General features: G+C 62.5%; 77 protein-coding genes and 1 tRNA gene (1 of these 78 only partly in view). 38 read left to right on the top strand and 40 right to left on the bottom strand.

Annotation, left to right across the window (positions count from 1 at the left end):
- Positions 1-262: 262 nt before the first annotated feature.
- Positions 263-1,249 (bottom strand): MDR family oxidoreductase, encoded by a 987-nt coding sequence (locus tag EPD66_RS09140; RefSeq protein WP_142848184.1) that lies wholly within the window; start codon positions 1,247-1,249, stop codon positions 263-265.
- Positions 1,250-1,507: 258 nt separating this feature from the next.
- Here EPD66_RS09140 and EPD66_RS09135 point away from each other — a divergent pair, with 258 nt between their 5' ends.
- A complete protein-coding gene (locus EPD66_RS09135; RefSeq protein WP_142848183.1) occupies positions 1,508-3,742 on the top strand; it encodes a PAS domain-containing protein in 2,235 nt (744 codons plus the stop codon).
- A gap of 65 nt (positions 3,743-3,807) precedes the next feature.
- Here the strand turns inward: EPD66_RS09135 and EPD66_RS09130 are convergent, their stop codons facing one another.
- Positions 3,808-5,628 (bottom strand): bifunctional diguanylate cyclase/phosphodiesterase, encoded by a 1,821-nt coding sequence (locus EPD66_RS09130; RefSeq protein ID WP_142848182.1) that lies wholly within the window; start codon positions 5,626-5,628, stop codon positions 3,808-3,810.
- Between the two features lie 256 nt (positions 5,629-5,884).
- Here EPD66_RS09130 and EPD66_RS09125 point away from each other — a divergent pair, with 256 nt between their 5' ends.
- The 7 genes from EPD66_RS09125 to EPD66_RS09095 are packed head-to-tail and all read left to right on the top strand — an operon-like array spanning position 5,885 to position 11,235.
- On the top strand, positions 5,885-6,346 hold the full coding sequence (locus EPD66_RS09125; RefSeq protein WP_142848181.1) for an ATP-binding protein: 462 nt from the start codon (positions 5,885-5,887) through the stop codon (positions 6,344-6,346).
- Positions 6,343-6,675, top strand: coding sequence for an STAS domain-containing protein (locus EPD66_RS09120; RefSeq protein ID WP_142848180.1), 333 nt, complete (start codon positions 6,343-6,345; stop codon positions 6,673-6,675). The genes EPD66_RS09125 and EPD66_RS09120 overlap by 4 nt, the downstream gene beginning before the upstream one ends.
- 25 nt (positions 6,676-6,700) lie before the next feature.
- Entirely contained in the window at positions 6,701-7,480 is a 780-nt protein-coding gene (locus tag EPD66_RS09115; protein WP_142848200.1) for an ABC transporter permease, read from the top strand.
- Positions 7,477-8,289: an ABC transporter ATP-binding protein gene (locus tag EPD66_RS09110; protein WP_142848179.1), complete on the top strand. Its 813-nt coding sequence runs from the start codon at positions 7,477-7,479 to the stop codon at positions 8,287-8,289. Before EPD66_RS09115 ends, EPD66_RS09110 begins: the two co-directional genes overlap by 4 nt.
- A 9-nt stretch (positions 8,290-8,298) precedes the next feature.
- On the top strand, positions 8,299-9,279 hold the full coding sequence (locus tag EPD66_RS09105) for an MlaD family protein (protein ID WP_142848178.1): 981 nt from the start codon (positions 8,299-8,301) through the stop codon (positions 9,277-9,279).
- A 28-nt stretch (positions 9,280-9,307) separates the two neighbouring features.
- Positions 9,308-9,904, top strand: a complete 597-nt coding sequence (locus EPD66_RS09100; RefSeq protein WP_185961324.1) for an ABC-type transport auxiliary lipoprotein family protein — start codon at positions 9,308-9,310, stop codon at positions 9,902-9,904.
- On the top strand, positions 9,901-11,235 hold the full coding sequence (locus EPD66_RS09095) for a class I SAM-dependent RNA methyltransferase (protein WP_142848176.1): 1,335 nt from the start codon (positions 9,901-9,903) through the stop codon (positions 11,233-11,235). Before EPD66_RS09100 ends, EPD66_RS09095 begins: the two co-directional genes overlap by 4 nt.
- Before the next feature lie 12 nt (positions 11,236-11,247).
- On the opposite strand, the gene EPD66_RS09090 is transcribed toward EPD66_RS09095, so the two are convergent.
- Complete coding sequence (locus EPD66_RS09090) at positions 11,248-11,823, bottom strand: YqgE/AlgH family protein (protein ID WP_142848175.1); 576 nt, start codon at positions 11,821-11,823, stop codon at positions 11,248-11,250.
- A 141-nt stretch (positions 11,824-11,964) separates the two neighbouring features.
- On the opposite strand from EPD66_RS09090, the gene EPD66_RS09085 reads away from it, so the two are divergent.
- Both EPD66_RS09085 and EPD66_RS09080 read left to right on the top strand, forming a co-directional pair.
- A complete protein-coding gene (locus EPD66_RS09085) occupies positions 11,965-14,058 on the top strand; it encodes a protein-disulfide reductase DsbD (RefSeq protein WP_142848174.1) in 2,094 nt (697 codons plus the stop codon).
- Between the two features lie 55 nt (positions 14,059-14,113).
- Complete coding sequence (locus EPD66_RS09080; RefSeq protein WP_142848173.1) at positions 14,114-14,599, top strand: peroxiredoxin; 486 nt, start codon at positions 14,114-14,116, stop codon at positions 14,597-14,599.
- Positions 14,600-14,821: 222 nt separating this feature from the next.
- On the opposite strand, the gene mutY is transcribed toward EPD66_RS09080, so the two are convergent.
- Complete coding sequence (gene mutY / locus EPD66_RS09075) at positions 14,822-15,916, bottom strand: A/G-specific adenine glycosylase (RefSeq protein ID WP_142848172.1); 1,095 nt, start codon at positions 15,914-15,916, stop codon at positions 14,822-14,824.
- Positions 15,917-15,943: 27 nt separating this feature from the next.
- On the opposite strand from mutY, the gene EPD66_RS09070 reads away from it, so the two are divergent.
- The 8 genes from EPD66_RS09070 to EPD66_RS09035 all read left to right on the top strand — a co-directional run bounded on the left by EPD66_RS09070 (position 15,944) and on the right by EPD66_RS09035 (position 23,339).
- Positions 15,944-16,441, top strand: coding sequence for a DUF721 domain-containing protein (locus EPD66_RS09070; protein WP_142848171.1), 498 nt, complete (start codon positions 15,944-15,946; stop codon positions 16,439-16,441).
- A gap of 71 nt (positions 16,442-16,512) precedes the next feature.
- A complete protein-coding gene (locus EPD66_RS09065; protein ID WP_221930932.1) occupies positions 16,513-17,169 on the top strand; it encodes a DsbA family protein in 657 nt (218 codons plus the stop codon).
- Between the two features lie 39 nt (positions 17,170-17,208).
- Positions 17,209-20,697 carry a chromosome segregation protein SMC gene (smc, locus tag EPD66_RS09060; RefSeq protein WP_142848170.1) on the top strand — a complete coding sequence of 1,163 codons (3,489 nt, stop codon included), beginning with the start codon at positions 17,209-17,211 and terminating at the stop codon, positions 20,695-20,697.
- A 278-nt stretch (positions 20,698-20,975) separates the two neighbouring features.
- Positions 20,976-21,206: an AtpZ/AtpI family protein gene (locus tag EPD66_RS24805; protein ID WP_370511874.1), complete on the top strand. Its 231-nt coding sequence runs from the start codon at positions 20,976-20,978 to the stop codon at positions 21,204-21,206.
- Between the two features lie 13 nt (positions 21,207-21,219).
- Complete coding sequence (locus EPD66_RS09050; RefSeq protein WP_142848168.1) at positions 21,220-21,939, top strand: F0F1 ATP synthase subunit A; 720 nt, start codon at positions 21,220-21,222, stop codon at positions 21,937-21,939.
- Positions 21,940-21,995: 56 nt separating this feature from the next.
- Positions 21,996-22,220 carry a F0F1 ATP synthase subunit C gene (locus EPD66_RS09045; RefSeq protein WP_142848167.1) on the top strand — a complete coding sequence of 75 codons (225 nt, stop codon included), beginning with the start codon at positions 21,996-21,998 and terminating at the stop codon, positions 22,218-22,220.
- Between the two features lie 86 nt (positions 22,221-22,306).
- On the top strand, positions 22,307-22,792 hold the full coding sequence (locus EPD66_RS09040; RefSeq protein WP_142848166.1) for a F0F1 ATP synthase subunit B': 486 nt from the start codon (positions 22,307-22,309) through the stop codon (positions 22,790-22,792).
- Positions 22,793-22,796: 4 nt separating this feature from the next.
- Entirely contained in the window at positions 22,797-23,339 is a 543-nt protein-coding gene (locus EPD66_RS09035) for a F0F1 ATP synthase subunit B (RefSeq protein ID WP_142848165.1), read from the top strand.
- 203 nt (positions 23,340-23,542) lie between these two features.
- On the opposite strand, the gene EPD66_RS09030 is transcribed toward EPD66_RS09035, so the two are convergent.
- A complete protein-coding gene (locus EPD66_RS09030; protein WP_142848164.1) occupies positions 23,543-23,710 on the bottom strand; it encodes a DUF2934 domain-containing protein in 168 nt (55 codons plus the stop codon).
- Positions 23,711-23,762: 52 nt separating this feature from the next.
- Positions 23,763-25,160, bottom strand: a complete 1,398-nt coding sequence (locus EPD66_RS09025; protein ID WP_142848163.1) for an FAD-binding oxidoreductase — start codon at positions 25,158-25,160, stop codon at positions 23,763-23,765.
- A 131-nt stretch (positions 25,161-25,291) separates the two neighbouring features.
- Between EPD66_RS09025 and EPD66_RS09020 the strand changes: the two genes are divergently transcribed.
- Complete coding sequence (locus tag EPD66_RS09020; protein WP_142848162.1) at positions 25,292-25,474, top strand: DUF1328 domain-containing protein; 183 nt, start codon at positions 25,292-25,294, stop codon at positions 25,472-25,474.
- A 70-nt stretch (positions 25,475-25,544) separates the two neighbouring features.
- Here the strand turns inward: EPD66_RS09020 and EPD66_RS09015 are convergent, their stop codons facing one another.
- The 4 genes from EPD66_RS09015 to EPD66_RS09000 all read right to left on the bottom strand — a co-directional run bounded on the left by EPD66_RS09015 (position 25,545) and on the right by EPD66_RS09000 (position 30,403).
- Positions 25,545-26,879: an RsmB/NOP family class I SAM-dependent RNA methyltransferase gene (locus EPD66_RS09015; protein ID WP_142848161.1), complete on the bottom strand. Its 1,335-nt coding sequence runs from the start codon at positions 26,877-26,879 to the stop codon at positions 25,545-25,547.
- A gap of 7 nt (positions 26,880-26,886) precedes the next feature.
- Positions 26,887-28,350, bottom strand: coding sequence for an IMP dehydrogenase (guaB, locus tag EPD66_RS09010; protein WP_142848160.1), 1,464 nt, complete (start codon positions 28,348-28,350; stop codon positions 26,887-26,889).
- A gap of 251 nt (positions 28,351-28,601) precedes the next feature.
- Positions 28,602-29,345: an RlmE family RNA methyltransferase gene (locus tag EPD66_RS09005; protein WP_142848159.1), complete on the bottom strand. Its 744-nt coding sequence runs from the start codon at positions 29,343-29,345 to the stop codon at positions 28,602-28,604.
- 5 nt (positions 29,346-29,350) lie between these two features.
- Positions 29,351-30,403, bottom strand: coding sequence for a Ppx/GppA phosphatase family protein (locus tag EPD66_RS09000; protein ID WP_255448427.1), 1,053 nt, complete (start codon positions 30,401-30,403; stop codon positions 29,351-29,353).
- 344 nt (positions 30,404-30,747) lie between these two features.
- On the opposite strand from EPD66_RS09000, the gene EPD66_RS08995 reads away from it, so the two are divergent.
- Positions 30,748-30,821 (top strand) — tRNA-Gln (locus EPD66_RS08995).
- A gap of 59 nt (positions 30,822-30,880) precedes the next feature.
- Here the strand turns inward: EPD66_RS08995 and EPD66_RS08990 are convergent.
- Together EPD66_RS08990 and EPD66_RS08980 are read right to left on the bottom strand one after the other, a co-directional pair.
- Positions 30,881-31,384, bottom strand: coding sequence for a lytic transglycosylase domain-containing protein (locus tag EPD66_RS08990; RefSeq protein ID WP_185961323.1), 504 nt, complete (start codon positions 31,382-31,384; stop codon positions 30,881-30,883).
- Positions 31,385-32,088: 704 nt separating this feature from the next.
- On the bottom strand, positions 32,089-32,688 hold the full coding sequence (locus EPD66_RS08980; protein ID WP_221930931.1) for a YjbF family lipoprotein: 600 nt from the start codon (positions 32,686-32,688) through the stop codon (positions 32,089-32,091).
- 138 nt (positions 32,689-32,826) lie between these two features.
- Between EPD66_RS08980 and EPD66_RS08975 the strand changes: the two genes are divergently transcribed.
- Both EPD66_RS08975 and EPD66_RS08970 read left to right on the top strand, forming a co-directional pair.
- Positions 32,827-35,529: an SLBB domain-containing protein gene (locus EPD66_RS08975; protein WP_142848156.1), complete on the top strand. Its 2,703-nt coding sequence runs from the start codon at positions 32,827-32,829 to the stop codon at positions 35,527-35,529.
- A 127-nt stretch (positions 35,530-35,656) separates the two neighbouring features.
- Positions 35,657-38,038 (top strand): YjbH domain-containing protein, encoded by a 2,382-nt coding sequence (locus tag EPD66_RS08970; RefSeq protein ID WP_185961321.1) that lies wholly within the window; start codon positions 35,657-35,659, stop codon positions 38,036-38,038.
- A 6-nt stretch (positions 38,039-38,044) separates the two neighbouring features.
- Here EPD66_RS08970 and EPD66_RS08965 read toward each other — a convergent pair whose 3' ends face one another.
- The 3 genes from EPD66_RS08965 to EPD66_RS08955 all read right to left on the bottom strand — a co-directional run bounded on the left by EPD66_RS08965 (position 38,045) and on the right by EPD66_RS08955 (position 41,488).
- Positions 38,045-38,686 (bottom strand): trypsin-like peptidase domain-containing protein, encoded by a 642-nt coding sequence (locus EPD66_RS08965; protein ID WP_185961320.1) that lies wholly within the window; start codon positions 38,684-38,686, stop codon positions 38,045-38,047.
- 890 nt (positions 38,687-39,576) lie between these two features.
- Positions 39,577-40,536, bottom strand: coding sequence for a CoxG family protein (locus EPD66_RS08960; protein WP_142848153.1), 960 nt, complete (start codon positions 40,534-40,536; stop codon positions 39,577-39,579).
- Between the two features lie 106 nt (positions 40,537-40,642).
- Positions 40,643-41,488 (bottom strand): rhamnan synthesis F family protein, encoded by an 846-nt coding sequence (locus EPD66_RS08955; protein ID WP_370511873.1) that lies wholly within the window; start codon positions 41,486-41,488, stop codon positions 40,643-40,645.
- A gap of 586 nt (positions 41,489-42,074) precedes the next feature.
- On the opposite strand from EPD66_RS08955, the gene EPD66_RS08950 reads away from it, so the two are divergent.
- The 4 genes from EPD66_RS08950 to EPD66_RS08935 are packed head-to-tail and all read left to right on the top strand — an operon-like array spanning position 42,075 to position 44,931.
- Positions 42,075-42,596 (top strand): hypothetical protein, encoded by a 522-nt coding sequence (locus EPD66_RS08950; protein WP_142848151.1) that lies wholly within the window; start codon positions 42,075-42,077, stop codon positions 42,594-42,596.
- A 34-nt stretch (positions 42,597-42,630) separates the two neighbouring features.
- The gene (locus EPD66_RS08945) at positions 42,631-43,476 is read left to right on the top strand and encodes a hypothetical protein (RefSeq protein WP_142848150.1); all 846 of its coding nucleotides are present in this window, start codon (positions 42,631-42,633) and stop codon (positions 43,474-43,476) included.
- A gap of 11 nt (positions 43,477-43,487) precedes the next feature.
- The gene (locus EPD66_RS08940) at positions 43,488-44,285 is read left to right on the top strand and encodes an ABC transporter permease (protein WP_142848149.1); all 798 of its coding nucleotides are present in this window, start codon (positions 43,488-43,490) and stop codon (positions 44,283-44,285) included.
- Positions 44,286-44,325: 40 nt separating this feature from the next.
- A complete protein-coding gene (locus EPD66_RS08935; protein ID WP_185961318.1) occupies positions 44,326-44,931 on the top strand; it encodes an ABC transporter ATP-binding protein in 606 nt (201 codons plus the stop codon).
- A gap of 273 nt (positions 44,932-45,204) precedes the next feature.
- Here the strand turns inward: EPD66_RS08935 and EPD66_RS08930 are convergent, their stop codons facing one another.
- From EPD66_RS08930 to EPD66_RS08895, 8 genes are all read right to left on the bottom strand, one after another.
- Complete coding sequence (locus EPD66_RS08930) at positions 45,205-46,554, bottom strand: UDP-glucose/GDP-mannose dehydrogenase family protein (protein ID WP_142848147.1); 1,350 nt, start codon at positions 46,552-46,554, stop codon at positions 45,205-45,207.
- A gap of 48 nt (positions 46,555-46,602) precedes the next feature.
- A complete protein-coding gene (gene rfbA, locus EPD66_RS08925) occupies positions 46,603-47,502 on the bottom strand; it encodes a glucose-1-phosphate thymidylyltransferase RfbA (RefSeq protein ID WP_142848146.1) in 900 nt (299 codons plus the stop codon).
- 36 nt (positions 47,503-47,538) lie between these two features.
- Entirely contained in the window at positions 47,539-48,444 is a 906-nt protein-coding gene (rfbD, locus tag EPD66_RS08920; RefSeq protein ID WP_370511872.1) for a dTDP-4-dehydrorhamnose reductase, read from the bottom strand.
- Positions 48,441-49,502, bottom strand: a complete 1,062-nt coding sequence (gene rfbB, locus EPD66_RS08915) for a dTDP-glucose 4,6-dehydratase (protein ID WP_142848145.1) — start codon at positions 49,500-49,502, stop codon at positions 48,441-48,443. The genes rfbD and rfbB overlap by 4 nt, the downstream gene beginning before the upstream one ends.
- Positions 49,502-50,080, bottom strand: coding sequence for a dTDP-4-dehydrorhamnose 3,5-epimerase (rfbC, locus tag EPD66_RS08910; RefSeq protein ID WP_142848195.1), 579 nt, complete (start codon positions 50,078-50,080; stop codon positions 49,502-49,504). The genes rfbB and rfbC overlap by 1 nt, the downstream gene beginning before the upstream one ends.
- Positions 50,077-51,600: a mannose-1-phosphate guanylyltransferase/mannose-6-phosphate isomerase gene (locus tag EPD66_RS08905; RefSeq protein ID WP_142848144.1), complete on the bottom strand. Its 1,524-nt coding sequence runs from the start codon at positions 51,598-51,600 to the stop codon at positions 50,077-50,079. The genes rfbC and EPD66_RS08905 overlap by 4 nt, the downstream gene beginning before the upstream one ends.
- Before the next feature lie 114 nt (positions 51,601-51,714).
- Complete coding sequence (locus EPD66_RS08900) at positions 51,715-52,497, bottom strand: bifunctional 2-polyprenyl-6-hydroxyphenol methylase/3-demethylubiquinol 3-O-methyltransferase UbiG (RefSeq protein ID WP_185961317.1); 783 nt, start codon at positions 52,495-52,497, stop codon at positions 51,715-51,717.
- A 30-nt stretch (positions 52,498-52,527) separates the two neighbouring features.
- Entirely contained in the window at positions 52,528-57,195 is a 4,668-nt protein-coding gene (locus EPD66_RS08895) for a glycosyltransferase (protein WP_185961316.1), read from the bottom strand.
- A 471-nt stretch (positions 57,196-57,666) separates the two neighbouring features.
- Between EPD66_RS08895 and EPD66_RS08890 the strand changes: the two genes are divergently transcribed.
- The gene (locus EPD66_RS08890) at positions 57,667-58,674 is read left to right on the top strand and encodes a glycosyltransferase family 2 protein (protein ID WP_142848141.1); all 1,008 of its coding nucleotides are present in this window, start codon (positions 57,667-57,669) and stop codon (positions 58,672-58,674) included.
- A gap of 68 nt (positions 58,675-58,742) precedes the next feature.
- Positions 58,743-60,179, top strand: a complete 1,437-nt coding sequence (gene wbaP, locus EPD66_RS08885; protein ID WP_185961315.1) for an undecaprenyl-phosphate galactose phosphotransferase WbaP — start codon at positions 58,743-58,745, stop codon at positions 60,177-60,179.
- Between the two features lie 37 nt (positions 60,180-60,216).
- Here the strand turns inward: wbaP and galE are convergent, their stop codons facing one another.
- The 14 genes from galE to EPD66_RS08815 all read right to left on the bottom strand — a co-directional run bounded on the left by galE (position 60,217) and on the right by EPD66_RS08815 (position 74,091).
- Positions 60,217-61,323 carry a UDP-glucose 4-epimerase GalE gene (gene galE / locus EPD66_RS08880; protein WP_255448425.1) on the bottom strand — a complete coding sequence of 369 codons (1,107 nt, stop codon included), beginning with the start codon at positions 61,321-61,323 and terminating at the stop codon, positions 60,217-60,219.
- Between the two features lie 276 nt (positions 61,324-61,599).
- Entirely contained in the window at positions 61,600-62,100 is a 501-nt protein-coding gene (locus tag EPD66_RS08875; protein WP_142848139.1) for a hypothetical protein, read from the bottom strand.
- A gap of 73 nt (positions 62,101-62,173) precedes the next feature.
- Positions 62,174-64,000: a hypothetical protein gene (locus EPD66_RS08870; protein WP_142848138.1), complete on the bottom strand. Its 1,827-nt coding sequence runs from the start codon at positions 63,998-64,000 to the stop codon at positions 62,174-62,176.
- A gap of 94 nt (positions 64,001-64,094) precedes the next feature.
- On the bottom strand, positions 64,095-65,183 hold the full coding sequence (locus EPD66_RS08865; protein WP_142848137.1) for a CsgG/HfaB family protein: 1,089 nt from the start codon (positions 65,181-65,183) through the stop codon (positions 64,095-64,097).
- A gap of 67 nt (positions 65,184-65,250) precedes the next feature.
- Positions 65,251-65,694: a curli assembly protein CsgF gene (locus tag EPD66_RS08860; RefSeq protein WP_142848136.1), complete on the bottom strand. Its 444-nt coding sequence runs from the start codon at positions 65,692-65,694 to the stop codon at positions 65,251-65,253.
- A gap of 416 nt (positions 65,695-66,110) precedes the next feature.
- On the bottom strand, positions 66,111-66,848 hold the full coding sequence (locus tag EPD66_RS08855; RefSeq protein WP_142848135.1) for a GntR family transcriptional regulator: 738 nt from the start codon (positions 66,846-66,848) through the stop codon (positions 66,111-66,113).
- 59 nt (positions 66,849-66,907) lie between these two features.
- Positions 66,908-67,924, bottom strand: a complete 1,017-nt coding sequence (locus tag EPD66_RS08850; RefSeq protein WP_142848134.1) for an Ldh family oxidoreductase — start codon at positions 67,922-67,924, stop codon at positions 66,908-66,910.
- Positions 67,921-68,856, bottom strand: a complete 936-nt coding sequence (locus EPD66_RS08845) for a hydroxyacid dehydrogenase (protein ID WP_142848133.1) — start codon at positions 68,854-68,856, stop codon at positions 67,921-67,923. The genes EPD66_RS08850 and EPD66_RS08845 overlap by 4 nt, the downstream gene beginning before the upstream one ends.
- A gap of 12 nt (positions 68,857-68,868) precedes the next feature.
- On the bottom strand, positions 68,869-69,342 hold the full coding sequence (locus tag EPD66_RS08840) for a tripartite tricarboxylate transporter TctB family protein (protein WP_142848132.1): 474 nt from the start codon (positions 69,340-69,342) through the stop codon (positions 68,869-68,871).
- Positions 69,335-70,846: a tripartite tricarboxylate transporter permease gene (locus tag EPD66_RS08835; RefSeq protein WP_142848131.1), complete on the bottom strand. Its 1,512-nt coding sequence runs from the start codon at positions 70,844-70,846 to the stop codon at positions 69,335-69,337. Before EPD66_RS08835 ends, EPD66_RS08840 begins: the two co-directional genes overlap by 8 nt.
- A gap of 34 nt (positions 70,847-70,880) precedes the next feature.
- The gene (locus EPD66_RS08830) at positions 70,881-71,843 is read right to left on the bottom strand and encodes a tripartite tricarboxylate transporter substrate binding protein (protein ID WP_142848130.1); all 963 of its coding nucleotides are present in this window, start codon (positions 71,841-71,843) and stop codon (positions 70,881-70,883) included.
- 128 nt (positions 71,844-71,971) lie between these two features.
- Positions 71,972-73,141, bottom strand: coding sequence for a UxaA family hydrolase (locus tag EPD66_RS08825; protein ID WP_142848129.1), 1,170 nt, complete (start codon positions 73,139-73,141; stop codon positions 71,972-71,974).
- 2 nt (positions 73,142-73,143) lie between these two features.
- Complete coding sequence (locus EPD66_RS08820; RefSeq protein ID WP_142848128.1) at positions 73,144-73,500, bottom strand: UxaA family hydrolase; 357 nt, start codon at positions 73,498-73,500, stop codon at positions 73,144-73,146.
- 228 nt (positions 73,501-73,728) lie between these two features.
- Positions 73,729-74,091 (bottom strand): hypothetical protein, encoded by a 363-nt coding sequence (locus EPD66_RS08815; RefSeq protein ID WP_142848127.1) that lies wholly within the window; start codon positions 74,089-74,091, stop codon positions 73,729-73,731.
- Positions 74,092-74,209: 118 nt separating this feature from the next.
- On the opposite strand from EPD66_RS08815, the gene EPD66_RS08810 reads away from it, so the two are divergent.
- The 8 genes from EPD66_RS08810 (at position 74,210) to EPD66_RS08775 (ending at position 81,397) form a co-directional block, all read left to right on the top strand.
- Positions 74,210-74,803, top strand: coding sequence for a biotin/lipoate--protein ligase family protein (locus EPD66_RS08810; RefSeq protein ID WP_142848126.1), 594 nt, complete (start codon positions 74,210-74,212; stop codon positions 74,801-74,803).
- Positions 74,800-75,303 carry a DUF3305 domain-containing protein gene (locus EPD66_RS08805; protein ID WP_142848125.1) on the top strand — a complete coding sequence of 168 codons (504 nt, stop codon included), beginning with the start codon at positions 74,800-74,802 and terminating at the stop codon, positions 75,301-75,303. The genes EPD66_RS08810 and EPD66_RS08805 overlap by 4 nt, the downstream gene beginning before the upstream one ends.
- Entirely contained in the window at positions 75,300-75,842 is a 543-nt protein-coding gene (locus EPD66_RS08800) for a DUF3306 domain-containing protein (RefSeq protein ID WP_142848124.1), read from the top strand. Before EPD66_RS08805 ends, EPD66_RS08800 begins: the two co-directional genes overlap by 4 nt.
- A gap of 83 nt (positions 75,843-75,925) precedes the next feature.
- A complete protein-coding gene (locus EPD66_RS08795; RefSeq protein ID WP_142848123.1) occupies positions 75,926-76,561 on the top strand; it encodes a molecular chaperone in 636 nt (211 codons plus the stop codon).
- The gene (locus EPD66_RS08790; protein ID WP_142848122.1) at positions 76,558-76,797 is read left to right on the top strand and encodes a hypothetical protein; all 240 of its coding nucleotides are present in this window, start codon (positions 76,558-76,560) and stop codon (positions 76,795-76,797) included. The genes EPD66_RS08795 and EPD66_RS08790 overlap by 4 nt, the downstream gene beginning before the upstream one ends.
- A gap of 18 nt (positions 76,798-76,815) precedes the next feature.
- Positions 76,816-79,713, top strand: a complete 2,898-nt coding sequence (locus EPD66_RS08785; RefSeq protein WP_142848121.1) for a formate dehydrogenase subunit alpha — start codon at positions 76,816-76,818, stop codon at positions 79,711-79,713.
- Between the two features lie 11 nt (positions 79,714-79,724).
- On the top strand, positions 79,725-80,360 hold the full coding sequence (gene fdh3B, locus EPD66_RS08780) for a formate dehydrogenase FDH3 subunit beta (protein ID WP_142848120.1): 636 nt from the start codon (positions 79,725-79,727) through the stop codon (positions 80,358-80,360).
- Positions 80,361-80,371: 11 nt separating this feature from the next.
- Positions 80,372-81,397, top strand: coding sequence for a formate dehydrogenase subunit gamma (locus tag EPD66_RS08775; protein WP_142848119.1), 1,026 nt, complete (start codon positions 80,372-80,374; stop codon positions 81,395-81,397).
- A 41-nt stretch (positions 81,398-81,438) separates the two neighbouring features.
- On the opposite strand, the gene EPD66_RS08770 is transcribed toward EPD66_RS08775, so the two are convergent.
- Complete coding sequence (locus EPD66_RS08770) at positions 81,439-81,618, bottom strand: hypothetical protein (RefSeq protein WP_142848118.1); 180 nt, start codon at positions 81,616-81,618, stop codon at positions 81,439-81,441.
- A gap of 146 nt (positions 81,619-81,764) precedes the next feature.
- Here EPD66_RS08770 and glgX point away from each other — a divergent pair, with 146 nt between their 5' ends.
- Complete coding sequence (glgX, locus tag EPD66_RS08765; RefSeq protein WP_142848117.1) at positions 81,765-83,948, top strand: glycogen debranching protein GlgX; 2,184 nt, start codon at positions 81,765-81,767, stop codon at positions 83,946-83,948.
- 31 nt (positions 83,949-83,979) lie between these two features.
- On the opposite strand, the gene EPD66_RS08760 is transcribed toward glgX, so the two are convergent.
- Positions 83,980-87,474, bottom strand: a complete 3,495-nt coding sequence (locus EPD66_RS08760; RefSeq protein ID WP_142848116.1) for an AsmA family protein — start codon at positions 87,472-87,474, stop codon at positions 83,980-83,982.
- Between the two features lie 276 nt (positions 87,475-87,750).
- Here EPD66_RS08760 and EPD66_RS08755 point away from each other — a divergent pair, with 276 nt between their 5' ends.
- The gene (locus EPD66_RS08755; RefSeq protein ID WP_185961314.1) at positions 87,751-88,545 is read left to right on the top strand and encodes a DUF2189 domain-containing protein; all 795 of its coding nucleotides are present in this window, start codon (positions 87,751-87,753) and stop codon (positions 88,543-88,545) included.
- Here the strand turns inward: EPD66_RS08755 and EPD66_RS08750 are convergent.
- A protein-coding gene (locus EPD66_RS08750) for an AI-2E family transporter (protein WP_142848114.1) crosses the window boundary here: on the bottom strand, positions 88,503-88,644 show its final stretch. The gene runs 1,064 nt beyond the window's last position; only the last 142 of its 1,206 coding nucleotides appear in the window; its start codon lies off the right edge, out of view — the gene reads right to left on this strand; the stop codon is at positions 88,503-88,505. The genes EPD66_RS08755 and EPD66_RS08750 overlap by 43 nt on opposite strands.

The raw sequence follows: 88,644 nt of genomic DNA, 5'->3' as shown, positions 1-88,644 counted from the left end.
TCGGCCCAGCCTAACTGACCAATCCGCTTGCGTGCCATGACGGCCTCTCCTGTTGATCGAACAGGCCGCTATCGAATCACAATCATGCCTTCCGTGCAAAGGTCTCCAGCATGAGGTTTTTCTTGTTGAAATAAAATGAGATTAGCCTCGTCCTGAGGAGCCGCATTAGCGGCGTCTCGAAGGGCGAGGCGGGCCAAAGGCATGTCAGTCTTCAAAGTTGCAGGATACCGGAGCCGAAGGCCCCGGTATCCTGCACGGGGTCTCAACGGTTGACGTCGATGACCTTGCGGCCCTGGACCTCGCCGCGCAGGATGGCCCCCGCCAGTTCCGGCAGGTCGGCCAGCCCGGCTTCGCTGGTCATGGCGTCCAGCTTGTCCATCGGCAGGTCGCGGGTCAGGCGTTCCCAGGCGTCCTTGCGCTCGTTCATGGGGCACATCACCGAATCGATGCCCAGCAGATTGACGCCGCGCAGCAGGAAGGGCAGCACGGTGCCGTTCAGGCTGTTACCCCCCGCCAGTCCCACCGCCGCCACGCTGCCGCGGTATTTCATCTGCGACAGGACGGTGGTCAGGGTCGTGCCGCCGACCGAATCGACGCAGCCGGCCCAGCGTTCGGCATCCAGCGGCTTCTTGTTGCCCTCCGAAAAGACCGCGCGGTCCAGGATCTCCGCCGCGCCCAGTTCGCGCAGATAGGCATGGGTCGAGGCTCGGCCGGTCGAGGCGACGACGCGATAGCCCAGTTTCGCAAGCACCGCCACCGCCACCGAACCGACGCCGCCCGCCGCACCCGTCACCAGCACCTCGCCGGAATCGGGGGTGATGCCGTGGCGCTCGAGGGCGTTCACCGCCAGCATGGCGGTGAAGCCTGCGGTGCCGATGGCCATGGCGCGCTTGCAGGTCAGGCCCTGGGGCAGCTTGACCAGCCAGTCGCCCTTGACGCGGGCCTTCTGCGAGAAGCCGCCCCAATGGGTTTCGCCCACCCGCCAGCCGGTCAGCACCACCTCGTCGCCGGGGGCGAAGCCGGGATGGCCGCTGCTTTCCACCACGCCGGAGAAGTCGATTCCCGGCACATGGGGATAGGAGCGCACAAGGCGGCCCAGGCCGCTGACGATCATGCCGTCCTTGTAATTGATGGTGGAGTATTTGACCGCCACCGTGACGTCGCCTTGCGGTAACGCGGTGTCGTCAAGTTGTTTGAGGGCAGCCGAGACCTTGCCGTCCGCTTCGTCGAGAACCAGAGCCTTGAACATCGTTCTTCCCTATTTTTCTTGGATGCAGGACAAGGTGAGGCTATGGCGCGAGGTAGCTGTTGTCAAACGAGGGAATGTTTCAGAAAGTGATATGACTATTATGGTTATGTGATCCCGCCCTATGGCTTATACCTTCCTTTGAAAATTTTGTTGTCGGGGCGTTTCTGCAATTATGCACCGGTTCTGGTCGGCAACTTTGCGGATAAGGACTGCTGCTGCATCAATCGACGGAGGTGTCGCGATTTTGAAGGCGCGTGAATGAAGCCCAAGGACGAATTTCCGGAGATCGTGCCCCCGGCGTTTTCCCAGGATGTGCCCTCCGCCGACTTCCTGGCGGGTGGAGGCGAGATGGGGGCGCTGATGCGGGCCTACGACTGGTCCACCTCTCCTCTGGGACGACCGGAGACTTGGCCGCAATCCCTGCGCACGGCGGTCAGCATCATCCTGAATTCCGGCCATCCGATGTTCATCGCCTGGGGGCGGGAGTTGACCTTCCTGTTCAACGACGCCTATCGCCCGATCCTGGGAGCCAAGCATCCCGGGGCGCTGGGGCAGCCGTTCCAGGAACTGTGGTCGGATATCTGGGACGACATCCTGCCCTATGTCGTGCGGGCCCTGGCGGGCGAGGCCACCTGGCTCGAGGACCGGAAACTGGTCATGCAGCGCCATGGCTATACCGAGAACACCTATTTCAGCTTCTCCTACAGCCCCATCCGCAACGAGAGCGGACGCGTGGCGGGCATCTTCTGCGCCTGTATCGAGACGACGCAGACGGTGCTGACGACCAGGCGGCTACAGACCACCGAGACGGCCCTGCGTCAGGCCAACCAGGCCCTTCAGGCCGAGCGGGAAGCGGTCAAGGCGACCAACCGCCAATTGCTGGCCGAGACGGAGCATCTGCGCCGCCTGTTCGAGCAGGCGCCGATCTTCCTGGCCATCGTGCGCGGTCCCGACCATGTCTTCGAACTGGCCAATGGCTCCTATCTCCAACTGGTCGGCCATCGTGACGTCATCGGCAAGACGGTACGCGAAGCCTTGCCCGAGATCGAAGGGCAGGGATTCTTCGAACTGCTCGACCATGTGAGCCAAACGGCCAAGGCCGTCGTCGGCCGTGCCCAATCGGTGCTGTTGAAGAGAGGGGCGAACGCGCCGACCGAGGAGCGCTTTCTCGACTTCGTCTATCAGCCGATCCTGGATGGCGACAGCCAGGTGATCGGCATTTTCATCGCCGGGTCGGATGTGACCGAGCGGGTGGAGGCGGAAAACGCCCTGCGCCGCTTCAACGTGACCCTGGAGGAACAGGTCGAACTGCGCACCCGGGAATTGCAGCAGGCCGAGGAAGCCCTGCGCCAGTCCCAGAAGATGGAGGCGGTGGGGCAGTTGACGGGCGGCATCGCCCACGACTTCAACAATCTGCTGCAGGGCATCGTGGGCTCGCTGAACTTGGCGGAGAAGCGGCTGTCGGTCGGGCGCCATGACGAGATCGGGCGCTTCCTGCAGACCGCCATGGCCTCGGCCAACCGGGCGGTGGCGCTGACGCATCGCCTGCTGGCGTTCTCGCGCCGCCAGCCGCTGGACCCCAGGCCGGTGGAGGCCAACCAGCTGATCGCCTCGATGGAGGACCTGCTGCGCCGGACCCTGGGCGAGACCATCGAGCTGGACCTGGCGCTGGATGACGGCCTGTGGCTGACGCTGTGCGATCCCAACCAGCTGGAAAGCGCCATCCTGAACCTGGTGATCAATGCCCGCGATGCGATGCCCGATGGCGGGCAGCTGACCATCGAGACCGGCAACGCCCAGCTCGACGACGCCTTCGCCGCCCGTCAGCGCGAGGTCAAGCCGGGGGAATATGTCTGCCTCTGCGTGACCGATACCGGGACCGGGATGACGCCGGACGTCATGGCCCGGGCCTTCGATCCCTTCTTCACCACCAAGCCGATCGGCCAGGGTACCGGCCTGGGCCTGTCGATGATCTACGGCTTCGCCCGCCAGTCGGAAGGCTATGCCAAGATCTACAGCGAGGTCGGCCGGGGCACCACGGTCAAGCTCTACCTCCCCCGCTGCCGCGATGGGGCCGAGCCCGAGGAGGCTTCCTCCGGCCTGGACGGGGCGCAGAAGGCCGAAGAGGGCGAGGTGGTGCTGGTGGTCGAGGACGAGGCCGTCGTTCGGGCGCTGATCGTCGAGGTGCTGAACGAGCTGGGCTATTGCGCCCTGGAAGCCGGGGACGGGCCGTCGGGGCTGGAAATCCTGCAATCCCCGGTGCGCGTGGACCTGCTGGTCACCGATATCGGTCTGCCGGGACTGAACGGCCGCCAGATGGCCGATGCCGCCCGCGAAACCCGCCGCGATCTGAAGGTGCTGTTCATGACCGGCTATGCCGAGACCGCCGCCGTTGCCAGCGGCTTTCTGGAGCCGGGGATGGAACTGATCACCAAGCCCTTCGCCATGGACGTCCTGGCGGCACGGATCCGGGAGATGATCGAGCGCGGATAGGAGAAGCGCGGGACAGTCGGCCCGGTGGACCTCCTTAGCATGGGGCGGGCCCGGCGCTTGTCCTGCTAGGTGATCGGCGACACCGCGCAGATATGGTCCGGCGAGTATTTGGCGCCTTTCTTGGCGTCGGCGATCAGCTGGCTGATCTGGTCGCTGGAGCAGGGCTGGCGGCCGACGGGCAGGTCCAGCAGGGCGGCGCTGACGCCCAGCAGCGGGAAGCGGCGCAGGTTGCCTTCGCGGTCTGTGGCGGTCATGTAGCCGTTCCGGCGCGCTTCGTCGTCGTAGAAGCTTTCCACATCGTTGGCGAAGGTGGCGATGACCTGGACGACCTTGTTCTGCGCTTCGGCGAAGGGAATGCCCTGGAAGCCGGCGAAGAAATCGTCGCCGCCGACATGGGCGACGAAGCAGCCTTCGCCGCCCAGGGTCTTCTTCAGGATCTCGGCGAAGAGCAGGATCGCCCGGTCGCCGAGGCGGAAGCCGTATTTGTCGTTGAACGGCTTGAAGTTGTCGAAGTCGAAATAGGCCAGCACGCCATGGGTCTGGGGCGCGGCCAGCAATTCCGAGACATATTCATGGATCAGGCTGTTGCCCGGCAGCTTGGTCAGCGGGTTCTGGTCCCGGGCGCTGGCGACATTCTTTTCGTTGATCACGTTGAGCAGCGAGCGGGCGGACATGAAGCCCACATAGCGCCGGTCCTCGACGATGATCACGCCCTCGGATTCGGGATTGGCCGAGAAGGTTTCCAGGATCTTTTCGGCCTTGGTATTGATGTCGGCGCTGGGGCAGGGGGTCAGGAACTGGTTGAGCTTGCGCCCCATGGTGCGGTTGGCGATCAGTTCCTTGCCGTAGAGGGAATAGGTGTAGTCCTTGAGGTCGCGCTCGTGGACGATGCCGACCGGCTCGCCGCTGGCATCGACCACCGGAAAGAAGGTCCAACTCTTGTCATGGCGGAAGCGTTCGAAGACCTTCAGCATGTCGGCGTCGAGCGAGATCGGCTCGATCACCTGGATCTGCTCGTTGATGATCTTCTGGTCCGAGGTCTTGGTGCGCCTTTCGCTGCGGCTTAGGGATTCGATATGGACGTAGCGGCTTTTCAGCTCGGCGATGTCGGACACCGGCGGCTGCACCAGGAAGCCCTGGATCAGGTCGCAGCCCACTGCCTTGCAGGCCAGGTATTCCCGTTCGCTTTCCACGCCTTCGGCGATGACCACCACGCCCAGCAGATGGGCCAGGTTGACCACATGGCTGATGAACAGCTTCTTCTTTGAATCGTCGGGCAGGGTCGCGATGAAGAAGCGGTCGAGCTTCAGGAAATCGGGCGTGGAGAAATACAGCTGCGACAAGCCCGATAGGCCGGTGCCGAAATCGTCCAACGACAGCTTGAATTCCTGGTTGCTCAGCCAGTCGCCCTTGGCCATGCCGTTGGGTAGGGGCTGGCGTTCGGAAACGTCCAGGATCAGGCTGGTGGCGGGGAAGCGCACCGCTTCGAGCTGACGGCGCAGCCGATCCATCACGGGCGGCACGACGGCACGCAGGTCGATGTTGAGGAACAGCTTGTAGGTCTGGAAATCCTTGTGTTTGGAAAAGCGCGCCACCGCCTTTTCCTGCAGGGCCATTTCCACTTCGATTAGCTGGCCGGCCTCGGCGGCGGCTTCGAAAAAGGCGTGGGTGGACGGAAAACCAATCTGCTCGACCCCCCGCAACAGGGCCTCGAAGCCATGGACTGCGCCGTTATGGATGTTGACCACCGGCTGGAAAGCGTAATCCAGCTTCTCGACCAGAGCCAGAAGACCGTCCTCGGCATCTGGCGTAGGGGAGCTGTCGGGGGTGAGAGCAACCGGGCGCGGGGCTAACCCAAACAGTGTCGCAATCGTCGAGATCGGCATATGGACAATCCCTGTCGCCAGGAGACAACTTTCTGTTTGATGTGCGGGGACTGTTCTGTCAACGCCGCTTAGGGCCAGTCATCAAATCTTCATCGCTCGTTTACGCTGTTCGGGGGGAAGGGCATAGTGAAAACTTGATGCTGCGGCGCAAGGGCGGTTGCGAGATCTTGGAAGCCGCTTTACCTGGAATTGCCGTAAGGCCCGCGCTATTTCTTCTCGGACGGATCGGCTGGAGCATGGGCGAGGAAAAGCGGATATGAAGAGCGACGGGGAAGCCTCGGCCACGCGACTGTTGCATCTTCGCTTCCGCGCCCTGCCGGAACAGCTCAAACCGGTGCGCGACGCGATCGGTGCGGCCCTGTGCGGTGCCGGTTGCGACTTCGCGGTGGTGGGCGACGTCAAGCTTGCGGTCTGCGAGGCATGCCAGAACATCATCCGCCATGCCTATTGCGGCGAGGAAGGGGACGTGGTGCTGGAAATCGCCTGGGAACCGCCGGGCGCCGCCGCGGAAAAAGGGCGGCTGGTGGTGATGCTGACCGATTTCGCCCCGCCGGTGGACACGGCCAGCATCTGCCCGCGCGCGCTGGAAGATTTGCGGCCGGGCGGGTTGGGCACCCATATCATCCGGGCGGTCATGGACGAAGTGGCCTTCCTGCCTCCGCCCGAAGGGGCCGGCAACGTGTTGAAGATGGTCAAGGAGGTCGGAACGCCCTCATGAATCTGGATATCTCCCACAAGGGCAATGTCGTTGTCCTGTCCCTGTCGGGCGAAGTGGACATGCAGCACGCCCCAAGCCTGCGCAAGCAGTTGCTGAGCGCCCTTGAGGAACGCCGGGACGTGTTGGTGGACATGGGCGCGGTGGACTACATCGATTCCTCGGGCATCGCCAGCCTGGTCGAGGCCTATCAGGCGGCGCGCCGCAACGGCACTCGCTTCGCGCTGGCCGCCGTCAGCGACGCCTCGATGCGGGTTCTGCAACTGGCCCGGCTGGACAAGGTCTTCACCATTCATCCTTCCGTCGAGACGGGCTTGCAGGCGGGGGTCTGAGAACTTGCTGACCCAGACCGTGCGCATGCTCGGCCGCTTGGGCGAGACCGTGGTCAAGGGCGTGGCCGAAATGGGCTTCGCCGCCGTCCTGCTGGGCGAGGCGTTGTTCTGGCTGGCGATGGGGCGGCGGCGCGAGCAGCCGGTGCGCCTTGCCCCCATCGTCGCGGAAATGACCGAGATCGGCCTGCGCGCCTTGCCCATCGTCACAGTGCTGGCGGTGACCATCGGCATCATGCTGGCGATCCAGGGCATCTATACCCTGCGCATGTTCGGCGCCGAATCCCAGGTGGTGCCGGGGATCGCCTTCTCGGTGGTGCGGGAATTCGCGCCGCTGATCACCGGCATTCTGGTGGCAGGGCGGTCCGGTTCGGCCCTGGCCGCGAGGCTGGGCACCATGCGCATCAACCAGGAAGTGGATGCCCTGCAGGTCATGGGCATCAGCCCGGTGCGCTTCCTGGTGGTGCCGCCGCTGGTCGCCATGCTGGTCATGGTGCCGTCGCTTTCCCTGTGGTCGATCCTGGTGGCCCTCGGCGGCGCCGGGGTCTATGTCAGCTCGACGCTGGACATGACCTTCGCCGCCTATGCCCGGCAATGCCTCGAGATGCTGACCCTGGGCGACCTCGCCCACGGCATGGGCAAGAGCTTCATCTTCGCCGTGCTCATCACCCTGGTCGGGGTGGTCAACGGCGCTTCCGTCTCGGGCGGGGCGGAAGGGGTGGGGCGCATGACTACACGCTCGGTGGTCCAGGCCATCAGCGCCATCGTCATCACCGACATGATCTTCGTCTTCCTGGTGACGCGATGAACGGCGTGGACCGGACATCCTCCCGCGTGGCCATCGAGGTGCGCGACCTCGTCACCCATTACGGCGAGCGCAAGATCCTGAAAGGCGTCTCCTTCGACATCCTGGAAGGCGAGATCCTGGTGATCATGGGCGGATCGGGCTCGGGCAAGAGCACCTTGCTCAACCATCTGCTGGGGCTGCTGCGCCCCACCAGCGGCGCCATCCGCCTGCTGGGCGTGGACATCACCAAGGCCCCGCCGCGCGAGATGCAGGCCCTGCGGCGCAAGATGGGCGTGGCCTTCCAGGGCGGCGCGCTGTTCAGTTCCATGTCGGTGGGCGACAACATCATGCTGCCCCTGCGCGAGCATACGCGGCTGGACCGCAAGACCATGGAGATCATGGCCCGCCTGAAGATGGAAGTGGTCGACCTGGCGGGGTTCGAGAATCTGATGCCGGCGGAATTGTCGGGCGGCATGATCAAGCGGGCGGCGCTGGCGCGGGCCATCGTCATGGACCCCAAGCTGCTGTTCTGCGACGAGCCTTCGGCGGGACTCGACCCGGTGGTGGCGTCTTCCATCGACGACCTGATCCTGCGCTTGCGCGATGCCATGGGCATGACCATCGTGGTGGTAACCCATGAACTGGAAAGCGCCTTCAAGATCGCCGACCGCATCCTGGTCCTGGACAAGGGCGAGATCATCGGCCTGGGCAGCGTGGACGAAATTCGCAACAGTGCCAGCGAGCGCATCCAGAACCTGCTTCATCGCCGTACCGAGGAAGTCGAATTGGACGCCGACGCCTATCTGCGGCGTCTCACCGGGGAAGAGTAAAGGGATCGCATGAAGGACAGCCGGATCAATTATGTGGCCGTGGGCGCATTCGTGCTGGCCATGGTGGCGGCGCTGGTGGTGGCGGTGGCGCTGCTGGCGGGGCGGACCGGCCCGACCGAGACCTATTACGCCAATTTCAACAATGTCTCGGGCGTCCGTCCGGGCACCGCCGTCATGTTCGAGGGCTATCCCATCGGCCAGGTCGAGCGGATCGAGCCCTTCACCGAGAATGGCCGGGTGCGTTTCCGCCTTGCCTTGGCGGTGACGCGCGACTGGCGCATCCCCGAGGACAGCCGCGCCAATATCGCCGCCTCGGGCCTGCTGTCGGCGGTGGCCGTGGACATCCGCGGCGGTGCGGCGCCGGAGATCCTGCCGCCGGGTTCGGTCATCCCCAGCAGCGGCGGCGGCAACCTGTTCGCCGTGATGAGCGAGGTGGCCACCCAGGTGGGCGACCTGACCGAGGGCAATCTGCGTCCGCTGCTCGCCACGCTGGAACGTTCCATCGCCAATGTCAGCGCGATCCTGGAAGAACAGGCGCCCGACCTTCTGGGCAATCTGGTCGCCGTGGCGGCCGATCTGGCGACCAAGACGCCCCAGATCACCGACAATGTGCGCAACTTCTCCAACGACCTGAACCAGGTGCTGACCGAGGAGAACAGGGGCCGCATCGACCAGACGCTGGCCAACATGGCGTCCTTCTCGGGCAACATGGAACAGCTTGGCGGACAATTGGCGACGACCGGCGAGCAGGTGGACCAGTTGATCGCCTCGCTGAACGCGCTGATCGAGACCAATTCCCCGGTGGTGACCCAAAGCGTGCGCGACCTCGCCTATACCCTGCAGCGCGTGTCCAGCGATATCGACACCATCACCGGCAACCTGGAAAGCACCAGCCGCAACATGAGCGAGTTCAGCCGCGAGATCCGCCAGAATCCGGCGCGGGTCTTCGGGGGTGACCGGGGCGGCGTGGGACAGGGACCGGCCCGGTGAGGTCTTCATGAGGAAGGGAGGGAGGAAAGTGAACCGTTCTGCCGCTTTCGCCGTGCTGGCCGTCGCCGCCCTGGTGGCTTGCGCCCCCGTCGCCGCGCCGCCGCCCGAGACCTTCTATCGCCTCGCCCCGGTGTCGACGGAACAGAGCCATGCGCGTCCGCCCTTGCGCGGCGTGATCGAGGTGGGCAGTTTCTCGGGCGACGGCTTGACCGGCCAGCGTTCCCTGGTCTATGCCGAGAGCGACCGGCCCGGCGAATTGCGCCTCTATTCCTACCATATGTGGGCACAGCCGCCGGGCGAGATGCTGCGCGAGCGGCTGGTCGAGGCCCTGCGTGCCGCCAATCTGGCCGAAACGGTGGTGACGCCCGCCCTGCGCGCGCAGCCCGATTTCATCCTGCTTGGTCACGTCAAGCGTTTCGAACAGATCGGCCCTGGTGCGGTGGCGGAGGTAGAGTTCTCCCTGACCAATCGCGACGGAGATGTGATGCTTGTGAAAACCTACGAGGCCACCCATCAGGCGGCGGACCTTACGGCTTCGGCGGCGGTGGCCGCCATGGACCAGGCGGTGGCGGAGATCGTGACGCGCCTGCTGGCCGATCTGGCCGCCCTGGGCCACGGCGCATGAAACCGTCCCGACGCGGCCGGTCCGGTGGGGGCGGCGGCCGCCATCATCGCGCCAACCCTCCCGCGCAGCGCGTTGTCGAACTGGTGATCGAGGAGATCGGCGGGCGGGGGGACGGCATCGCCCATCTGGACGGCGACACCGTCTTCGTCCCCTATACGGTTCCCGGCGACCATGTTCTGGCGCGGATCGAATCGAAGCGCGGCGACGCCCTGGTCGCCACGCCGGTGGAGGTGCTGGCGGTCGGCGCCCAGCGGGCCCTGGCGCCTTGCAGCCATTACGGCATCTGCGGGGGCTGTTCGCTGCAGCATCTGGACGCCGAGGCCTATCGCGCCTGGAAGAGTACCCAATTGACACAGGCCCTGGCGCGCCAGGGATTGGGCGAGGTGGCAACTTCGCCGCTGATCGCCGTCTCGCCCGGCACGCGGCGGCGGGCCACCTTCGGCTTCCTGCATCGCCGGGGCGGCCTGTTGCTGGGCTTCAACGCCCGGACCAGCCATATGCTGGTGGGTTTGGAGGAATGCCATCTGCTGGCACCGGCCCTGGCCGACTTCCTGCCCGGCCTGCGCGACATCCTGCGCCGCGTCATCCCCGAAGGCGGCAAGGGCGACGTCACCGTGACCGCCGCCGAGAACGGCCTGGACGTGGTGGTGGACAGCCGCCTCGACCTCGATCTCGCGGCCCGCGAAGCCTTGGCCGAGGCTGCCGGGAAATACGATTTGGCCCGGCTATCCTGGCGTCAGCCCGGCAGCGGCTTCGCCGAGCCGGTGGCCGCACGCCGTCCGCCGCTGGTCAGCTTCGCGGGCATTCCCGTCAGTCCGCCGCCCGGCGCCTTCCTTCAACCGTCGAAGGCGGGCGAGGACGCCATCGCCAGCCTGGTGGTCGACGCCTTGGGTGAGGCGCGCATGGTCGCCGATCTCTATTCCGGCTGCGGCAGCTTCACCTTTCCCATTGCGACCCGGGCGGCGGTCCATGCGGTGGAGGGGGACGAGGCCCTGATCGCAGCCTTGCAGATGGCGGCCGACCGCGCCGGGCCGAAGCTGCGCGTGACCTCCGAGGCCCGCGATTTGGCGCGCCGTCCGCTGTTGGCCCCGGAACTGAAGCGTTTCGACGCTATCGTCTTCGACCCGCCGCGCGCCGGTGCCGCCGCCCAGGTCGAGATTCTGGCCGAGGCAGGGCCGCCGGTGCTAGTGGGCGTCTCCTGCAACCCGGCGACCCTGGCCCGTGACGCGCGGATGCTGGTGGATGGCGGCTACCGCCTGGACTCCGTCACGCCCATCGACCAGTTCCCCTGGTCGGCGCATCTGGAGGCGGTGGCGGTTTTCAGGCGGTGAGGCTACTTCAAATCAAGCATGCCCGGCTTCGCCCGACAGCATCGGGGGCTCGATACCCAGACGGCCGAGGGCCTGTTCCCATTTGATGTCGAGATTGGGGCCGAACAGCACTTCCTCGTCCGCCGGGGCGTTGAGCCAGACATTCTCGCGGATTTCGGTGTCGAGCTGGCCGGGGCTCCAGCCGGCATAGCCCAGGGCCAGCATGGAATGGCGCGGGCCGCGCCCTTCGGCGATGGCTTTCAGCACATCCACCGTCGCGGTCAGGGCGACGCGGTTGTCCACCATCAGGGTGGTGTCCTGGACGTAATCGGTGGAATGCAGCACGAAGCCGCGTCCGGCCTCCACCGGGCCGCCGAAATGGACGCGGATCTGTTCGCAGAGCGGCGTCGGCTCGATTCCCAGCTGCTCCAGCAGGTCGGGGAAGGTCAGCGCGTCGAGCATCCTGTTGACCACCAGGCCCATGGCGCCCTCTGCGCTATGAGCGCAAAGATAGACGACACTGCGCGTGAACCGCGGATCTTGCATCTGCGGCATCGCGATGAGGAGTTGTCCGGCCAGATAACCGGTGGAGGAGTGGTGCATTGCCATGCAAGGTGAGATATGCCGCTTGGGCGGGGAAAGCAAGGGCCGCACCCCCACCCTCTATCGGGGAAGGAGGGTTGCTCTTGTTGACGGAGCCCCTCCCTTTTTGTTGCAATCGCCCGCGATAACTGATTGGTCCTTCTCTCCATGCGCTGGTTGAAGATCTTTTCCGCTCTTTTCGTCCTGTCCCTCTGGGCCGGTCAGCCCGCGCTTGCGGTGCCCGCTTCCGAGTGGGCGCGCAACGACCAGGGCGCCTTGCGCCTTTTGTCGGCGAACGAGACGACGGGGCAGGGAGCCGCCGCCCCCCATTCCTTGCGCCTGGGCCTGCATTTCGACCTGAAGCCGGGCTGGAAGGTGTATTGGCGCTCGCCCGGCGATGCCGGTTATCCGCCCTCCATCGACTGGACCGGCTCGGACAATGTCGCCTCTTCCGAGATCAGGTGGCCCGCGCCGGAGCGTTTCGAGATCCTCGGCCTGCAAAGCATGGGCTATGAGGGCGAGGTGGTCCTGCCGGTCGACGTGCGGGTCGAGCGGCCCGGTGATCCGTTGCGCCTGCGCGCCAAGGTCGATTATCTGGTCTGCGAAACCCTGTGCATCCCGCATACGGAAGAGCTGGCCCTCGACCTTCCCTCCGGCCCGACCATGCCGTCGGTCTTCCTGCATGAGATCGACCGCTGGGCGGCGCGTGTGCCGGGGGCGCCGGAAGCCGCCGGGATGGAACTCGTCGAGGCCTCGGCCTGGGGCAGCGGCGACGAGGCCCACCTTTCGGTGACCCTGGCTGCCGAGCCGGGCCTGTCGACGCCGGATTTGTTCGTGGAAGGGCCGGGCTACATGCAGTTCGGCCCGCCCAGGGTGACGCTGGAACAGGGCGGCCGCCGCGCCGTGCTGACCGCCGCCGTCCTGCCGGGCAGCCATGAAGGAAGGCTGGACGGCCAGACGCTGACCCTGACCGTGGTGGACGGCAATCGTGGCATGGAAGTGCAGGCGACGCCCCGGGCCGCTGCGCCGCCCGGCACCGATTGGGCTGCCTTGGGCGGCATCCTGGGGCTGGCGCTGCTGGGCGGGCTGATCCTCAACCTCATGCCCTGCGTGCTGCCGGTCCTGTCGCTGAAGGTGCTGTCAGTCATCGGACATGGCGGGGCGGAACGCCGCCAGATCCGCGCCGGCTTCGTCGCCTCGGCGGCGGGCATCCTCGTTTCCTTTCTGGTCCTGGCCGCCGCTGCCGTGGCCGTCAAGGCGGCGGGCATGGCCGTCGGTTGGGGCATCCAGTTCCAACAGCCCCTTTTCCTGATCGCCCTGGTGGTGGTGGTCAGCCTGTTCGCCGCTAATCTGTGGGGCCTGTTCGAGGTGCCTCTGCCGTCCTGGCTGGGCGGGCTGGGCGGCAGCCGGGGCAATCCTCATTCCCTGGCGGGCCATTTCGCCACCGGAGCCTTCGCCACCATCCTGGCGACTCCCTGCACCGCGCCCTTCCTGGGGACCGCCGTCGGTTTCGCCCTGTCGCGCGGTTCGCTCGAGATCATGGCCGTCTTCGCCGCCCTGGGGCTGGGCATGGCTCTGCCCTATCTGGCGGTGGCGGCCTTCCCGGGGCTGGCCCAGCGGCTGCCCCGGCCGGGACGCTGGATGATCACCCTGCGCCGCATCCTGGGCGTGGCCCTGGCCGGTACCGCCTTGTGGCTGTTGTCGGTCCTGGCGGTGCAGGTGGGTATGGCGGGCGCGGCGCTGGTGGCGGGCATGATGGTGCTGGCGCTGCTCATCCTGGGCCTGCGCCGCCGCCTGCCCCGGCCGGCCCGGCCTGCCGCGGGCCTGGCGGTGGCGGGGCTGTCGCTGATGACCTTCGTCATGCCCTTCCAGGCGATTTCGACCACCGGCGAGGAGCGGCTGCCCAGCGGCCACTGGCAGGGCTTCGACCAGGCCGCGATCACCCGGCTGGTGGGCGAGGGCGGCGTGGTCTTCGTGGATGTGACCGCCGATTGGTGCATCACCTGCCAAGTCAATAAACGGGTGGTCCTGGACCGGGGTGACGTGGCGCAGCGGCTGGCGGGTGACGAGGTGACGGCCATGCGTGCCGACTGGACCCGCCCGAGCGACGAGATCGCTGCCTATCTGGCGGGTTTCGGGCGCTACGGCATTCCCTTCAACGTGGTCTATGGTCCCGGCGCCCCCGAGGGAATCGTCCTGCCGGAATTGCTGACCGAGGCCCAGGTCCTCGACGCCCTTGAGCGGGCCGGGACCGGTAATTGACAAGCCTTCGCGCAGCGCCATGTTGCGTGTGAAGAAGCTCAAGGAGAGATATGGGATGATCATTCAGCCGGGCCAGAAGCTGCCCAAGGCCGTCTTGCGCGAGAAAACCGCCGACGGTGTTCAGGACGTGCCGACCGAAAGCCTGTTCGCCGGGCGCAAGATCGTTGTGTTCGGCCTGCCGGGCGCCTTCACCCCGACCTGTTCCTCCAAGCATCTGCCGGGCTTCGTTGAGAAGGCCGACGAGATCAAGGCCAAGGGCGTGGACGAGATCATCTGCCTGTCGGTCAATGACGCCTTCGTCATGGATGCCTGGGGGCGTGAGCGCGAGGTCGGCGGCAAGATCCGCATGCTGGCCGATGGTTCCTGCGATTTCACCGAAAAGGCCGGGCTGGTTTGGGATGCCACCGAAAGGGGCATGGGGCGGCGCTCGAAGCGCTATGCCATGATCGTGGAAGACGGCACCGTCACGCATCTGGTCGTCGACGATCCGGGCAAATTCGAAGGATCGAGCGCCGAGGCGATCCTTCAGGCGCTGGGGTGATCATGCGCCGGTGGAGTCTGGCCGTCGCGGGAGCCGCCCTTCTGGCCGCCTGCTCTCCCCAGGACCGCTTTCCCCATGTTTTTGACGGCAATTGGGATGTCGGCCCGTCGCCATCCCAACGCGCCGAGCCGCCTCCGCCGGTCATTCCCCCGCCCGCGCCGGAGGAACTGCCGCCCCCTGCGCCGATGCCGCGGCGTTAGGGGGCATGGCCCGCCTCGCCCCTCAATACGCCTTCAGCAGGGCGTGTTTGACCACCTTGCGCATCACGGTTGGCAGGGCATGGTCGCCCAGCTTGTCGAGCGGCACCCACAGGCCGCGTGTCAGGGCGGCGGGACCGATCTTGCCGGCGGCGACGACCAGTTCCAGGTGGAAATGGGTGAAGGTATGGCGCACCAGCCCCGGCAGCAGGCGCCATTCGGCCTGGAAGGGGGCTTCGGGCAGGGCGTCTTCCAGGCTCCACTTGTCCTCGCGCCAGGGGGTCGAGGGGATCTCGATCATGCCGCCCAGCAGGCCGACTTCGGGACGGCGGCGCAGCAGCACGGCCCCGTCCTTGCGGGTGGCCCAGAAGGCGATGCCCCGGCGGGTGGGGCGTTCTGGCTTCTCTTCCTTGGCCGGCAGCGCTTCCGCCATGCCCAGTTGCCGCCCCACGCAGGCGGCCATCAGCGGGCAGATGCCGCAGGCGGGATTGCGCGGGGTGCAGATGGTGGCGCCCAGATCCATCACCGCCTGGGCATAGTCGCCCGGCCGTTCCCGGGGCGTCAGGGTGGCGGCATGTTCCTTGATCTGGCGCTTGGCGCGCGGCAGCGGTTCGGTGACGGCGAAGACGCGGGCCATGACCCGCTCCACATTGCCGTCGACGACCACGGCGGGCTTGCCGAAGGCGATGGCGGCGATGGCCGCTGCCGTGTATTCGCCCACGCCCGGCAGCTTGCGCAGGGCTTCCTCGGTGTCGGGAAAGACGCCGCCGCGCCAGGCCGCCACGGTCTGGGCGCATTTATGCAGGTTGCGGGCGCGGGCGTAATAGCCCAGCCCCGCCCAGGCATGCAGCACGTCGTCCAGCGGCGCCTGGGCCAGGTCCATCACGGTGGGCCAGCGCTCGACGAATTTCTGGAAATAGGGGATGACGGCGGCCACGGTGGTCTGCTGGAGCATGACCTCGGACAGCCAGATGCGATAGGGGTCGGCCAGTTCGCCGGGCAAGGCGCGCCAGGGCATGACACGGCGATTGCGGTCATACCAGGACAGCAGGCGCCCGCTCAGATTCTCGGGCCGCAGGGATTGCGGTTCGGGAAGGAATTTCGGATCGTGTTGCGACATGACCTGGAACGTGTCACACAAGGAGCCATGAGCGATAGCCGGAAAAGCGAACGACATGCAAGGGGTCTCGAACATGTTTCGGTCCCCGTCGGCACCGTTGCGGCCCCGGCCGTCTTCCGGCGGGGCTTCAACGCCGCCATGCTGGTGGACTGGCCCAGCATCGTCGGGTCGGCGGTGGCCAGCCACGCCTTGCCCGACCGCATCGCCTTCCCCAAGGGGGAACGCAGCGGCGGCACCCTGCATATCCGGGTGGCCAACGGTAGTTTCGCCACAATCCTCCAGCATTATCAGCCCCAGATCATCGAGCGGGTGAATGCCTGGTTCGGCTATGGCGCCGTGGCGCGGATCGCGATCAATCAAGGACCGCTGCCGCGCCGCCAGCCGCCGCCTCAGCCCAAACCGGCCGTTCCGCCGCCGCCCGAGCGCAAGGCGGTGCTGGAACAGGGGCTGGCGGGCATCGAGGACGAGGAGCTGCGCCAAGCTTTGGCCGCTCTGGGCGAAAGGATTGCTTCCCGCCAGGGCTGATGTATCTCTTGAATTCTTGTCGCCCGCTTGCCGGGCTTCTACACTGCGCGCGACCTGCAAGGAGATTTGACGTGAAGGGTTTGACTGGGTTCAAGGTCGCAGGCGCGGCCGCCGTTGTCGCCGCCGGGCTTGCCGGATGGGCTGCCATCACGCCCGCCGCCGCCCAGACCGCTCAGCCGCAGATGGCTCAGGCCGAGGCTCCGGCGGCCAAGGCGCCCGACCGGGTGCTGGGCAATCCCGATGCGCCGGTCACTATCATCGAGTATTCCTCGCTGACCTGCCCGCATTGCGCCGCCTTCCACCGCGACACGCTGCCGCAGGTCAAGGCGGAATGGATCGATACCGGGCGGGCCAAGCTGGTCTACCGCGACTTCCCGCTCGACGGGCTGGCCCTGGCCGGGGCGATGCTGGCGCATTGCGCGGGGGACAACCGCTATTTCCCCTTCCTGGAAACCCTGTTCCAGACGCAGTCCCAGTGGTCGCGCGCGCCTGAACCGGCGGCGGCCCTGCGCAACGTGGCCCGCCTGGGCGGCATGAGCGAGCAGCAATTCGATTCCTGCCTCCAGGACCAGGAATTGATGACCGCCATCCAGGCCCGCCGCGACATCGGTGCCAGCGAGCATAGCGTCAACTCGACCCCGACCTTCATCATCAACGGCCGCAGGGTGACCGGCGCGTTGCCCTACGATCAGTTCCAGAAGGTGCTGGAGGAAGCGGCGGCCCGCTAAGGGCCGCCCTTCCAATCACGTCCGCGAAGGGGGGCGGGCTTGATCCATTTCACCAGGCTGCGGCTGTCGGGCTTCAAGTCCTTCGTCGAGCCCACCGATCTGGTCGTCGCGCCGGGCACCACCGGCGTCGTCGGGCCCAATGGCTGCGGCAAGTCCAATCTGGTCGAGGCGCTGCGCTGGGTCATGGGCGAGACCTCGGCCAAGCAGATGCGCGGTGGCGACATGGACGACGTCATCTTCGGCGGCACGGCCAGCCGTCCGCCGCGCAATGTCGCCGAGGTGACGGTCCATCTCGACAACCGCTCGCGCACGGCTCCGGCGATCTTCAACGATCACGACGAACTGGAGATCACGCGCCGCATCGAGCGCGGGTCGGGTTCGGTCTACAAGGTCAACGGCAAGGAAGTGCGCGCGCGCGACGTGCAGCTTCTCTTTGCCGATGCCGCCACCGGCGCGCGTTCCACCGCCATGGTCAGCCAGGGCAAGATCGGCGCCCTGATCAACGCCAAGCCCGCCGACCGCCGCGCCCTGCTGGAAGAGGCGGCGGGCATTCGCGGCCTGCATTCCCGCCGCCACGAAGCGCAGCTTCGCCTGAAGGCGACGGAAGAGAACCTGGCGCGCCTGGATGACGTCCTGGTGACCCTGGATGCCCAATTGCAGGGCCTGCGCCGCCAGGCCAAGCAGGCGGCCCGCTATCGCAGTATCTCGGAACAGATCCGCCAGGCGGAAGCGGTGCTGCTGCATCTGCGCTGGGTTGCCGCCTTGGCCGCCCTGGACGAAGCCCGCACCGCCTTGCGCCAGGCCGAGACGGAGGTCGGCGAGTTGACCGGCACCGCCGCCAGCGCCGCCACCGCGCAGGCCGAGGCCTCCGCCGGGCTGCCCGCCTTGCGCCAGGCCGAAGCCGAGGCGGCGGCCAAGGTCCAGCGCCTGATGGTGGCGCGCGAGCAGCTTGACGCCGAGGAAGGCCGTCTCGCCGCCGCCCATGCCGAACAGCAGCGCCGCCTTCAGCAGATCGACTCCGACCTGCACCGCGCCACTTCCCGCGCCGAGGACGCCGCCACCGCCCTGGCCCGGCTGGCCGAGGAACAGGGGCAGATCGAGGATGCCCGCGAGGGCGAAGAGGAAGAGCGGGAGATCGCCGCCGAGAAGCTGGAGGCCCTGGCCGAGGCGGTGGCGGGGCTCGAAGCCGAACTGGCCCGCTTGACCGATGACGTGGCCGCCGCCGAAGCCAAGCGTGCCGCCGCCGTGCGCCAATTGGCCGAGGCCGAGGCCCGTCTCGCCCGGCTGTCGGCCCGACAGGCGGAGATCGAGGCGCAGCGCGATGCCGCCCAAGCCGAAGCAGTGTCCGAGGAGATGCTGGCCGAGGCCGAGATGCGCGTCGAGGCGGCGGCCGAAGCGCTGGAACAGGCGCGCGAGCAGGCCGAGGCCGCCGAACAGGCCAAGCATTCCGCGCAAGGCCTGCGCGATGCCGCCCGCGATGCCTTACAAGCCGAGGCTGCCCAGCGGGCGCGCTTGCGGGCGGAGGAGGGGGTGCTGGCCGATCTGCTGGCCGAGGCGGTGCGTGAGGGCGGCCTGCCGCCTGTCCTTGATGCCCTGACCGTGACGCCGGGGCTGGAAGCCGCTTTGGGTGCTGCGCTGGGCGATGACCTGTCCCATCCCGCCAGCGAGGACGAAGGCCAGCCTCTGCGCTGGATGAGCCTGCCGCCGCTGGCTACCCTGCCGCCCTTGCCCACCGGGGCCGAGCCTTTAGCCGAACACGTCCGGGCGCCCGCGGCCCTGGCCCGGCGCCTGTCACAGATCGGCGTGGTGGCTTCCGTCGCCATCGGGCGGGACCTGCGCCATGACCTTGCCCCCGGCCAGAGGCTGGTCACCCGCGAGGGCGATCTGTGGCGCTGGGACGGCTTCACGGCGGCGGCGGGCGCGCCCTCGGTGGCCGCGACCCGGCTACGGCAGCGCAACCGGCTGGCGGAATTGCGCGCCGAGTTGGAAGAGGCGGAATTCCGCGTGGAGAATGCCGAGGCGCGGGTGGAAGAGGCCTCGGAAGCGGTCGAACTGGCCGCCGAGGCCGAACGTCGCGCACGCGATCAGGTGCGACAGGCCGAATCCGAGACGGCCCAGTCCCGCGACGCTTTGGCGCGTCTGGCCCAGAAAGCCGCCGCCAGCGCCTCGCGCCTGGCCAGCCTGGACGAGGCGGCGGGCAGCCTGGGCACCGATATCGCCGAGGCCCAGGCGCAGGCCGAAGCCGCCCGTGCCCAGGGCGAGGAGGCCGAGGGCTTGCAGGACGGGCGCGAGAGGCTGGCTCTGCGGCGGGCCGATCTGGCCGAGCGCCGGGCCGCGCAGATCGAGGCCCGGGCGGAGCTGGAGCGCCTGACCCGTGCGGGCGAGGAGCGCCGCCGCCGCCTCGACGCCATCGGGCGGGAAATGGCCTCGTGGCGCGACCGTGCCGCCGAAGCGGCCGAGGAACGCGAGGAGTTGGCCCTGCGCCGGGAAGAGGCCATGGGCGAGATGGAGCGCCTTGCGGCCTTGCCCATGGAGATCGCCGACAAGCGCGGCGAATTGATGGACCTGCTGTCGGAGGCCGAGGAGGGACGCGCGCAGGCCGCCGATGCCCTGGCCGCCGCCGAAGCCGTGGTCGCCGAGGCCGACCGCCAGTTGAAGGGCATCGAGAAGCAATTGGCGGCGGCGCGCGAGGAGCGGGTGCGACGCGAGGCCGAGGTCGCGGCCTGTGCCCAGGCCTGCCGTGCCGTGGCGGGCCGGATTTCGGAAAAGCTCGACCGGACGCCCGAGCAATTGCTCGACATGCCCGAGGTGGCGGCGTTGCGCGAGGGCGGTGATGCCCCCGATCCCGACGAACTGGACCGGCGCCTCGCCCGCCTGCTGCGCGAGCGCGAGGCCCTGGGGCCGGTCAACCTGCGGGCCGAGCAGGAAGTGGAGGAACTGGAAGCGCAGATCGCCACGCTCAATGCCGAGCGCGACGACCTGACGGCGGCCATCGCCAAGCTGCGCCATGCCATCAACGAATTGAACCGCGAGGGGCGGGAGCGTCTGCTGGCCTCGTTCCAGGAGGTGGACCGCCATTTCCGCGACCTGTTCGTGCGGCTGTTCGGCGGCGGCCGAGCGCATCTGGCGCTGACGGAATCCGATGATCCGCTGGCGGCGGGCCTGGATATCATGGCCAGCCCGCCGGGCAAGCGGCTGCAGAATTTGTCGCTGCTGTCGGGTGGCGAGCAGGCGCTGACCGCCCTGGCTTTGCTTTTCGGCGTGTTCATGACCAATCCGGCACCCATATGCGTGCTGGACGAAGTGGACGCGCCGCTGGACGATGCGAATGTCGACCGCTTCTGTTCACTGGTCGGCGAAATGGCCCGCCAGGCGCAAACGCGCTTCCTTATTATTACCCATCACCGTATGAGTATGGCCAGGATGGATAGGCTATTCGGCGTGACCATGGCGGAGCGGGGGGTTTCCACTCTGGTTTCCGTGGACCTGAAAGAGGCCGAAAGGTTGAGAGATACGGCTCCCGCATGATCTCGAAAGCTATTTCTACTGGTAATACAAGGACTTGGCATGGGGGTTTTCGGTCTTGACTTGTCGCATGGCTCGACTTATGGTGCCCGCGCTTTTTGGCGCTATCGCGCTCGGATGGGGGGCAAGGCGGCGCTTTTAGTAAAATGACTGATCGCGGCGACTCTCCCCCTCCTTTTGATGATCTTGAGGCCCGGCTGCGTGCTGCACGAAGCCGGGAAGAGTTAGATAGCGGGCGCGGCCCCTCCCGACGGGCCCCATCAAAGGGGATCGGACTTGGCTTGCGGATTGCCGTGGAGCTGGTCGCGGGCGTGTTGGTTGGCGTCGGCATCGGTTACGCCCTTGATGCGTGGCTGGGCACGAGGCCCTGGTTGATGGTGGTGTTTCTGTTCCTAGGCAGTGCTGCCGGTGCGTTGAACGTCTATCGGGCTGTCAAGGGACTGGATGATACCGTCGGCGTGGGACAGGCCCAGGCACGGCAGGACGAGCCTGATCGAAAAAACGGTTCTTAAGAGGGAACGCGCGGTGGCAAACCCGATCGAACAATTTGAAATCCGGCCGCTGGTGCCGATGGAAGTCGCGGGCGTGAACGTGTCGTTCACCAATTCCTCGCTGCTGATGGTTGCCGCGGTGGTCCTGATCACCGTCTTCCTGACCGTGGGGATGCGGCATCGCTCGCTGGTTCCTGGGCGCTGGCAGTCGATGGCGGAGATGTCCTACGAGTTCGTAGCGAATATGCTACGCGACAACGTGGGCAGCGAAGGGCGCAAGTATTTCCCCTTCATCTTCACCCTGTTCATGTTCGTGCTGTTCGGCAACCTGCTGGGCATGATCCCGTTCTCGTTCACCTTCACCAGCCACACGATCGTCACCTTCGCGCTGGCGGCCTTCGTGTTCATCATGGTGACGATCATCGGTTTCGCCCGGCACGGCACCCATTATCTGCGGATGTTCTTCCCGCATGGCGCGCCGCTGGTGACCGCAGTCATCCTGGTTCCGATCGAACTGATCTCCTACCTGTCCCGTCCTTTCAGCCTGGCTGTGCGTCTGTCGGCCAACATGACCGTCGGTCACATCATGCTGAAGGTGGTGGCGGGCTTCGTTCCGATCGGGATCCTGGGTATTCTTCCCCTGGGCTTCCTGGCTGGTATCACGATCCTCGAATTCGGGATCGCCCTGCTGCAAGCCTACGTCTTCACTATTCTGTCCTGCATCTATCTCAACGACGCGATCAATATGCATTGATCGGGTGCAGGGCTTGAATCTGAGTTTAATCCTCTCGTCCACAAAGGAAGTGTGTCATGGAAGCTGATGCTGGAAGATTCATTGGTGCCGGTCTGGCCGCCCTCGGTATGATCGGTGCCGGTATCGGCGTCGGTAACATCTGGTCCAACCTGATCACCGCCGTGGGCCGCAACCCGGCCGCTCGTCAGTCCGTCGAACTGTACGGCTGGATCGGCTTCGCCGTTACCGAAGCTATCGCGCTGTTCGCGCTGGTTATCGCCCTGATCGTGCTTTTCCAGTAAGCACGGGACGCCTCCGGATGACCGGCCCCCGAATGACGGGGCGCCGGTCAGACCGCTTGTAGGAGCCCCCTTCTTCAGGAACGTCCATGCCTCAGTTCGACCCGACCTTTTTCGCGCCTCAGCTGGTCTGGCTGGCGATCACTTTCACCCTCCTGTATCTGCTGATGTCCACGGTCGCTTTGCCGAGGATCGGTGAAGTTCTTGAGGAACGGCAGCGCAAGATTCAGGACAATCTCGACAAGGCACTGGCGCTCAAGACCGAAGCCGAGGCGGCAATCGCCAGCTACGAAAAGGCCCTGGCGGAATCGCGCGCCAAGGCGCAGGAAATGCTGCGCGAGACGCAGGATCGTCTGTCCAAGCAGGCCGAGCAGCGCCAGAAGGAAGTCTCCGCTCGCCTCGCCGAGCAGATCCAAGCCGGCGAAGTCCGCATCCAGGCGGTCAAGGAACAGGCCATGGCCAGCGTCCGCGACGTCGCCCTGGAGATCGCTGAAGCGACGGCCCAGCGCCTGACCGGCCAAGCGCCCGCCCGTGCGAGCCTTGATGCCGCCGTCGCTGGCGCAATGAAGGAGTGAGCTGATGATCTCCGCCGCTATTGCCGCCACTCCCGAACAGGTCACCGACCACGTCGCCTTCTATCAGGCTCCCGAATTCTGGGTGCTGGTGTCTTTCCTGCTGGTCGTCGGTTTCGCCTGGCGTCCGGTCGGCCGGGCCATCGCCAATGCCCTGGACAACCGCGCCGAAGGCATCCGCGCCCGCATCGAGGAAGCCGTGCACCTGCGTGAAGAGGCCCAGGAAATGCTGGCGACCTATCAGCGCAAGCAGCGCGACGCGATGAAGGAAGCCGAAGAGATCGTGGCCCATGCCAAGGCCGAGGCCGAGCGCATCGCCGCCCAGGCCGCCAAGGACCTGGACGCCGCCATGCTGCGCCGTGAGCGTCAGGCCATGGAGCGTATCGCCCAGGCCGAAGCCGCCGCGGCCAAGGAAGTGCGCGACCGCGCCATCGACATCGCCATGGTTGCCACGCGCCAGATCATTGCCCAGAACCTGCCGGCCGACCGTGCCGCGCTTCTGGTGGACGAGGCCATTAAGGACCTGCCGTCGAAGCTGAGCGTGCACTAAGGCACAGTCTTGCGAGGAAAAGCCCCCGCGCCGAAAGGCCGGGGGCTTTTTCTTTTCCGGTTGCTGGTGAAGAGGGGGCGGGGAGTTCGCCCTGCATCGGCCCGGAGCCTCGGGCTCCTGGACCAGCTTTTCCCAGCCGTTATGGCCCCGCTTCCGGGCAGGGACGCATCAGCCAATGCCCTTCGCAGCTTGGCGTGACGGCCTCAACTCGGTTGCCGGGCAGGCTGGCCTTCGTCGATCTGGCGTTCCGCTTCGAACCAGAATTCGTCATGCCGGTCCGGCGGACGCCCGGCTTTCTCCCACAATTCATAGGCGCGACGGCGCACCTGTTCATTGCGGTAGACCTGATCGTCGGGGGTACCCTCGTTCATGCGCTTCTCCCTCGTCCTTACGGGAAGAACGAGCGAGAAGCGCCGGAGGTTCCTAGCCCTCGATCACCTTGCCGGGATTGAGGATGCCTTTGGGGTCGAGGGCGGCCTTGACGGCACGCATCACGTCCACCGCCTCGCCCAGTTCCTCGCGCAGATACTCCATCTTGCCCAGGCCGATGCCGTGCTCGCCGGTGCAGGTGCCGTCCATGGCGATGGCGCGCTGTGTCAGGCGGTGGGAGAAGGCCTTCACGGCCTCGATTTCCGCCTTGTTCTCCGGATCGACCATCAAGGCGACATGGAAGTTGCCGTCACCCACATGGCCGACGATGGCCGCCGGGACGGGAACGTCCTTCAGGTCTTCCCGGGTTTCCAGAATGCATTGGGCGAGGCGCGAGATCGGCACGCAGACATCGGTGCTCATGCCCTTCGAGCCGGGGCGCAGGGCCAGCGAGGCGTAGAGGGCGTCATGGCGCGCCTGCCACATCCGTGAGCGGTCTTCGGCCTTGCTGGCCCAGCTGAATGCGGTGCCTCCGAAATCCTCGGCGATGGACTGGGCCATGACCGCCTGCTCCTCCACGCCCTGTGCCGTGCCGTGGAATTCGAAGAACAGCGTGGGCTGTTCGGGATAGTCCAGCTTGGAATAGCGATTGACGGCGCCGACCGTGACTTCGTCCAGCAGCTCGATGCGCGCGACGGGGATGCCGGCCTGGATGGTGGCGATCACCGTGTTGACGGCGTCCTCTAGGCTGGGGAAGGGGCAGGTGGCCGCCGTGATGGCTTCGGGGATGCCGTGCAGCTTTAGCGTTACTTCGGTGATGATGCCGAGCGTTCCTTCCGAGCCGACGAACAGGCGGGTCAGGTCGTAGCCGGCGGCGGATTTGCGGGCGCGGCGCGCGGTGCGGATGATGCGGCCGTCAGCCAGCACCACCGTCAGCCCCAGGACGTTCTCGCGCATGGTGCCGTAGCGGACGGCGTTGGTGCCCGAGGCCCGCGTCGCGGCCATGCCGCCGATCGAGGCGTCGGCGCCGGGATCGATGGGGAAGAACAGGCCGGTATCGCGCAGGAAGTCGTTCAGGCGCTTGCGCGTCACCCCGGCCTGGACGGTCACGTCCATGTCCTCGGGGCGGACCTCCAGGATGGCGTCCATCTGCGAGACGTCGATGCACAGGCCGCCCTTCACTGCCGCGATATGGCCTTCCAGCGAGGTGCCGGTGCCGAAGGGAATGACCGGGACGTCATGCGCTGCGCAAAGCTTGACCAGGGCGGCGACTTCTTCGGTCGAGCGCGCGAAGGCCACGGCGTCGGGCGGGGCGGGCAGGTGATAGGATTCGTCGCGGCCATGCTGTTCGCGCACGGCCGGGGCAGTGGAAAGCCGTTCCCCCAGAATTTCCCTCATCTGGGACAGAAGGTCGTTGGACAAGGCGGTTGGGGGAAGGGAGGGCGCATTCATGTCGGAATCTCCAGCGAAAACCTATCTTTAGGACTAATACTACGACCTCTGGGCCAGCTCCGTCTTGTTGAAACGACGGGAATGGACCGCGAAATCATAGGGAAGACAGGCTCTCTGGACAGGAGGCGTTGATGCTTTATTGGGCCGCCATTTTCCTTGTGGTCGCCCTGGTTGCGGCATTTTTCGGCTTTGCCGGAGTAGCAACCGTTGCGGTTGAGATTGCCCAGATACTCTTCTTCATCTTCCTGGTTCTTTTCGTCGTTGCCCTGTTGTTCGGTTTGTTCAGGGGACGAGGCGGCAAGGGACCAGTATGAACAGCATAAAGCAAGCATGAGCTTTGCCGCCCGCTTCCGGATGGAGGCGGGCGGCATTCTTTCGTCGGGGTCAGGAGGCTTCGGCCTGCCGTTCCAGCACGGCGGCGAAGAAGCCGTCGGTGCCTTGGGCCAGCGGCGACAGGCGCAGCCAGGGACCCGGGAAGGGGCAGGATGTGCCGAGGGTTTCCGTCCAGGCCTGGGGAAGGGGGATTGCGCGGAAATCGGGATGGGCGGCCAGGAAGGCTTCGACCCGTTCCTCGTTCTCGGCGGGCAGGATCGAGCAGGTGGCGTAGACGAGACGCCCGCCCGGCTTCACCAAGCGTTGGGCCGAATCGAGGATGCGGCTTTGCAAGGCCGTCAGGTCGGCCAGCGTTTCCGGCTTCAGGCGCCATTTGGCATCGGGATTGCGCCGCCAGGTGCCGGTGCCGGTGCAGGGCGCATCGACGAGGACACGGTCATAGGATTGGGCGGCGCGCTTGACCCATTTGTCGCTTTCGCTGCTCAGCACGCGGGTCGAGACGTTATGGACGCCCGCCCGGCGCAGGCGTTCCTGGGCGCGGTTGATGCGGCCCTCGCCGACATCGCAGGCGACCAGCCGGCCGCTGTTCTTCATGCTGGCGGCCAGGGCCAGGGTCTTGCCCCCGGCACCGGCGCAGAAATCGACCACGGCATGGCCCGGCGCGGCTCCGGTCAGCAGGGCCACGAGCTGCGAGCCCTCGTCCTGCACTTCCACCAAGCCGTTGCGGAAGGCCTTCAGGCTCATCAGCGAGACGCGCGCGGGAAGCCGCAGGCCCAGCGGCGACAATTTCGTCGGACTGGCCTCGATCCCTTCCGCTGCCAAGGCGGCGATGGCCTGCTCGCGCGTGGCCTTCAGGGTGTTGGCACGCAGATCCAGCGGCGCTTCATCGCGCATCGCCCCCATTTCGGCGGGAATGTTCTCGCCGAACAGCTCGGCCAATAGCGGCTCGATCCATTCCGGATATTCGGCCCGCACCCATCCCGGCATCTCGGCGTGGAACAAGGGCTTGCCGGCCAGCGCCCCCATGAAGCGGCGTTCACCGGGCGCCAGGGGCTCGGGCGCATGGGGACCTTGGGCGAAGAGTTCCTGGATCTCCTCGGGCGTGGCCTTGTCGGTCAGGGCCAAGTCGGCCAGGACGCGCAGGCGTGAGTCGCGGTCCTCCATCGGGCCGCCTGAAGGCGTGCCGACGCGGGCGATCCACCAGTCCAGCCGGGCGCGGCGGCGCAGCACACCATAGACCCGTTCGGAAATGGCGCGGCGATCCTTGGCGCCGACATAGCGGCGCGCGCGGAAAAAGGCCGACACCGTACCGTCGGCCGGACGCGGGTTCTCCGCGATCTCGGCCAACAATTCGATGGCGGCCTGCAGGCGGGCGGCAGGTGTCACCCTCGGCTCAGCTTTCCGGACGGTAATTGGGGGCTTCGCGCGTGATCGACACGTCATGGACGTGGCTTTCCCGCAGGCCCGAAGAGGTGATGCGGCGGAAACGGCAGTTGCTCTGCATTTCCTTGATGGTGGCGTTGCCGGTATAGCCCATGGCCGCGCGCAGGCCGCCCACCAGCTGGTGGATCACCGTATCGACCGGGCCCTTGTAGGCGACGCGGCCTTCGATGCCTTCGGGCACCAGCTTCAGGTTGTCCGAGACTTCCGCCTGGAAGTAGCGGTCGGCCGAGCCACGCGCCATGGCGCCCAGCGAGCCCATGCCGCGATAGGACTTGTAGGAACGGCCCTGGTAGAGGAAGACTTCGCCGGGGCTTTCCTCGGTACCGGCGAACAGCGAACCGATCATCACGCAATTGGCGCCGGCGGCGATGGCCTTGGCGATGTCGCCCGAGAACTTGATGCCGCCATCGGCGATCACCGGCGTTTCGGTTCGGCGGGCCACCTCGGCCACTTCCAGGATGGCGGACAATTGCGGCACGCCCACACCGGCGACGATGCGGGTGGTGCAGATGGTGCCCGGGCCGATGCCGACCTTGACCGCGTCGGCCCCGGCCTTGATCAGCGCCTCGGCGGCTTCCGGCGTGGCGATGTTGCCGGCGATCACCTGGGCGATGTTGGATTCGGCCTTGATGCGGGCAACGGTGTCCATGACGCCGCGCGAATGGCCATGCGCGGTATCGACCACGACGACATCCACCCCGGCTTCCAGCAGCGCCATGGCGCGCTTGTAGCCGTCCTCGCCCACGCCGGTCGCGGCGCCGACGCGCAGGCGGCCCTGATCGTCCTTGCAGGCATTCGGATGGGCCTGGGCCTTTTCGATGTCCTTGACGGTGATCAGGCCGGTGCAGCGATATTCGTCGTCGACCACCAGCAGCTTCTCGATGCGGTGCTGGTGCAGCAGGCGGCGGGCTTCTTCCTTGTCCACCGTCTCGCGCACGGTGACCAGGTTGTCCTTGGTCATCAGCTCGCTGACGGGCTGGCGGCGGTTCTCGGCGAAGCGCACGTCGCGGTTGGTGAGGATGCCCACCAGCTTGCCGCTGCCGCGCTCGACCACGGGAATGCCCGAGATATGGTAATCGGCCATCAGTGCCAGGGCGTCGGCCAGGGTCTGGTCGGGATGGATGGTGACGGGATTGACCACCATGCCTGATTCGAACTTCTTGACCTTGCGGACTTCCGCGGCCTGTTCGGCGATTTCGAGGTTCTTGTGAACGATGCCGATGCCGCCGCGCTGGGCCAGGGCAATGGCGAGACCACTTTCGGTCACGGTGTCCATGGCCGCCGAAACAAGCGGAATCCCCAGCTCGATCGACCGGGTCAGTCGGGTCCGCGTGTCGGCCTGGGCGGGAAGTACGCTCGATTCGGCAGGCACCAGGAGCACGTCGTCAAAAGTGAGAGCTTCCTGAATTTGCATGCCGCCTCCGGTGTTCGGTGTGGCGGCGTATCATACACATTCTCGGTCTTCTGCCAAGCGATGCTTCGTACTGGTCAAGGACGAATTTGGAGGGATCGAAATCCCTTGCAGGCTTAAGGGAAAAGGGGCGGAGAAGAATGCGGGGCGCTGTCCTGTCGGCGCCAGATCAACGGCAAGGGCTTCTGCCTTCCGGAAGTTCCGGGAGGGCTGGGGCCCAGGGCCCCAGCGGGTTCGGGCAGAGCCCAAGAACCCTATTCCTCCCTTTGCGTTTCTTCCTTCCGTCCCCGGAAGCCGGTGGCGACCACATAGGCCTCGGGCGAGCCGGGGCGGCTGGCCGGGGGTTTGGCGTGGCGGACCGTTTCGAAGTCGCGCTTCAGCCAGTCGAGCAGGCTCTTCTCGGTGCCGCCCTGGAAGACCTTGGCGACGAAGGCGCCGCCGGGGGCCAGAACTTCCTCGGCGAAGGCCAGGGCCACTTCGACTAGGCCGATGATGCGCAGATGGTCCGTCGGCGGATGGCCGGTGGTGGGCGCGGCCATGTCGGACAGCACGACGTCGGCCGGGCCGTCCAGGGCCTGCTTCAGGCGGTCGGGGGCGTCGTCGGCCAGGAAGTCGCCGACCAGCACCGTGGCGCCGGGCACGGGTTCCCATTCCAGGATGTCGATGCCGACCACCTTGCCGCCGCCGGGATGTTCCGACCTCACGCGCTGTACCGCCACCTGCGTCCAGCCACCGGGGGCGGCGCCCAGGTCGACGACGCGCTTGCCGGGCTTGAGCAGGTGGAAGCGGTCATCCAGCTCGATCAGCTTGAAGGCGGCGCGGGACCGCCAGCCCTGGCGCTTGGCCTCGATGACATAGGGGTCGTTGAGCTGGCGTTGCAGCCAGCGGGTCGAGGACGGCTTGCGGCCGCGGGCGGTCTTCACCCGCTCGGCCAGCATGCGGTTGCCGCGGCCGCTGGACTGGCGGCCGCCCCCGAGGGCACTCTTGGTTTTGCTCATTACATCTATTCCGCTGCGAGAAGGGGGCGCGCCCGCATCATTTCGAACAGCATGCCTTCGCGCAGGCCGCGATCGGCGACGCGCAGGCGGCCCACCGGCCATACCTTACATATGGCGGCGAGGATGGCGCAGCCAGCCACGACAAGATCGGCACGGTCGCGTCCGATACAGGGATGGGCCACGCGATCTTCGTGGGACATGCCGGCCAGGGCGCGGCTGACCTGTTCCACGTCGTCGAAATTCATGAACAGCCCATCCACGGCGCGGCGCTCGTAGCGCGGCAGGCCGAGCAGGATCCCCCCCAGCGTGGTGACGGTGCCGGACGTGCCCAGCATCTGGGCCTTGCCCCGCATCACCTGGGCGGTAATGCCGTATTGCCGGTCGAAAGGCTGGATGGCCTGGGCGATCCTGTCCACCACCTCGTCATAGCCGTCGAGGTCTTGCAGGAGATGGCCGAACAATTCGCCCAGCGTCACGACGCCCAGGGGCAGCGACAGCACACCGGTCATGCTGGGGGGCGCACCGGGATTGCGGCGGACCCACATCAATTCGGTCGAGCCGCCGCCAATATCGAAGACCAGGGCATGGGGCAGGCGGTGGTCAAGGAGGGGCGCGCAGCCAGCCAGGGCCAGCCGGGCTTCCTCGGTGGGCGAGATGATCTCCAGGTCCAGCCCGGTCGCCATGGCGGTGCGTTCCAGGAATTCGCTGCCATTGGCGGCGCGGCGGCAGGCTTCCGTGGCGACCGCCCGCATGCGCGAGACTCCGGCCCGGCGCATCTTCTCGGTGCAGCGCGACAGGGCCTGGATGGTGCGTTCCATGGCGGCATCGGACAGGACGCCGCTGCTGCTCAGGCCTTCCCCCAGGCGGGTGGCGCGGGAGAAGGCATCGACGACGCGAAAGCCGCGGCCGGCGGGATGGGCGATCAGCATGCGGCAATTGTTGGTGCCCAGATCCAGCGCCGCGCATAGGTCGTTCCGCGCACGCCCACGCCGTCCCCCTTGCCGGGCGGCGGCGGAGCGGCCGGGGGCTTGGGTGAGGTTCGAAGGCAAGGCGGACAAGGTCGGGTACACTCCGGAAGGCGGCCAAGTATGCAGGCGGGCACTATAGAAGCAGCCATTCTAGTGCCCCTACCGGCCCCGGGAAACCCCTCATTTGGCCTGACCTGCATCAAAGGAGGAACAACCCCACCCAAATTTTCTTCAAAAACCTCTCGCCAAGGCCCGATCACCATGATAGAAAGCCGGCCTCTCGCGTTGACCCGGTCCAAGCACAAGGGCGGGTTCGGCGATGAACGACAGGGCCGTTAGCGGCGAAACTGGCGATTATCGGCCGACCGGAACTTTGTGCTGCGATGGGTTGACATGACGGTTTCGGACCATTAAATAGCCCGGAGCCGACCTGATGGGGGATCGTCTAGTGGTAGGACAGCGGACTCTGACTCCGCCAGCCTAGGTTCGAATCCTAGTCCCCCAGCCAATAAGCCCTCGGAAATATTCAATTTCCGAGGGCTTTTGCTTTTGAAGCAAGCGCGATCGTCAGCATTCTTCTACATGTGCCCCTTTCTGTCCGGCGAGAATTGTCAGATTCCGGGCCACACGGCAGACATAAGCATGGCGGCGTTCCGCATTGCCGGAATGGTAATGCGCCACGGCCTCGGTCCAGGTGCCGAAGCGCAGCTTGTTCTCTATTAAAAATTTTGCCGCATAAACGATGTTGAACCACGGATCCAGCGCGAGGTCCGGCATGTCCCGGAAATAATGCGGGTGATGGCGTAGGGAAATCTGTCCGCAACCCACATCTATGTTGTCCGCGCTCTCAAGGTGGTTATGCAGAAGGGCCGAGGCCTCGGTTTTGGTTGCCGGATAGAAAGCTTGGCCGTCCACATTCAGGGCGTAGGGATGATTGCTGCTTTCCGTCATGACAACTGCCTGCAGGATCCAGCGCGGAATTTCAAACATCTCTTCTGCCTGGGCGGCAAGAGTGGCGCATTCGCTTGCTTTGGCGGAAGCAGGGCTCCATAGCAAGGCCAGGACAAGCATGAGGAGCGCGCAGATTCGCGAATTATGGGTAGGGTGTGGATGAAAGAGCCGAAGCGCGGGTTGGGTAGGAAATGTTTTTGTCATAAATCTGGTGGCGTACTGTCTTCTGCTGTTTTTTCGCCCTCCTCGCGCGGTCTAGTGTAGGGGAGCGCGGGGGGAGGATGCTGTAATTAAGTTGTGGCAGAAGGGGTGTTGCAGCGAAAGAGGGCTTGTTTCTCGTTGCGCAAACGGAGATAAAGGTTGCGTTCGTTCCAAGCTATCCTAGGGGGAAAAATGCCTCTCGTGAAAAAGATCTCAAGCGCGTTCGTGGCCCTTGCTCTCGTGGCGGCTCCTGCTGCGGTGCATGCCCAAGGGGCTGAAAGTGGTGCTGCTGCGGGTGCCGGCGCTGGTACCGGTGGTGCCGCTGCTGGTGCGGCCGGTGCCGGTGCTGCTGCTGCGGGTGGTGTGACGGCTGGTGTCTTTGCTGCTGGTGTCGGTGTTGCGGCTGCGGTTGGCGTTGCTGTTGCGGCGGCTAGCAACAGCAGCAATAGTGGCACGACTGGTACCACCGGTTCAACCGGCACAACCGGCACGGCCCGCTAAGCATCTTGCTGCTGTATAGGCAGGCAAAAAGGCTATCGGTTTTACCGATAGCCTTTTTTATGCCTGTATCAGGCCTGTTTCCAGGTATGGAGTGGTATAGGGGCTTGTGCCAGTGTGGGTAGCTAGACAGCGGCTGGTTTGAGTACGGCCAGTTCAATGGCCGGGGTGTCAGGCAGAAAATGCTGTACACTCATCCACGTAAAGCCTGTTTTGTCCTGCCAGAAGCGGTTTTCAAAAGACCATTGAAAACTTTCCGCATCACAATACTCGCGTACTTCTGTTACATTATGGCTAAGGCCATGGATGTTAATTGCCGTTTCTCCCTGAATTTCGAAGCGGGAGCGGATGGGCACCCCGAAACGGTTCTCATATTCCAAATCGACCATTCGCCTTGTCTTGGCCTCTGAGAGCGAGGGGAGGCCTGTGACGGGGTGCTGGTTGGCGATGGGATCTTGCTCAAGATTTTGTGTGTGGCGCAAATTCTGTGGAAACCCGGCTGTGGCGACTAGACGTCCGCCGCGCGTAATTATGGCAGCGCGGTCGGCCGAAAACCAATGCAGGTCGCGCCCGTCGATCCGGCCCAATACGATGACCGAAAGAGGGCCTGACCCAGCTTTGGCAGACATGGAAGCGTATGGGGATTGTCGGAAGGCGGCAAAATCAATGTCAGGGGAGGGACTGCGCCCCATTGCGAACATTAAGGTGTCCGTAGCCTGCCCCATTGTAGTCTCGCCGCAGCCTGTCAAAAGGGCTGATGTTGCGCCTATTACGAAAGTTCGTCGCCCTATCATTTTGTCTACCTTCTCAACCCCCTCTTACGTATACTCTGCCCGGCTTGCGAGTAAGGGGGCGTCGTTCTCGTGTTAAAAAAAATATTTTCTGCTCTAGTCGTTTTCGCCTTGGGTTTTTCAGTTTCCATCGGTGCGGGGCAGGCGCAGCAATCCCCCGCCGTCCCAAATGCGATCTTAGATCAGCTTCAGCAGCGCATGCAATCGCAGGGCGAAGTTCAGGAGGTGCCGAGCGCCTTGGAGCCTCAACCTCAACCCCAGCCGCAAACGCAGATGCTTGGGCCGGATGCCGATTGGTTTACCAAGCAGTCTCAGGAGATGGCCGCGCCGACGCGCCTTGAAGTCGATTATGCCAAGCGGGCAGGGGAGGAGAATCTAAGGCAATTCGGTTACGATCAGTTATTACGGCCCTTTATCAGCCAGGGTTCGGTCGGTGCTGGGGCTGAAGATTACTGGCTGGGTGTCGGTGACGAGATAGTGGCTACGCTGCGGGGGCAGCGGAATGTCACTTATCGGTCGCGGATCGACCGGGAAGGGCGCTTGGTTCTTCCTGATTTGCCTCCCATTCCTGCAGCTGGACGTCGGTTCGATGATTTCCGGGCTGATCTGGAAGCTCAGGTTGCAGCCAATTTTATTCAAACGAATGTCTTTGTTTCTCTTGGTGCCGTACGCCAAATCTCCGTAGTCGTTGCTGGCGAGGTTGTCGTACCTGGGCCGCAGACGGTTTCCGGTCTCTCCACTGTGCTGGATGCTCTGCTGACGGCCGGAGGGGTCAAGAAGACAGGCTCTCTTCGTCGTGTGCAGCTGCTGCGCGACCAACAGGTCATCACCATTGATCTCTACGACCTTTTGCTCGGTCGCCCAGGGGCCGATGCGACTGTGTTGCGAGCCGGTGACCGGATCACCGTTCCGTCTTTGGGGCAGACGATTGCGGTAACTGGTGACGTACTGCGTCCCGGCATCTATGAATTGAGCGGCAATACGATTGAGCATCAGGCGGCCTTGGCGCTGGCCGGAGGACCGCTGCGGGCAGGGGGGCAGTATCGTCATCTGCGCCTTTCAAGTACCCAGGGAGGGGGCGACCAGGTTCAGGAACTTGCCGCAGGGCAGGGCCGTCTATCGGGCGGTGATATCCTGATGTTACAAGGTGCTACCACCGAAAAAGCCGGATTTTTCAGCGTCGAGGGGAATGTCAGCCGGCCGGGCATGAGGGATCTTGGTCGTATCGTCAGCCTGCGGAGTCTTCTCGCTGAGCATGATCTCTTGCTGCCTGATACCTATTTGCCTTTTGCCGTGGTCGAAACATCCGATCCGCTGACCTTGATGCGGCGTTATCAGCCGGTAGACCTGACTGCAGTTCGAGCCGGTTATGAAGATCTGCCCCTGTCTAGCCGTGACAAGGTGATCATTCTCAGTCGAGAGGACGTGCGTTATCTTGCTTCGGCCGATGTGCAAGCGGTCTTGGCTGGCCAGCAACCGCTTTTCGGGCGTGGGGCTGTTCAGTTGGATAATCCAGATGCTGCAGGTGAGCAGTTGCTCGACGGTCGTCCGACTTCGTTGCCGATCAGTGAAGATCCTGTTGTCCAAGCTTTAGAAAGCTGCAAAGGGTTGCGCGAACTCTCCAACGTCGTCGCGGCCAGCGGGGTTGTCCGCTATGCCAATGCCCGAGAAGTGTTGGCTCCGGGGCAAAGACCATCGATTGCGGATGTGCAATATTGCCCCGAGGTTTTTGAAAACCATCCAATGCTCCTGCCTTTACTGCTGGATCACGTGGTAAGCGTGCAGGGGATGATCGCCCGGGCAGGGGCCTACCCGGTTTTGCCGGGTGTTGCACTGGACACCGTTGTGACGGTCGCCGGTGGGGTGACGCGTGAAGCTGACCTCAACAATGTGGAAGTAATCCGTTTCGGCCCGGACGATGGGGGTGATGGCGTCGATTCCCTGCGCGAGGTCTATGCGCTGGGGCCGATGGCCCAGCAAGTCAGGCTGATGCCCGGCGATGTGGTGCGGGTCAATCCGCGCTTCACAGACCGGGACAATGGACCGGTGGTGCTGCGGGGAGAAGTGCGGCGTCCGGGAGTCTATACGATCCGCCGTGGTGAGCGCTTGTCCGATGTGATCGCACGAGCCGGAGGTCTGACGGAGCAAGCCTACCCGATCGGGGCTGTCTTCACCCGCGAATATGTCCGCCAGAAGGAGCAGGAAAGCTATCAGACTGCCGCACGCGAATTGGAGGCATCGATGATTGATGCCTTGAGTCTCGGACAGATGACGCCGGAGCGGCAGGCAGCTCTTGCTTCCATGCAGGGGGCTGTGCGGACACTGCGCGAAGCCCAGGCCCTGGGAAGAGTCGTGGTCGAGGCCGATCCGGCCGTGTTGCAGGTCCGCCCGGAACTCGACACTGTCGTGGAGCCGGGGGACACTCTCTTCATTCCCAAACGGCCCAATCATGTGGCGGTCGCGGGAGAGGTGCTGCATCCCGGCGCCCAGCAATTCAGGTCGGGGCAAACAGCGGATGTCTATATCCGCAATGCAGGCGGATTGCGCCGCGCGGCTGATGAAGGACGTATTTTCGTCTTGCTGCCTTCGGGGGAGGCGCGTCCTTTGTCGTTGTCCTTCTGGAATTATTCCTCGGTTCAGATACCTCCGGGAAGCACGATCATCGTTCCGCGTGATCCGGCACCGTTCAGTTTCTGGACGTTCACGAGAGATATCACTCAAGTCCTGAGCCAAGTGGCCATTTCAGCTGCATCGCTGGCGGTTATTTCCCGGTGATGCCAGTACCCCTGGGGATCGAGGATAGGACAGTGATGTGATGCGGCGCGTCAGGGGTGCGCTCATGCTGGGATGTGTGGCCTGCCTACTGAGTGGTGGGCAGGCCCGTGCCCAGGAAACAGGCCGCTTGTCGTTTGAGCCTGGATTCAACGATTTCGGCCAGACCGGGCTATTGCAGATGCCTTCAGGGCGTATGGCCCCTGATGGGGAAATGGTATTTGGATCGTCCTATACCGATCCCTATACGCGTATTTTTCTGACGGTCCAGTTTCTGCCCTGGCTGCAGGGAACTTTCCGTTATACCGATATTGCAAATGTCCTTTACGGCCCTCGCGAATTAAGTGGGGATCAGACCTATAAGGATAAAGGTGTCGATCTTAAGCTGCGCCTGGTCGAGGAAGGGCCATATCTCCCGGAAATCTCCGTTGGTTTCCGTGATATTGGCGGCACGAGCCTGTTCGGGTCGGAATATATTGCCGCAAGCCGACGATATTATGACTTCGATTTTACGCTGGGCATGGCCTGGGGCAATGCCGGTACACGCGGGCATATTAGAAATCCGTTGACCTATCTGTCGGACCGATTCGGGAACCGAACCGGTGAAGCGTCAACAATTTCCGAAACCGGAACGCTAGGGCTTGGGTCTTTTTTCAGCGGTCCCCGCGCAGCTTTCTTCGGCGGCATCGAATGGCATACGCCGGTCGAAGGATTGCGGCTGATGGCCGAATATGACGGCAACAATTATCAAGAGGAAGCTCACGGGAACCAATTCCCGGTCAGTTCGCCGCTGAATTTTGGGGCAAGCTATCGTGCCTTGCGCTGGTTGGACTTAAGCTTGGCCTATGAGCGTGGAAATGAGGTCATGCTGCGCGGCATGCTGCGCACCAATTTCAACAGCGACATGGGCGTGCCGAATATCAATGAAAAGCCGCCGCTGCCGGTAACACCGCGCAGGCGAGAGCGGCCGGCCGAGCCATCCTCGTTTGGAGTTGATCAGCGCGGCATTGCTATGGCAACCGAGCGTGTCTATGCGGCCATCGAGTCTGAGGGGTTGGGCGTGCAATCCCTGGAGGTGTCGCCTCCGGTTGCTCGGCTGCACTTGGTTCCTACGGCGTCTCCGGCAAGTGCAGGGCAATATGCCCGTGCCGCCTTGGCGGTGGCTCGTCTCCCCGATGCCGGTGGTGTGGAGGAGGTGATTGTCCTGTCCGGGGAACAGGAGATGGGGCGTTTCGATACCGCCGAACTGATTCAGGCTGCGGGACTGGGAGGGCTCCAGGTGCCGGAAGGTACGGCTGAAAAGGATGTGGCCACCGTGGCCAGCGAGATTTTTGGCATCCTGAATTATTACGGCTTCAAAGGAGAACGTTTCGCGATCGAAGGCCAGACGGCGACATTGGTTTACAGCCAGGGGCTATACGCCAACCTTGCCAAGGCGGCTGGCCGCGCGGCACGCGTTCTCGCCGCCCAGGCGCCGGAATATGTCGAGGAACTGCGCCTCATAGAAGTCAATGATAACCTACCCATCTCGCAGATCACGTTGCTTCGAACCGATGTGGAGAAAGCGGCGAATTATGAGGGAAGCGCCGATGAGACATGGTTGAGGACCAATATCGAGGCGCCCTCAATTCCGGATGGCCAGGACTGGGTCATGCCGGCGAACCGTTATCCTGATCTGCAATGGGGGTTGTCGCCCCAATTGCGTCAGACCATTGGGGGGCCTGACGGCTTCTATCTCTATCAAATCTATGGAGCTCTCGATTCCTCTCTCACTCTGGCCCCAGGTCTTAATATTCAAGGACGTGTAGCAGCGGATATCGTCAACAATTTTGATCGGCTGCAGTATCAGGCGCCCAGTGGGCTGCCTCGTGTCCGGACGGACCTCAACGAATATCTTAAGGACTCGGCCTTCTGGATTGATAGTTTGACGGCAAACTATCTTTTTCAAATTGCGCCGGAATGGTATGGGCGTGCTTCTGCCGGGCTTTTCGAGATGATGTATGGCGGTGTCGGTGGAGAGGTCCTTTACCGTCCTCATCAAGCCCGCTGGGCGCTGGGGTTGGACCTCAATCACGTGGTACAGCGAGATTTCGACGGGTTGCTTGGTTTCAAGGATTATCAGGTCACGACAGGGCATCTGACATATTATCACCAGCTGCCCTTCTATGATCTCTTCACGAGCGTGAGCGCGGGCCGTTATCTCGCAGGAGATGTGGGTGCGACCTTGCAAGTCGGGCGAGAATTCGCCAATGGCGTGACGGTTGGGGCATGGGCAACCAAGACCGATGTTTCTGCCGAACAGTTCGGTGAAGGCGCCTTCGACAAAGGGTTCTACATCAACATTCCCTTCGACCTCTTCTCAACGACGCCCAGCAAAGGGCGGGTTGGTTTCGCTTTTGCGCCGTTGACGCGTGATGGGGGGGCCAAGGTAGCCATTCCTCGACCGCTTTATGGCGAGGTTACTTCCAGCGGGCGGGTGGAGCAGGATGGTTGGCGGGAGATGTGGAAATAGTTTTCCTCACTCTTGCGGCGGTAACACGGCGAGTAGGGAGGGCATGTCAGCTTCATGCTGGGCGAGGAGAGACTGTACCTCTGCCAGCACGTCTTGGGCGTGATAGGCGAACAGAATAGGAGTATTGGTGGGAAGGGAATTCCCCTCCGCATCGCGTAATTCCGTATAGATGCCTTGTACCAGGCCCAGCCACGCTCCCTGTGCATTGACGACAGGACCTCCCGAATAGCCGCCGCCACCGCCCCCTTCGAACATCAGGCCGTTCTGGCGCTGATGCTCCGCACAGGCATTGGCCCGGGCGCAAGACCATGCTTGGGGATTAAGAATTTTTCCTTGGCTGACAGGCGCTACCAAACCATTGGTCGTTCCCATGGCCCAAGCCGCTTCCGCCTGGAGGGGCTTGGCGATGCTCACTGGGCGGCCCAAGCCTGGCGGTACTTTGAGCAAGGCAAGATCCATATGCTCGCTGACCGCCAGCACTTCGATTCCGACCATTTTTCCGGACGCCGTAATGCCATGAAGGCCACCGGTCACCTCTGCGACATGGGCATTGGTCACGGCCAAACCGTCGGCAATGATGACAGCGGAGCCGGTGGCACCCAGGAAACCGGGGATGCCGGTAAAGACGCTGAGATAGTTTTCTTCCATCTCCGCCAGCGGCGTGCCGGGGAGGTCGCTATAGGGCGTTACGCAAGCCCCAGGTATGAGTGCCAAAATAAGGCAAAGCATTCTTAGATGAGACATCATCCCCAGCAGATGGCGGGGGATCAGAGAGTGTTCACCTGTAATGGTGAGGTAGTTGATTTATCTTGTGGTGTCTTCGTTATTTCCTATGTACGCGTCCACCATATGCTTTTGGATTGTGCGCCTCGGGAAAGGTTCCGCCGTTTTCTTGCGGAGGGCCTATCAGGATGAGACAAGAAACGGACAGGTGGAGGCGATTCTCTTTTAGAGATTTCCTCCTCCGCTTCTAGGCTGTCCGGCGTATCCGTGTGTTTTCTTGCAGGGGAACGGAAGGCTGTCTGCAATGACAGCCAGGGGTAGACGAGAGGCTGTGATCTTGAGCCAATCAACAGCGGCGGCGAAGCAAAGGATTTGTTTGGCCAGCTTGGTAGCTGTCTTGCAACGGGTGGTGATGGCGCGCCAAGTGTGCCCCGAGGTTCTCAGGGGAATGCTTACAGAGATACGGTCAGATCAGGGCAGGTGGTTGGCGTATCGGGCGTTTGGGCGGGGTGATCGGACGGAGATCTATATCCCAGATCAGTGAGCAAGGCACTGAAAGCGAAGCCTCTGTCACCAAAATCTTATCCCGGTACATCCGCCAGATAATCGATCAGGCCCGGGATCATTCGCAACTCATGTCTCTGGCCGTGAGCTTACACCCCTCTGCAATTACGCAGACTTTTGCGCTCCTGCCCCTAGACCCATAGACGGTACCGCGGCTACGACCGCGCTTGGCAGGCTTCCGTTGCAATACCTGCCACGGTTTTCCGATGCCAAGCGCAGTCCTTCTGCAAGCCGCCGGATTGATGAATGTTTCAGCGCAAAGCTAAGAGCGCGAGCAGGAAGCCCACTGTCGTGGTGCCGCAACCCACCAGGACGCCGATCAGCATCCAGCCGACGCCGAGAGACTTCTGCGGTTCAAGGATCGTGACTGCACTCGCCGGTACCAGCTGCGGGGTAGCCGTGTCCACAGTGGTAGAAGCGGGGGCAACAGCGGCTGGCGATGCTACCGCCACCGGTCCCGATTCGCTAGGCTCAGCTTCTGCCGACTGCCGAGAGAGCATGGTTGGTTGGTGCGGAGTGAATTTTGTTTGGTCTGCATTCCGCTGTCTATCGGAGACGGAGAAGCCGTCAATCTTCTTATCGACCCGGGTCGCTCCCGCCCCACCTATGCTGCCGAGGATGGGAGAGGTTTGATGAGGTTCAGCTATACGCTGTCCCTGCTTTGGGAGAACGAATTTAGCAGTTTCGGGTCCAAGGGGCCTTGCACCAGCCGCCGGCCCCACCGGACTGCGACCCTCATTGCCAAGAAAAACTTCGAGCTGTCCTGCTGCCGTGTCTAAGAGCTTCTGCAACACAGGCCGACCACGACGAAGTTTGTACAGCGCCATAGGTCCTGTCAAGGTAAGCTGGCAGCTATAGCGGACAAGTGTGCCGTCCCGCAATGGGGTGAGATAGACATCGATGCTCCCTTTTGCAGTGCCGGCGATGCCCCAGGATGCAGTTGCCTCTACGATCATTTGCTTAGGGGCTTCAACAGTCTTGATGTTGAAGGTGCCCTTTACTTCCTTCGAGAACGGTCCGATCGGTACCGAAATAATTACTTCGAAAGCCTCGTCGCCACATTTCGCGGCTGAGCGGCATCCTGGAACAACCGCTTTTATGACTGCGGGATCCTGAAGCTTGTGCCACAGGATTTGTTGTTCGACCGGAAAAAAGCGCTCGCCTGATAGCACCTCATCCTGAGTACTGGCAGGGTTTAGAGTAGTCTGCATGATGTGTCCTTATATTAGCGAATCTATATAAGACGGTGCCATTCCGATGAAGATCCCTGATTCCGGATAGCTTTCCGAAGGAGGCGTGTCAGGCACCGCTTCCGCTCTATTTTTCAAGGCCGAATCGCAAAGATTTAGTCAATTTTCGCCGTAGGATGGCTTCCAGGTGGCTGAGGCGCGGCAGTTTCAAATAATAGTGCGACCATAAGCCAGGACCGAACTGTCGAGGGAGTTCGACGGTCTTCAGGCCTGCTGCAGCCGCTGAAATGCCGAGAAGGCGCTCCACGGCATGAGCGGTTGTTCCGTCCAACTGCCCGGCTTCCGGTTCGAAGTCTTCCGGTGTGAGTGCGAGAGAGCGTAACCATTCCAGAGCGCGTGGCCGGAACCAGAACATCGATCCTGCCGGGAAGGCAAGAGGGATGCCTTCGATGGGAAGGCCACGTGAGGCGGCAAGTGTTGCGGCCCGTTGCCGATTGGCTGCCCAGGCACGATGGTCCAGGCAAAAGCCTCGGGGACAAACAATACCTATAGAATCATCGTTAGCTAATAGACGAAACCCCTCTGGGATGCCTTGTTTTCCTGCAACAAGGGAAGATAGGAGATAGCGTCGCCAGGACGATCCGGCCAGCAAATGCAGGCTCTTTTTAGTGTGGATCTTGCACACGGCTTCGTATTGCGTGAACAGGCCGGAGTTCAAGAGTGAAACAAAGGGCAGGATATCACGGCCCTTGTTCTCGACTACATGAATGTTCGCTTGCGGACAGCCCCTCTTTATCCGGGTTGCTGTGCCGGGTGCTGCTGTCGCCGAAACCGTCACATAAAGGTCAAAAGGTATCTTGACCCTCATAAGGTAGCGAAGCATCTCGTCCCAAAGGTCAGGATAGTAGATATGCGCGACAAATGCGACCTTCGCCATTCCCGCCTCTTCTTGAGCAGTGCCAGCAGCCGACACAGCTAGTCAGCCTTGGTCAAGAGGTCGGTTTTGGACGATTGGCGTTGGTGCCTGTGACACGCCCCGGTTATGATTGTCTTAATCGCATTGCAACTGGACTGTGAGTTTTTGCTGACCAGGACTGGAGAAACGTCCAGCCTTGTGTTCCGGCTGGAAACGTATCTTTTTTGGCCACTAGTTCCGGTATAGCGATGGCCGCCTGCGACGGCACACGGTCCGCCGGCTGCAAGATTACTCGTGAAGCTGCCGTCTCCGTATACGAGGTGCCGCCCGTCGCCCGGATGGTGTCCATTCCTCACAGTCAATCCTCGTTCAACGGAATTCAGTGGCTGCCTAGTCGCTTCTGGGTGTCTTACAAGCTAGCGGCTTCATGGGACTGATGCCGCAGATACAGTATGGCTTTTTGTACAGCCTAAGTGGTATACAGGCAACCGTTCAAGACATTCGCGCTCGAAAGAGTTGCAGCCGGGCTTGCTGCCGATCAGTCCGGGAAGGACGTGTCGCGAAGACGAAGAAGCTTTGGCTAGGTTCGTACTAAAGCGCCTGCCGGAGAAGCTCAAATCATGGAAAGTGAGGGTGGTCCGCCATGGGACATCAGCCGAGCATCGACGAGCAGATATTGGCGCTCTATGAGCCGGAGCGTCAGGAGCTCCTGCGGTCATACGTGACCCAGATCCTGGAATTGACCAAAGCTTCCAAAAACACCACTGCAGAAATGGCGGCGAATCGTAATCAAGTGGTGAAAGAGGCTATGGCCGATGGCTTTGTGCCTTCGATAATTGTACGAATGGTTGATCCGCTGCCGCCAGCCGATCTGGACAAAGTCGACCAGGTCTGGCGTCTGATGGTGCATTATGCATTGGCTTCGGGGGTGGTCCGCTTGGATGAGATCAACATGCTTCGTTCCGATGCTAACGGAACCAATGGCGATAAGGTGATCGGGGAGGCAAGCCAGCATTCCCAATCTTCCTTGCCGCCGACAGCACCGTCTCCACAGCCAACCGTGGCCAAGCCGATCCAGAGCTGGGAGCTCCCTCTATACGGCCTGTTCGGCGTTGCCATTACCGGGGTCATCTTGTATGGCATGGCGCAGTTCCAGATTTTCTAGAAATTTGGCGGTTTCCGCAAATCGAGGTAATCAGGTGATCGGGATTTTCCGGCGCGTCTTTGGAGAGCGTCATACAAGAAAAGCCATTGTTCTTGCGGCTGCCGTGCTACTGCCGACATTTCTGTCGTCTCTGTATTACGGGATGGTTGCTAGTGACGTTTACGTCTCGGAGAGCCGACTGGTGGTTCACCGCGAGGACAGTGTCGCCGGTGCCGGCTCAATTTTCGGATCCTTGGTACGTGCCACCGGCCTCACGGGAATCCGGTATCAGGACGTGGTGAAGGATTTCGTGGGCTCGAGGAACTTTCTTCTGCAGCTTGACCGAGAGCTTGGCCTTGCCCGCCATTACAGTGGCGAAAACGTTGACTTTCTGTCGCGCCTCAGCCCCGGGGCAGATGAAGAAGATTTTTTGCGCTACCTGCGACGCAAGATCAGACTGCATGTGGAACCGGGGTCCGAGGTCATGGTGCTCCAGGTGCGCGCTTTCGACCCTGCGGTGGCGCAGACGATCTCGCAGCGCATCGTTGACGAGGCGGAGACGCTGGTAAATGAGATGTCGCGCCGGCCGATCGAAAGCCGCCTGTCTTACGCAAAGCAGGAAGTGGAGGATGCGCTCGAGGCCGTGCGGGCTTCCAGCCAGATCCTTGAGCGTCAGCTTGCCCAGGACCGATACATCTCGGCGCTGCGGACTCTTGAAGAGGTCGAGGCAACTGCTATGCGTCAGCAGGTCTACTTGCTTGCCTTTGTCCCTCCGACGGATTTGCATGAGGCGCAAGAACCGAACCGTGCACGGGCCGTTTTGACCACCTTCGTGCTTGCCAGTCTCGCCACTTCCATTTTGGCGCTCGCCGGGCTGGCGCTGCGCGACCAACTCACTTAGTGGGCGATCTCATGAATACGACGGCGCGGCCTCAGGGGCCGTCGACAGCCCGAGTGCTCTACGCCCTTATTCTCCGGGAGATTCAGACACGATACGGTAAGCATCGTAGCGGCTATCTCTGGGCGTTTATGGAACCCGCGATCACTATTGTTCTGTTTGGCAGTGGTTTCCTCCTTCTTGGTGCGGCCCCACCCCGAGGCATGCACGTTCTGCCGTTCCTTATTACAGGGGTCGGGGCCTTTTTTGTGTTTCAGAACGTCATGCTCTATACCATGGGGGCCATTGCTAGCGGTCGGGTATTCTTCAGTTATCCAGGTGTCATGCCATTCCACGTCACCATCGCGCGGGGCATCCTTGAGACGTTGACCATGATTTCGGTCTTCTTCGTCTTCCTGTTCGTTGGTTGGCTGTTCGGCGTGGAGATAGAACTGGAGGATCCTCTCGCGATCGTCTTGTGCCTTCTGGCGCTCTCGCTTTTCGGTTTCGGCCTTGGCTCGGCTCTCGGAATGGCGGCTCAATTCCTGCCCTTCCTGCAGCGCGTTGTGCCAGCCATCACCCGACCGTTCCTGTTATTCTCCGGCGCTTTCTATACGGCGGAGGAGATTCCCCCCCAGGCAGCCACTTACTTCCTCGTCAATCCGCTGTTGCACGCGATTGAAATCCTGCGCGAAGCCACCTTCTACAGTCACCATTCCATCTATGCAGACGGGGCTTACTTGGCTGTTTGTGTGGTGGGAGCGCTGTTTTTCGGCATCCTTCTGCAGGCCGCTCTCAAGCGACGGGTCCTTTGCCTTGATAAGACTGCGTAACGTTTGCAAGACCTACACGGTCGATGGACACACCAGAACCGTGCTGCGTAATGTTTCTGCTGAGTTCCCGACAGGGCGCAACGTTGGAGTGTTGGGACTGAACGGCGCCGGCAAGTCGACGACCTTACGCATCATCGCCGGCATTGAACCGCCTGATAGCGGGAAGATCGAGCGGGCCGTCAGCATCTCCTGGCCGGTCGGTTTCTCCGGTTCCTTCAGCGCCGACCTTAGCGGTCGCCATAATGTACGTTTTCTTGCCAGGCTCTACGGAGCGGGTGTCCAAAATGTCGAAAGTTTCGTGGAAGAGCATGCGGGCCTCGGCGAATATTTCGACCACCCGGTTCGATCCTATTCGTCTGGCATGAAGGCGCGGCTTTCTACCTCGGCCAGCCTCGCGATTCCCTTTGATTGTTATATCATCGACGAAGCTCTTGCCACAGGGGATCGACGGTTCCAGGCTCGTTTCGACATGCTTCTGAAGCGGATTTCCGAGCGTGCGTCAATATTCATTGTGTCGCACCAGATCACTCAGATCGAGCGCTATGCCGACATGGTGTGCGTCTTGAATGCTGGGAACATGCACGTTTTCGATCGCGCCAGAGATGGTATCACTTACTACAACAGGTATGTCGCGCCGATCGAATAGCGTTGTTTTAGCTTGTAGGCTCGGTTCCTGGAGATAGTGGCGTTCTGGGTGGACGACGGACCAGAAGACTGTTCGTCAACGAGGTTAGCTTGGTATTGGTGCTTAGGCCCGACTTAGCGGACGAAGTCGGGCCTAGCCGAGACAGGGCTGGCGTATCTCTGCGTCTCCGGCAACGACGGAGTACGGAGTAATGCTGAAGATAGGGGATGCGTGGTCTGTCGCTCCGGAAATTGCCGGTCATCCCTGCCATTTTCTAGCTTTATCTCATTATGGCTATGCTGGTTGAGGCGTGCGCTCTTGTCTCATGCCTTTCCGGACGAACGGGCGTCCAATGCACTCGTAGCGGAATCCTGCTTTGTCCATGACCTCAGGTTCGTAGACATTTCGAAGATCGATCATCGCCGGCTCTGCCATGAGCGCCTTCACTTTGGCGAGGTTAAGGCTGCGGAATTCATTCCATTCCGTCAGAATGGTTAAAATGTCTGCTCCGTCCATCGCGGTATAGGCGTCGGTGCAGTAGGTGATCTCCGGCAGGAGGGATCGGGCCTCTGCCATGCCTGCAGGATCGTAGGCCTTCACCGTTGCACCGGCTGCAAGTAGCGCCGGCACGATGTCTAGCGATGGGGCGTCTCGCATGTCATCGGTGTTGGGCTTGAAGGTTAGACCGAGGATGGCGACGGTCTTACCGGCCACAGAGCCACCGGCGAAGGCAATGATGCGTTCAGCCATGGAGCGCTTGCGTTTGGCGTTGATGTCGATCACCGTTTCGACGATGCGTAGAGGCGCACCGCTGTCACGGGCTGTTTGCACTAAGGCGAGAGTGTCCTTGGGAAAGCAGGATCCCCCGTAGCCGGGACCAGCATGCAGGAACTTACGGCCGATGCGGCCGTCGAGGCCGATGCCCTTGGCGATATCATGTATGTCGGCGCCTACCTGCTCGCATAGATCGGCGATCTCATTGATGAAAGTGATCTTGGTAGCGAGGAAAGTGTTGGCTGCATACTTGATCAGCTCACTGGTCTCCAGCGAGGTGAACAGGATCGGCGTCTCGATGAGGTAGAGGACCTGGTAGAGCTGGCGCATGACTTCTCTTGCACGCTCCGTCTCTGCGCCGATGACGACGCGGTCCGGGCGCATGAAGTCGCTGATAGCCGAGCCTTCTCGCAGGAACTCTGGGTTTGAAGTGACATCAAAGTCGGCGTCCGGGCGCGTTTCCCGTATGATCCGTTCGACCTCTCGGCCTGTGCCGACAGGGACGGTCGACTTAGTAACGATGACGGTGTAGCCTTTGATGTTCTGGGCGATCTCGCGTGCTGCGGCGTAGACGTAGGAGAGGTCTGCATGACCATCACCACGGCGTGTTGGCGTGCCAACAGCAATGAAGACTGCGTCCACATCGCTAACGGCGGCCGGAAGGCTTGTGGTGAAGCTCAGGCGTCCGGCGGCGGTGTTACGTTGGACCAATTCGTCGAGGCCAGGTTCGTAGATCGGGATTTCACCACGCATCAGACGCTGGATCTTGCTCTCGTCTTTATCTACGCAGATGACCTTGGTCCCGAATTCAGCAAAACAGGCTCCGGATACCAAGCCGACATAACCTGTGCCGATCATTGCAATCTTCATTTATTTCCTCAAATTTTTAGCCGGCCGCCTGCTTGTAGGGACCTTTCTTCAGGCGATTACCAGTTCCGGCACGTGCGACGTCTCGTCCTGCGCCAGTCGAAGAAGATACTGCCCGTATCCGTTCTTTTGCATTTCGCTGCCGAGGGCGATGAGTTCGTTGCGGCCGATCCAACCATTGACGAAGGCAATCTCCTCGGGCACTGCGATACGCAGGCCTTGGCGTTTCTCGATGGTTTGGATGTAACTTGAGGCTTCGACCAGGCTGTCATGGGTGCCAGTGTCGAACCAGGCGTATCCGCGTCCTAGACGCTCGACACGCAGGTCGCCGCGCTCCAGGTAGTGGTTGTTGAGGTCGGTGATTTCCAACTCGCCCCGTGCGCTCGGTTGGATCGCTGCGGCGATGTCAACGACGGTATTGTCGTAGAAGTAGAGACCGGTTACCGCCCAACTGGACTTAGGCATCCTCGGCTTCTCTTCGATTGAAGTTGCCCGTCCTTCGTGGTCGAAAGTGACGATGCCGTAGCGCTCGGGATCATGGACGTGATAGCCGAAGACGGTTGCCCCGTTCGGCCGGCTAGCGGCGATCTTGAGCTTTTCGGTGAGGCCATGGCCGTAGAAGATGTTGTCGCCGAGCACAAGCGCACAGCTGTCATTGCCGATGAAATCCTTGCCGATGAGGAAGGCCTGCGCCAAACCCTCGGGCTTTGGCTGCACGGCATAGGACAGGCTGATGCCCCACTGGCCACCGTCTCCGAGCAAGTGCTGGAAGGCTGATGCGTCCTGCGGCGTCGTGATGATCAGGATATCGCGGATGCCGGCCAACATGAGTGTCGACAGCGGATAGTAAATCATTGGCTTGTCGTAGACAGGCAGCAGCTGCTTCGATACCGCGTGTGTGATCGGATAGAGACGGGTGCCCGAGCCCCCAGCTAGGATGATTCCCTTCATAATGTTTCCCCCCTCTCGTCCATATGCGGCAGGCACTCAGGGCCTTGCCGTCTCTCCCATATCCACCAGAACAGTATTGAGCATCTCGGCCAGGGCTGCTTCCCACGAGCGTAGGCGTATTCCATAGGCCTGCTCCAGGCGGTGGCAATCAAGCACCGAGTTGGCCGGGCGCTTGGCAGGCGTCGGATATTCCGCCGTGGTGATCGCCTCGATCGTCGGAACCTTCTGAAGGCTTGGTTTCGCAAGTTCGAAGATTTTGCGCGCAAAGCCGTACCAGCTGGTCGCACCACTACCAGTGCAGTGAAAGGTGCCGAAGCACTCGTCCCGCATGGTGCCGTTGATCATCTGTCTTGCGATTGCCAGTGTTGCATCGGCGAGATCGCCGGCGAAGGTCGGGCAGCCACGTTGGTCATCGACCACCCGAAGTGTGTCGCGCTCGGCTCCGACCCGCAGCATGGTCTTGACGAAGTTGTGGCCGTGGATGCCGTAGACCCAGGCGGTGCGGAGGATGACGTGATGCGCCAAGTGTTCCCGCACCGCCTCTTCACCCGCCAGCTTGCTCTTGCCGTAGATGCCGAGCGGAGCAACCGGATCGTCTTCTTTGTAGGCGCCGCTCTTGCTGCCGTCGAAGACGTAGTCGGTGGAGATGTGGATGAGGGGTATTCCGACTTCTGCGCAGGCCGCAGCGAGATGCGCCGGTCCATCACGGTTGACGGCATAGGCAGCGTCGGCGTCGTTTTCAGCCCTGTCCACCGCCGTGTAGGCAGCTGCGTTAATCACGATCTTGGGCTTGAGCCGAGCAATTGTCTGCATCACAGCGAGACGGTCGGTGATGTCGAGATCGCCGTGGCCGAGGGCGTGCAGGGACAGGCCAGCACCACGGCGGGCGACTTCCCAACCCAGTTGGCCGTGGGCGCCGGTTACCAGGATATCAGCTATCACGCTATTTCCTTCGCGCCAAGTCCAAGCCTTTGGCCCTGATAGCGGCCGGAGCGGATGTCTTCCCACCAGGGGCGATTCTCCAAGTACCATATGACGGTCTTGCGCAGGCCGCTCTCGAAGGTTTCGCTCGGCCGCCAGCTGAGTTCCTTGGAAATCTTGGTAATGTCCATGGCGTAGCGGGCGTCATGACCGGGCCGGTCGGAGACGAAAGTGATAAGCTCACGGTGCGACTTATCAGCTGGCACCAACTCGTCGAGTAGATCGCAGATAGCACGCACGACGTCGATATTGGTGCGCTCGGCCTCGCCGCCGATATTGTAGGTCTCGCCGAGCCGTCCCTTTGTTAGCACCGTCCAGAGGGCGCGGGCATGGTCCTCGACAAAGAGCCAGTCGCGCACATTCTCGCCGGTGCCGTAGACCGGCAGGGGCTTGCCCTCCAGGCCGTTGAGGATGACTAGCGGGATCAGCTTCTCTGGAAAATGATAGGGCCCGTAATTGTTGGAGCAATTGGTGGTGACGACCGGCAGGCCATAGGTATGGTGCCAGGCCCGCACCAGATGGTCCGAGGCCGCCTTGGAGGCGGAATACGGCGAGTTCGGCTGATAGGGCGTTTTCTCGCTGAACAGCCCCTCGGGGCCCAGCGCACCGTAGACCTCGTCGGTGGAAACGTGGTGGAAGCGGAAGGCCTCCTTGCGCGCCGGCGGCAGGCTGTTCCAGTAGGCGCGCGTTGCTTCCAGCAGGGTATAGGTGCCGACGATATTGGTGTCGATAAAGGCCGACGGCCCGTCGATGGAGCGGTCGACATGGCTCTCGGCCGCGAGATGCATCACGGCGTCAGGCTGTTCCGCTGCGAACAGGTCGGCCATCGCCTTGCCGTCACGGATGTCGGCATGGACGAAGCGATGGTTCGGGCTGTCCTTTACCGGCGCCAGGGAAGCGAGGTTGCCAGCATAGGTGAGGGCATCGACGGTAACGACGTTGACGCCGAGTTCTCCCACCAGCAGGCGGACGACGGCCGATCCGATGAAGCCGGCACCGCCGGTAACCAGGACCTTCATTATACGGACTCCATCTCGGCATCATAATGGAAGTAGGCGGGGAGGTCAGCCAGCCGCGGCTGCCGCTTGTCCTTCTCCGACAGCAGCGCCTCGGACTCGCTGACCGGCCAATCGATGCCAATCGCCGGATCGTTCCAGAGCAGGCCCTTGTCGTGCTCGGGCGAATAGTAGTTGGAAACCTTGTAAAGGACCTCCGTGTTCGGCTCGAGCGTCACCAAGCCATGGGCGAAGCCGATGGGCACCAGAATTTGGTTCCATTCCTCGGCCGAGATCACCGCCGAAACGTGTTTCCCGTAAGTCGGCGAGCCGACCCGCAAATCCACCGCCACATCAAGGATGGCACCCCGCACGACACGCACCAGCTTATCTTGGGCAAAGGGCGGCGTCTGGAAATGCAGGCCGCGCACGGTGCCTTTCTCGGCGGAAAAGGCGTGGTTGTCCTGCACAAAGGTGATGTCGATGCCAGCTTCTCGAAGGTCGCGCTGGCTGTACGTTTCCGAGAAAAAGCCGCGAGCGTCGCCGTGTTTCTTCGGCCAAAAAACTTTGATATCAGGAATGGCGAGGCTTTTAACGGTCATGGACACGAATGTTCTCCAATTCCGCAGGAGTGGCCTTCCTCCTGCCTCATATTAGGGCGGGCATTTTCGGCAATATCTAGAGCTATTCGGCCATAGCCGTCCTCAAATCGGACAATGTCGTCCTCACCAAGGTAGCTTCCAGACTGAACTTCAATCAGATGAAGTGGCAGCTTGCCGGGATTCTCCAGCCGATGCGTTTCACCCGCCGGAATGTATGTCGACTGATCTTCCGTCAGGAGGAACTTCTTCGTCCCACGGGTTACCAGAGCGGTCCCGCTGACAACGATCCAGTGTTCCGCACGGTGGTGGTGCATCTGCAGCGACAACTGCTCCCCAGGCTGCACAACAATGCGCTTCACCTGAAAACGCTCGCCTCGGTCGATGCCGCGATAGTTGCCCCATGGGCGGTGTACCGTCGTGTGCAGGCTGTGCTCGGTGCGCCCCTCCGCCTTGAGGCGGTCCACGAGCTGCTTGACGTCCTGCACCTTGTGACGATCCATTACGAGGACTGCATCATCGGTCTCTACAACCACTACGTTCTCGAGGCCTGCGACCACAACAAGACGGTGCTCCGAGCGGACGTAGGTATTCGAGGTGTCGTGCAGAATGACGTCACCCTGCGCCACGTTGCCCTTGCTGTCTTTCGGAGCCACGTCCCATAGCGCCGACCAAGCCCCCAGGTCGTTCCAGCCCATCTCGACCGGCACGACGGCTGCTCGCTGCGTTTTCTCCATCACCGCAAAGTCAATGGAATCCGAGGGCGACGCGGCAAAGGCTTCTTTATCGAGGCGACAGAACGTCAAGTCGCGCTGGCTGCCGTTAAGGGCTTTGCGGCATGCCGCGATAATTGCCGGGTTAGCGCGTTCCAATTCTTCCAGATAGGACATGGCCGAGAAAAGGAAAATTCCGCTGTTCCAGTGGTAGTTGCCATCCGCAAGATATCCCTCGGCGGTTTTCAACTCCGGCTTTTCAACGAATTTCTCCACCTCATATACGCCTGCATGGCCCGGCAGCAATTTGGCAGCTTTAATGTAGCCGTAGCCTGTCTCTGGCCGATCTGGGGTGATGCCGAAAGTCACTAATGCGCCCTGCGCAGCCGCAGCCGCAGCCTGATCGACAGCGGCAAGGAAACTGGCGGTATCGGCAATGACGTGATCCGATGGCATCACCAGCATAAGCGCATCGTCCTGGTCGGCTAGCAGACGCAGAGCGGCAACAGCAACCGCCGGGGCAGTGTTCCTGCCGACAGGTTCCAGGATGATCTCGGACGGCTGACAAGACTGTGTCCGCAGTTGCTCTGCCACAATGAACCTGTGCTCATCGTTACAGACGACCAGCGGCGCCGCGAATCGACTGTCGGCCACGCGCAGGACGGTCTCTTGGATCATCGTCAGTTTGCTCGCCAGCGGCAGAAACTGCTTGGGGTAGCCCGCCCTGGACAGAGGCCATAGACGGCTTCCGGCGCCACCCGACAAAATGATAGGTCGAATTCCGCTAAGTGGTCCTTGATTTCTAAACATGGATATACACGAAGCCTTTTTACAGAGGTCCGCTACTATGTCTCGGCGAGCTTCACTCTCGTCTGGCTCTTCCGTTTCATAAACTCAGCCTAATTTTACAAATGAGAAATAAAATTAATAGGCGGACGGATAGGCAAGACGACACCCGAATCCTTCAAGACATAGGTCTAAGGGAAAGGCTTTTCTTTGAATGCGCGGCCATACGGACGTAAAATGTCGGAGATGTCGGTCGGGTATAATAAAAAGGTCTTCAAGGATAAACCCTGACTCTCGGAATACAGAGAGATACTCCATGAAGGTCAGTCTGTTAAGCATGTGTCGAAACTCGCTGCGCTGTCTCCCTGTAATCTCTGCCGGGAATTCATCCTCTTCCTTATAGAGATGCTCCCATGCCGAGAGCGGCAAGTGTGATCCTGCAGAACTATAGTACAGAGGGTCTGAAAATATCGACACGCGGCCATCCGGTTTTAGGAACCTTCTGAAACTGAAAAATGTCGCCTTCAATGAATCGATATGTTCAACAACATTATTGGAGAGGATTACGTCAAAATCTTGCCCCCCTCTTAGATCAATGATGTTCCCACGAATGAGTTTGAAAGTGCCCGCGACCGGTTCTGGTAGTTCCTCAATAGCAGCATCAAGTGGTTGTGTTGGTCTGTCTGCTGGGTCGACACCTACCACATCAAGTGCGCCATTGCGCAAGCACCATAGCACTTCCGTTCCCCAGCCAGATCCCAATACAAGTATACGTTTTCCTTTTACATCAGCCAACCGAGGCAACCATCGGTCACAATGAGCTTGGTAGTGCTGAATGTACTTTTTGTAATGCGTAATGCGGTCTGTGGCGGAAGCATCTTCATGCTGCCCTTCAGCGCCTTTATTTTTGTCTGCCGTCACAATCATCCTCCCCTAGTAATCGTGGATCCGTTAGCCGACAGGCGAGCTTAGATCACTGACTCTTGCTCTCTCACATTTGGCAACGTCTTTTGCAGCCATCTCTAGAACAGCAGAAATTATGCTGAATCCCTCTTCAAAGTCTTTGATGCTGTTTGCCGCAGCTCCGATACCTCGAAGAGCCTCTGGGCGGAGCATAACGAAGAACGGATCAATAACCTCTGCCGCGAAAACATGTTTCTTCGGATTAATCGCAAAGCTCTCTGCCTTCCGTATCGTCATATCTATAGGTAGCGTAGAACTGGCGAAAGGAGTCAAGACGTCCAGTTGAGAGCTTACAGCGTTTCCGACTCGCTGTGGAATCACAGCGTCGATAGTCGCATTGTCAGCGAGAACCTCTGCCATTTGGCGCAGCGCCTCATCTGATGCCAAAGCTCGAGCTTTCATTAAGACAACAATCCGGTCGTCCTCCGTTGCTTGCGGAAGGAGCTCTTCAATCCTACTCCATCCGCTAGCCGCTTCTTTAATTTTGTGAACAGTTAGCTTGCACCCTGTTGAACTCCAATGTTCCACACCATCTAAATGCGTGGCGGTGTTTACCAAGATGTGAAGCTCGCTAACATACCTGGATAGAGCCATAGAGCGCACAGCAGCGGACAGATTATGGAGATCCTCTACGTCAAACGCCATGACAATCCCTATCAACGGGGAAAAGTTATTCTCTTTTCTATTGTTTCTTTGATATTTTGATAGCGTCGCATTCATCTTTTTCAAGTTATCGGCATAGGTCTCCACACGCGTAATTTGATTCTCTGCCCGACCCATGAAGTACCGGGAAAGCAGGGCTGGTACGTAAGCTGGAGCCTCATATCTAGCGTAACGCGCGATAAGTTCCCAGTCGACGAGGCGGCGCATTTCTTCATTGAAGCCGCCGCAATCATTGTAGGCTTGCCGAGTATGAACGAAGCAGTTCAAGTCGATATAGTTCCGGTTTTCCAGCAGAGAAAGCCAAAAGTCACCTGCCCGCACCATGACCGGCTCCTCATCGTTGCCAACAACGTGCCATACCGATTGGCCGCAATATGCTGATGAGGCACCTGCTTCTTTTAGAGCGTTGACCATAATCAGCAAAAAATCTTCATGCCATTCATTATCTGAGTCGAGATACGCAACCACCTCGCCCCGCGATGCTGCAAGCCCAGCATTTCTCGCCGCCGATACTCCCCGATTTTGTGTCAGTTCAATCAATTGCACACGGTTTCCGGAAGCCGTGCTCGTCATATTAGCAATAGTAGAAACGGTATCATCTGTGCTGCCGTCATCCACGATGATTAGCTCAAAATTAGAGTACGTTTGTGCTAATACCGAATTCACAGCCCTGCCAATAGTTTCCGCTCGGTTAAAGGTCGGCATGATTACGGAAACAAGATCTGCTTCAGGATTTTTGCGGTATCTCGCTGAAAGGACTGCAGAGACATTGTCAAAATGCTTGACGAGCGAGGACTTCTCCGAATAGCGGGTCTCACGGTTATAGAACATCCACCGTAGTTGGTCTCTAAGGGAGCCATCTGGCACTAGGGGAACCGGCATTTTAGTTTGGATGCGCCGACGGGAGAGCTCCGAGCAATCAGCAGCTGCCCGAATGACAAATTCATGTTCTTTTCCATCCAGGAGGTGTAGAGGGAGCCTGAAGGAGAAGCCGTGATAGCCGTGGCCAATACCGGTTGCAGCCAAGTCCGCTCGATATTGGTCTGCAACGCCCTCCGTAATTACCAATCCCGTTTCATCGAGAACCTCAAGCGCAACTTTTTCCCGAACGAAGGTGGGATTGTAGGCCCAGCCGTTGAGATGGTAACCAGCCACGCCCTCGATCCGCCCAATGGCTGTAGCGCGGGGCGAAACGGCCACCTTGCAGAAGCCGATCTCGGTGCCGTCACAAGCTCGGACCATTACGTGGTGAGCTCGTCCATCGCAAAAATTGTTTGGTAGTGTCAGAGAAAAGCCGTGATTTCCACACCCGTATCCGGCTGCCTGTAGATCAGCGCGAAAATCAGCCGCGAGTTTGGTCGCTACGGCGGAACCATCAACTTCTACGGTAACCTCAACAGCTTGACCTGGCGCTTCTCGATCGACCAGCCATCCAAAAACTAGGCCATTCGTCACGCCATCAAGGCTGCCTTCAAAACGAGGGTGCCCGGCATGCGAACCTGATTTAACGAAAGCGGCATTAAGCTGCTGCATTCCATAGGTGCGGTTCTTTGCATCTTGTATTGCTAGATCAGCCAGATTTTTGAAGAAAATATAATTATCTGGAGCATTTTGTTGTATTTTACTCAGCCAAGGGTCGATGAAGCTCTTTCTGATTCTCATGCTAGTGGTGCGGACTGCTTTCGGGCAGAAATATTCCGTAAAAAGAAGCGCGTTGCGAATGTAATAATAGAAGTAGTAAGGGGCAGGCAACCCGTCACTTTCAGAGCGCTTGTGATGGTACAGCTCGGCTGCGGGAACAACGAGAAGACCAATGCCTGATCGGTGCAGTTGGAGGCACCAGTGGGTTTCTTCAAAATAAAGAAAATACTCCTCGGGAATAAAATTTCCGGCCCTAAATACTGATGTGCGGCAAAATAGGCTTGCGCCGGTCAAGTAGTCGGCTGGATATGGTTCGGTCGGAAGGGCGCTTTTCTGTTCGCCATTATAACGGTGCCCTGCATCTAGACCAAGATTAAAGCTCAGCTTCCCTCCGGCAGACCAAATCCGGCGTTTGTCGCTCCCGTAGAAGATTGCCGCTCCAAAGACGGACGCGTCAAAATGCTTTTCCGCAGCATCCACTAGATGGGCGAGCGCCCGCGGTGTCACCTCAACATCTGGATTCAATATCCAAATGTAGTCAAAATTCTGGGAAAGGCAGAATGCGATTCCTACATTGTTTCCGCCCGCATATCCCAGGTTTTCATGGGTCTTAATGCAGGTGAAGCGAATTTTGGAGTTAGGCTTATAGGTCATTAACTCATGAAAAGCTGGATCCCCTGGCGAACCATTATCGATGAGGAATATCTCCACATCGTGGAAGGAAGAAGCCTCGATCGAGGTGATAAGCCGTTCGACATCATCTAGATGGCCGTAGGCGAGGATGATGATAGCTACTCGTGCCTGCGGCCCATTCGGGCCGGGCCTGCGGCTCGCAGTGACGGTCCTTGTGATCCCGCCAACATCAAGCTCCACTTGGTGAGTTGCTGAAGCCTCTCTAATGCCGTCAGCCAGCTTCTTCCCAAAATTAGCCCAGGTGTTGGTGCGGACGCTTTCCAAAGCCCGTTCGGCAAATTCCCCGATTACGTCGCGGACCTGAATGGCCCTAGTCATCGCTTCGACTAAGGCATCCGGGGTAGACGGCTCATACAGGAAGCCATTCGAGCCATCTTCAACGACCTCAGGAATCATGCCAAGGCACGGGGCGACAACTGGACGTGCAAACGAAAGTGCGTTTAGAACTGAGCCTGACGTTAGGACGTCCCGGTATGGTAGAACTACCACATCCGCTGCGTTAAAAAACCACTGTAGTTCGTCATCAGGAACGTGCCGCTCAACCACCGTCGTATTAACGTACGCAGAAGCCATCCGTGAAACGGTATCTCCCTCATACGGTGCTACGGGCCTTCCGGCAATCAGGAGATGGCTGTCAGGGTTATGTGCTGCGACCGCGCCAAAGGCATTGAGAAGATCTTCTATCCCCTTGTAAGGCCTGAGTTGGCCGATGAAGGCGTAGACGAAGTGATTTGTTGGAATGCCAAGTCGAATTCGAGCTTTTTCTTTTGTGGTTTCGTTTACGTAGACGCCAATGTAGCTCGGATGAGGTATCACCCAAATCTTATCAGCCGGCAAATTATACTCGTCTCGCACTGCGTCTACAACAGCTTGCGAGTGAACATGAATAAAAGACGCTATGCGCGCCAGTTGCGCGCATAGATCACGCTCTATGTCTGGAAACTTACGATCATGCGAAAGCGTGTTGTGGACCGTCCAGATTACGAGACCGCCCATACTGATGAAGCTACGAAGCTTCGCCAGAAAGTGCTCCTTCCTCCGTATTGCGTCCCACTTATTGGCGGCTGGGGCGATGATCGGTGTCGTCCAGTGCATATGGAATACGGGCTGGCCTCCGAATCCTCTTGGGTTCTTCTGTGCGGCCTCAAGCGCTTCGTCAATGGTTCCCGGAGTCACTGAGAATTCATCCGGTAGAGACGCGCCAAGCAAAAACTGATAGGGATTCGTTGCTGTGTAATCTGGGTAATAGGTTATTGAGAAGGCAGTTGGTTGAGCCGTCGGAGGGCACAAGGGGTGGCGCTCTTCGTTCTGGTTGTCTTCCAACAAATAATATCCGTCAGTTAAGGCCCTTATCTCGATCTCGGAAGCCTTAACGTGGCTAGGCACCGGAATCACGAAGGCATGTCGGCCATCGCCGATTCCGGCAACGAAAAGATCCTCACGATACACATCAGCCACGCCTTCAGCGATGGCCTTACCCTGCACCACCACTTGCAGTCGAAGAGCTAAGCTTGGCGCATCAGGATACCATAGCCACCCATAGGCCCGACCGTCGTGCACACCGTCAAAACTGCCCTGAATTTTTGCCCCGGCAACCGAGTCTTCCCCTGTGGCGCTAAGTAGGGAGGCGGGTTTTATCGTGAGGTCATCCTGCAGCACTTTGGGTCTCTTTTCAAATGTTGGTCCAGGCCTGTTAGGCTTAGCGTGAAGCATCCTTCGCGAGCCAAACAGCTTTATTCCTTATTTTTTCGACTTGAACTGGAATACTTTTCCGGGAATATCGCCTCATTCTCCAAGAATTTGACGCGCCGGCCATGAGTCATTGTGAGGCTCCATGCGTTGGAACAAAAATTGCTCTTGGAACGCCCATGCACGGTCCTGTCGTTTCTCGATACATCGGTCGCTAGCATGTTGCCCCTATGATCGTCTCTCCTTCCCCACGTGCCCGATTCTTGTTGCTGTGGGATCCTGCTATCTGGCTATATCGCATATGCTAGATACCCGACGCAATAGTTGTGCAAGAAGTTTTACCTCTCTTTACCCTCTTCGGGGCTGAACGCTCACTTTTTGTGGCGTCTTTTTGTGGTTGTGGTAATCTTTTGAGCTAATTCCAAACTACGTATCCTTGTAATGCCCCCTTTTTCCGTCATCATCCCGACACTAAACGCAGAGAGCCAAGCAGTTCAGGTAGTAGAAGCCTTGCGGGCGCAGGATGCGCAACCGACGGAGGTTCTGGTCGTTGACAGTAACAGCCGCGACCGGACCACCCAGATCTTTCAGGCATTCGGTGCCCGAGTTCTCTCTCTTGGGACGCGATGCTTTGACCATGGCGGGACGAGGGAATGGGCCCGCAGCCATGTCAAGACGCCGATCATCATCTATCTTACGCAGGACTCAATCCCGGTAGGCCGGGATTGCTTCCGGAAGATCGTCGAGGCGCTGGAGGCCGATGAGAGCATCGGCATGGGTTACGGCCGGCAGATTCCCCACATGCAGGCAACGGCGTTGGCGCGGCACCATCGCGTTTATAATTACGGAGAAACCTCCCACGTCCGTTCTTTCGCAGACTTGGGCGAATTTGGCTTAAGAACCTGTTTTGCCTCCAATTCCTTCGCCGCTTATAAGATGGAAGCGCTCGATGTCGTCGGCGGCTTCCCGACGAAGACCATTTTTGGTGAGGATATGCTGGTTGCCGCCCGGATGCTGCATCAAGGGCGAAAGGTGGCTTATGTCGCCGATGCCGCCGTTTACCACTCGCACGATTACACGATTAGTGAAGAGTTTCGGCGCTATTTTGACAATGGGACCTTCCATCGTGTGAACCCGTGGATCCGTGAGCTCTTTGGAAATGCCACGGGCGAAGGATGGAGATTCGTCCGGTCAGAGGTGCTGCACGTCCTGCGAGAGGGGGCGCCATGGCTTCTGCCTTCCCTCGTCATCCGCACGATCGCAAAATACGCCGGCTTCCATTGTGGCCTTCATGGGCATCGCTTGCCTCAGGCCTGGTGCCGCCGGTTCAGTATGAATCGCGGCTACTGGTCATCTGACGAGGCTGCGACAGCCCGTCCAGTCCCGGCTCGTACTCCAGCGATGGAGGTGCCGGAGTTCGCTGCAGAAAAGCCTTTTTTGAAGTCTTGATTTTTTAACGATCTTAGCCGCGGGGAGATATGACAGCCTCACAGGAACCACCATTCGAGGCGGATTTCATGCAGACTGGTTGGGCGGAGGCAGCGTGCCGGCGTACCATAATTGCTGCAGACCTGTTTTCCGTTGCCGCCTGTCTGCTGCTGGTGCGCAATAGCCTCTCACAGGCGTCTCTCATCTGGTACAATTTCGAAGAAGGCACGGCGGTTCCTTTCGATACGCGTATTGACCCGTTCCTCCCTATGGCACTGGGCTGCCTCCTCTATTTTCGGCTTATTGGTCTCTACACGCGTCGCCGCCCATTGTGGGACGAGTTGCGCCCAATTACGAAGGCGTTCACGATCGTAGGCTTGATCGACGCGGCGCTCCTGTTTGCCAGCGGCCATGCAGGCGCTGTTGTTGTTGTCGCGTTATCGTGGCTGAGTCTGCTGATTGCGATCCCATTGTTTCGGCAGGGCGCCCGCTTCCTGCTCACCCGCTTCAACCTGTGGCGGATTCCTACCGTCATTATCGGTGCACGGGACAACGCGCGGCAGACTGCTGCCGCCTTGAAGGCCGAAGGGACGCTGGGCCTAGAGGTTAAGTGCTTGGTTCAGGTGGGCGATGACGAGCAGGATTGCCCCGCGTGCATTGATGGCATGCCGGTGGTTTCCATGAGTCCGGCCCTGCTTGAAAGACTATGCCATCCGCATGGTCCGCATGTCGTCGTTGCACTGGAAGAAAACCAGAATGCCCAGGCGGCTGACCTTATGCGCATGCTCGCGATGCGCCCCAATGCGATCGACGTGGTGCCTCCTGTGCGTGGCATGCCGCTCTACGGATTGGAGGTCAACCATCTGCTCGCGCGCGAGTTGCTGCTCTTGCGCGTGCGGAACAATCTCGCTCGTCGCGCGCCGCGCCTCATGAAGCGACTGCTCGACATTGTCGGGGCGAGCGTGCTGATCGCCCTGCTGAGCCCCGTCCTCCTGCTCATTAGCTTGCTCGTCCTGCGGACCGGTAGACCGGTCCTCTATGGACATGAGCGTATAGGTGAACATGGGCGTCCGTTTCGCTGCTTGAAGTTCCGCTCGATGGTCATAAACAGCGAACAAATCCTGCAGGATCTTCTCGCACGCGATCCGGCAGCCCGAGCTGAGTGGGAGCTGAACTACAAGCTTTATGACGACCCTCGAATTACCGACATCGGGCGTTTTCTACGCCGCACGAGCCTTGACGAGCTTCCCCAGCTTTTCAATGTTCTCCGAGGTGAGATGAGTTTGGTCGGGCCGCGGCCGATAGTCGCCTCGGAACTGCAACGGTATGGGGCAGACACCTCCTATTACCTTCTCGTCAAGCCCGGCATCACCGGCCTTTGGCAGGTGAGCGGTCGCCAGGAGGTGGACTATCCGCACCGAGTGTTCCTCGACGCTTGGTACGTCAAGAACTGGTCCCTGTGGTACGACATCTCCATCCTCTTCAGGACTGCAGGTGTGGTTCTAAAGAGACAGGGGGCGTATTAAACGGATTGCGGGTGGAGTGTTTCCCCCTGTCCGCCTTTTATGTCCCATCCTTAAAACGCCTCTTATGCCAACGCCAGGCATCGCCGATCAGGCTGTCCAGATCACTGCGGTGGGAACGCCAGCCAAGCAAAACCGAGGACAAGGTTGTATCGGAAACTAGGACGGGAGGGTCTCCTTCCCGTCTTTTTCCTTCTGCTACTGTGATTGGTCGTTCTGTAATTCTGCGTGCTGCCTCGATGACTTCGGCAACGCTCAGCCCTTCTCCGGTCCCAAGGTTGAGCGCGAAACTGGCGTCATGTTCCATGACCCGGCGCAAAGCCAGGATATGGGCCTCGGCCAGATCACTGACATGGATGTAATCGCGGATGCAGGTGCCGTCAGGGGTATCGTAATTTCGTCCGAAGACGGTGATGTTATCTCGCCGCCCTAATGCCACATCCAGAACCAACGGGATCAGATGGGTTTCTGGCGAATGGTCCTCGCCGATTTCCCCATCCGGATCGGCACCCGCCGCATTGAAATAGCGCAAGGCGGCCCAGCGCAGGCCATAGGCGGCCTCGAAGGTCGCCAGCATGCGTTCGGCTATCAACTTGCTTTCGCCATAAGGATTGATTGGCCGTTGGGGAGCGGTTTCCGGGATCGGGACCAATTCGGGAATGCCATAGGTCGCGCAGGTACTGGAAAATACCATGTGGCGGATGCCGCAATCCCGCATCGCCTCAAGCAGGGTCAAGGTGCCCACCACATTGTTGCGGTAATATTTCCCCGGATCGATCGCTGATTCTCTGACAGAGGTGAAGGCAGCGAAATGCATGACCGCAGAAATATCATATTGCCTGATAACCTGCCGCAGCCGTTCGCCATCACCAATATCACCAATCTCTAATGGCCCCCAACGCACAGCGGAGCGATGACCGTAGCTGAGATTATCGTAAACCACGGGCTGGAAACCTGCTGCCGCCAAGGCTTTGCAAGCATGGCTGCCAATATAGCCCGCACCGCCTGTGACCAAAACGGCGGTCATCTCTCCTCCTTGCTTCAGCGATATAACAAAATGCCTCACTGCTGATAGCATCCCCTCTTCGGGGCTAACAAGCGTATCGAGTTGCAGGAAAAGGTTTGTTTCACGCTGAAACGCTTTCACCGCGGCGCCCGGAAGAAGCCGCTCCGGGATTTCTTATCGACGCTGGAGATGCCCCGGAGGCTCTACGAAGAGGTCGTGCCGTCAGGGCGGGTGCGGCAGGACGGGTGGCGCGAGCTGTGGAAGTGACGTTCCCGCCAAAAAGACCCGGTGGATTTCTCCACCGGGCAAGTTTGGCTAAAGTCAGGGCCGGCGATGCGGCCACAGAGCCCAAGGGCTCTGGCGCGGGCTGACGGGCCCGTGCGGGGGAGGGTGCCGGAGAAGTCGGCACCGAGGCTGTTATCGTTTCTGGAGCGGCAGGACCACCGGTGGGGCATTGACGCCCTTCTGCAGGATCAGGGCCGGCTGCTGCGGCACCTGGTCCGGCGTCAGGCGGTTCAGCGCCCCGGCCTGATAGACGACGGTATATTGCGCTCCGGTCTGGAGGATATGGTTCTCGTTATAGGCGCCGTTCTGGTTGGCGATGACCGTGTTGCCGTTGCCGAGTTGAAGGGTTTCTGCCGAGTTGGCGGTTCCCTGCTGGGTGACCGTCGACTGATTGCCCAGCCCCAATTGATGGGCGGCGGCGCGGTTGAATGCTCCTTTCTGGCTTTGGCTCACACCGTTGCCGCTGCCGGCCTGAATGGCGATGGCGCCGCCGCCCAGGAGCAGTTCAGGCGGCGTGCCGGACAGGAGCATGGGCGGGTCAGCCAGCCTGCCCTGGTCGAGCAGCGCGGCTTCTCCGGCCAGGGCCGGTGCGGCAAGCAGGAGAAGAAGGGCAGACAGAGAGGCGATGCGCATCGTCTCACCTCCTTTGGGTGAAGGGGAAAAAGGGCGGGGCCACGCGTGGCGCCCCGCCCGAGGACAAGAAAGGCTAGTTCTGGGTCTGCCGGGCCGTATTGTTGAAGCCGACCTGATAGGCCACCGCCAGATTCGCCCCGCTCGCGCTGGTCTGGGTCTGGGTGACGCTATTGCCGCCGCCCAGCTGGACCGCCAGGGCCCGGTCGTAACTGCCCGTCTGCGACTGGGTGCCGCTGTTGCCGAAGCCGATCTGCAGCAGGCTGGCTTCGTTCGACAGGCCGCTTTGGGTCTGCGAGGCGGTGTTGCCGGCACCGTACTGCGCCACCGTCATCAGGTTGCTGCTGCCTTCCTGGTTCTGGGTAGCGGTGTTGCCGAGGCCCACCTGCAGGATGCTGGCTTCGTTGTTGTTGCCGTTCTGGAACTGATCGGCAGTGTTGCCGGCGCCGTACTGGGCGGCGGTCAGCAGGTTGTTGGTACCGCTCTGCGACTGTTCGGCGGAATTCCCGGCCCCGACCTGCTGGATGCTGGCGATGTTGTTCGAGCCGCCTTGGGTCTGGTCGGAGGTGTTGCCGATGCCGTACTGATTGACGGTCATCAGGTTGTTGTTGCCCCCCTGGACCTGGGTATTGTCGTTGCCGTAGCCGAGCTGGAGCAGGGTGGTCTCGTTATTGCTGCCGCTTTGCGTCTGGTCGGAGCTGTTGTCGATCCCGAGCTGGATGGACGAGAGGATGTTGCTGTTGCCGCTCTGGCGCTGATCGGCGTCGTTGCCATTACCCACCTGCAGGATCGTCGCCAGCTGGTTCGTGCCGCCCTGGGTCTGGCTGGACTCGTTGTTGCTTCCGAATTGCAGCGAGGTGGAGAGGCTGGTGAAGGCAAGGCTCTGGCTTTGGTCGGCGCTGTTGCCGCTGCCGCCCTGCAGGGCGAGGAGCAGGCTTGCGCCGCCGGCGCTTTGGGATTGGTCGATGTCGTTGCTGTTGCCGATCTGCGCGGCCACGGCAATATTCCCGGCCCCGACATTCTGGGACTGGTCGATGCTGTTCAGGCTGCCGAACTGGGCGCCGACGGCGACATTCCCGGCTCCCAGATTCTGGTTCTGCTCGATATCGTTCTGGGTGCCCAGTTGCAGGCCGACGGCGACATTGGCGGCGCCGAGAGACTGGTTCTGGTCGGAGGAATTGCCGGCACCGATCTGCAGGGAGAGTGCTTGGTTGGTGGTGCTCGCAGTCTGCCGTTGGTCGGCATCGTTATTGGCGCCGAGCTGCAGGATGGTGGCCGTGCCGCTATCATTGGAAACGGCGGTCGTGATGGTTCCCACGAAGGGAATCGTGGTCGATGTGCGGGTGCCCTGGACCTGGGAGGCGGTGTTGTTGTTGCCGACCTGTAGGGTCGTGGCCGTGTTGCCGCCGCCGACCTGCTGCTGGAAGCTGTCGTTGCTGGAGCCGAATTGCAGGCTGGTCACGATGCCGTTCGAGCTGTTGGGAGTGCCGATGGTGGCGTTCGGAAAGCCCTGGCGCTGGGTGGCCGTATTGTCCAGGCCGATCTGTAGGGCATTGGCCGTGTTGCCGGTACTGCCGCCGCCTTGCTGGGTCTGGGTAATGTCGTTACCCACGCCGAATTGCCGGCCGGTGGCGCTATTGTTGGTGCCGGCCTGGGTTTGGGTGGCGTCGTTGTTGCCGCCGACTTGCAGGATCGAGGCGGTGTTGCCGCTGCCGGTCTGCGCCTGGCCGCTGGAATTGCCGACGCCGAATTGCAGGCTCGAAGCGACCTGACCGTTGCTGTTCTGGCTTTGCTCGGCAAGGTTTCCGCCGCCGACCTGAAGAATATAGGCGGAAGAATCGGCCAGGACCGGGGTGGCGGAAAGAGCCGAAATAGCGACGCTGGCAAGAAGTATCTTTCGCATGAAAATTACTCCGTGGAAAATATCGGGCGGAATTGCCCGTGTGGACGATTGAAATGTCCTAATGAATGACGAGGGGGCTCTCCATTCATCGCGGTCAACTACGCGGTACCAGATGGGGCGGCCGGTCGCGTTGCGACGGGATCGGGCTGCGGCCATCGGGCAGCACGTAGGTCGGGCCGGGCGGCGGTTCGGGGACGCCCGGGGTCAGGGGCGGCGCGATTTCCGCTTCGGCGCTGCCGTTGTCATGGGCCGGCACGCGGCTGGGCGGCGGAGCGAGGCGCACGCCGTTCTGATACTCTTCCATCGTGGTGCGGAGGCTGGCGACGTTGTAGACGCCATCCCGCTGCTGGCGGTAACGCTCGATCAGGGCCGGGGCCATGTTCATGTCCTGAAGCCGCCAATAGCCGTCGATCAGCCCCTCCATGACCAGGCTGTAGACGGCCTTCTCGATGGCGCTTTTCACCGCCAGCGTGACCGGTTCGTTGGTGGTGATGCCGGTTTCCACCTCGAGCAGGTCGCGGAAGCCGATATAGCGGAAGGCGCCGCCTTGCAGGCCGACCGAATAGATCGTCTTGCTCGTATTGATGGATTTCAGCACCTCGCCGGTCTGCACCGAAATGGCGCGCAGGAAGACGGTTACGGTGTCGCGGCGGTATTCGGTATGGCCGCCGACACCCAGGAACCTGGCGCCGAAGCCGCCGGTCAGGGTGTTGCTGTCATAGCCGATGATGCCGCCATCGAGCATGACGCCGGCATAGGTCAGGGGCGGCAGTGGAGGCAGATGCGCGCCGCCATATTCCTGGCGGGTCAGGCGGATGATCTGGCGCTCCTGCAGCAGGGCCTGCAGGGAAGAGCGTTCGACGGTGGTGAACCATGAACGGTTGCCGGCGCGTTCCAGGGCGTTGATCAGAATGGATGTGGCGCCCTGGGTGACGGCCCTTGAATACTCGCTGAAACGGGAATTCGGCTTGTTCTGGCCGGTCTGGTCCTGGAACTGGTAGACAGCGACGGCGATCTTGCCTTGGGGCGGCGGCAGGGATTGCAATTCATCCAGGGCGCCGGTGGTGTATTCGTTCTCTGTCTCTTGGGAAAATACCAATTCGGGGCGAATGTCGGGAGTCGCGCAGGCCGCGAGGACGGCGCTGCCGGCAAAAGCCAGTGCGAGGCTGCGAAGACGACGCATGGTCTTGGACCTTTCGTCACGGAATTCGGGAAGTGCCTTGTGCAGGCGGGCGGGCCGCCGGGTGGGGTCAGGGAATCATGCCCTGATAGAGCGGCACGTCGTAGCGGGTGACGGCCCCGCTATCGATATTGGTCAGCACGATGCTGCGGGTGACGCCGTCATCATTGGGCGTGATGACGATCCGCGTGCTGCCGACCAGATAGGTTCCCGAATTCTGCTGAAGAATAGCATTGGTCGCATTTCCGGTAACGCTGCCGATGACCTGCTGCTGTACTTGCGAATTCAATTGTGACTGTGGATCGGTATCAATAAGAGAGAAGGGGTCGATGGCATTGGGATCCCGGTATCGATCAGTGGCATTGGCAATGCCTAAAAGATGCGAGCTGTTGAAGGGATCGCCACCGAAGGACGGATTTATGGGGCGATATACCATGCTTTCTGCAAATGCGGCGGTCGATATTGATAGAGCCGTAATGGAATAAAGAGCGACCTTTATGGTGACCTTAGCCATTAATCCTCTCCCTGTTTTAGGAGCTGTTCTTATGCTTTAGTATTTTCATATATACGTCGGAGCTGTGACGCTCTGGACACAAAAAAGATACAATTTTAATTCAATTACATTAACAGTACTTAGGTTTATTTGCAGTAATGGGATATGGCGCGAGACGTTGGTTCTGTTTGGGGAGGGGGGCTCTGCCTCGGGACTATGTCCGCGGGTGATTATTCTTCGTATGGATAGCGCCGCCTCTCGAAGGAATTACCGTCTTCGAGCCGACTCTCTATTTATTTGCTCCGAACGGAAGATGAGATGCTCTTTTCCATGTCGGAAGACGCAAAAGGCTCCGCCGCCGTCATCGCGGCGGCCGGGGGCGGGGCAGGGTGGGGGAAGAGGAAAGGCGCTGCGGCTTCCGGCGCGCCGGACCGGGACTACATCAGTTCGGTGAAATAGCGGAAGCGGTCGGTCAGGCAGCGGCTGAGGCGCCATTCGACGATGCGGCCGTCCAGCCCCCAGGCCGAGCGGTCGATCTGCAGCAGGGGATGACCCGGTGTGACGCCAAGGATGCCGGCTTCTTCCTTGGTGGCGGCGACGGCGGAAAGGAATTCCGACGACTTGACCACCATCACGCCATAGCGGGACTGGTAGAAATCATAAAGGGTGTTGAGGCCGCGTCCCTCCCGGTCGAGGTCGGGCAGCAGGCTGCTGTTCACCACGATGGTCTCGACCAGGGCGGGGACGTCGCTCAGGCTGCGCAGGCGGCGGATGAAGAAGACTTCCGCCCCCTCCGTCAGATCGAGGCGCTCGCATTCCAAGGGGGTGGCGGTCCGGCGGCCGCAATCCAGCCATTGGCTCTGCGGCGTGTGGCGGCTGCCGTCCCGGTCGACCAGACGGAAGAAATGGAACAGCGAGCGGTGCGGCGTATGCTCGGCGACGAAGGTCCCCTTGCCCTGGTACCGCACCACGATGTTTTCCTGTGCCAGTTCGTCGAGGGCCTTGCGCACCGTTCCCTGGCTGACGCCGAAATCGGCGGCCAACTGGAATTCGTTGGGCAGGGCCTCGCCCGGACGCCATGTGCCTTGCAGCAGGCGCTGGATGATCAGCGCCTTGACCTGGGCGTAAAGAGGACGGGCCTCGGTCGGGGCATGCACGGCGTCAACTCGCTTCAAGATCGTTCACCAGAGAAAAAGGAAGCATATAGCACAGGTTAGACAGGAAGGCAGGGGGATCACGACGCATGAAGTTGATCGGCGGCGGCCACCAATTCGTCATGCAGCTTGCGCGGCACGGTAATGCCCTCGGCGGTGGCGGCGCGGATTTCCTGGCGGCGGTCGCCCGGCAGGCGCACCCCCGGCTGCTCCAGGCAGGCGGTGAACAGGCGTTCGGCGCGGGCGGCAAAGCCGCTGCCGCCGACGCTTTGCGGATCGATGACCAGGAACAATTGCCCGGTGCGCGGCGGTCCGCCCTTGTCGTCGAGGAAGGGGCTGGCCTCGAAGCCGAAATGGGCATCGACCAGGGCGGCGGTCAGCAATTCGATCATCAGGCCCAGGGCCGCCCCCTTGGCCCCGGCCATGGGGGCGAGCGTGCCTTCCATCGCCGCCTTGGCGTCGGTCGTGGGGCGTCCCTCGCTGTCCAGCGCCCAGTCGGGGGGAATGGGGGTGCCGTCGCGGGCGGCGACCATGATCTTGCCACGCGCCGCGACGCTGACGGACATGTCGATCACCAGGGGCGGGTGGCCGTCGCGCGGGCAGGCGAAGGCGAGCGGGTCGGTGCCGAGCACCGGCTTGCTGCCGCCCCAGGGCGCGATGGCGGCAGGCGTGTTGGCGAAGGCCAGGGCCACCAGTCCCCGCTCGGCCAGCCATTCGACATGATGGCCCAGCACACCGCAATGATGGGAATTGGTCACCGCCACCAGCACGCATCCCTGGCTGTGCACGGCCTCCTGCGCCGCCTGCAGCCCGGCCTCGATGGCGGGATAGGCGAAGCCGTCGGCGGCATCCACGGCGATGATTCCGGGCGCGGGGCGCCTGACGCCGGGCTGGGCGGTCCCGGCGACCTTGCCGCACCGCACCTGGGCGGCATAGGCGGGCAGGCGGGACAGGCCGTGCGAGGCCAAGCCGTCGCGGTCGGCGGCGACCAGGGCGGCGGCGACGGAGCGGGCGGCCTTCGGCGCGGTGCCGGCGGCGACCAGGACCCGTTCGGCCAGGCTCTGCCATTCTGCGGGCGGAAGGGTGACGCTGCTCATGCCGAGGCCTCCAGGACGCGGCGGACATTGGCCGCCGTGACGGCGCTGACGCGGATATTGGATTCCGCCGTGACCCCGGCGATATGCGGCGTCAGGATCAGATTGGGGATATCGGCCAGGACCGAGCCGCCGGCAAGGGGTTCCTGCTCGAAGACGTCGAGCATCGCACCGCCGAGATGGCCGCTTTGCAGGGCCTGGGCCAGGGCGGCCTCGTCAAGGATGCCGCCGCGCGCGGTGTTGATGACGACCGCCCCCGGCCGCATGCGGGCAATGGCGTCGCGGCCAAGGAGGCCGCGCGTGTCCGGCGTCAGCGGTACATGAAGGCTGAGGGCATCGACCTGGGACAGCAGGCCGTCCAGGTCGTTGCAGCGCCGGACGTCGTGATCCATCCACACCGTTTCGCTGGCGCCGATATGAGGATCATAGGCCAGAACCTCGATCCCCAGGGCCCGGGCGCGTTTCGCCACCTGACGGGCGATGCCGCCGAAGCCGACCAGGCCCAGCGTCCGGCCCATGGCCTCGCCGCCGATCAACGCCTCGCGCGGCCATTGCCCTTGCGCCACGGCGGTGCTCGAGAAATAGGCGCCGCGCCACAGCATCAGCAGCCCGGTGATGACATATTCCGCCACCGCCACGTCATTGGCCCCCGTGGCGGGCAGGACGGCGATGCCCCGGTCGCGGCAGGCGCCGACATCGATATTGTCCAGCCCGACGCCCAGGCGGCCGACGACCCTCAGATTCCGGCATTGCTCGATCAGCGGCGCCCTGACCTGGGTGCGGTTGCGGACGATGATCGCGCGGGCTTGGCTTGCGGTCTGGACCAGCCTTTCCGGCTGGTCCACCAGGGACGGGTCGTAAAGCACGCGGAAATCGGAGGCCAGGCTGGCGACGGCGGCCTCGTCCATGAATTCGGAAATGACGATATCGGACACGACAAGGGACTCCTAGAAGAATACCCTGCCCGCAGGCAGGGGAACGTGCAGAAGATGCTGGAAGATCCAGGCGATCAGGGCGACCACGGCGATGCCGATGGCGACAAAGCGCAGCAGGCGGGGCAGGGGCCAGCCATCATGACCGGCGATGGCCATGATGGCGAAGAAACCCAGCAGCCCGGCCACTACGAAGCCCAGCACCGGCAGCAAGGCGATCCAGGCGATCATCACCACGACCAGAAGAGCCCGGCGGGGCATGGAGCCTTCCAGTTCCAGGCGCGGAGTGCTGCGGCCAAGAAGCTGCTTCACCAGCAGGATTGAACAAAGCGTCAGCATCAGCCCGCCGAAGGTGATAGGAAACAGCTTGCCCAGTTCGGACATGCGCTGGGCTTCCCACAGGGCCCAGCCCGCCACCGCCATCAGGCACAGGGTGACGACGATGGCGCCCCAGTCTCTTTGCCGTGTTTGGATAGGCATATCAGGCATGGGTCAGTCTCCTCTTGCGACGCGACCGCAGCTTGGCCATGAGCAGGGGATAGAACAGGCTGAGAATAGCCAGACCGACGATCACCAGCGACAGCGGCCGACCGAAATACATGCCCCAGAGGTTGGAGGTGGCCGATCCGATCAGCCAGGCCTGGACGAAGCCCTGTTCGGCGATCTGCCCCAGGATCAGGCCCAGCACGATGGGCGAGGGGCTGAAGCCGTAGCGGTTCAGCAGCCAGCTCATCACGCCCAGCCCCAGCATCACCTGCACGTCGTGCAGGTTGTTGTGGATGGCGAAGGAGCCGGTCACCGTCAGCAGGGCGATGCCCGGCGCCAACATCTCCTTGGGCAGGCGGATGATGGCGCGATAGGCATAGCGTCCCATGATCAGCCCGATCGGCAGCATGAGTATCGAGGCGATCAGCAGCCCGAAGATGAAGGTGTAGACGATCGGCGCCTGATCGGTGAACAGGGTGGGGCCGGTGCGCACCCCCTGGACCATCAGCGCGCCCAGGATCACCGCATCGGGCGGGGTGCCGGGAATGCCCAGCACCAGGGTCGGGATGAAGCCGCCGCCCACCGTGGCGTTGTTGGCCGATTCCGTGGCCAGGATGCCGTTGGGTTCGCCCTTGCCGAAATCCTCGGGCTGAGCGGCGGTGCGGCGGGCCTCGGAATAGGCTACCAGGCTGGCGATCGAGCCCCCGGCGCCGGGCAGCATGCCGACGATGGTGCCGATGGTCGAACTGCGCAGCAGGTTGATGCGGCTTCTGTTGAACTGCCCCCAGGCCTCCCGCAGGCGGTAACCGGTGGATTCGGTGGTGACCTTCAGGTGGCCGCCCGCTTTCGCCACCAGCTCGATCAGCACCGGAATGCAGTAGATGCCGATCAGGGCGGCGACGATGTCGATGCCGCCCAGCAGGGTCTGGGTGTTGAAGGTGAAGCGGATGTCGCCGCCGACCACGGCGCTGCCGACCATGGACAGCAGCAGCCCCAGGCAGGCGCCGATCAGGCATTTCAGCAGGTTCTTCTCGGCCAGGGCGGAAATCAGGGTCAGGCCGAACATCGCCAGCCAGAAATATTCCACCGGCCCGAAGACCAGGGCGAAGCTGGCCAAAGGCGGGGCGAGGGTCAGCAGGAACAGGGCCCCGATGACGCCGCCGGTCACCGAGGCCAGCGTCGCCAGCGACACCGCGAGATTGCCGTCGCCCCGCTTCGCCATCGGATAACCGTCGAAGGTCGTGGCGATGGCGGACGGGGTTCCGGGCGTGTTGAGCAGGATGGCGGAATAGGCCCCGCCATAGATGGCCCCGGTATAGATCGCCCCCAGCGCGATCAGCCCGGCGGCGGGGTCCATGGCGAAGGTGAAGGGCACCAGGATGGCGACCGCCATGGTCGCCGACAGGCCCGGCAGGGCGCCGATGACGACGCCCGCCGTGGTGCCGGCCAAAGCGAGGCCAAGATGCCAGGGATGCAAAGCGGCCAGAAGGTAGGAGAAGATCTCCATGACGGTCCTCCCATGATGCGCGGTGCCGTCACGATTACTGTTTGACGATACCCATCTCCGTGGCGATGGCCGTGTATTCCGCCGCCTTCTGCGCCATGAATTCCGGCATCTCGTCCAGGCCGATATCGACCATCACGAAGCCGCCTTCGACCATCTTCTGCACCATCTCGGGATCCTTGTTGATCTGGCCGATCAGGTCGGAAAGCTGGCGTTTGATCTCCACCGGGGTCGATTTCGGCACGGCGATGCCGCGATAGGCGCCGCCCACCATGTCGAAGCCCAATTCCTTGAAGGTGGGCACGTCGGGGAATTGCGGATGGCGTTCATCCGTGGCGACGGCCAGCATGCGCACCTGGTCGCCCAATTGCCCGGCCACGGTGGTATAGCCCCACGAGCCGGTGACCTGCTTGCCCAGCAGGGCCGAATTGGACGGGCCGGTGCCGCCGAAAGGCACATAGGTGGTCTTGATGCCGGCCAGCTGGTCGAACTTGATGGCGGCGATATGATTGGCCGAATAAGTGCCCGAGCCCGAGAAGGTCAGGGCGCCGGGGCGTTCCTTGGCCGCATCGATCAGATCCTGCAGGGTCTGGTAGGGGCTGTCGGCGGGGACGATCAGGGCGTCGGGCGTGTAGTGAAAGATGTAGACATTGTCCACGTCCTCGGTCTTGTAGCCCACGTCCTTTTCCATCGGCTGGATGAAGATATGGGGGAAGTTGCTGCCGACGATGGTATGGCCGTCGGCGGGCATGGAATTGAGCTGCGACCAAGCCGTCGCGCCGCCGGCGCCGGGACGGTACTGGATGACCAGGTCCTGGCCGGTCAGCTTGCGGAACAAGGGTTCCTGGAAGCGTGCGGCGATATCGGATTCGCCGCCGGGACCGAAGGGGATGATGTACTGAATCGGCTTGTCGGGGAAGGCTTGGGCCGCAAGGGGGGAGAAGGACAGGGCGGCCGCAGCGGTCAGCCCCATCAGGAGGCTCCGGGCATGCTTGAACATTTGACACTCCCTATTTGTATTTGGCCGTTTTTGACCATGGTGCGTCTGTGACGCTACCTGTTTTGTATTGTTATTATTTACGTATAAAAAGCAGAGGGCCACCTGTACAGGTGGCCCTAGACTTTCGGTCAGGCGCTGCGATACAGCTTGGTCATCACGAATTCCCTGTGCCCCAGGGCCTCGGCGGCGGTAAAGCGGCCGTTGCAGGTCCGCATCATCACGTCGATCAGGGCATCACCGGCCTGATCGAAGTTCATCTCGCGCCGTAGGATGCCCGAGCAATCGAGGTCGATATGCTCGGACATGGTGCGCGCGGTGCGCGGATTGGCGGTCAGTTTGATCACCGGCTCGATGGGATTGCCGATGATGTTGCCCTGGCCGGTGGGGAAGAGGTGGACGACGAAGCCCGCCGCGGCCTGCAAGGTCACGCATTCGGCGGCGGCCGAGGAGGTGTCCATGAAATACAGGCCCGGCCCCTTGCTCGGCGCTTCGGCGGGTTTCAGGACATCGACATAGTTGGTGCGCTTGCCGATCTTCTCGAAATTGCCGAAGGCTTTTTCTTCGATGGTGGTCAGGCCGCCGGCGATGTTGCCCTTGGTCGGCTGGCTGTCCGACAGGTCGCTGGTTTTGTGCGGCTCGATGACCTCGTCCATGTAGGCCTGCCAGGTCTTCAGGAACTTCTCGCCCACTTCCGGGGTGGCGGCGCGCTTGGCGCATTCCTGTTCCGCCCCGGTCAGTTCCGAGGTTTCGCCGAAGCAGGTATAGGCCCCTTCGTCATTCATCTTGTCGATCAGGTTGCCGACCGTGGGGTTCGAGGCGAGGCCCGAGGTGGTGTCGGATTCGCCGCATTTGGTCGAAATCCACAGGTCCGACAGGCCGCATTCCTCGCGCGGCAGTTCGGTCGCCCATTGGACGAATTCCTTGGCGCGGCGGCTGGCGGCGGCGATGGTGTTGATGTCGCCGTTGCGCGCGATGGCGAAGCCTTCCACCGGCTTGCCGGTCTTGCGGATGCCTTCGACCACCACATTGGTCCAACCCGGTTCGATGCCGATGACGATCACGGCGGCCACGTTGGGATTGCAGCCGGTGCCGATCAGGGTGCGGAAATGCAGTTCCAGGTCTTCGCCGAATTGCAGGCGGCCGTAATGGTGGGGCAGGGCGATGCAGCCCTTGATGTTGTTGGCCACGGCCTCGCAGGCGGCATTGGACAGGTCGTCCAGCGGCAGGATGACGACGTGGTTGCGGATGCCGACGCGGCCGTTCTCACGACGCCAGCCTTGGAACTTCTTCTTGCTCATTCTCACCACCGCTTGGTCTTGACGTTATGGACATGGGCATGGCCGCCCTGGGGGATCGCGGCCACGGCTTTGCCGATGTCATGGCCGTATTTCAGGATGGTCTCGCCCTCGGCGATGTCGCGCAGCGCCACCTTGTGACCCAGCGGGATGTCGTCCTTGGCGACGACATGGATGGTCTCGTCCGTATCGGTCACCCAGCCGTTCAGGGTCATGCCGGCGGTCACGTCCTCGACCACCACGACGCCGACCGAATCCTTGGGGTTGTGGACCAGGAAATGAGGGATCGGCTTGCCGCTTTCCGTTACGCCGGAGCCGGCGCCCCGGGGGCCGGTTTCCTTGGCCAGAACCTCGCTGTCCATGTGTTTCCTCCGCAGGTTTTCTGTTATCTAATATCTTATATAAGACATAGGATGCGAAGGGGCGTCAACGCCTGGATGGCCGTTCCCGCGGATTTTAGCCGTCAGTTGTAAGAACCCTGCCTTTGGGCGTAGGGCGCAGACGAATAGAGGCGCAGGCCGCAGCCTACGCCTCCCGGCGCCGTTTCGCGAAGAACCGGCCATGCTGGCCCTGGGCTGTTTCTGCCGGACCTAGGGCATGTTGCGTATGTTCCCGCCGTCGGTGGGGGACAGGTCCTCTTCCGATACCAGCGGAGCGCGGAAGTCGTGGAGCGCCTGGGGTTCGCTGGCCATTTCGTTGGGACGCGGCACCCCCTGGCCTTCCAGATTGGGCGGCGCGGCGCGGATCGCGGCCAGGGCGTCGGCCAGCGACGGCGCTTCCGTCTCAGGCGATTGGATCTCGGGCGAGCGGATGCCTTGCGGGTTGGGATTGGGGCCCTGGCTCTCCTTGACCGCCGGGTCTTCGGCCAATCCCTGGGGATCGGTCGGCTGGGCAAGGACCATGGCCGGGGCCAGCAGCGCAAGGGCGAGGGTGGCGGAAAGCAGCATGCGCACGGGAGTCTTCCTTTCACAAAAAGGGGCCATGACGTGAACACCTGACGGGCCAGAACGTTTCTTCCTTTCGGCTGTTCTTATTCGGGAAGTCTCGACTCGAGAGGAGAGGAGTCCCGCCATGACCCTGCCGCACCTGCCCCCTTTGTTCGATCCCGTGGATGTGGAAGACGGCACCGAGCCCTTGGCCCTGGCCTGTGCCCAGGCGGCGGCCGGGGCGGAGGCGGGGCGCCTGTTCTGGCAGAACAGGCCGGACAGGCTTGCATGTGCCCTGGTCCTGGCCCCCGACCGCCCCTGGAAGGAAGCCCGGCGGATGCAGGAGGTCGGCCTGCTTGCCATGGCCGATGCGCTGGCCGTGCTGGGGCCGCCCGAGGTGGAGGTCGGGTTCAGGCCCGAAGGGGACATCCTGGTGAACGGCGCCAGCGTGGGCGCCCTGTGCTTCCTGGCCCCTGATGGTCCCGAAGACGAGGTGCCCGACTGGGCGGTACTGGGCCTTGCCGTCGATGTGCTGGGCGATCCGCAGGACGATTCCCCCGGACTTCGCCCGCAGAGCACCGCCTTGCGCGAGGAAGGTTTCGGCGATGTGGCGGTCCCGCAATTGCTGGAATGCTTCGCCCGCCACCTGCTGTCCTGGACCGATCTGTGGGACAGCGAAGGAGCGGCCAAGCTGGACGAAGCCCTGGCCCAGCGCATGATACGGGAGAAGGCGGCATGAGACAGGTGGAAAAGCGTAGTGTCTGGGTGGTGGCCGAGCGCCGCCGTCTCGACAATAGATGGCAGCCGGAACGCTGGCGGGTGGCGGCGGTCAGGCCGGGGCGGCCGGAAACGCCGGTGGGAAGCGTCCTCGCCAGCGGGCCGGACTGGACCCAGTACTACATGGGCCATGCCGAGATCACGCTGTTCCCCAACGAAACGGCCAACTATCTCTTCAACCTGAACAGCGCCCGCCCGGCGCTTTATGTCATCCTGCGTCGGGGCGGACCGTTGGGGATGCGGCTGCTGGAGGTGACCGTCGATCCGGGTGAGATCGACATTCATGCCGATTCCGGAAGCGACCTGATCGAGGCCCTGCCGCTGCCGCCCGATTTGGCTGTCTGGATGGAAGGCTTCATCGCCGCGCATCACGTCGAGCGCCCCTATTACAAGCGCCGCCGCGACCGCGCCGATCCCGAGATCCTGGCCCGCCGTCCCCCCATGCCCGGAGGCCCCAGATGAGCGAACAGGAAGGTTTCGTCAGCCGCTGGTCGCGCCTGAAACGCCAGGCGGTTCAAGCCGAGCCCGAAATCCGCGACCCTGAAATCCGCGAGGCCGAGCCGGTCCCCCCGTCGCCGCCCACCGAGGACGCGGCGGCATGCGTGCCGACGGTGACGGAAGAGGAGGAGGTACCTCCTTCGCTGCCGCCCCTCGACTCCTTGGGGGCGGACAGTGATTACCGGCCCTTCATGGCGCCTAACGTGCCCAAGGCGCTGCGGCTGGCGGCCTTGCGCACGGCTTGGCGCAGCGATCCTAAGATCGCCGGATTCAAGGGTTTCGCCGAGTATGACTGGGATTGCAACGCGCCCGGCTACGGCAAGTTGCTGCCGGTCGATGACATCGCGCGCATGTGCGAGAAGGTCTTCGGGCAGCCGGAACCGCAGCAACCGGAGGAGCCGGAAGAACACCTTTTGGATGATACGGAAGAGGTAATCGCCGAGGCCGAAGAGGTCACGGAAGAAAAGCATTCGCCGAAGGAGGAAGACGCCGACTATTCCTGATTGGCAGGCCTGCAACACTTGGGCGGCAGCCGTGTTTGCGAAGTGGGAGGACATCGCCTCCCGGACAGGCACAAGGGATATCAATGGCTGCCATTCCTGCCTCCGACATGATCGACGAAGCCGACCTGCTGCGGGCACGTCTTTATACCTTGCTGTCGCGGATGCTGGCCAAGCCGCCGGAAGCAGCGCTGCTGGACTATCTCGCTTCCCTGCCGCCGGACGCCACCCCCCTGGGCCGGGCCTTGGGCGCCCTGGGCCAGGCGGCGAGGCGGATGACGCCGGAACAGGCGGAACGGGAATTCAATGCCCTGTTCATCGGCGTCACGCGGGGTGAAGTCGTCCCCTATGCCTCCTACTACCTGACCGGCTTCCTGAACGACCGGCCGCTGGCACGGCTGCGTCAGGATATGCAGGCCCTGGGCATCGAGCGCAGCGAGGACGTGTCCGAACCGGAAGACCACCTTGCCGCCCTGTGCGAGATGATGGCCGGGCTGATGACCGGCCTGTTCGGCACGCCTGCCTCCTTGCAGACCCAGCAGGACTTCTTCCGGCGTCATCTCCAGCCCTGGGCGGGGATCTGCTTCGCCGATCTCGAAAAGGCCCCCTCGGCCAATCTCTACCGTCCGCTCGGCCAGATCGGGCGGCTTTTCCTTGAAATCGAAACCGATGCCTTCGCCATGGGCGCGGCGCCTCACGACAAGGGAGGACAAGAAGAATGAAAAAACAACACCATGCCCCACATCCCGCCCCAGCACAGGAAACCAGTCCCGAATGCAACGTGGCGCGGCGGAGTTTCTTGAAGGGCTTCGGCCTGGCGGCCGGCACCGCCACGGCCCTTCCGGTCCTGGTCACGGCCACTCGGGCGCAGGTGCCCGAGACCGCCGATGAACTGGTCAAGTCGCGTTATCGGGATAGCGAATGGGTGCAGCGTTTCTATGCACTGAACCGGCTTTAGGGGGAGGAGGAGACTGCAATGCTGATCAAACGCTCTTCAGCCAAGCCGGTCCGGAAGACCTTGTCCGGGCATCTCGCCTCCACCATCACCGGCAGCGGTATCGACCGCCGCAGCTTCCTGAAAGGCACCTGCACCGCCGCCGGCGGCCTGGCGGCGATGGAGATGCTTCCGGGCACCGTGCGCAAGGCCGAGGCCGGGCCGATGCAGCCCAACGTGCCGGTGGAATTGCGCAAGAATATCTGCACCCATTGTTCGGTCGGCTGCACGGTCATCGCCGAAGTCCAGAACGGCGTCTGGGTCGGCCAGGAACCGGGCTGGGAAAGCCCCATCAGCCAAGGCACCCATTGCGCCAAGGGCGCATCGGTGCGCGAGGTGGTTCATGGCGAGCGGCGGCTGAAATATCCGCTGAAGCTGGTGGATGGAACCTGGCAGCGTCTGTCCTGGGAGCAGGCCATCGACGAGATCGGCGACAAGCTGATGGAAATCCGTGAAAGCTCCGGCCCCGATTCCGTCTTCTGGCTGGGTTCGGCCAAATTCTCCAATGAAGGCTCGTATCTCTACCGCAAGCTGGCCGCCTTCTGGGGCACCAATAACGTCGATCACCAGGCCCGCATCTGTCATTCCACCACGGTCGCCGGCGTCGCCAATACCTGGGGCTATGGCGCCATGACCAACAGCTACAACGACATCCAGAATTCCAAATGCCTGGTGATCGTCGGCGGCAATCCGGCCGAGGCGCATCCGGTGTCGATGCAGCACATGCTGCGCGGCAAGGAGATCAACCAGGCGCCCTTCATCGTCATCGACCCGCGCTTCACCCGCACGGCCGCCCATGCCACCGAATATGTGCGCATCCGCCCCGGTACCGATATCCCGGTGGTCTGGGGCATCCTCTGGCACATCTTCGAGAATGGCTGGGAAGACAAGGAATACATCCAGCAGCGCGTCTACGGCATGGACCAGATCCGCGAGGAAGTGCGGCGCTGGACGCCCGAAGAGGTCGAGCGGGTCAGCGGCGTGCCGGGCGAGCAGCTGCGCCGCATCGCCCAGACCATGGTCGAGAACCGTCCCGCCACCGTGATCTGGTGCATGGGCGTGACCCAGCATTCCGTCGGCACGGCCAATGTGCGCGCGCTCTGCGTGCTGCAACTGGCCCTGGGCAATATCGGCGTGGCCGGGGGCGGGGCCAACATCTATCGCGGCCATTGCAACGTGCAGGGGGCGACGGATTTCGGCCTGGATGTCTCGACCCTGCCGTCCTATTACGGCCTGGAGGAAGGGGCCTGGCAGCATTGGAGCCGGGTCTGGGAGGTGGATTATGACTGGATGGTCAGCCGCTTCGCCTCGAAGAAGCTGATGGAGACCAAGGGGATCCCGACCACGCGCTGGTTCGATGCCGTCCTGTCGGACCCCGAGCAGATCGAACAGCCCGACCGCCTGCGGGCCTTCGTCTGTTTCGGCCATGGCGGCAATACCGTCACCCGCATGCCCGAGATGGTGAAGGGGCTGGCGGATCTGGACCTGCTGGTCATCGCCGATCCCCATCCGACGACCTTCGCCTCGATCCCCGAACGCCGCAACGGCACCTATCTGCTGCCGGCCTGCACGCAGTTCGAGACCTCGGGCTCGCGCACCTGTTCCAACCGTTCGATGCAATGGGGCGAGAAGATCGTCGAGCCGATCTTCGAGTCCAAGGACGATTACGAGATCATCTACCGGCTGGCGGCCAAGCTGGGCTTCGCCGAGGAGATGTTCAAGAATATCGCCGTCGAGGACAGCCATCCCTTGCCCGAGGACATCCTGCGCGAGATGAATCGCGGCTGTCTGTCCACCGGCTATACCGGCCAGTCGCCGGAACGGCTGAAGATGCACATGCGCTATCAGGCCGATTTCGACAAGGTCAGCATGCGGGCCACAAGGGGGCCCTGCGAGGGCGAGTATTACGGCCTGCCCTGGCCCTGCTGGGGCCATCCCGAACTGCGCCATCCCGGTTCGCCCAATCTCTACGACACCTCCGTCCATGTGATGGAAGGCGGCGGCACCTTCCGCGCCCGCTTCGGGGTCGAGCGTGAAGGCCAGAACCTGCTGGCCGAGGGTTCCTACACGGTGGGCTCGGAGATCGAGGACGGCTATCCCGAATTCACCATGGCGGTGCTGCGCAAGCTGGGCTGGGAGCAGGACCTGACGCCTGAGGAAAGGCGGGTCATCGAACTGATCGGCGGCGAGAATATCGACGACGTGAGCTGGCAGACCGACCTGTCCATGGGCATCATCCGCGTCGCCTTGAAGCATGGCTGCCTGCCCTACGGCAACGCCAAGGCGCGTGCCGTGGCTTGGAACCTGCCCGACCCGGTGCCGATCCACCGGGAGCCGATCTATTCACCGCGTCCGGACCTGATCAGCGAATTCCCGGCCATTCCCGACCGCCGCGATTATCGCCTGCCGCAACTGGGCCAGTCGTTGCAGGCCGCCGTGGCGCAAAGGAACCTGCAGGAGCAATTCCCCATGGTCCTGACCTCGGGACGATTGGTGGAATACGAAGGCGGCGGCGAGGAGACGCGCTCGAACCGCTGGCTGGCCGAACTGCAACAGAACATGTTCGCCGAGATCAACACCGAGGACGCCCAGAGGCTGGGCATCAGCCACGGCCAATGGGTCTGGGTCCATGGGCCGGAAGCCAATTCGCGGGCCAGGGTGCGGGCGCTCGTCACCAACCGTATCGGCCCTGGAACGGTCTTCATGCCCTTCCACTTCTCGGGCTATTGGCAAGGTGAAAGCCACCGCCAGTACTATCCGGAAGGCACCGACCCCATCGTCCTGGGCGAACCTTGTAATGCCGTGACGACCTATGGCTATGACCCGGTCACCTTCATGCAGGAGACCAAGGTGACGCTGTGCCGCGTCGAACCGGCTTGAGGGAGGGTGCCATGGCCAGAATGAAATTCCTGTGTGATTCGGGCCGTTGCATCGAGTGCAACGCCTGCGTCACCGCCTGCAAGAACGAACATGAAGTCCCCTGGGGCATGAACCGCCGCCGCGTCGTCACGCTGAACGACGGCGAGGTGGGACGGGAACGCTCCATCTCCATCGCCTGCATGCATTGCACGGCGGCGCCCTGCGCCACGGTCTGTCCGGTGGGGTGCTTCTACCAGACCGCCGACGGTGTGGTCCTGCATGACAAGGATCTCTGTATCGGCTGCGGTTATTGCTTCTATGCCTGTCCCTTCGGCGCGCCGCAATTCCCGCAGACGACCAATTACGGGTCTCGCGGCAAGATGGACAAGTGCACCTTCTGCTCGGGCGGCCCCGAGGAGGACATGACGCCGGTGGAATACCAGAAATACGGCGCCAACCGCCTGGCCGAGGGCAAGCTGCCGCTTTGTGCGGAAATGTGCTCGACCCGCGCGCTGATGGCTGGGGACGGCGCCGTGCTGGAAGACATCTACCGCGAGCGCGTGGTGCGGCGCGGCTACGGCACCGCCGCCGTGGGCTGGGAAACCGCCTATGGCCCCGACGGCGAGGGCAATACCTATGAACCCGTCCATCCCCCCGTGCGGAGTTGAGGAGAACGATCATGAGACGTCATTCTCATTTCTTCCTGCTCGCTCCGCTGCTGGTGGCCCTGGCCCTTCTCTTCGCCATGCCCGCCGCGCAGGCCCAGTATGCGAACGAGCCGCGGCCGGATGCGCCGACCGCGCCCGATCAGGTCCAGATCTACAATCCGGATGAAAGCCGCCTGGTCGGCAGCGTGACCATTCCCGACCAGAACCTGGCCGTCCTGGTGCAGCCGGAAGGGCGCGACTGGCGGAGCTTCCGCCGGGATTACCTGCCCTGGATCATCGGCGGCCTGGCCATTATCGTTGCCGTGGCGCTGCTGGCTTTCTTCCTGATCCGCGGCAAGATCCGCCTGCATTCCGGCCTGTCGGGGCGGAAGGTGCTGCGTTTCAACAGCATCGACCGCTTCGCGCATTGGACCATCGCCACCAGCTTCCTGGTCCTGGCCCTGACCGGGCTGATCCTGACCTTCGGGCGGCCCTTGCTGCTTCCGCTCATCGGTAATTCGGCCTTCACGGCCCTGGCGCAGGCGGGCATGGCCATTCACAACTTCTTCAGCATTCCCTTCGTGGTCGGGCTGGTGCTGGTGGTGGCCCTGTGGATCAAGGACAACATCCCCAACAGGAGCGACGTCGCCTGGGTCAAGACCATGGGCGGCATGCTTTCCAAGGATGGCGGGCCGCATGTCAAGACCGGACGGTTCAATGCCGGTCAGAAGGGCATGTTCTGGTCGATCGTCCTGGGCGGCTTGGGGCTGGCGGTCACCGGCTTCCTGCTGATGACGCCCTTCGCCTTCACCGGCATCTGGGGGATGCAGGTCATCCATATCATCCACGGCGTGCTGGCGGCGCTGCTGATCGCGGCCATCATCGGCCACATCTATATCGGCACGGTGGGCATGGAAGGCGCCTTCGACGCCATGGGCAACGGCCAGGTGGACGAGAACTGGGCGCGGGAACACCATGCCGCCTGGTACGAGGAGCAGGTCCGCAAGGGCTATGCCGACAGTCCCCCGAACATGGCCCAGCGCCCGGCCGGGGAATAGGAAAGACATCGGAGCGGCCCTATGGGGCCGCTCCTTTTCTTTTACTCGGGCAGGTTTCGGCCGGAGAAGTCCCTGGCTTCTTCCGTTCCTTCCGCGCCGACGCGTGCGCTCGGCGAGGCATAGGTGTCGGCGGCATTTTGGCTGAAGAAGCCGGGCAGGATGAAGCCGCCGGCCACGGCCAGCACCAGGGTAAAGGCCACGCTTACCAGAAAAGTCTTCATGTCGTTTCTCCCTCGCCTACGCAAAGAAAACACCTGAGGGGCGGAATCGTGCGCGGCGGACGCATCGAGAGGCATTTTTTCAGATGCGGAGAACTCCCTTCCTTTGAGGGTGTTAGAGCATCAGGCTTGTCATCTGAGGCATCATCATGAAGCTCGCGAAACCCAACCTTTCCCACTCTTCGCGGATCATGGAAGGCCTACCCTTTCCATTGGGCGCAACCTGGGATGGGCTGGGGGTGAATTTCGCGCTGTTCTCGGCCAATGCGACCAAGGTCGAGCTGTGCCTGTTCGACCAGCAAGGCAAGCGGGAGCTGGAACGGATCGAACTGCCCGAATATACCGATGAGGTCTGGCACGGCTACCTGCCCGACGCGCGTCCCGGCACCGTCTACGGCTATCGTGTCCACGGTCCCTACGAACCGGCGGCGGGGCACCGCTTCAATCCCAACAAGCTGCTGCTCGACCCTTACGCCAAGGCGCTGATCGGTCACCTGCATTGGTCGGACGCGCATTTCGGATATCGTATCGGCTCGTCCAAGGAAGACCTGTCCTTCGATCGCCGGGACAGTGCCGCCGGCATGCCGAAATGCGTGGTCCAGGACCCTGCCTTCACCTGGGGGCGCAGCCGGCGCCCGCGCATCCCCTGGGACCGCCTGATCGTCTACGAGACCCATGTGCGCGGCTATACCATGCGCCATCCCGCCGTGCCGCCCAATCTGCGGGGAACCTTCAGCGGCCTCGCCCAGAAGGATGTGGTGGCCTATCTGCGCGCCCTGGGGATAACCGCTATCGAGTTGCTGCCGATCCATGCCTTCGTCGACGACCGTTACCTGCTGGAAAAGGGGCTGAAGAATTACTGGGGCTATAACAGCATCGGTTTCTTCGCCCCCGATCCGCGCTACATGGCCACGGCCTTCGTCAATGAATTCAAGGAAATGGTCAGCCGCCTGCATGATGCGGGGATCGAGGTCATTCTCGACGTGGTCTACAACCACACCGCCGAAGGCAACGAGCGTGGCCCGACCCTGTCCTTCAAGGGGATCGACAATGCCTCCTATTACCGCCTCATGCCCGACAATCCGCGCTACTACATCAACGATACCGGCACCGGCAACACGCTGAATGTCAGCCATCCCCGCGTCCTGCAGATGGTGACCGATTCCTTGCGCTATTGGGCCACGGAAATGCGGGTGGATGGCTTCCGTTTCGACCTGGCGACGATCCTGGGGCGGGAATGGCACGGCTTCGACCAGGGCGGCGGCTTCCTGGATGCGTGCCGCCAGGACCCGGTCCTGTCGGGTCTGAAGCTGATCGCCGAGCCTTGGGATATCGGTCCCGGCGGCTATCAGGTCGGCGGCTTCCCCCCCGGCTGGGCGGAATGGAACGACCGTTTCCGGGATTCCGTGCGCAGCTATTGGAAGGGCGACGAGGGATATCTGCCCGATTTGGCGGCGCGCCTGACGGGATCGGGAGACTTCTTTAATCGTCGGGGACGCCGCCCCTGGGCCAGCGTCAATTTCATCACCGCCCATGACGGCTTCACGCTGCACGACCTGGTCTCGTACAACGAGAAGCACAACGAGGCCAATGGCGAGGACAACCGCGACGGCCACGACCATAACCGAAGCTGGAACCATGGCGTCGAGGGGCCGACCGACGACCCTGAGATCCGCGCCCTGCGTGAACGCCAGAAGCGCAACCTCCTCGCCACCCTGCTGCTGTCCCAGGGCACGCCGATGATCCTGGCCGGAGACGAATTCGGGCGCACCCAGCAAGGCAACAACAACACCTATTGCCAGGACAACGAGCTGAACTGGATCGACTGGGAAGGGATCGACGACGACGGCTATCGCATGATCGAGTTCGTGCGCCGGGTGATCGCCATCCGCCAGAACTACAATCTGCTGCATCGCGGGCGCTTCCTTACCGGTGCCGTCGATCCCGCCTCGGGCGCCAAGGACGTGCGCTGGCTGACTCCGGCCGGTACCGACATGACCACGGAGCATTGGGAAGATCCTAACGCCCGCTGCATGGGCATGCTGCTGGATGGGCGGGCGCGCGCCACCGGCATCAAGCGCCCCGCCGAGGACACGACCCTGCTGCTGGTCCTGAATGCCCATCACGACGTGGTCGGCTTCACCTTGCCCGAGGTGGAGGGCGGGGAGGCCTGGCGCTGCCTGATCGACACCAATCTGGTCGAAGACGATCCTGCGCAGGAGGACCTGCACCGCCGCCGCTTCATGAGCGGCGAGGAATATCTGGTGACCGGCCGGTCCCTGCTGCTGCTCGAATTGCTGCGGCACAAGCGGGCCAGCGACAGGAGGAGCTGAGGAGAGCGAGGGCTCTCCTCAGTCGATGCCTTTACCGGCCCAGGTCCTGCAGCAGGCCGCGCAGGATCTCTTCCGGGCGGAATTCGTCGGGGCTTTGCGGCTGCTGGGGCTGCTGCTCCGCCTCGGGCGTAGTCTCCGCCTCCGGCTGGGGCGACGGAGAGGGCTGCCCCAGGAGGCCGCGCAGGATGTTGGTGGCGTCACCCTCCGGCGCGCGTTCCAGCAAGGCGCCGATGCCGCGCTGGGCCAGCAGGGCTTGCAGCGCATCCAGGTCGATGTTGCGCCGGGGATTGTCGAGGGGACCGACGAATTGCACGCCGATCGGCGTCTCGCTCAGGGCGGCGAGGCGGATATTGGTGCGCAGGTCCATGGCATATTCCGGCAGACTGATGACCGCGGTGCCCGTCGCGGTGCCGCCTTCCGCGACCAGATGCAGGTTGTCGCTGCGGATCACGCCCTGCGTGGCGGTATAGCTGCCCGAGAGTTCGGAGAATTGGGTGCGTCCGCCCGACAGCGCTTTCTGCACCAGGGTGACCGCCTGTCCCACATTGCGGATATCGCCCAGGGCCTGGCTGACGCCGCCCAGGTCGAAGCCGCTGACCACGCCGTTCCGGACGTTCACGTTGCCCTGGCCCGACAGGCTGGCGACCAGTTCGGCCATGCTGCCTCCGGCTCCGCCCAGACGGAGATCCGCGTCGAGCAGGCCGTCGGTCACTTCCAGCTGCTGGGTGCCCAGGGCGGCATGGGCGACACGGGCATCGGCGACGACCAAGCCGGCCTCGAAGACCGGCTTGTCGCGGGCGGCGGCGCGGGCATTGAGGGTCAGCGTGCCGCCGAACAGGCCTGCCGTGGCCTGCTCGATGAGGGCTTCGCCCTGGCCGATGCGCAGCGGCAGCCGCATATCCTCCAGGCGATAGCGGTCATAGAGCAGGGCCGTGGCGTTGAACAGCAATTCGGCATCGATGTCGCGCAGGAACGAGATGTCCAGCGGATCGGTGGACCAATGCTGTGCCGCCTGGGTCTGCTGTGCGGGTGTCGCGCCTGCCTGGACGCGGATCAGCAGGCCTTCATCCCGGTAGGGCGCCAGGGCGGCGGTGCGTTCGGCGGGCAGGAAGGCATCCAGGTCGACGTCCCCGGCATTCAGTTCGCCCGAGACCGACAGGCGCGGCAGCAGCGACAGGGTTAGGTTCCCGGCGATATTGGCCGGGCCGAGCTTGGTGCGCAGGTCCGACAGGACCATGCTGGCCGGGGTCCCCGCCGCCCGCGTGGTCAGGGCGAAGGAGCCCAAGGTGCCCGAGGGGCGGTATTCGGGCGCGAACAGGCGGATCAGCTGGGTGAAGTTGGAATGGCTGGCCTCCACCGCCAGATCCCAGCGGGGCGCGGTGAAGGGCGCCGCCACCGTCCCATCCATGCGCAGGGTGGCCCCGGCGATCTCGTTGCGGCTCGTCACGAGGATGTTTTCGAGATTGCCGTCCAGCTTGCCGGTCACGGCGATGCTGCCCAGGTCCTCGGGCGGCAGGGGCGGAGTGATGTCGAACATGCGCAGCAGGCGGGCCGGCTGGAGGCTGCGCAGGTCGTAGGCGAAATCGGACAGGGAGAACTCGCCGCCGCCGAAGCCGGAGATGACGCCGCTGAGGCTGAGGCTGCCGCCGGGCAGGGTGGCGATGCCCGCTTCGCGCAGGGTCAGGGTGCCGCGCAGCAGGGTGGCGTCCAGTCCCACCCCTTCCAGGGTAGTGCCGCCATAGGTCACCTGATTGGCGCGGAAGCGGATATTGGCGTCGAAGGCGTTCAGCGCGTCCAGCCCCGCCAGCGGATTGGCCGGGTCCGGCTGTTCGGTTTGTTGCTGGGGCTGCTGCTGCGTCTGCGTCTGTTGTTGCTGCTGTTGTTCGGGCTGGGCCTCGCCGGGCGGCGGCAGATAGGCGTCCAGGGCGACGGTGTCGAGGACGGCATTGATGCCGAAGGCCGGGCGGTCGCCGGTCGTCCGCATGGTTACCGCCCCGCTCAGGCGCGAGGTGTCGAGCTGGATGTCCACCCCGCGCATGGTCACCTCGTCCAGCGTGCCCTGGACCTGACCGCTGAGCGAGAAGCGGCGCAGCCGGTCGGCGGGCACTTGCGAGACATCGACCTCCAGCCATTGCAGCAAGGTGCGCAGATTGTCGGAATTGGCCTCGATGCGGCCGTCCACCACCGCCTGACCGTCGCGGGGCGTCAGTGTGCCGAAGGTGGTGACGTCGGTGCCGCCGGGCAGCGAGGCCGAGGCATTGCGCAGATCCAGGATGCCGTCGGCCAGGGCGGCTTCCACGCGCGCCTGACGGATGGCCGAGCCGCGCCAGATCAGCGCCTCGGCATTCAGTTGCAGGTTCAGGCGCAGATCGCGGGGCAGGGTGAAATCGCCATTCTCCTGCGCTGCGGACGGAGAGGGCGCGGCCGGAGTGCCGTTCCCTGCCGGTTGCTGAGCGGGCGCGGCGGGGTCGGCGGCCAGCCAATGATCAAGGTCGATGCGGTTAAAGGCCAGGGTGACGGCGGTTTCGGTCCGCTCGCCCAATCCCACCGAGACGGCCCCCGTTCCCTGGGTGTCGCCCAACGACAGGACGATATCGTTCAGTGCGGCTTCCTGGTCGGTGGCATGGACCGCGCCGTTCAGGCTGTAGGCGGCAGCCAGCGGCGCGGGCAGGTCGGCCTGGAGGCCGAGCCCGGCCAGGGTGGCGCGCAGATCGTTGCCGGTGACGGCCAACTTGCCCTGGACCAGCGGTGCCGGGAGGTTGGTCTGGAGATTGCCGGTGAAGGCGGCGGTGGCGTTGTGGTGGGGCAGGCTGAGTTCGGCCTGGAGGGGCGCCGCCCGCTCGCCCAGGCGGCCGAGCGACCCGCTGAAGCGCACCGTCTCGTTCTGCCAAGCCAGCGAACCGTCGGCGCTGAAGGGGCCGGACAGACTGTTCATGGACAGGATGGCGTCGATATTCCCGGCGCTGGTCTCGCTGCCGTCGGGGCCGCGATAGATGACGCGGCCATTCTCGATCATCACCCGTTCCAGGGTGACGCGCACGCCTTCGTCCTGCCGGGCGGGTGCGGCCTGGGAATCGGGGCGGGGCTGGCCCTCGGCGGGCGGGACATCCCCGGCGGCGCGGTCGGTCCCGTTCTCGGGCGGCGAGAAGTCCCAGTTGACGCGGCCGTCCGCCAGCTGCTCCAGCCGGACCAGGGGATTGACCAGGACCAGGCTTTCCACTTCCACATCGCCCCGCAGCAGGGGCAGGGCCGACAGGCGCAGGCGCAGCGCCTCCACCGTCGCCATGTCGGGATGGGAGGCGCCGGGGATGTTGGCCAGCCGTACCTGATCGGCGGAGAGGGCCGGAGAGGGGATCAGCCGCAGCGAAAGATCGCCTTCGATGGCGACTTCCCGGCCCAGTGTCTGTTCCAGTTGAGCGGTAATGTCATCCTTGTAGCGGTTCCAGTCGATGAAGCTGGGCAGGGCCAGCAGCACCAGAGCCAGGACAATGATGACGGCGACAGCGATAATGGCGACTTTCTTCACGTCTTTTCTTCTTCCTGCTGCGCTTTAGGCGCCCGTTCTGTCCGGCGAGTTTAGGCGGCGTTCTTCTCTGGAGCAAACTGCAATGTGGCAGAGTTCCCGGCCCTAAAGCGGTGCGGTTTATGTCGCATCGTCTAGGCCGCCTTTCCAGCCCATTTCCGGCCCGGTCGAGGGCGGTTCTACCCCATGTGCCGGAGGTTCCGAAGGGCGTAACCCCCGTTGATGATACCGGATGGCGGCCCACGTACTCTCTTGGAGACAACTCAAGCGAGATTGATCATGATGACGAGCCGTACCGCCAGCGATACGGTGCCCGCCCGTATTCACGATGTCAGATGGTTCGCCCCGTTGGGTTGGCTGTGGTTGGGCTGGCAGGACCTGCGCCGCGCGCCGCGTATCAGCCTGACCTATGGCGCCGCCTTCGTCATGCTGGGCTACATGATGATCGCCGGGCTGGAGGCGGCGGGTCTGGGCTATATGTGGCCCAGCCTGATGGTCGGTTTCCTGATCATCGGCCCCTCCCTGGCCGTCGGCCTGTACGAGATCAGCCGCAAGCTGGAATGGGGCCGCAGCATCGAATTCGACGAGGCCAGCGCCGCGTGGCGCAAGAATGCCACCCAGATCGCCCTGATGGGCGTGCTGCTGGTGATCTTCTTCCTGATGTGGCTGGTGATGCAGTTCCTGGTCCTGGCGCTGTTCCTGGGGGATTCCCCGCCGCCGCCCGACCGGGTGCTGGAAGGCATTCTCGAACATCCGTCAGCCGTGCCTTTCCTGATGGCCAGTATTGTCCTGGGACTGGGCACCTTCGCCTTCGTCTTCAGCGTCTCGGCCATGGCCTTGCCCATGCTGATGCATTTAGAAGTCGATATCGCGCGCGCCATCGCCACCAGCGTCGTGACGGTCGTGCGCAATCCGCTGACCATGGGATTTTGGGCCATCATCATCGGCCTTTTGGTGACGGCGGGCTTCGCTACCTTCACGCTGGGGCTGGTGGTGGTCATGCCGCTGATCGGCCACGCCTCCTGGCATGCCTATCGTTCCCTGGTCGAGCCGGAAGGCTTGCGCGCGGCCTGAGACGCGGCGCGGGGAGGCTCGTTTTCCTGCTTGCCCAGCAGGACCGAGACCTGGCGCAGGGCCTGGACATGCTCGGTGATGATCTTGATCACCACCAGC

Origin of the sequence: Telmatospirillum sp. J64-1, assembly GCF_006980715.1 — a bacterium.
Taxonomy (GTDB): domain Bacteria; phylum Pseudomonadota; class Alphaproteobacteria; order Rhodospirillales; family Magnetospirillaceae; genus Oleiliquidispirillum; species Oleiliquidispirillum nitrogeniifigens.
The sequence above is the reverse complement of the archived record's forward strand: the minus strand, read 5'-3'. Positions and strand labels throughout refer to the sequence as shown.

Excerpts from the sequence above, each read along its gene's own strand:
- EPD66_RS09140 (WP_142848184.1), bottom strand. The coding sequence starts at position 1,249 with ATGTTCAAGGCTCTGGTTCTCGACGAAGCGGACGGCAAGGTCTCGGCT.
- EPD66_RS09135 (WP_142848183.1), top strand. The coding sequence starts at position 1,508 with ATGAAGCCCAAGGACGAATTTCCGGAGATCGTGCCCCCGGCGTTTTCC.
- EPD66_RS09130 (WP_142848182.1), bottom strand. The coding sequence starts at position 5,628 with ATGCCGATCTCGACGATTGCGACACTGTTTGGGTTAGCCCCGCGCCCG.
- EPD66_RS09125 (WP_142848181.1), top strand. The coding sequence starts at position 5,885 with ATGAAGAGCGACGGGGAAGCCTCGGCCACGCGACTGTTGCATCTTCGC.
- EPD66_RS09120 (WP_142848180.1), top strand. The coding sequence starts at position 6,343 with ATGAATCTGGATATCTCCCACAAGGGCAATGTCGTTGTCCTGTCCCTG.
- EPD66_RS09115 (WP_142848200.1), top strand. The coding sequence starts at position 6,701 with ATGCTCGGCCGCTTGGGCGAGACCGTGGTCAAGGGCGTGGCCGAAATG.
- EPD66_RS09110 (WP_142848179.1), top strand. The coding sequence starts at position 7,477 with ATGAACGGCGTGGACCGGACATCCTCCCGCGTGGCCATCGAGGTGCGC.
- EPD66_RS09105 (WP_142848178.1), top strand. The coding sequence starts at position 8,299 with ATGAAGGACAGCCGGATCAATTATGTGGCCGTGGGCGCATTCGTGCTG.
- EPD66_RS09095 (WP_142848176.1), top strand. The coding sequence starts at position 9,901 with ATGAAACCGTCCCGACGCGGCCGGTCCGGTGGGGGCGGCGGCCGCCAT.
- EPD66_RS09090 (WP_142848175.1), bottom strand. The coding sequence starts at position 11,823 with ATGGCAATGCACCACTCCTCCACCGGTTATCTGGCCGGACAACTCCTC.
- EPD66_RS09085 (WP_142848174.1), top strand. The coding sequence starts at position 11,965 with ATGCGCTGGTTGAAGATCTTTTCCGCTCTTTTCGTCCTGTCCCTCTGG.
- EPD66_RS09080 (WP_142848173.1), top strand. The coding sequence starts at position 14,114 with ATGATCATTCAGCCGGGCCAGAAGCTGCCCAAGGCCGTCTTGCGCGAG.
- mutY (WP_142848172.1), bottom strand. The coding sequence starts at position 15,916 with ATGTCGCAACACGATCCGAAATTCCTTCCCGAACCGCAATCCCTGCGG.
- EPD66_RS09070 (WP_142848171.1), top strand. The coding sequence starts at position 15,944 with ATGAGCGATAGCCGGAAAAGCGAACGACATGCAAGGGGTCTCGAACAT.
- EPD66_RS09045 (WP_142848167.1), top strand. The coding sequence starts at position 21,996 with ATGGAAGCTGATGCTGGAAGATTCATTGGTGCCGGTCTGGCCGCCCTC.
- EPD66_RS09040 (WP_142848166.1), top strand. The coding sequence starts at position 22,307 with ATGCCTCAGTTCGACCCGACCTTTTTCGCGCCTCAGCTGGTCTGGCTG.
- EPD66_RS09035 (WP_142848165.1), top strand. The coding sequence starts at position 22,797 with ATGATCTCCGCCGCTATTGCCGCCACTCCCGAACAGGTCACCGACCAC.
- EPD66_RS09030 (WP_142848164.1), bottom strand. The coding sequence starts at position 23,710 with ATGAACGAGGGTACCCCCGACGATCAGGTCTACCGCAATGAACAGGTG.
- EPD66_RS09025 (WP_142848163.1), bottom strand. The coding sequence starts at position 25,160 with ATGAATGCGCCCTCCCTTCCCCCAACCGCCTTGTCCAACGACCTTCTG.
- EPD66_RS09020 (WP_142848162.1), top strand. The coding sequence starts at position 25,292 with ATGCTTTATTGGGCCGCCATTTTCCTTGTGGTCGCCCTGGTTGCGGCA.
- guaB (WP_142848160.1), bottom strand. The coding sequence starts at position 28,350 with ATGCAAATTCAGGAAGCTCTCACTTTTGACGACGTGCTCCTGGTGCCT.
- EPD66_RS09005 (WP_142848159.1), bottom strand. The coding sequence starts at position 29,345 with ATGAGCAAAACCAAGAGTGCCCTCGGGGGCGGCCGCCAGTCCAGCGGC.
- EPD66_RS08990 (WP_185961323.1), bottom strand. The coding sequence starts at position 31,384 with ATGCTTGTCCTGGCCTTGCTATGGAGCCCTGCTTCCGCCAAAGCAAGC.
- EPD66_RS08980 (WP_221930931.1), bottom strand. The coding sequence starts at position 32,688 with ATGGGGCAGGCTACGGACACCTTAATGTTCGCAATGGGGCGCAGTCCC.
- EPD66_RS08965 (WP_185961320.1), bottom strand. The coding sequence starts at position 38,686 with ATGGAAGAAAACTATCTCAGCGTCTTTACCGGCATCCCCGGTTTCCTG.
- EPD66_RS08960 (WP_142848153.1), bottom strand. The coding sequence starts at position 40,536 with ATGCAGACTACTCTAAACCCTGCCAGTACTCAGGATGAGGTGCTATCA.
- EPD66_RS08950 (WP_142848151.1), top strand. The coding sequence starts at position 42,075 with ATGGGACATCAGCCGAGCATCGACGAGCAGATATTGGCGCTCTATGAG.
- EPD66_RS08940 (WP_142848149.1), top strand. The coding sequence starts at position 43,488 with ATGAATACGACGGCGCGGCCTCAGGGGCCGTCGACAGCCCGAGTGCTC.
- EPD66_RS08930 (WP_142848147.1), bottom strand. The coding sequence starts at position 46,554 with ATGAAGATTGCAATGATCGGCACAGGTTATGTCGGCTTGGTATCCGGA.
- rfbA (WP_142848146.1), bottom strand. The coding sequence starts at position 47,502 with ATGAAGGGAATCATCCTAGCTGGGGGCTCGGGCACCCGTCTCTATCCG.
- rfbB (WP_142848145.1), bottom strand. The coding sequence starts at position 49,502 with ATGAAGGTCCTGGTTACCGGCGGTGCCGGCTTCATCGGATCGGCCGTC.
- rfbC (WP_142848195.1), bottom strand. The coding sequence starts at position 50,080 with ATGACCGTTAAAAGCCTCGCCATTCCTGATATCAAAGTTTTTTGGCCG.
- EPD66_RS08905 (WP_142848144.1), bottom strand. The coding sequence starts at position 51,600 with ATGTTTAGAAATCAAGGACCACTTAGCGGAATTCGACCTATCATTTTG.
- EPD66_RS08890 (WP_142848141.1), top strand. The coding sequence starts at position 57,667 with ATGCCCCCTTTTTCCGTCATCATCCCGACACTAAACGCAGAGAGCCAA.
- wbaP (WP_185961315.1), top strand. The coding sequence starts at position 58,743 with ATGCAGACTGGTTGGGCGGAGGCAGCGTGCCGGCGTACCATAATTGCT.
- EPD66_RS08875 (WP_142848139.1), bottom strand. The coding sequence starts at position 62,100 with ATGCGCATCGCCTCTCTGTCTGCCCTTCTTCTCCTGCTTGCCGCACCG.
- EPD66_RS08870 (WP_142848138.1), bottom strand. The coding sequence starts at position 64,000 with ATGCGAAAGATACTTCTTGCCAGCGTCGCTATTTCGGCTCTTTCCGCC.
- EPD66_RS08865 (WP_142848137.1), bottom strand. The coding sequence starts at position 65,183 with ATGCGTCGTCTTCGCAGCCTCGCACTGGCTTTTGCCGGCAGCGCCGTC.
- EPD66_RS08860 (WP_142848136.1), bottom strand. The coding sequence starts at position 65,694 with ATGGCTAAGGTCACCATAAAGGTCGCTCTTTATTCCATTACGGCTCTA.
- EPD66_RS08850 (WP_142848134.1), bottom strand. The coding sequence starts at position 67,924 with ATGAGCAGCGTCACCCTTCCGCCCGCAGAATGGCAGAGCCTGGCCGAA.
- EPD66_RS08840 (WP_142848132.1), bottom strand. The coding sequence starts at position 69,342 with ATGCCTGATATGCCTATCCAAACACGGCAAAGAGACTGGGGCGCCATC.
- EPD66_RS08835 (WP_142848131.1), bottom strand. The coding sequence starts at position 70,846 with ATGGAGATCTTCTCCTACCTTCTGGCCGCTTTGCATCCCTGGCATCTT.
- EPD66_RS08830 (WP_142848130.1), bottom strand. The coding sequence starts at position 71,843 with ATGTTCAAGCATGCCCGGAGCCTCCTGATGGGGCTGACCGCTGCGGCC.
- EPD66_RS08825 (WP_142848129.1), bottom strand. The coding sequence starts at position 73,141 with ATGAGCAAGAAGAAGTTCCAAGGCTGGCGTCGTGAGAACGGCCGCGTC.
- EPD66_RS08820 (WP_142848128.1), bottom strand. The coding sequence starts at position 73,500 with ATGGACAGCGAGGTTCTGGCCAAGGAAACCGGCCCCCGGGGCGCCGGC.
- EPD66_RS08810 (WP_142848126.1), top strand. The coding sequence starts at position 74,210 with ATGACCCTGCCGCACCTGCCCCCTTTGTTCGATCCCGTGGATGTGGAA.
- EPD66_RS08805 (WP_142848125.1), top strand. The coding sequence starts at position 74,800 with ATGAGACAGGTGGAAAAGCGTAGTGTCTGGGTGGTGGCCGAGCGCCGC.
- EPD66_RS08800 (WP_142848124.1), top strand. The coding sequence starts at position 75,300 with ATGAGCGAACAGGAAGGTTTCGTCAGCCGCTGGTCGCGCCTGAAACGC.
- EPD66_RS08795 (WP_142848123.1), top strand. The coding sequence starts at position 75,926 with ATGGCTGCCATTCCTGCCTCCGACATGATCGACGAAGCCGACCTGCTG.
- EPD66_RS08790 (WP_142848122.1), top strand. The coding sequence starts at position 76,558 with ATGAAAAAACAACACCATGCCCCACATCCCGCCCCAGCACAGGAAACC.
- EPD66_RS08785 (WP_142848121.1), top strand. The coding sequence starts at position 76,816 with ATGCTGATCAAACGCTCTTCAGCCAAGCCGGTCCGGAAGACCTTGTCC.
- fdh3B (WP_142848120.1), top strand. The coding sequence starts at position 79,725 with ATGGCCAGAATGAAATTCCTGTGTGATTCGGGCCGTTGCATCGAGTGC.
- EPD66_RS08775 (WP_142848119.1), top strand. The coding sequence starts at position 80,372 with ATGAGACGTCATTCTCATTTCTTCCTGCTCGCTCCGCTGCTGGTGGCC.
- EPD66_RS08770 (WP_142848118.1), bottom strand. The coding sequence starts at position 81,618 with ATGAAGACTTTTCTGGTAAGCGTGGCCTTTACCCTGGTGCTGGCCGTG.
- glgX (WP_142848117.1), top strand. The coding sequence starts at position 81,765 with ATGAAGCTCGCGAAACCCAACCTTTCCCACTCTTCGCGGATCATGGAA.
- EPD66_RS08755 (WP_185961314.1), top strand. The coding sequence starts at position 87,751 with ATGATGACGAGCCGTACCGCCAGCGATACGGTGCCCGCCCGTATTCAC.